Genomic DNA, 115,343 nt, shown 5'->3' on the forward strand with positions numbered 1-115,343 from the left:
ACTGACTCAGAAATTGATTCTGACACGGATTCAGATACAGACTCAGATACAGATTCGCTTACTGATTCAGATACAGATTCAGAAACTGATTCTGAGACAGACTCACTTACCGATTCTGAGACGGATTCTGAGACTGATTCTGAGACGGATTCTGACACAGACTCGCTGACCGATTCAGAAACTGATTCAGAGACTGATTCTGAGACGGATTCACTTACTGACTCGGATACTGATTCTGATACGGATTCAGATACAGATTCTGACACGGACTCGCTGACTGACTCAGATACGGATTCAGAAATTGATTCCGAAACAGATTCGCTGACTGACTCTGATACGGACTCTGATACGGATTCACTTACTGACTCGGATACGGATTCTGATACGGATTCGCTTACTGATTCTGAGAGTGACTCAGATACGGATTCGCTTACGGACTCGGAGATAGATTCAGAAACAGATTCTGAGACTGATTCTGATACAGACTCAGATACGGATTCGCTTACTGACTCGGAGACTGATTCTGACACGGACTCTGAGATAGATTCTGACACGGACTCTGAGATAGATTCTGATACTGATTCTGATACGGATTCGCTAACTGATTCAGAGACAGACTCACTTACCGATTCTGATACTGATTCTGAGAGAGATTCAGATACGGATTCAGAAATTGATTCTGACACTGATTCCGAAACAGATTCGCTAACTGATTCAGAAACTGATTCGCTAACTGATTCGGAGAGTGACTCAGATACGGATTCGCTGACTGATTCTGATACTGACTCACTCACTGACTCGGATACAGATTCTGATACTGATTCTGACAATGATTCAGAAACAGACTCACTTACCGATTCTGATACTGATTCTGAGACAGACTCACTCACTGACTCAGAAATTGATTCTGAGACGGATTCTGACACGGATTCAGATACAGACTCAGATACAGACTCAGATACAGATTCAGAAATTGATTCAGAAACTGATTCAGATACAGATTCTGAAACAGACTCCGATACTGATTCGCTGACTGATTCTGATACTGATTCAGAAACTGATTCTGACACGGACTCGCTGACTGACTCAGATACGGATTCAGATACAGATTCAGAGACGGATTCAGATACAGATTCAGAGACGGATTCTGATACTGATTCTGACACGGACTCGCTGACTGACTCAGATACAGATTCGCTGACTGACTCGGAAACTGATTCTGAGACTGATTCACTTACTGACTCGGATACTGATTCTGATACAGATTCGCTGACTGATTCTGAGATAGATTCAGACACTGACTCGCTAACGGATTCTGACACGGATTCAGAAACCGATTCTGAAACAGACTCGCTAACTGATTCAGATACGGATTCTGATACTGATTCTGATACGGACTCGCTGACTGATTCTGAGACGGATTCGCTAACTGATTCACTTACCGATTCTGATACTGATTCTGACACCGATTCTGATACTGATTCGCTGACTGACTCGGATACTGATTCAGATACAGACTCACTTACTGATTCAGACACGGATTCAGATACTGATTCTGATACTGATTCGCTGACTGATTCAGAAACTGATTCAGAAATTGATTCTGATACAGATTCAGAAACTGATTCTGACAATGATTCAGAAACAGACTCACTTACCGATTCAGATACAGACTCAGATACAGATTCGCTGACTGATTCAGATACAGATTCTCTGACTGATTCAGATACAGATTCTCTGATAGATTCTGATGCTGATTGACTACGAGATGTCGACTCACTAGCTGATATGATCCTTGACTCTGATTGAGATTGACTGGTAGAAGCCGACTCGCTCTGAGATTCTGTGATCGTGTTTGCAGGCATCTTAATCAGGTGGGACTCGGTATCCGCAAACTTCTCTTGAGTAATTAAGAAATTATACTCTTTCGAAGGGTCAATGTTAAACTGGCTGATATTAGTCGACCAAGTCCGCCCCATGTAATTGACCGACAAGGTATTAGTCGCCCTAGAGAAACTAAAGGTGATAGGGTTAAACTGCTCACCATAATAACCATTATTAACATTACGACCCGAGTAGTAAAACTTAGATTGCTTGTCCGATAAGCTTTTTGTCGGATCACCGTTAGTCACTTGAGTAGTTGTTGCGCCGGTAACCTTATTGGTATTCGTAATCGTAACACCACTTGTGACATATTGTGTCGACCCTGTAGCAGTGTTGTACATAAAGCCACCGTAAGCCAAACGTGATGACCCTGAAGCCATGGATACCATTGTATCAGTACGATCTTTCATCATACCGTTGGTATCGATTTTAAAACCAAAGATATCGGCTAGGCCTGAGTCGCGTAAGATACCACCAGAAGTTAAGACACTATTAGGATCTACACTTCCATCTGTAAAGATAAAGCCCCATCCTAATGCAGCTGAGGGAGTATTAGTATTGGCGTTAGCAATATCGATGCTGTAGGTAAAATCCGAATCAAAGGTGAACACCCCTGGGGTATCTAAGGCACTTGTATAGGTTTTGGTTCGGTTAGTGTCGTTCATATTGCGTTCTGGACCCAAGGCCAGTCCCGATGCACCATTGTAGTAGTTTGGCACAGTATAGTAATCACCATAGATGACATTGGCTGTTTGACCATTGTTAACGATCGCTCGGAAACCACTACCTTCTACAGTGCTAGCTGATGGTACCAACTGACTATAACGGCCAGCTAGTGTCACAGCCGCTTGAGCAGCTTTTAAAGCTTGACTATCTAATTGGCTTTGAGTCGTATCACTAGTGCTACGAAGAGCCTGAGCGGCATCTAAAGCAAGCCGAGCATTAGCTAGTGCGGTCTGGTATTTAGCATACTGACTACTACTTGTGTCTACAGAAATAGGTACCAGTTTTGATAAAGCATCTTCCAGAGCTAGGATGGCTTGATCTAGCTTACTGTAGTCTAGTGTAGCAGCTTCAGCATTTGCAGCAACAAGAGATTCTGATGCCTGAAGCGAATCACTCAAATCCGTGGAATTCTCAGTAGATTCTAGATACACCGATTCCGAGAGGGACTCTGACTCAGACTTGGTTGCACTCTTGTCAGTAGCTGTGCTAACTGTCGCAACTCCCGCTACTTCGACCGCAACTGCCAACTCTGAAGTTTCAGAAGCAAAGACAGCTTGAGACTCAGAAACTGAAATAGCCACAGGTCCTTGTTCCTCAGAAGCAACAAATGCCTCAGAAGCCTGTAAAGCAGATTCTGACAGAGACTGACTGTCACTTTCCACAACTTGGCTGCTGTCTTGATTAGCTCCCTCTAACGACTCGCTTCCTGCTGAAGATGATTTTTCTAACTCGGAAGAAGTCTTAAGACTTTCGGATACAGAGCCACTTTGTGATTCCGATAAGCTTTCAGAAATCGATTGACTTTCTGAGCTAGACAGCGACTCTGATATCGATTGAGAGACTGACTGACTCTCAGAGACAGATGCACTATCGGATAGAGACTGACTTTCTGACCGTATCTCAAAGGAAGTAATAGCAGCTTCTAGACTGGTTTTTGAAAGTACTAGCTTCTGAGCAGCTTGATCAATTGTTGCCTGATCTGATGCACCAACATTTACTAAATGTTGGGCTTCTTGTAAGGCTATTTGAGCGCTACTCTTTGCCTCTTGTAAGGTCACATCACTTGCGGCATTCTCTGACAAAGGTGTCGACAAAGCACTCTGCAGATCTGTAATAGCAGTCCTAAGGAAATTATAGTCTAGACTAACCTCGCTGGCTTCTTGGCTTGTCTCCAAGTCAACAGTTTCCGCCGTGACTAAAGTGTCCTCTGTAGCCGTCTCAGAGCTTACAATGGCCTCATCTGCTCGGACCTGCTCCGCCAAAAGATCAGCTCCTGCTACCACCGCCCCAGCAGACAAAGCTCCTCGTAAAAGCTTAACCGAAACAGAGTGCTTGTCACTAATCGACTGAGGATCTACAGTGATCTCTTTTTCAAGACCAGCTCCTAGGATCAGGTATCCCACTTTTGTCATTAGCGTTCGAACCCAGTGTTTCCCAGACTTGTGTAGTTTGACACGCGCCTGTCGGTCATTCTCATTAAATCCCTTTTTAAGATTTGATTTTCTCACTAAATCTCTACTCTCCTAACTTTGATATATAGATATATAGTTTAACACTTCAAACTATCTACTTCAATGTTTTTCATCATTTGAAAACGTTTTTTATTTTATTTCTAATTTATTTAGATTAAAAATAAAAAAACAGATTAAAAAAACCTGTTTTTAATCACAACTATGAGATTATCCTTATAAAAATATATCTCATTTAAGCTCCTATTTCTGTTAAGCATTTGCCTTGACATCCTTTAAATAACAAACATTCATTTCATAGGTAGCATTCTCTGAGATTCGCTAAGAATATTTTCATTAGAGTTAGAGGCGACTATGTTGGTCAATCAAATCCAACTTCAAGCTCAGCCTCTCATAAAGGTTAATCTGACCAGCCTGTAAAGCGTCAGCCTGACATTTTTTCAATCGAGCGATATAAGATGTGACTTGTGCTCCCGTGTCATAACCCAGAGCAGTCAATAAGGCCAAACGCTCCTCGGCATTTCGGATCATACCTTCTATATCATCGAGCATTACAGTCCGTGATAGTCCCTCAGCCCTTTGCGAATAAAAGTAGGGCCCCTGATTGCGGAAGTAGATGGCATTAGCCCTCAAATAGAGCTTATAAATGGTCGCATCATCTTCACGAAGACGGCCAACAGGGTAGCGAATCCCTTCAAAAAGATGACGCTTAAACAGTTTTAAGTGCGAAAAAGTAAAGGCAAGATGCATATTATTTTTCATATCCCCTTCAAGATTGATCCACTCTTGCACACTATACCGCTTTTCGAATTCATTTTCTGCATGATGGTAGAAAATGAAACTCTGCCGCTCCTCATTGAAAGAGGTAAAGTTTGTTGCCGCAATATCAACCTTTTCTCTCAAAGCATCAGCTACCAACTCTTCGATGTATCTCCCGTCCACAAAATCGTCAGAGTCAACAAAGGTGATATAGTCACCCTTGCTTTGATCCAAAGCGAGATTTCGTGCCGCTGAGACCCCTTGGTTATCCTGATGAAAAAGACGGACACGCGCATCCTGTTCTGCGTATTCTTGGCAAATAGTAGCACTGCCATCTGTAGAACCATCATTCACGAGTAGAATCTCAATAGCAGAGTAGGTTTGCTGGACCAGAGAGTCTAAACAGCGTTTCAAATAGTTTCTGACGTTGTAAACAGGCACAATGATGGAAACAAGGGGAGCCATACCATCCTTATCAGAGACCTTATCTTTCAATTCATCAACCACTTCAATCCCAACTTTCTTGATAATTTGCTGGTGATAGGTATCGTCGTTCACCAGCTCAATATCCTCATCATAGTTATGCTCAGCCGTATGCTTATGTGACAATTTTACCTTGTGCTGAGCCTTCATTTGAAACCACTCATACTCCGAATCGATATGCCCCAAATCAATGGCTTGATAGCCCGCCTCAGTTAAATCACGCACCAAAAGCTTAGCAGTAGGCCCCAGCATCAAGAGAACCAGTTGCTGGTCCATCACCTCCAAAAGGCTATCACGTATCTCTTCATAGACAGAAAAGGCATTTTTAGATGGACAAATGATACGCTCAATAGAGCGAGCATTAGCAAACAGATCGTTACCAATCCCTGAACGAGTAGTCTCTCCCTCTACAATCAAAATATCCCGATCAGCCCATAAAGAACGAATCGTTTCAAAATAAGTGGCCGACTGAGACTTATCCTGCAAATCAATATAGGGACGAGAGATGAAGGTGCTTCCATAAAAAGGAGATTGACAGGTTTCTTGATAAAAATCACCATATTTTTCAAAGTGATTCTTCCAGAACAAACGAGCATTACTATTGTAGCGATCCAGATCATGAAAAACGTCTGGCAAGCAAACCAAGAACTCCTCTGAACTAGGAGTCTTAAGGATAGCTTCCAAACCCTGTGCTAGCTCTGGATCATAGGCTTGATAAGCAATACTGTTTCCCTGTATCAGCTCAATCTCACCATCCCCAAAGCGAGCAACTGAGCAGCCTTTTTGTCGAATAAGATCCAGACTCTCTAAAATTGGCAAAACCGTAATTGCCGACAAATCTCTCATAATAACTCCTCAATGACAAAGAGCTTGGAAAACAGCCTCTGTCAATAACCTTCTAGAAAAATAACCTTGTCGCACCAGTGGGCTGAATTGTCGAACCGAACCCACAAGATTTTGATAATCGTCGTCGGTCATATGCTCCACAATATGACAAGCCTCCTCTAAGTCATCGACTAAAAAACCAAGATGGTTGGCTTCAATCAGTCTGTGACCCGCAATCCCCTTCTGCGCAATAACGGGTATACCAGCCGCCAAAAAAGTCCCCAACTTGTATTGACAGGTCAGTTGGTGATAGGACTTGGCATCATCATCCGCCCAAACCAAGCCAAAGCCACCCTCAGACATCTCCATCAAGAGTTGCTGATCTGGTCGAAAGGCGTATCGCTCAACAGCCTCTGGGAGCTTGGTTTTTTGCCAAGCATAGACCCTTAATTTCGTGGGATAGGACCAGTTTTGAACAAAAGGAAAGCGTTCCGGTGATCCTGGAAAATGCAGTAACTTCTGAAAATGAGCCTCTTTTTGAGGGACAGAACTAGGATGGTCCCACATTTCCTGTAAAATAACTTTAGAAACAGTCAAACCATCCCGACGCAAATGATCAACCATGGCCTGACTAGGAGCAATGATGACATCCGCTTGATTATAATAAGCAATCGTTGGTTCCATTAGATACTCATTCCCCGCGAACATGAGAGGCACTACATCATGGATAAAAATAATTATTTTAATCTGATATAGCTTTAGCTTTTCCATCAATTTAACATCAAAAGCTGTTGTGTTCCACGTTGGTGATTGAAAGATAACCACATCGCCTGGTCGAATACTAGCAATAATACCATCGATACGCTTACTGAGCTCACTAGGACTATCGCTCTTCATATTGTAAGCATAGATCCCCAATTCACGATAGCCCAAAGAAACCGCAATATCAGTCACCATATTTTGGCATAGTTGTGCCGTACTACTTGCAGCCTGACCATTGATATTCGTTATGTATACCCGCATCATTATTTCCTATATTTTTTCAAAGCTTGTAATTGAAATTGCACTTGCTTGTAGGCAACCATGTCACCCTTTTTAAGAGCACTCTCAATAGCAAGTCCAGCTCGCCATTCAAAGGCTTTTATCTCGCCATCCAAAGGAAATCCAAGCAAACTCAAGGTCTCCAAGCGCTCCGAAACAACTTTTAAACCAAAAATAGTAGCTGGATCCTTTTCCTGTTGTGTCATAGAGTTTTCATTGACACGATACAATAGACTGGAACGATGCATATAAGCAATTCGATCCGCATTTATGTATAACTTCCAGGTTGTCCGATCGTCTTCCCCATAGCCGTCTGTCGGATACAAAATGGTTTCAAATAATGATTTTTTATAGAGCTTGCCCCATGGAACTGTAAAACAAAGAGATAGGTTTTGACCGATACCATACTGATAAGCAAACCATTCCGGCGGAGTCAGAACCTTCTCATAATAATCCTCCGGGAAAATATGCAGTTCATAGCGTTCGTCAGCTTGAAAATACCTAGTAAAATTGGCGATTGCAACATCACTTTCTGTTCGTATCATCAACTCATACAGGTCACTGATATGGTTGGGATCAATCCAGTCATCCGCGTCAAGAAACAAGATATAATCCCCTACAGCCATTTCGAGCCCAGTATTGCGCGCCGCACCCAGACCCTCATTCTGTAATTTATGAACAACACGAACCCTAGCATCATTTTTACGGAAGTCTTCACAAATAGCACCGGTACGATCAACTGAACCATCATTAACCAAAATAAGCTCAATATCAGTGTATTTTTGACTAAGAATACTCTCCACACACTGCTCTAAGTAGGCAGCGCCATTAAAGACTGGTACAATCACACTTATCTTTTCCATTGAAATTCCCTCTAATTTAAATGACTAACAGCAACTATATCAAAAAAATATGTCATTTGCAAAAAAATTTCTAAACTCCGGAATGTAAAAAATAATGTAAACATAGTGTCTGAGCGCCCACTCATCCCTTACACTGAAATGCTACGACTTTTATGACGAGTATAAAAAACCGACCATTATATTAAAGATTTCGATAAAATATAAAAGCTACAGTATGACGAATATACATAAAAAAGCATCTCTCACCCTGAGATAATGCCTTTTAAATGACATCACAAAAATAGCCTTTAAATGTTTATTCCTAAAATCACTTTTATTGACAGGTTTTGATGCTATGTTTACTTTTTAGATACTGTCATCATTTTATTTGATCCTTTGTTTCTACTCTTTAAAAAATCGAGCCATCTTGATAGTGGCATCTTGGGTAACCTTCATCTCGATACTTTCTCTACGACCACTTTTGGTTTCCAGAACTAAGGACATCTGATGAACCTCTGAGCTAGAAGCGTTTTCTTTTCTGCGTTTTTCTAACCAATCCCCGATAATTGCCCCTTTTAGACGATCTTTCCCTAACACTGCATAGGCACCTGCACCGGAAACAGCCCCCTTAGAAACACCTGGTCCTGAATAAGGAAGAGATGGGTTAAAGACTAATTTTGCGACTGAAAAGAGTTCTTCAGGTTTTTCTTTCAAATAAAATTGGCCCGCTTTCTTTTTCAAAATCGTCACCGGACTTCCCGATCTTTTCAAGACCAGGGTCCTATCTTTGAAAAATTTGCCTTTCATTCTAGTCATTAGTGACATTAACTTTCCTCCTATATAGCAGTTTTCTCGACCAAGCTTTCTAATTCAGTCAAACGCTCTTCAAATACTTTAAAAGCTCCTTCCAAGTAGGCTTTGTCTGTCATATCAACTCCTGCCTTAGCGATGACTTCTAGTGGATAGTCAGAACTTCCAGCTTTCAGATAATCAAGATACTTGGTCTTATCCTCCGCGTCACCATGCACAATACGCTCCGCTAAATAGCTGGCTGCTGCAAACCCTGTCGCATACTGATAGACATAGAAATTATAGTAGAAATGCGGGATTCGGGCCCACTCAAATTGAATCTCTGGATTATCTTTTGCCGTCAATCCATAATATCTCTCATTGAGGTCAGCATAGGTTTTATTCAGAAAGTCACTGGTTAAAACTTTACCATCTTGATCAGCCTGATGGATAAGTTGCTCAAATTCCGCAAATTGTGTTTGACGGAAGACAGTGCCCTTAAAACCATCCAAATAATGATTGAGAATAGCAAACCGTTCTCGGTCACTTTTAGCTTCTTTCAGCAAGGTCTCTGTCAAGATGTTTTCATTAGTTGTTGAGGCAATCTCTGCCAGGAAGATGCTGTAATCCCCGTAAACGTAGGGCTGATTTTCACGCGTAAAGGTCGAATGTAAACTATGACCAGTCTCATGAACCAAGGTAAATAGATTATCCAAAGTATCCTGCCAATTAAGTAACATAAAGGCGTTGGTATCATAAGAACCCCCTGAATAAGCCCCTGAACGCTTCCCTTTATTGACATGAACATCAATCCAGCGTTCAGAAAAGGCTCTGTCAACCCGATCACTGTAATCTTGACCAAAAATACTAAGCACTTGACGTGCTTTCTCCACTGCTTGTGGATAGGTGATGGCCCTATGGTCAGTTGATAAAGGGGTATAGACATCATACATTTTAAGGTTATCAACTTGAAGCAGTTTTTGGCGTAAGGCCATATAGCGATGAAGTAGTGGAAGATTCTGGTGCACGACTTCGATCAAGGTATCATAAACAGCCTCTGGAATAAAATTGCTGGCTAGAGCTGCCTGACGAGCAGAGTCATAGCCGCGGATCTTAGCTTGGTAGTTATGGACTTTGACATTGGTCTGAAGAGTCTTTGCATAGGTATGTTGGAATTGTTCGTATACACCATAGTAAGCTTCGTAGGCGCCCTGACGAACGGCTCTATTTTTGGATTCCATAAGGCTAATAAAATTACCATGAGTTAATTCAACCAACTCACCTTGATCATTGGTTACCCAAGGATAGGTCACATCAGCATTATCAAAAATAGAAAATGTCTCAGAAGCTGCTCCAAAAATTTCCGTTGCACCAGCCAATAAAGATTCTGCTTCCTGAGACAAAACATGAGGTTTAGCAGCTAGCAACCGATCGAAATAATGCTGATATAGTTGCAGACCAGGCTCCTGCTCTAAAAACTCTGCTAGAGCGTCTTCAGTAATGGCAAGAAATTCTGGTTCGTAAAAGGCAAAGGTTTGACTATAGAAGGCCGATAGACTGCTCGCTTTAGCCTCAAGCTCTTGGTAGTAGGGTTCTGTCGTGTCTTGGTCATTTTTCATCGAAGCATAAACATAAAGCTTCTCCAAACGACGTAACAAAGCTAAAGACGTTTCAGTCGTTCTTAATAGGTTTTGAGCAGAGTCAAGCAGGTGGCCTTGCAAAGGTTGACAAGCTTTGATATCAGTTTCTAGAGACTGCCTCTCGATCTCCCAATCGTGGTCTGTTTGAAAGACTGTACTTAAATCCCAAGTTTCCTCCACCTTTAAATGGCTTCTATTGTCTGTCATATGAACCTCCTGATAGTTTAATCACTTGTTTCTTATTTTATCATAATTCCAATAAAGTATTGGGGAATAGACCACTAACTGATGACTAGGCTTCCTCTGGCCGTAATAGGCCTCAAAACAAGCGTAATAACTAGCAATGGCCTCATCATTAGAACTTAGAGGAGAAACTACTTTTGGCAGGCGTACCTGTGGATAGAAAGTATCATCGGATTCCGTGATCAAGTTATGTCCCTGGCAATAGGCCTGCTCTTGTGCTTTCAGCCATTTGCTATTACCATAGGATAATTGTTTCTGAATATAGGCAGCTACATTCCGCATTAAAGGAATGGGCAATGAGCAATTCTTTCGACATGCAAAAGGTAAGCGTAGACCATTTATCATGCCTTTTCGCATCGGTACCCCTTTTTCCAAATAGACTACTTTGCCATCAAGCTGTTCATGAATCATGTACTTCAGTCTCAACTCTTGCTTAGCTAGATCCGCCTCCCATAAATAAAAGCCCAGCCAGGGGCTAAAGTTGAGAAAATGGTAATGTAGGGTTCTCAAGCGCCGTTTCACCCAAAGTTTCTCTCCTAATAACCACTCGACATGTAGCCCTTGCTGATGATAGGCTTGTGTACGTTCCTTAAGTCTGTCCGAAGATAAGGGAGAACATTGCACCTCTAAAACCAGGCTATCATTGACCAAAAGATCTGCTATCTGACCAATATCAGGGAAGCGCTCCTCCACAGACACCACTTCTGTCTGTGACAAGGATGTAAACAAGAGAGCCTTCAAGCCCAAATGTTCTTGAGACTCACTATCATAAATTCCTTGACAGTCTTTGATAGTAATGTGTGCAAAGTGTCTGCGCACCTTCTTTCCGTGCCTTAGGCGTAGTGGTGCCCGACAGTCTGGACAGAAAAAAGGACCCTCAATCTGGTCATCCTTTAGCAGATTGATAAGCTGTTTCTTTTGATTATGAGCCACTAACATGATTACCTCCGTGATCCGACTTATGGCAGGTTCACTAATCTATTCGAAACTTTTCTTCAAAAGATACTGCAGCTAAAAAGAAACTGTGCCCACTTTGACTTGCTAAGCTCTGGTTTGATCAAGGAGGATCGCTATCTCATCCTTAGCCAAAGGACGATACTGGCCCCTTTCCAAATCGCCTAGCTTTAAAGGGCCAAAGGCAATGCGTTTGAGATAAGTCACTTTGAGACCGTAAGCAAGGAACATTTTTTTGACTTGGTGAAATTTCCCTTCTGTAATGACTAACCTCGCTCTACTCTTGGTCTCCTCAGCATTTAGGATATCTAGCTGGGCTGGTTTACAGATATTACCATCTAGAAAACGAACGCCTTGATCAAAGAAGTCGACAGCATCCTCAGCTAAGTAGCCATTAACTTCTACAAGGTAGGTTTTAGATATATGATGACTGGGATGTAAGAGTTTAAAGCCAAGGGGGCCATTATTGGTGATTAGAACAAGCCCTTCTGTATCACGATCTAAGCGACCAACTGGATAGAGCCCATCTTTACTGACTTCCTTAGCCAGCAAATCTAAGACTGTTTGGTGCTGATCATCTTTACGAGCAGTGACAATACCTGCAGGCTTATGCAGCAAGTAGTAGACTAGACTAGAATCTCTCACCCTCTGACCAGCCACCTCAATCTTTTGGACTTGAGCATCTACAATGGTATTAGCCCCGGTCACTAACTTCCCATCGATCTTTACTTGGTGACTCTTCAGTAATTTCTTGATCTGATTGCGAGAACCAAAACCTTGTTTTTTTAATAATTCATCCATACGCATACTAAAAGTTTACCATAAAGAGAAAATAAGGACCTTGACAGATAGTTTTTATCGCTTTATCTTCAAAATTGTGTTAAAATACTAATTAGTAATAGCAATTCAAGGAGGATATTATGGGACTATTAGTAGATGGCGTTTGGCAGGATAAATGGTATGATACCAAATCAACCGGCGGTAAATTTGTTCGCAGCCAGTCACAATTTCGCAATTGGATAACCAAGGATGGCAGTGCCGGACCAAGCGGTAAAGAAGGATTTAAGGCCGAGTCTGGTCGTTATCACCTCTATATCTCTTTGGCATGTCCCTGGGCCAGTCGCACATTGATGATGCGTAAACTCAAAGATTTGGAAGACCACATTTCTCTGTCAGTTGTTAATCCCTATATGCTTGAAAACGGTTGGACTTTCGAGGAATACGACGGGGTTATTCCAGACCCTCTTTTTGAAAGTCAATACCTCTACCAACTTTATTTACAGGCTGACCCAAACTATTCTGGTCGTGTCACTGTACCTGTCCTTTGGGATAAGAAAACCCAAACCATTGTTAGCAATGAATCTGCTGACATCATTCGCATGTTCAACACAGCTTTTAACGATATTACTGGTAATACAGATGATTATTATCCTGAAAGTTTACAGGAGGCTATAGACGATATCAACGCTATTGTCTACGATAATGTCAACAATGGCGTCTATAAAACGGGATTTGCTACTGAACAATCTGTCTATGAAAAAGAATTAAACAGTCTCTTTGCTGAGCTTAATCGTCTTGAGGAACTGCTAGCTTCACAGGAATGGCTAGTTGGCAATCAGATGACAGAAGCGGACATTCGTCTCTTCACAACTTTGGTGCGATTTGATGCGGTTTATTACGGACACTTCAAGTGTAATCTGAAACGTCTCGTTGATTACCCAAATCTTTGGAACTACACCAAGCGCATCTACAATTTGCCGGGCATTCCAGAAACTGTTAATTTTGATCACATTAAGACGCACTACTATGGCAGTCACAAGACTATTAATCCAAACGGTATCATCCCACTGGGTCCTGAAATTGACTGGAGTCTCTAATAATACAAGAGTGACAATGCAGACTATAAAGTCATGACCACCCGTTCGACGGGTGGTTTATTTGTCTCACTCCTTGAGAAACAAGATGGACTGAAAGGTACGTAACCAAAATAATCCAAGGGCAAATGTCCTTGGATTATTTGTGTCAATAAAATTATTTTTAACCTTTTCTGACTCGAGAGTGGATACTAGCGTCTTCCTTTGGAATGCCTTATCTTAGTTTTCAGCCTTGTTAGTTCCAAGCGACAACTTAAATGGTTCTCATACCTTTTTATCCCGCCGCCTCTAAGCGGATAATATCGTTGCCTTTCTTAATTTGCCACCTCAAGTAGTTTTCTAGGGTGTTTGAGGTAGAAAGTCTCGATTTAGAGCTCACTTCGATCTCCAAAAACGCCGATTTTTTGTATTTCTATCAGAGTTTTCTGAGAACAAAATCCAGTTTGTCCTCGGTCTGAGTCCAGGACATTTGTCTATGATTTATCTTATTTATTAGAGTTTGCTACCGGCTGCTTCATCGATGATGACAACAAGATCCTTATGCTTTTGTAGGACACTAGCAGGTAAGCTTTCCGTAACAGGACCTTGAATCATTTGTTTGATCGCTTCAGCTTTCTCAGCGCCAAAGGCCATCAAAACGATCGTCTTAGAAGCCATGATGGAAGCAATCCCCATGGACATAGCTTGTTTAGGAACCTCATCAATACTGTCAAAAAAACGGCTATTAGCTTCAATGGTTGATGGTGCCAAATCGACAATATGAGTCGTTTCATCAAAAGATGTTCCGGGTTCATTGAAGCCAATATGCCCATTTCGCCCAATGCCTAGAATTTGAAAATCAATAGGGTTTTCCGCAATGATTTGATCGTAGGCTTTAGCAGCCGCCTCTAAATCGTCCGCTTTACCATCAGGTAGATAACTCACCTTAAAGGGCTTGGCATCGAATAATTCTTTTTGCATAAAGTAGGCATACGACTGTTCATTTTGGTCATCGATCCCAACATACTCATCCAAATTAATACTGACCATATCTGAAAATTCTAAATCCGATTGACGAATAGCTTCATAAAAGCCAAGTGGACTTGAACCTGTCGCTAGTCCTAACGTTTTGATCTTTGTTGCCATCTTTTCTGCTAATAGTTCAAAAGCAACTTTTCCGCCTTCTTGCGCATCTTTTACAGTGATAATATTCATAGTTTCCTCCTAATTGGTCTATATCAATCTTCATTTTTATTATATGGTATATACCAATTTTTGTCAAGTATAATCCTAATAAACGATTGGCTAAACAAATCTCTCAACTAGTGTTACAATAGTCCTAATGTAAAAATGAAAAATAGATAATGCAAGGAGATAGCATGAATACGAACGACTTTGATTTTGATCTTCCCGAAGAACTGATCGCCCAAACACCTCTAGAAAAACGAGACAGTTCCAAATTACTGGTCTTAGACCCCGTTACTAAAGAGATGACAGACACACACTTTGATCATATTATTGATTACCTTAATCCTGGAGATGCCTTGGTTATGAACAATACGAGAGTTCTGCCAGCGCGCCTTTACGGAGAAAAATCAGAAACACATGGTCATGTGGAATTTTTATTACTCAAAAATACTGAAGGAGATGACTGGGAAGTTCTTGCTAAGCCAGCCAAACGCCTTAAAGTGGGAGCAAAAGTATCTTTTGGAGATGGACGACTGATGGCGGAGGTTACTAAGGTGCTCGATCACGGTGGTCGTATCGTCCGCTTCTCTTATGACGGAATTTTCCTTGAAGTCTTAGAGAGTTTAGGCGAAATGCCCCTACCACCATATATCCACGAGAAACTAGAAGATCGCGATCGTTATCAAACTGTCTATGCCAAAGAAAATGGATCCGCTGCTGCACCAACCGCTGGTCTGCATTTTACGCCAGAATTATTAGCACGTATTGAAGAAAAAGGTGTCAAACTAGTTTATCTGACCTTGCACGTTGGTCTCGGAACCTTTAGACCTGTTTCTGTTGACAATGTTGATGAGCATGAAATGCATTCAGAATTTTATCAACTCAGCCAAGAAGCTGCCGATATCCTTAATGCTGTGAAAGAAGACGGTGGTCGCATTGTTGCTGTCGGAACAACATCGATTAGAACCTTAGAAACCATCGGTAAAAAGTTTCAGGGGAGGCTTCAAGCTGACTCTGGCTGGACCAACATTTTTATAAAACCCGGCTACACTTTTTCTGTTGTCGATGCCTTTTCGACCAATTTCCATCTGCCAAAATCAACTCTCGTCATGTTAGTCTCTGCTTTTGCAGGTCGAGAATTCGTTTTAGAAGCCTATCGGCATGCTGTAGACGACAAATACCGCTTCTTTAGCTTTGGAGATGCCATGTTTTTACAATGTCCAAAACCTAAAGATTAGACAAAAACACTCCTCTAAAATGTTCAAAAAAGCCAAAAAGACACCACCTCTAGCCAAAAGGCTAAAAGTAGTGTCTTTTTTCAATGCTTGAAGGGGTTACAATTCTTATTTTTCCTTTGTTAGGCCATTCATATTAACACGGTGCCATTCATTAATCACATAGGCGACTTGTGTCAGCTGATTATAGCCGTATGGATTAATCTCAGATGAATTTTCATCAGATCCTCCTAGGTAACGCGTATAAAGGGCAACCATATAAGGATTCTCCTCCATAACGATAGCATCAATGTTTAAAGCTTCACGAACATAACCTGGTTTCTGATACACTTGCACATAAGGAAGGTAGGTCTCATAGTACTCTCCAGGGAAAGACTGATCTAGGAAATAAAGGATGTCTTTATACTTTTCCTTGTGTTTCCAGAGATAATCTAACACTTGAATATAATAATTCGTCGTCGTTTTGTTTCCTTCCTGCTTAATCGTTTTGATATCAGCTTTTGACTGACCATAGCGACCAAACTGTTTATAGGCTTTTTTCATGCCACCCAAACGCTCGGATAGGGCATAGGCTGGTGTATTTTCTGAGTAAACCAAGGAATATTGTTGCATTTCTGGAATTGTCATAGCACCATTAAAAGCTGCGACATAGGAATCATGCTCTGGTCGATACTCATAGTACGTATCTGTAATGTCATAGCGTTTCGTCATTGACAACTTACCTTTATCAACTTTATCAACAACAAGCATATTCAACGGTAACTTATAAGTAGATCCCGCTGTCATCTCTTGCGTTTCATTAAGTTCATAGGTACGACCAGTTGTTAAATCTTTGTAAGAAAACGCAATATTCGAATGATCAATACCTTGCTGATCCATATAGGCTTTGACAACTTCTGGTAAAGTCATATGCGCATAATCAAAGGCTAATCCATAACTTGTCATGACACCTAAATCAGCGGCCACAGCAGCATCTTTTTCAGCTTGTGTTTTTTCTGGAAGAGAATCACTTTTAAGTTTTGATGATGTCTCTTTTTTAGTCGGTTTTGTTGAAGATGATGATTTGGCGCTTGATTGTTTTGTTGTCTTATTTTCAGCGATAAAAAAAGGCTTAATGTAATCTTCATACCCAACAACCACTAATAACACCAAGCTAACTGCAATGGCAGTAAGTAATATCTGATTAATTTTTTTTAAACTCACGATTTTCCCCTAACTCCTAATATTATAAAGGAAAATTGATTTTTTTCAATCATTTTCTTGCAAAAAATAGCTCCTTTGTTTTTTACTAACTTATCTCATTTGTTAGCTAAAAAATGGTCACAGCAAAAAAGAGTAGGTTTCCCCACTCTTTAATCGTCATGATCCAGTTAGTTCAAATATCCGCTTTCTCTGAGAGTCCAACCAGTGTTCCACTGGATTCATTACAACTTAAGCTTTGTAAAGTTCATCAACTTTATTCCCACTCCTCAGCTACAAGGGCTAGTCGCTCCTTGTAACACGGAAAGCTCGATAGGCTTTCCTAGAGGACTGACTAGTTTTTTCTCGGAAAAATATCGTTTCCTCGAAAAAACGTCGCAGTTTCATTCAAACTATTTAGCAGCCTTGTAAAGTTCGTCAACTTTATTCCAGTTAATAATTTCAAAGAATGCTTTGATGTAGTTTGGACGAACATTGCGGTAGTTGAGGTAGTAAGCATGCTCCCAAACATCTAAACCAAGGATTGGCGTGTTACCATCCATAAGTGGAGTATCTTGGTTTGGAGTTGATGTCACCTCAAGTTTTCCTTCTGCATTAACAACTAACCATGCCCAACCTGAACCAAAACGTGTTGTTGCTGCCGCCGTAAAGGCCTCTTTGAAGGCGTCAAATGAACCAAAAGCGTCATCAATAGCAGCCTTGACATCTTCTGTGATTTCTGTCTTTTCTGGTGAAAGAAGTTCCCAGAACAATGCGTGGTTAAGGTGACCACCGCCATTATTGATGAGGGCTTGGCGAATATCTTCTGGAATGCTGTCAACATCCGATAAGAGTGCTGCAACGTCATCTCCAAGTTCGGGGTGTTTTTCCAAAGCGGCATTAGCATTTGCTACATAAGTAGCGTGGTGCTTGTCGTGATGAAGGGTCATTGTTTCTGCATCAATTTGTGGTTCCAGCGCATCGTAAGCATATGGAAGATCTGGTAGTGTAATTGCCATATTTAGTAACCTCTTTCATTTATTTGATACTACTATCTTATCGCTTTTTGAGACTGCTTTCAAGAAATTTGTTTATAACGCTATTTAGTAATACTTATTTCAAACTTCGAAGAAGACTTTCCTGCTAACGACATCATTTTTAAAAGAGCAATATCAAAAAGATAATCTTTGTCGAGCATCCCTTTTTTAACGTGATAATCTGCTTCAATCAGTGCTTTAAGACATTCTTGAAGAAAATGTAGAGATAAGGATGATGCATCTCGAAGGGCAAATCGGACCTGATAGGGATTTACGCGACGTCCGAAGAGTTCTGAAAGGTCATCAACGATCTGACTCTCCTGCTTTCCTTGCTGGACTAGTAATTTTACCTGTAAAAACATCCGAAACTGGCCGATCATCACTGCCATCAATTTCACCGCATCTTCGCCCTGCAATCGCAGATCACGACTCAGATCACGAACAGCATCAACATCGTTAGCTAAAACCAACTGGGTTAAATCAAAAATATTGTCCTGTAGGGTTTTGGGAATAGCTTCCTGAATGTCCGTTAACACAATTTTTCCTGATTTTTTATAAGATTCTAAAAAGCTCACATTTTTTAGGCTATCAGAGAAATCAAAGTTCGATTTGACTAAGAGGGCCTCAAAGGCGTCTCCCTCAAACTGTAACCCTTTCTGGCTTGCGTAAGTGCGTAAATAGTCCCTAAGTTCTTGTTCTTTTAAAGGAGCCGCTTCAAATAAACTTGCATCTCTTTTCAACCGTTTAACCAGACGTCTCTTGCCATCCAATTTTCCTGGAGCGAAAATGATAAGATGTGTCGTTTCTACTGGATTTTCCACATAGGCTTCAAATTGTTTTAAATCAACATCCGATAAATAGGCTTTTTTAGCAGTCGTCAAGTCTAAAAAATTATCCAAAATGACAATTTTTTCTTCAGCAAAAAAAGAGAGGCTTTCTAATTCTAAGGCGACATCACTGTAAGTACTATTAGCTAAATCAAAGAAAGCCATCGTTAAGTTAGAAGGATCATAGGCAATCTGTTTTAAGAAGCGTTCCTTCATCTGAGTAAATTGGCCTAGATCTTCCCCTGTGACAAGACTAATTTGAGGCAAATGACTCGGAGATAAGTTTTCGATTTTGGTGATTGCAATCATACTGAGATTGTAGCATAAAATCAGTTATCAGGCTAAGAGAAGATAGAGACCGGAGCGCCTTCAACGATTTCTAAGAGACTTTGTTAACAGCTCTCCATTTCCCTAAGACTCCCCAATTCAGACCCACTAGTTCTATCAGACCAAAAAACGTCATAAAAGCGGGAAACATCAGATACCCCTTTAATAGTACAGAAAGAATTTCTGTTTGAAGAGAGGAAATGATTGGTGCTACTGCAGCGCCTATGGTTCAAGTCAAAAGTGCCGGAAACCTTTGGACCCACAAGATAATGAGACGCGATGCCTAGTTACAAAGAAAAAAGAGATCCACTCAAGCTTTAAAATAGCAAAAAAGAGCTTGCTGAACAAACTCTCTTTAGCTTTATAGCGATTGGATTCAGAACCTTATAAGCACTCGATTTTGCTTTTTTATTCTAGCTTATTGATAATTTTTCACTCTTAAAAGCCTGTCCAAGATTACCTTAAGATAGCTGCGTCATTCGTCCAAGGGAGTTGAGCTACTTCTACAAATCATTAGTCATTTAAAGGATCTTCTGTTTTTGTCACGATGGCTCCCGTTTCCCCATCGATGTCATAGCTGTAATCACGATTATTAGCTGGATCATCAAATGAAACATCTAGGTAGACTTTACCATTATCAATCTCTTCTTCAACTGTTAGATTTGTCACATCACTTTCAGAACGATTAGCATCTTTGAGAGCTATCTCTTTAGCTTGATCAGCAGATATTTTAGCTGAAGGTGTTGCTTGAGGAGCACTCTGCTCAGAGGAATTTTGATTAGCAGAGGTCGATGCACTTGTTGATGTGTTTAGCGTGTTGCGATCGATGTCACGCGAAATAATATCGCCAGTCTCACCATCAATCACATAGTCGTAATCACCGTCTATTGTTGTCAAATCAATCTCATAGACGGCCATACCATCTTCAATCTCTTTGTCCACTTCAGTCTTAGTCACATCATTTTTTGAAAGATTAGCATCTCTCATAGCAGCCGTGACAGCCTTAGATTCTGAAATTTGAAATTGGGATTGTTGGTAAGCGTAGTAACCTCCAAAAGCTAATCCCGCTACTGCTACTAGACCAAGGCCTGAACCGATTAATTTTTTCATCTGTCTTCTCTTTTCTTTTAATGATAAATATAGTATAGCCTCTCTGTCACGAAAAATCTTGGTTGCTTTGGTGTAAAAGTGTGGCAAAAGTTAGGCACTATGAATGGGGAGTGCGATAATAAAACACGTTTCCTGATTAGAAGACTCTACCCAAATACGCCCCGAATGTTGGGTTATGATCGCTTTTGTCATCGCTAAACCAATGCCAAATTGACCCGATTTGCCAGTATAAAAACGCTCAAACAAATGTTCTTTATCCTCATCTGAAATCGGCTCACCATCATTGGTTATACGGATGATGACCTGCTCGTCTGTAAGATCATAGGCTAAAACAATTTGTGTCCTCGCATAGCGGATAGCATTACTAATCACATTCGAAAGGGCTCTTTCTAATAAGGTTTCGTCCGCTGTTATCTCTTGGTAAGATTCTGGTAACTGATAGCGCAACTGTAGGTGGCGTTTCTGAAGTTGCTGCTCAAAACGCCAAGATAAATCATATAAGAAATCATTTAAAGAAAAAGTCTCTTTCTGGACACTATCCTGGATGGATTCCAATCTCGACAAAATTAATAATTGGTCAACCAATTCTGTCATCCGCTGACTTTCCTTATAAATCACTTCTGATGCCGATTGAACATCTGACACTGCACCTGATTTTAAAGCTTCTGCATAGCCATTAACAGAGGTTAAGGGAGTTCGCAGTTCGTGAGAAACATTTTGAAAGAAGCGTTTCTGGGTTTCCTGAGAGCTACTGATCAACTGATCCATCTGTTGAGCTGATAGGCCAAGTTCCTCAAACTCTTTGAATTTAAATTGCGGCAATTGTCGTCCCTCTTGACGTTTCCCAATCTTCTCCAAATAACTTGTAAAATGCCAAAAATCACGTCGTGTGTTCAAATTAGATAACCAAAGTAAAGCCACTAGTAGGCCAGCGCTCATAACTAATAATATAGCTACTAATTTATTTAACTGGTTCAACCATACTAAAACCGTTGTCACATTGGCGAATGCAATAACATAGTAAGTTTCAGCATCCTTGATATCTGACTGCTGGATATAGTTGCCATTTAGGTGCCCAAAATATTTTTGCAGACGGATCTGATACTGATCGTCCTCAACTTCAATCAAGGCTGACCGCTGCTCTAAGTGTGACAGTGATGTTCTATTGGTCGGTGCTGTTTGCCAAGCTTGCCACAATGATTGCTCACCTTGAACATGATCCGTAATAGCTTCGGCAACATCGTCATCCTCTTGATGGGATAACCCAGACGAGGTATAGAGTAGGTGAAAATCTTGATCTAAGATAACGTAGGATGTGCTAATCAAACTCTCGGACGACGTCTTTAAGGCCTCAGAACGATATAGCAAGTCTAGACGATTAAATTGCTCTTGAATCGCTGATCGCGTCTGTCTTTCGATTAGCTGACGAACAGACAAGTTAAACAGCAAGAGCAAAGCCCCAAACACCACCAGTATCAAGAGTAAGGGTTGCCAAAACAACCGATTTTTTAGGCGAGGCTTTGATGTTTTAAAGCGCAACTGATTTCCTTCCTAGCTTGAAGCCATATCCCCAAACCGTTTCAATAATGACATGACTATCCACCTGTCTTAATTTTTTACGCAATCGTTTGACCGTATCATCAGTGACTCGTGTCTCGACATCTGCTTGGTAGCCCCAGACTTCTTCTAGCAATTGCTCACGGGAAACGGTGTGATTAGGCTCCGATAATAACAACCTCATAACCTTATATTCAGTGGCTGTTAAGCGGAGGTCATGATTGTTCCAGACCATCTCTGGTAACTCTGGATGTAATCGTAAACCTTCAAACACCAAAGAATTAGCAGTGATCATATCCTTTTGACGAGCTAGAATCGCTTTGATTCTAAGAGTCAATTTTACTGGAGAAAAAGGCTTGGTAAAATAATCATCAGCTCCAGTTGCAAAGCCGTCAATAAAATCGTGATCAGTATCTCGGGCAGTTAAAAAGATAATCGGAACCGATGAGCGTTCGCGTAACTTTCGAGCGATCCCAAAGCCACTCGTCCCTGGCATCATAACATCCAGAACCACAACGTCTGCTGCTTCTTCTATAAAAGCTAATAATAGCTGGTCACCTGTTTCAAAGGTTTTGACAACAAAACCTGATTCTTGCAAAATAGTGGCAATGAGGTCTCGGATGGCTTTTTCATCATCCGCTACATAAATCATCTTCATTTAGGTTTCTCTATCTTCTAGGCTAGGTTCTTTTAGCCATTTTTATCATTTCTTTAAAGGTTCGCATTTCCTGCTTGACCCGTTTCTGGCTACTTTGTTGATTGAGACTATAGAGTCCTTCAGGATTAAAGTAACTCAACTCATAGTCTCCTTTTGCCAAAAATGGCCATCTACGGCTACGATTGGGCGCTCGAAACCCTCGATTAGTAGCTTTACGAAACATAGGATCATGCCTACGAACAGGATCGACATCTAATTGCCAATGGCGTTTGCCACGCGTTCCATAGTTAAAGCTTGCGCCATTGACAATACCGTTTTCAGTCACCTTTTCTGCATCAGTCTCGTTTAAAAAGTTTCCTTGACTGTCTAGGATAAACTCTGTATGAAAACCCAGTAAGACCTTGCTATTAGCGGAGGAATAGCCATCCGGATAGGTCACTTGACCATCGCGGACGGCTATTTTATTGTGCAGACGTGAGGACTCCTTTAAACTGTAATCCCCTTGGCAAAAGAAACAGCTTCTTTGCTTATCTTTCAAATAAAGCGCCAAGGCTTCTTGATCGGTCATGCCATTTTTCTTAAAGTGATAGCGAACATATTGCGCTTGATGGCTAGAAATAATATAGCGCCATTGGTGTACTCGCCTTGCCAGATCGCCACTTTGCGACAACTGCTCTTCAGGAAAAACAACTGAAACAAGATCAGCTAAAGCCTTCCAAAAAGGAGCATCGGGTGCCAAATCATCACTTATCTTGGTGACCAGTTCTTGATTCTGGGCAAGTTTTCCAGTCAATTCACCTGGCATGTCAATGAGGTTTACCAAGGCCTCCAAAACTTCTTTGGGCTGCATCAAAGATCGACTCTTATCCCAGAGACGCATGAAAGCAGGGCTACCTATACTAAGGTCAGTTTCTGCTGTCATTTCTGTAGAGAGGCTATTAAGTACTGCCTGAGACCAACCTTGGTGATGTAATTCTTCTTGTGTATACTGTATCATAGTTTCATTGTAACAAATTCCCTTTCATAAAGGCACTTATTAAGCTCTTTGGGTAGTCAAAAAACCGAGTTTCCTCGGCTTTCTTTCTTATTTTGGAATAGCTAAATCAACCAATTGTTTTTGGATTTCTTCTAGAGGAGTATCTACTTGAAGAAGAGCTGCTGCGGTATAGGCCCCTTCTACAATAGGCACGTCTTGAATGAGAATCTCTTTATCTGAGAAATCCACAGCCATTTCAAGATTCATGTGAGCAGACCCTAAATCATAAAAGGCTAGTAATTGCTCTTTAGGATTATCCTCAATAATCGCTTGAACCTGTTCAAAACTTGAGCCAATGCCACCATCTTCCGTTCCACCAACATAAGTAATGGCAACGTCTTTAGCTACTTGCGAAATCAGATCAACCAAGCCTTGAGCAATATTCTTAGAATGCGAAACAATCACAATACCTGTATCAGCCATTAAGCACCTCCGCTTCTATCAGCGCTTTAAAAAGCAAACCTGAAGAGTAAGACCCTGGATCAATATGACCGACTGAGCGCTCACCGACATAGGAAGCACGACCCTTGGTTGCCTTCAAGTCTTTGGTCGCTTCCACAGCCTTATCCACAAGTTCCTCGGTCAACTGACCTTCACTGATAGCCCCAAGGACTGGTGTCCAGACATCCACCATTGTTTTTTCACCCACTTCAGCCTTACCACGCTTTTGAATCATTTCAAGACCATCTTGAAGACCTTTGGTAAGATCTTCGCCTGCTTTCAAGGCCTTAGTCAATCCCATAAAAGCAGAGCCGTATAGGGGGCCAGAGGCACCACCAACTTTACTAATCAGCTGCATGGAAACCACTTTAAAGACCTCCTCTGCTGAAGCAAAATCTTTACCATCAAGATTTTCCATAACCGAAGCCATGCCACGCGCCATATTTCCACCATGGTCACCATCTCCAATCGGCGTGTCTAGGTCACTAAGATAAGCCTTGTTTTCTTGAAGCTTGCCATTAAAGAGACGCATCCATTCTATTGCTTTTTCTGGTGTCATAAAAAATCCTTTCTACCATGCTGGGGTCGTCACTGGTGCGTTAAGAGCAGTTACCCATTCTGAATCATCTACTTTGACCAATGTTAAAGAAAGACCTGCCATATCGATTGATGTCATGTAGTCCCCTAATTTTTTATAGGCAACCTTGACGCCCTTGTCTTCTAATAACCGAGAAACATCATTAGCAAAAACATACTGTTCCATCAGCGGCGTTGCTCCCATACCATTGATTAAAAGCGCAAATTCATCTCCTTCTTTAGCATCAAAATCAGTCAGTAATTTAGTCACAAGCTCTTTAGCCAATTCTGCAGACGGTTGTAATTTTTCTTTTTTATAACCAGGTTCGCCGTGAATACCAATACCATACTCAAATTCATCTTCTTCGAGCACAAAGCCTGGTTTTCCAACTTCAGGAACTGTTGCACCAGAAAGCGCCAGTCCAATGGTTTTAATATTTGGTACCAAACGCTCAGCCAATGCCTTGATGTCTTCTAGAGATTTACCTTGCTCAGCTGCGTAACCTAGAATCTTATGCACAAGTACCGTACCAGCTACACCACGGCGTCCCTGTGTATAAAGGCTATCTTCGACGGCAATATCATCATCCACCACAATACTATCTACAGCAATATCTTCCATTTCAGCCATTTCTTGTGCCATTTCAAAATTCATGATGTCACCAGAATAGTTTTTGATAACCATGAAAACACCAGCCCCCTCATCAGCTGCCTTGATGGCTTCTAAAATTTGATCCGGTGTTGGTGACGTAAAGACAGCACCGGCAACCGCTGCGGACAGCATCCCTTGACCAACAAAACCAGCATGAGATGGTTCATGGCCAGAACCACCTCCAGAAATAAGGGCAACCTTACCAGATTTTTCAGCTTTACGAACGATAACATCAAAACCGTCAAGGCGCTCTACCAAATCATTATGAATATAAGCGATACCGTCAAGCATCTCTGTCACAACATCTTCTGGACGATTGATAATCTTTTTCATCTGTAATTCCTTTCAATAGCATAGTTTCCTGGAAGATCATCAGAATGGATATGGCAGTTAAACAGTCATTACACCAACCACTATCCCCTTTCTGATGGTCCTCTTGCAAAATAGTTTCTTTCTTCAGTTAAGAAAAGGTTTCCCCAATCCACCAAAATGATTACGCTTACATTATATCATTTTCAACTTGTTTTTCAATAACTATGCCTGACTGCCACATCATCTTGAAACAGCTTTCAACTAAAAAAGAAACCCTTATGAGTTCCTAGTTTATCGGCATCATTTATGACGCAATGGCACGTCTTTTATTCTTGAGCTTATTAATACCACTTTTAACCAGCGTGTAATTTGCCTTTCTTGTACTAATACTTAATCCAAAGATGAGATTTATGATTTTAATAAAACTATACAAAACTAGAATCGGAATAAGACATGATGTGACTAATAGAACAGCTACAGCATCAATCATATGACTTAAAGTACGTTCAAATTGAGTGACAATGTTATTCGAAGAAGATTTTACTTTTGAGGTAATCTCATCCCAAATATTTTTATCTTTATTTTTAGAAGCAGACTTCTCCACTTTGGCATTATTGTTCTCAGCTTTTTATTCTTTGAGAAATGGAAGATTCATAATTCTGCTCAATTGAATCTGATAAATGAACACTTGAAGGAATAATAGCAAATACTAGTACTGCAAACAAACCTAGCTTCAAAGCAAGTGATAACCAGACTTCTTTTTTTACAAAAAGATAGACAATTAAAGAAAGTACCGTAGCAGAAACAAGATACTTAAATGATATCAAGGCTGTTATACTGATTAGAAACTTTTGGCAAGCTATTTCTAGCAAATATCTATAATTTAAAAAATCTCACCTGTTAGGAAGCATTCTTGAAAAGCTAATCTTATTTTGTTAGAATGCCTTTAAGGAGGTTGTTATGTCGAAATTACTACTTTACTTATTAATTAGCGTGCTCATTGGGGCAGTTGTTGCCGCTTGGTTCAACAATACTACTTTAGGTGCTGCCACCGGAGGCGGACTCGCTCTAGCTTCCTATGCTTATCTCAAAAACAAATCACACTAAAAGAGTCTGGGACAAAAGTCTTCTTGATTAAAGCAATGAGTAACGGTTTTGATGCCGCTGCTTTTTGTATTGACGAGATAGTCTTGATAAAATCTAGTTGTTAAGAAAATATTAGAAAGTCTATCTCATGCATATTCACAATAACACAAACCACATTGCCACTTGAACTTAGCTCTTACTTACCACAAGACCACATTGTCTTCACAATTGAAAAAGTGGTCAATGAACTAGAGGAAGATGGTTTCGATGACTTCTACCACACCTTTGATCGTCCATCTTATCATCCTAAGATTATATTTGATAAGGAGCAGAAAGGAAATCAGAAACAATCTCCAAAGAATCTAGATAATTGGCTTAATGATGACATCAGTGATACCTACACACATCCTGATGGTTGGGATTATCATTTTGACTATGTCAAACACAGCAGAACAACTACTGGATTTGAACAGGAAATCAGGGTTTACAAAGCGGATTATCCTAAGCTAGTCCCTCAGAAAGGGCTCTATGTCAACCAGAGATACCAAAAATTAAAGCGAAAAGAGAGGCAAGCGCTTTTATCTGAAGAAGGTAGTCGTATCTTCGCACAACATCAAGTTGATGCGGAGCCTGTCTTTGGGCAGATAAAGGCTTGTTTGGGTTACAAGCGTTGTCAAATAAGAGGCAAACGTCAAGTAAAAATTGACATGGGATTGGTTCTTATGGCCAATAACCTACTGAAATACAATACAAGAATGATAAGACATTAAAATCAGAGACTCACATCAAACGTGAATCTCTGATTTTTTATGATTGATAGACTTTTCTCCCAGACTCTTTTATATTATTCTAACGGACTTCTCTATAAATCATTCTGCTAGTTGACAGAAAGTGACTATGTTAAAGGACAAAATAGTGCTGATAATATTCCAGATTTCTGAGCGAACGAATTTATGAGATAACGGTTACTCAGAAACAATCAACATAGATTTAATCACTTTACGGTCCGCCATATCTTGATAGGCTTGGTTAATTTCACTGAAATCATAGGTATTTGTGAAAACTTTACCAGGGTTAATCCTTCCATCCAAGACGGCTTCGAGTAATTCATTTTTGACATAGGTAGTGACCGATGCTGAACCACCGCCGAAGGAAATATTCTGTGCAAACGTCGAGCCAATCGGACGATTATTGTAGTGAGGGATACCAACATAGCCGATATGACCACCATTATGAAGGACTCCCAGTGCCTGTTCAATAGAAGATTCTGTACCAACGCACTCAAGGGCAGCATCCGCTCCTCCACCTAAAATTTCACGCACCTTTGCAATTCCTTCCTCACCACGTTCAGCAACAACAGCAGTTGCACCCAGTTGAAGGGCTAATTTCTGACGTTCTTCATGACGGCTCATCATAATGATTTGAGACGCACCTCGCATTTTAGCAGCAATAACGGCACATTGACCGACAGCGCCATCTCCAATCACAACGACCTTGTCGCCTTGTTTCACTGGTGCTACCCTCGCAGCATGATATCCTGTAGGCATGACATCTGCCAAGGCCAGTAAAGACTTCAGCAGATCTTCTGAGTAATCAGATGGCTGACCAGGTACTTTAATCAGTGCCCAGTTCGCATAGTGAAAACGTAGGTATTCTGCCTGGTAACCGTTTCCCCAGTTGGTCGGAGCTACATGATTATCACAAGTGCCGTCAAATCCAGCACGGCAGGCATCGCATTTACCACAACCATGCGTAAAGGGTACAATGACAAAATCTCCGGGATGAATATCTGTCACTTCGGGACCAACTTCTTCAACTATACCAAGTGCCTCGTGTCCAGAATTGACAGAATGACCTTCTTTAACATCCCCATGTGAGTATGACCAGAGGTCCGAGCCACAAACACAGGCACGGACAATTTTTATAATGGCGTCATCCGGTGCTTGAATCGTTGGTTTATTAACCTCTTCGATAATCATTGACCCAGCTTTTTCAAAAATAGCAGTTTTCAATTTAATATTTCCTTCCAAAAATTAATGATTGGTATTTATAATTTTAGCAGGTACACCTGCAACAGTTGTATTATCAGGTACATCCTTTGTCACAACACTTCCAGCACCTACTATAGCATTTTCACCAACCGTCACCCCTGGTAATATAGTTGCTCCCGCACCAATCCAGGCATTGTTCTTAATATGGACGGATTTCAAAATTAAGCCCCGTCGCAGTGATGATTCTTGAGGGTGATTAACTGAGATAATCATAGCACGAGGACCAATCAAGACCTTGTCCTCAATAACAATCCCACCTAAATCTGTCATCATCACATCCGTATTGATAAAAACTTCCTTACCGATGGAAAGATGGCGTCCGAAATCCGTTCGGAAAGGCAATGCAATTGACGTCGTATCATCCAACTTCTTACACATGATTTTTTCCAGCAAGTCACGCTTACTCGCTTCGCTTTGGACTTCTGTATTCAATTTTTCTATAAGCGGTAAGGTTTCAGCAGTAATTTCGTGAATAAGTTCATAAACAATGTCTCCTTTTTTAATGATTTCTCCTGTTTCAATGAACGATTTAATTTTTTGATGCATACTTCATACCTTATTTTAGTTAATGTTTCCTTTCCTGTTTTCTTTAGATATTTTATTACATGCACAACCTATAATCAAATACTTGTTTTATGTTCTATGTATGCCTATAAGGCATACGTTGTGGTATAATAATTCTAAAAAAACACTAGGAGCTAGTAATGGATATCCGTGTTCTTAATTACTTTGTCACAATCGTACAAACCAAATCTATATCTAATGCCGCCAAGGCCTTGCATATCACACAGCCAACCCTTTCTCGACAAATTCGAGACTTGGAAACAGAATTAGAAACTCAACTTTTCGATCGTGGTAGCCGAGAAATTCAGATAACTGAAGACGGGCGTTACCTTTACAATCGTGCCATAGAAATTCTATCCTTAGTCAATAAAACAGAAAATAACATCCGTAGAAACGATGGTATTTCGGGTGAACTTAGTATTGGAGCCGCGGAAAGCCAATCTCTGGATATCATGGCACGAGCCGTAAAAAAATTGACCACTACCTATCCAGAAGTTAAAGTACACATTCTTAGTGGTAACACTGACTATGTACAAGAATATTTAGACCAAGGCAATATTGATATCGGTATAACCTTTGGTGCTTTTGATGAAAGTAAATATAATCACTTACCTCTTCCAAATAGAGATTCTTGGGGGATACTTGTTCCAAAAAATCATCCCTTAGCCACTCTTCAGACCCCAAAACTTCATGATATCATCAAATATCCACTGATAGTATCTGCTCAGCCCAACATCACCTTTGAAGAACTAGATAAAGTTGGTGATTATCGCATTGTTGCAACTTATAATCTTCTATATAATGCTGCCCTTCTTGTCAAAGTAGGTGTTGGTGTTGCACTTTGCTTGAACGGCATTGTCCTGACTGATGAATATAGCCAACTAAAATTTATAAAATTACAAGAAGGTAACCATGACCCTCTACAAGTTCTCTGGAAAAAACAAAACAATCAATCTAGGGTCGCCAATAAGTTTTTAAAAATTTTAAAAGAAATTTCTGATACGAATGTCCAGTAAAATGACAATCAGCTTTCTAAAGAAATCTAGTCTATTCTATTTTGACAACTTGGGAGTTTTTTCTGCACAAAAAAGAAGCCCTTTCGGACTTCTCAGAAATATTAGTTTTCTTCAACTGGACGAGATTTACGGGCAATGTCTTCTTGAATAGCTTGAATAAAGCTTTCAACAGATACCGTTTGGGTTTGTTTTTTACCATAACGACGGACATTAACAGATTTATCTTCCATCTCTTTATCCCCAACAATCAATTGGTAAGGAATTTTGCTGGTTTGGCTTTGGCGAATCTTGTACTGCATTTTCTCGTTGCGTTCGTCAACATCGGCACGGATACCAAGATCGCGCAGTTGTTTTGCTACTTCCCAAGCGTAGTCAATGTGAGCTTCGTTTGAGATTGGGATAACAGTGACTTGATGTGGCGCAAGCCATGTTGGGAAAGCACCTTTGTAGGTTTCAATCAAGATAGCAGTGAAGCGTTCCATGGTTGAGATAATACCACGGTGAATCATAACTGGACGATGCTCTTCTCCGTCAGCACCGATGTATGACAAGTTAAAGCGTTCTGGAAGAAGGAAGTCAAGTTGAATAGTTGACAAGGTTTCTTCGTTACCAAGAGCAGTTTTCACTTGAATATCAAGTTTTGGACCGTAAAAGGCTGCTTCGCCTTCTGCTTCAAAGTAATCCAATCCCATCTCATCAAGGGCTGCTTTGAGCATGCTTTGAGCATTTTCCCACATGGCATCATTGTCATAGTATTTTTCCTTATCTTCAGGATCACGGTATGACAAACGGAAGCGATAATCCGTTAAGTTAAAGTCTTCGTAAACATCAATAATCAGTTGAAGCGCTTTTTGGAATTCTTCTTGAATCTGCTCTGGCGTTACGAAAATATGGCCATCGTTCAAGGTCATTTCACGCACGCGTTGAAGCCCTGTGAGGGCACCTGATTTTTCATAACGGTGCATCATTCCAAGTTCGGCAATACGTACTGGCAGCTCACGGTATGAACGTACATGATTTTTATAAACTTGAATATGGTGTGGGCAGTTCATAGGGCGAAGAACGATTTCTTCTCCATCACCCATATCCATAGTTGGGAACATATCTTCTTGGTAATGATCCCAGTGTCCTGATGTTTTATATAATTCTACTGAAGCAAGAGGTGGTGTGTAAACATGTTGATAACCTGAAGCCAACTCTTTATCAGTGATGTAGCGCTCTAATGTACGACGGATAGTAGCACCATCTGGCAACCAGAATGGGAACCCTTGTCCAACTTCTTGTGAAATCATGAAGAGATCGAGTTCTTTACCAAGTTTACGGTGATCGCGTTCCTTAGCTTCTTCACGCATTTTAAGGTAATTTTTAAGGTCTTTTTTATCGAACCAAGCGGTACCATAGACACGTTGCATCATGGCATTGTCAGAATTTCCACGCCAGTAAGCACCTGCTACATTGAGCAGTTTGAAGACTTTGATATGACCTGTTGAAGGGATGTGTGGGCCACGACAAAGGTCAACAAACTCACCTTGGCGGTAGATGGTCAAACCTGCAGCATCGTCAGCATGCTCACTAATCAACTCTACTTTATAAGGGTCATCCTTGAAAAGTTCAAGCGCTTCTTCTTTTGAAATTTCTTCACGAATACATGGGTAGTTTTCACGAACGATTTTTTGCATTTCTTCTTCGATACGAGGAAGGTCTTCGTTTGAAATTTGTCCTGCTTCATTGTCAGTATCGTAGTAGAAACCATCTTGGATAGCAGGACCAACACCTAGACGAAGGTTAGGGAAGAGACGTTTAGCTGCTTGTGCAAACAAGTGAGCTGCTGAGTGACGGAGCACCTCATAAGCATCTTCATGGTCTGGAGTGACGATTTCAAGCGTGCCGTCCTCTTCAATAGTACGAGTGGTGTCAATCAGTTTACCATTAAATTTACCAGCAAGCGCCTTTTTCGCCAAAGACTTGCTGATGCTCTCTGCAATTTCAAAAGTTGTCACACCAACTTGGTACTCACGAATAGCTCCATCCGGGAAAGTAATATTTATCATGGTTATCTCCTTTTTATTTATTTTTTAATCCCAATAGCTCTTCTTTTTGAGCTAAAAAGGTTTCCATTTCTTTTTGAATATCGATATCGAGACGGTTAGCCAGTTCAATCAACCACCAGATATTTTCTGCCAGTTTATGCTCCAAGTGATAGGGTGTTTCATCATAATAACGTCCTTGCTTGGTCATAATCAGACGGTTCATGTTGCCAATATCATTAGTTAGAGCTAAAAGATCTTCCTCAATGGACCACTCTTTGTCGTGGTGCTTGAGTTCCAGCTCCCTGTATGCCCTACGAATGGATCGACAGCGTTCAATTGTTTCTTTCGGAATAGCAGACATGCTTTTCTCCTTCTTTTGTCTAAATAGGTAGCTTAACGATTAAATAGGTCAAGAATATCAGCAACTCGCTCCGTCATCTCTTCAATCGTTCAGCTGCCGTCTGTTAGCAAGTACAGTTAAGACGATTTTTGCCTCAGAGCGACACCGTTGTGCAAAGAGAATATCTCCATTCTTCCTCCGCCATTGCGACAGGTTCTATCAACCAGATTTGATCAGATGTCCTCTTTTCTAGCCTCTCTGGTAAAATCTTTCACCAAATCATCCAATTTGATAGGGATCAGTTGATAGCGCTCCGCTAAATGGGCTGCGATGGTTGATTTCCCATTGCAAGGTGAACCTCCGATGAGATAAAGCATCTTCTCACCTCCTCCAAAATAAATACGACGCCCTCACAAAAGGACGTCGTAACGTGGTTCCACCTTCTTTCGTCACCAGCACAAAAAGTCTGATGACCTCAGAATGGCGATAAGGGAACCACCCTTTTATGTTTGCATAAAATTATATGAAGTAGTATCGCATCAGATCATCTATGTCCTCACAGCAACCGGACACTCTCTTAAAAATGATACCTGACAGACATGTCTCCTAATGCTAGGATATCACATTTTGTAGGTTTGTCAAGTTAATAAGGCGCGACCCGGTAGCAAACGCATAAAACGGTTATCTTTAATGCATGACACAGATGACAATAACTCCTACCTATCGCTTATCTCCAGTAAAAACGCTATATTTTTGAAAAGCCTAAACACCGAACGAGACAGAGTCTGCTATTAGACTGAAACATGGCCACACGGCTATTGTAACATTACTTGTCAGCATCAGTATCCCGTAAAGACAGATTACGCACCCTGTCGACAAAACGCTTCGGTGTTCTTAAGACTTTCACAGAAGTCTGAGCTGTTGTTTTAACAACCATAGATGGCACCCCAAAGGTGTTTCGCATTATCTTGATATGCGTATATTTTTTTTTGCCATCTATGGCAAAAGGACTGGTGTTCACTTGATAATTTTTAGAAATAATCGCATCTACATAAAGTTCATAAACTGATAAACCAAAACGTTCTGCTGATAACTCGTATAACTTCTGCTCTAAACACTCCTTGGTCATCGGTGGGGTTTCTGCAATAGCTGTGACGATTGCTTCTGCCAATTGGTCACTGCTATCATAGAGATAACCAAGCATGGGATAGTTTAAAAGATCCTGTAAATAGGAGTTCCGTTGAGCAATGATTGGTGTGCCACTGGCTAAGCTTTCTGTGTAAGTCAGTCCTTGGGTTTCACTCGTTGATGCTGACACAAGAAAGTCTGCTGCTTTATAATAATAAGCTGTCTGTTCTTGTGCAACCATTCCTGTAAAAATAACATGATTATTTAGACCTAGTTGGGCGACAAGGCTCATCAAGTCAGAAAGATAAGGACCATCTCCAACAATGACACATTTAACGTTAGGATTTTGGACAAGTACAAATGGCAATGCACGTAAAATGGCTTGAATATTTTTCTCATAAGAAATTCGAGACAAACTAAGGAGCATAGTCTCATGTGGCGCTATACCAAGTTTTTGTCTCAAATCCTCGGTATCCTCTGTGGTAATTTCCGGACGTTTATACTGCTCCAATTCGATACCTGTTGGGATGATCCGTTTAGGAATCTTAACGTTATAAGAGTTAAGAATGTTTAAAACGATACGACTGGGGCAAATAACCCCATCACAATCTCTAAGAAAATTACGCACAAAATACTTAACCATTCCGGGTCTGATAAGACGGCCTTTAGCAATGTAGTGGACATAGTCTTCATAGTGCGTATGGTAGGTGTGTACTACAGGAATCCCCAATTCTTTGGCAATCATCCAGCCAAAAATCCCCACACTAAACTCCGTCTGTGTATGAATGATGTCAAGATGGTGTTCCTTGGCAATCTTATAGGCTGAAGACAGCCCCGAATAGACAACCCTCCGCTCACTGAAAGCAACAAAAGGCACGCTAGGTAAACGGATAATCGTCGGGTCTTCATCAACACGAATCGTCTTTTCTGTTGTCGTAAAAATAAAAACCTCATGCCCTAATTTCTCAAGTTCTGTTTTCAGCGTTTTGATACTTGTCGCGACACCTGATATTTGTGGAAAATAGGTATCTGTAAAAAGGCCTACTCTCATTCTACAGCTCCATTACTTTTTGATACACAGCCGCTAATGCTTCCGCGACTACCTGAATGTCTTTTTGGGCAGCTACCTGATAACCGGCTTCTGTTTTGCTCATTTGCCCCGATAGTATCTTTTCTAAAGCACGCACAAAGCCTAGAACATCTCTGGCTAAATAGGCAGAGCTTTCATCTATCCATCCTTCATACACAGGGATGTCTCTTAGCAAAACATTTTGTCGACTAGCAAGTGCTTCTAAAACGACAATGCCTTCTGTTTCTTCATGGCTTGGGAAGAAAAAGGCATTGGCACCTGTCATGGCACCTTCATAGATATCACCCTTGATATAGCCGGGGAAAATCACATTTTGAGGATGGTCACCTTGGACAATTTTTCTGATATGGCTTGGAATGAGGTAATGGTTAATATAGCCAAACCAAATAAAAGTCACTTCCGGCATAAGTTTGGCGACCTTAACAAAATCCAAAATCCCTTTACGCTCAAAAAAGAGACCCGCAGAAATAACCACTTTATCTGATGATTTGAGGTTAAAGTGGGCACGAAAGATAGCTTCCTTACTGTCACTTTGTTGGTAACGACTGAGGTCAATGCCATTTGAAATAGCTGAGATAGGTGTCGTTATCCCGTAAGACTGAATTAGTCTCTTCGAGTAGTCCGTTGGTGTAATCAAGTAATCTGCTGCTTGATAAAAACGCATCAAATGGCGCTTGAAAAGAGGAGCAGCCATATTAGAACCAATAAAAGAATTTTCAAAGTCTTCCTTAGTTGAATGCGCATGCATAATCACTCGCTTGCCAGCTTTCTGAGACCGTCTTAATAACTGCCAACTTTTGATACCGTAAGTGTTGATATGAACAATATCATAATCATCCTGAGGATCCATAGTATAGTCAATACCAGCTATTTCAAGAGCTTTCTGCTGATGTTTAATCGCCCGACCGATACCTGATTTACTCAGTTGATCCGGCGCTTCTAAATAGAGTAATACTTTCATAAATCTTATTATAGCCTATTTAGAAAACATTTTCAGTAACAAAAACAAAAAATCAGTCCGAAGACTGATTTCTTAAGCATTTGGCAACCAAGCAGAGACTGATCCTGCTTCAGCTGGGAATCTTCCCCATCCCTGATCATCAATCACCACTTCTTGATCAGAATGCCCCAAATAATCGCTAAACACCTTTCCAGCGTGCAGAGTACCAAGTTCCATATCTTTCCAACCAGCGTCGCCATTTGACATGACAACAGCAAGTGGCTCTGGGTGCTCTTCATTGCCCAAATTCACCCAACCAATACAGTTTGGATGGTCAAAATATTCGACTTGTTCCCCATAAACATGGTGCTGGCGCAGATAAGCTAATTTGTCGATAATCTCTTTGAAAGATGGCTGCGCAAAATCGCCCTCGATACCGTAGTAGTCCCCATAAAAAAGACAAGGTTTGCCTTCTTGGCGCAGCATGATGATACTATAGGCTAGCGGTTTAAACCATTCCTCAACCGTTGATTCTAAGGACTGCCCCCTTTGAGAATCGTGATTATCCACAAACGTAACAGCAAATTCTGGCTTAGTTTTCATCAAACTACCTTCCAAAATTTGGGACAAATCAAAATTCTGACCTTCTTGGGAAGCCTGATAGAAATTCATGTGCAAGCCCACATCTACCAAGTCAAACTGAAAATCAACATCGCCCAGATAATCCATTTTTTCATCCGTATCATCTTTCCAATATTCTCCAAAAACATAGAGGTCCTCTTTGAAGTTTTCACGGACAAAACGAATAAAATCTGACATGAATTCCGAGTCTATGTGCTTAACAGCATCTAGGCGAAAACCGCCGACTTGACTGGTTTCCAAGAACCAAGCAACCCATTTTTTTAAATTCTCGACCACTTCAGGATGCCTAAAATCAACATCATTAAACATCAAGTAATCGTAGTTACCATTTTCTTCGTCAACGGTTTCTTGATTTGCCCAGCCTTTGTTGTCACCCATAACCATATAAAGCCCTGTCTCATTATGAAGGGCATCATAATCCATGCCTGAAAAATGGTACCAGTGCCATTCAAAATCATCATACTGCTTGTGTCGTCCTGGAAAGTGAAAATGAGTCCAAGCCTCGATATCGTAAGGCTCTGATATCGCTTCTTGACGATTCGTTTGGTTCATTTTCAACACTTTGAAGCGTTCTTTCTCATCACCATTAGCTTTGTGATTTAAAACCACATCAGCGATTGGCATGATCCCAGCCTCATTCAAAGCTTTGGTAGCCTGAAGATACTCTTCTTTCGTGCCATACTTGGTTGGGACCGTTTCTTTTTGGTCAAATTCTCCCAAGTCGAAAAGATCATAAACACCGTAGCCAACGTCTTCCAACCCAGTGCCTTTGAAAGCAGGTGGCATCCAGACCTTATTGACACCTAGTTTTTTTAGAGTGTCAATGTCATCTACGAGACGTTGCCAATGCTTGGCATCAGCTGGTAAATACCATTCAAAATATTGCATGAGGGTTTCATTCATCTCTATTATCTCTTTTCTTAACAAGTAATGCCCTCATTCTACCATGATTAAAGCTTGTAAGCAAAAAACACGACCAGAAAGGCCATGCTTGTTTGCTATTTGGTTGATCCGCGTTTTGTGACACCGTGATTGAGCACAATTTCTTTTTCTTCTAGCTCTTCTTTGTTCATGATCTTGGTCAACATACGCATGGCAACCGCCCCTAAGTCGTAGATTGGTTGGCTAATAGATGACAAGTTTGGGCGCGTGTATTTGACAATTTCAGAATCATTACTTGTCATGATTTCAAAGTCTTCTGGAACACGCTTACCTGCTGCAAATAAACCATTTAATAGGCCTACTGCCAGCTCATCTTCACCAACATAGGCTGCCGTTGCTCCCGAATTAATCACACGCTCCGCTAAATCAAAGCCATCTTCATAACGATATTTGGCTTCAAATACCAATCCTTCTTTATAGTCAAGATTATTAGCTTTGAGACCCGCCTTATAACCTGCTAAACGCACTTTTCCATTGATCTCATCAAGAAGTGGCCCTGATACAAAGGCAATCTTATCATGATTTTTAGCTAAATCAGACACAACTCCAGTAACTGCTTTTTCATAGTCAACATTGACACTAGGCAATTGGTGCTCTAGATCAATTGTTCCAGCAAGAACAACTGGTGTGCGAGAACGTGAAAACTCTGCACGTATTTTATCCGTCAAACGGTGCCCCATGAAAATGATACCATCAACTTGTTTTGCAAAGAGTGTATTAACGACATTAACTTCTCGGTCTTCGTCTTCATCACTAGAAGCCAAAACAATATTGTATTTGTACATTTCAGCAATATCGTCAATCCCTTTAGCTAAAAATGCAAAATAAGCATTTGAGATATTTGGAATAACAACCCCAACGGTTGTTGTTTTTTTACTGGCAAGACCACGCGCTACAGCATTTGGGCGGTAATCTAAGCGATCGATAACCTCAAGAACCTTTTGACGAGTATTTTCTTTTACGTTTTTGTTACCGTTGACAACACGACTAACGGTTGCCATCGACACTCCAGCTTCCCTGGCAACATCATAGATGGTAATAGTATCATCTGTATTCATAAAATTTCCTTTCATTTGATTTTTGTTGTTTGAAAATCACGCTTTCATCATTATACTATCATGATTTGGAAACACTTTCAAGCCTAACGTTATATTTTCTTTGATTTATTTGAGAATTCATGGAAAAATACCATAAAAACTTGATTTTTAAAATATTTTCTGAAAAAATAAGAAGCAGAAAGAAGGGATAAGATGACAAAAATTGATTTACTTTTAGAAAACTTGCTAAAACAAGATGTGACAGCTGCAGTTATTTCCGATCCTGTGACTATTAACTACCTAACAGGTTTTGCAAGCGATCCTCATGAACGTTACATGTTTTTATTTTTAATTGCAGATAAACAACCTCTGCTCTTTTTACCAGCGCTTGATGCGGTACGTGCCAACACCGAGCTAGACTTCCCAGTTGTCGGCTATCAGGATTCTGAAAACCCTTGGGATAAAATGAAGGCTGTTTTACCACAAAGTGACTTTGCTAAAGTCGCCGTCGAATTCGACAATCTGAATGTTACTAAGTTCAAAGGTCTGGAAACTGTCTTCACAGGAGTCTTTATCAATTTGACCCCACTGGTACAACAGATGCGACTGATCAAATCTCAAGATGAAATTGACAAAATGATTATTGCTGGGGAATGGGCCGACAAGGCCGTGCAAATTGGCTTTGACAATATTTCTCTGGCCAAAACTGAAACTGATATCATTGCCCAAATTGAATTTGAACTCAAAAAACAAGGCATCTCCAAAATGAGTTTTGAAACCATGGTACTCACTGGCAATAACGCTGCCAATCCACACGGTATTCCTGGAACTAACCGTATTGAAAATGACGCCTTACTCCTTTTTGACCTAGGTGTTGAAACCCTTGGTTACACTAGTGATATGACTAGAACAGTGGCTGTTGGCCAGCCTGACCAATTCAAAAAAGATATTTACAAGCTTTGTTTAGAAGCCCAATTAAAAGCTCAAGAGTTCATCAAACCTGGTGTAACAGCTGCTGAAGTGGATGCTGCCGCGCGAGATGTCATCGCAAAAGCCGGCTACGGTGAATACTTCAACCATCGTCTTGGCCATGGTCTTGGTATGGATGTGCATGAGTTTCCATCGATTATGGCGGGTAATGATATGGAAATCCAAGAGGGCATGTGTTTCTCTGTCGAACCAGGAATCTACATTCCTGGTAAAGTCGGCGTTCGTATTGAAGATTGCGGTTATGTCACAAAAAATGGCTTTGAAACCTTCACCAAAACGCCGAAAGAACTTCTCTACTTTAAAGGCTAATCGTTAATTTCATATGGGGATAGAAAAAACCAGCTAGCCTTAGGTCAGCTGGTTTTTAGTGTTTGCTTATTTGAAGTCTTAATACTTGACAATCAATATACCGATTTCACACAAAGATTTTCTAAATACAAGCAAAAATAAATTGATTACTGTTCTTTATGCAGCATATTCTATAAAATCATTGCAAATCAGGTTCTCTCTTTTCCAATAAGAATGAGTAAAATTCTTCAGTCTATATTTCATCTAAAATATCAGCTCTCCAACTTAGGTCGAAATTTCCAGATAGCTCAGCATATGATTTATCAATCGCTGTAAAAAGCCTCTTTTCAGTACTATTATTCTGAAGCATATCAAGTAATTCTTTGTTTTCAAGTGGGAATATCTTAACCAAATCAGCACTCTCATTTTTATTTGATGAACGTAATGGAACACTTGCCACAGCACGCCAAATATTGACTGTGTTATCGTCAAGCTCATCTGCAACGAATAGTGTAATCACATTTTTAGGGTATTCATCGACAGTTAGATTAGTTGCATGTCGGAGTACAGGCTCCCACTCCCCACGCTTTTGAGCCTGACTGTTCATTAGTGTCACTTCTAACATCAACGTCAAGTTTTTATAGTGAATGACAATATCACCAGTACCTCCTGCTGCATGAGAAAGAGGTCGCATATTACCATCAAGAGTCAAATTAAGACTTTTTGTAATGAAAAACTCTTCACTTGAAATATAAAACCAAGCAATAGCCACAATATATTCGTAGATTGTTGGAACTGTCGCTGCTTCAGATACTTGCGCTTTGATTTCGTTATCAGTACGAGTAGAAAAAAGTGGCAGTAGAGCGATGACTTTTTCTCGTGGAAACTCTGAGGAAATAAACTGGCGAAACTTATACTCTTTTTGTGTAGCAACAACACTTTCTATTTGAGAGGAATCTGTTACGCCAAGGTTCTCCTTGATTGAGGACAAAACTTGATTTCTATCTAAGTTTAGTATTTCGGAAATAGAAACTTCTTGATAAAAAGAATACGATAAGTCCTGTTCATAAAGTGAATATCTTTCTTCACCAGAGAACGGCATATCTGCAAAAATGATAGAAAAAATATTTTTATTAGTTGCATTCACCAATCCATTGCTAAAATCAAAAAGCCCAGATAAGTTAAACGTACGCTTAGTCATGTCCCGATATTCACGAACAATATCATCCTTTTTAGATAAGACAAATTGATTGTAAATTTGCGAATTATCTTCCCAAAGAAGGATGTTATCGAAATTAAGTTCAAGAAATTCCTGTACATTTTTAGCTTTAATGAATACACTTTTTCCGAATCCAAATGCCTTCTTAATTTTATCATCTAAACTAATTTTCATTAGCTCATTTAGCTTTTCTTGCGTTTTTTCAGATTTAAATGATAAAAGCTTCAATACGAACTCAAAGTATACATCTTGAGCAACAGATGACTTCCTGTTTACAAATAACGTATCGAATACCGTTCGGTCAAGCACCTTCTTTCCAAAAAATTCTGAGGCTGTAATATCCGTATGACTCTCTGGAAATGCCTTATCAAGAAATTCAGAAAAAATTTCTTGATTTGAAGCTACTCTACCATAGTCTTTTACAATAGCAGCAATTGTTGCATTATCAAACGTCGGTTTAATTAAATGAACTAGCGTTAAAAAATCTTGTTGAGGAATATTTTGGTAACGCTTCACGATCTCCAACGCAACACGAAATGGATAGAAATAATTCACACCATTCGAGTCATATATCCTCAACTTAAGTAATTGGCGAGTAAAAAGTAAATTTGTCAGGTCAATTCCTAATGACTTTTCAATATCATCTGCATTAAGAGTATTACCATTTAGCCAGTCAATCGCTATCTTTGAAAGCTTTCTCTTTTCATTTGTAAGTCCAATTTTAACCAAAGCATTTGTTAAAGTTCTCCCACGCTTAGCAAAGTCCTCTTCATCGTTTCTGGAAAACAAATCCGTTTTTGTCATTATTTTTTCGTAGAATTCAACCTGCGCGTCATTGTTCCATTCTGGATATTCCAGATTGGTCTGTTGGAGAAACGGTAAAAGGATTTTATAATCATCAATTAAGGTTTTTCTACGAAAACTTGTATCACCAAGATTAAATGTTTCAGCAGTATTTTTTAATTTCATTCAATAATATTCTTTCCATAATTTGTCACCAATACTTCCACCGTTTCACTATATTTAGCTTTAGACTGATAGTTACTATTGTTATAGTGGTGATTTAAAACATATAAGTTATATTTTGAAGCCCATTTCTTAAGAATTTGATTTTCTCTCCCCTTATGCAGGATGACATTTGAAAGAGCAAACTTGACTCCTCTTTCATTTGCTCTATCAAGATAATTATATAAATCAATTTCGTCATTTTCTGACCATCCACCATTTTCATTATAGGCAGCCGTGGTGATGAGGTATGGTGGATCAGCATATATGAAATCTCCTGTATCCACTTCAACTTCTCTAAAGTCAAGTGATGAAAATTTTATCTTGTCATTTTTTATTGCGTTAGCAAACCTACGAAGTTTTTTTTCCATCTTCCTGTTAAAATCACGTTTCCCTACTGGTAAATTGTACTCACCCTTTAAGTTATATCGGATCTGATTGTTAAAACCAAAAACTACTAATAAATAGAATAATACCGATGTTGGATGATTGTTATAATCTGTTCTTAATCTTAAAAACTTCTCCTTATTATATGCTCCTAAACCACTAGTACTATTTGCTGAATAAAACTCATATCCATTTTTCTTGGTATTTGAGAGTCCGTAGTCCTGTATTTTATCTTCAACTTCACTAATAAAGTTATCAATGTCGGATTTTGAGATATCTCTAAAGAATTCAATTACATGATTTTCAATATCATTTACAAGGTACTCACGTGCTTTTTCCTGCTTAAGTAAATTCACTGTTACACTTCCGCCACCAGCAAATAAATCAATGAATCTAGAGTAGGTAGTTGGAAAAAGTGGTTTCAATTGTGGTAATAACTTTTGTTTACCACCAGTATAATTCAAAGCAGAGGGAATTATTTCATTCTCAATTTCACAAAGGTAGAGTAATTCTTTATGATTATCAATTTTAGATTTTCCTGTTGTGAAAGCGTTAAAATCTGTCTCGAAAACGGTCACTTTCCCTCTTTTTTCAAGACTGGAAATAATTTCTTCATTCGATATTTTTGCATTTGAACGTGAGTTTCCTTTTTGAGCCATGTTATTATATGAAACTAGAATATATCGCGCGTCTATGTGCTGGATTAAATCATCAAAAGCCTGAGGCGCTTTAGTCTTAGTATAATCAGAAGACTTTTCAGAACGATTCACAGCCTTCATAGTCACTCCCTCAACGGCAGGCTTCTTCCAATCCATAACGTTTTCTAACACATGGTAGGCGCTTTCGTATCCTCTAGAATTATATGGGGTATCAATATAAACCAAGTCCGCTTTTATTTTTCTCACCAACTTATTAGCATCCTCATTATATAGTTCATTTTTTGAGTTTTCATTAAATTCTGGAACTTTTAACAAAATTGGTTTTAGGCTATCCATCTGTTTTCGATAGGCATCAAAGTGTCCCACCGTATTTGCAACTTTATCCATTGCATAGAGTAATGAAGTTAGTAAAAATGACTTTTCTCGGTCATTTAGTTCTTCATATTCTTCAATTGCTTCCCGGATGGCATCTATCTTTTCAGCATTCTCTATAGAGAAATAACGATTACCAAAATTTTCGGAAACATATCCTGAAATACCGGTAAGCTGATTCAATTCTTCTATCTTGCGTTTAATTTTTTTTTCATCTACTAGTTCATTACCAAACCAAGTTTGATACGATATATAGTTACTTGTAAGGATATCATTAACTATCACTCGTTTTCCTTGCTTGTTAAACATATCCGCTACAACACCTGTTCCTCCAAAAATATCAGCAACTATCTTCACCTTAGTAGTATTATTTTTTACAACACTATCAATGAAACCAAGCATTTTTTGTTTGCTTCCTAGGTATCTTCTATTATTTATACGAAGCGGTTCCTTTTCCATTTCAAAGAGTTTAAGTTGCTCCGAAGTACCCTGAGCAACTTTTTTGGCGACTATTTCTACCTGTTCCAAGGTCCAGACATTTTGGTGACCTCTTTTTTCAGCTGGGGCAGGAATTTCATTCTTACGAACCCAGTTATTCAGAGTTTGCCTTGTAATATTAAATTTATTTGTTATTTCTTGTGTAGTCATCATTTAGGCATCACTCTCCTTTTACAATTAAATCTATTTTACCATACATCTTAGAATAAATGTTTCTATCTTTACGGATTTCTTTCATTCAATTTCTGCATGGAACATTTTTCTTATTCATAATGAATATATTCTTTTTTGTATTACTTGATAAAAATCACAAAGTTAAAGGTATTTTGTTCGTGATCCAGGCATTGTATGTAACAAGTATAAAACATCATCAATTAAGATTGATTTCTGAATGGCAATGATTTGTTTTTTAATTATTGGACTCTTTTTGTCTCACTTGTAGCGATAATTAACATTTTCTCTATACTCCCTCCCACATACAGTAGTATCTAGAGCACCTTCACAGTCACTGTTATATCCTGCTTTAGATTTCTATATTCAGGCAAACCATCCGAATTAATTATAACTGTATTGAAGTAGTTGAAATTCAAAGTAACTAAAAAAGCAGGTCCCCATATCTAAATTTGAGATACCTGCTTGATTTTTCAAGAAATAAAATTTCTAATCAAGTCACCTTAGATCGGCTGGTTTTTGCTTATTTAAGAAAGCTTATAGATGTTGATAACCCTTTCGATCTGCTTAATCTCATCTGATTACCCTCCCACTTTCGATAAAACTTATAATAAGTAGTCTTCTGCCAGTTTGCGGTCTGACTCACGTATCAAGATATCAATGGTATTTCCAAGATATAATTTTGTGGAACCTGAAACGAGCTCACTTTTACCGTTAACCGCTTGATTAGTGATTAGAATTTGTCTAGGCAACTCCAGCTCAAACACTTGCTTTCCTGCAATTTTTTCAGTAACTGGCCATTGCAATAACATCAACTTTTCAGATGTTTCCACATCTTTACCAACTAATAATTTTTCTAACATGGCTTCATAAATGGGTGCCCCCTTAAGAAGATCCATTACTGTATAAGAAGCCAAGGTCACAACAGCTAGGGGCATGAGTTGTGATAGATTACCAACCATCTCACAGACCAGAACGATAGCTGTCAACGGTGCTTTGGATACAGCCCCAAAATAAGCACACATGCCTGCGATCACAAAAAGGCTAAACTGACTAGACTCAATAGCCCCTAACCACAAAGCAAAAGCACCAAAGATTGCTCCAGATAAGGCGCCTAAAGACAAAATCGGCAGAAAAATACCTCCAGGAACACCACTGCCATAACATATCATACAGTAAACAAAACGAATGACAAACCACGCCAAAAAGACACCAATGCGAGGTTCTAGGTTTGGTAAGGAAACAATGATATCATGCCCGCCGCCAACAAGTACTGGGAGGTAATAGGCTAGCGGCATGACCATGATCAGGGGAATAAGACTGTAATAAGTAGGTGATAAGTGCAGCACACTTCCCAAACGCTGATAAAACTCCCCCATCATCAGAATGATTTTTTCATAAGTATAGGCTAATCCCCCGAAAAGTAAGCCCATGAGTACATAGACCCAGTAGCGTGTCAATGGCAATTGGCCTAAATTGGTTGCTAAATCAAGTACAGGAGCCATACCAAAAACACGTTTTGAAACTAGATCCGCGGTTAGGCTAGCTGCTAAAGTGGTGATCCAAACGGTTCTAGAAAAGTGATGATAAACTTCTTCAACAACAAATAACAAACCAGCAATAGGTGCTCCAAAAGCAGCTGCAATACCTGCTGCTGAACCACTAGCAATCAAAGTTTTTTCACCAAATGACGTCAACCTCAGCCGCTCAGCAACCCCTTTTCCAACCATAGCACCTAGTTGAATACTCGGACCTTCTCTCCCTAATAACATGCCACTTGAAATCGTCAAGATCCCTGCTAGAAATTTTTTCCAAAGAACAGACCACCAGTCCAAATGCATGAAACCTTTTAATTCTGCCTCGATTTGTGGGATACCAGATCCTTTGATATGAGGTTCAGTTGCCATCAAATGACCAACCAAGACAAGGATCAAAAGATAAGTTAGGGCAATTCCCCCTAAATAAACCGGAGACTGACGCGCTAAAGCATAGAGCGACAAGATACCTTCAGATAATTCTTGAATGCAAAAACGAAACAAGCTAACAACACTTCCTGCAAGGAGACCAACCAAAATACCTCTGAAAACAAGAAATAAAATGGATTCGGATAGGAAGGTCATCGCTTTTTGATGTTGATTCATTGCGCCTCCTCAAAAATAAGATAAGTCTATCTTACCACTTCAATCTTCTCCTTCGCAAGTTGACTTGGCATAGTCAGAACGTCTAAAAATTGTTATAATATACAGAAATGAAAGGGGAGCCTATGGAAAATCACATGATTCGTCAACAACTGCAAACCGCTTATCAGAATCGCGTTGCTATGCGTGTCTACCAAGATAAAAAAATTCCTCAAGAAGATGTCGATACTATCTTGGATGCTGCCTGGCTGAGCCCATCATCCATCGGACTTGAGGGATGGCGATTTGTCCTTTTGGAAAATACAGCCGTTAAAGAGGCCATCAAAGCTGTTTCATGGGGGGCAAAATCGCAGTTGGAAACTGCTAGCCACTTTATCCTTCTCATTGCTGAAAAAAATGCCCGTTATGATAGCCAATCCGTTTATGATAGTCTAGTACGCCGTGGCATCACCGATCCTGACGCCATTGAAGCCCGACTAAAACAGTATCAGATTTTCCAAGAGTCCGATATAGAAATAGCTGATGACGAGCGGCGATTGTGGGATTGGACAGCTAAACAAACCTATATTGCACTTGGCAACATGATGTTATCTGCTGCACTCTTGGGCATTGACTCTTGCCCTATTGAAGGTTTCCCATACAACAAGGTAAATCACATACTCGCTGAATATCAGGTTATCGACCTTGAAAAAGAGGGAATTGCCACCATGCTAGCCCTCGGCTACCGCCGTGAAGATCCTAAACATGCTCGAAATCGGAAGGCGCGTGACAAAGTCATTTCAACCTTTGAATGAAAATAGACTTGGAAAAAGTCACTATAATCGAAAAAGACTAGACTTTTTGTTAAAATAGACTTTACTAATTATGATTAATGCTTTATTCAGAAAAGGAGATACTAATGAAACCCTTACATACCTGTGTTCGTGTCAAAGACCTTGAAGCTTCGCTAATTTTCTATAAAGAGGCCTTATCGCTCAAGGAAGATCGTCGTCTTGATTTTCCAGATCAAGAGTTCACTATCGTTTACCTCCGTGCCGAAGGATATGACTACGAAGTGGAATTGACTTACAACTATGGTCATGGTGCTTATGAACTTGGTGATGGCTACGGCCACATCGCACTTGGCGTTGAAGACCTAGAAGCTAGTCACAAAGCACATAAAGAAGCTGGCTACCCTGTGACAGATATCAAAGGTTTGCCAAATCAAAAACCAATGTTTTACTTCATCACAGATCCCGACGGCTACAAGATCGAAATCATTAGCCTCCCAGTCTTTGAGGGACATGATTAAGAAAAAGCCACACTCTCAGCAATAAAAAACGGCCTAGATGCTACGTCTGAAGAAACGTTGCGTCTAGGTCGTTTTATAACACTCAAAGTTTGGGATTACCCTCTAAGGTAACATGGGTTACAAGTCACTCAAATCTGCTCCGTTTGTCGCAATAACGCGTTGGTACCAATAAAAGGAATCTTTACGGTAACGCTTGAGGCTTTTAAGATCAAATTCGTCACGGTCTACATAGATAAAGCCATAACGTTTCTTGATATCTTCGTGGGTTGAAATAAGATCGATAGCTGACCAAGGGTTGTAACCCATCATGTCGACACCATCAGAAATCGCTAACTGAATTTGCTCGATGTGGTCTTGTAGATACTTGATCCGGTAAGTATCATGAATCTTGCCATCCTCTGTCAAGGTGTCATAGGCACCAAGACCGTTTTCCGTTACTAATAGCGGTAGACGGTAACGGCTGTACATTTCTCGTACAGTTGCTCGGAAGCCCATTGGGTCAATTTCCCAACCAAACTCTGTCTTAGGAAGGTTTGAATTATCAACTGTTCTAAAGACATTGGCAACGCCCTGTTTAGATTGTTGATCGGCATGTGTTGTGAACTCACTTTCAGTCCCATCTGAGGCTGCAGCTGTTGCCGTGTTATAGTAGTTAAAGCCAATAAAATCAGGTTTGCCCGCTTTCATGATCGCTAGATCTTCTTCTGTCACTTCTGGTGTGGCATCATATTCTTCCAAATAGGACCAGACAAGATTGTTATAAACGCCATAAACAGCTGCATCTAAGTAGAGCCAATTACGAATGGCATTGAAGTTTTGTGAAGCAAGGACGTCTTCTGGTTTTGATGATGCCGCGTAGACGAATGAAATATTTGGTGCAGGACCAATTTTGGCTTCTGGAAGCATGTCATGACACAGCTGCATCGCCTTGGCTTGTGCTACTAATTGATGGTGATTCTGTTTGTAGATTTCTCGTGTCAGATTATCAGTCCCTTCTGGAACATGAAGGGTACCAATAACCGGACCGACTAAAGTTAACATATTTTGCTCATTGATTGTGAGCCAGTATTTGACACGATCACCAAAGTTTTCAAATAAGACTTTGGCAAAATCCGCAAACCAATCAATGGACTCACGGTTTGACCAAGAACCACGTTCGTCCAACTTAGCTGGCATATCAAAGTGGAACATGGTTACAATTGGTTCAATGTCATATTTCAAACATTCATCAATGAGATTGTTGTAAAAAGCAATCCCTTGTGGGTTCACTTCACCAGTGCCTTCTGGTAGGATGCGCGTCCAAGAAATCGAAAAACGGTAAGATTTAAAACCCATCTCTGCCATGAGAGCAATATCTTCTTTATAGTGATGATAATGATCGACAGAGACAGATAAATCTGACGTGCCTTCTGGGATTTCCTTAACGTCTTGGCATGATGGCCCTTTACCATCTTCTAGCGCAGCCCCTTCAACTTGATAGGCTGATGTGGAGGCTCCCCAAAAGAAATTTTCTGGAAAGGGTTTGAGTGTTTTGTGACGCATAATCTCTCCTTTTTATGGTTATTTTATCACCTTTAGTATAGCGTTTTCATTTCAATAAAGATAATGCTTTTCTAGGACATCATAATACTATCCTAGGAATCTTACCTTGCTTATTAAGTAACTAGCTGCTAATGATTGTCTCACCATCATCATGCTCTACCAGTCCTATTGGTAAAGGTTGGCCCCATTTATGGCGATAAAAAACTAACTTTGAGCGCACACTGGGTGAAATTAGCGAGAACATGCCTCAAAATGCTTATTTATTTACCAACAATCGCAGTGCTCCTATTGCCCCTTACTTTAAAACCATCTTCCTCCTTCCAGATAAAACCTTCTCCAACAATACTGTCATTGATTCACAGGCCTATCCTGTGATTCTGACAGAAATCATATTAAATCTGCTTCATCATTACCCTAAACCTTGAATTTTGTAAGCGCTTTTTATAAAATATAAGATATCTTAACATGATGAGGTAATCTAATGACAATTCATAAAACCAGTCTCCAAACATCCCAGGGAGAAATCAGCGTATTGACACTTCAAAACAACAACGGGACACGCGCTACGGTAACTAATCTTGGTGCCAGCTTACTAGAACTTTGGGTATCAGACTCGAGCGGCCATTATCATGATGTGGTATTGGGCTTTAACGATATTGAAGCCTACCTGACCAATACCGATACCTATTTTGGAGCTACCGTTGGTCGAAATGCAAACCGAACAGAAAAAGGACAGATCACCTTAAATGGGCAAGTTTATCAATTGCCTCAAAATGAAGGTGAAAAGAATCTCCACAGTGGTCCTGATGGTTATCAGCTCAGGATATGGCAGGTTGAACAAATCGATGACCACAACAATCGTCTGATTTTCAAGTTGCATAGCCCAGATGGGGACCAAGGTTTTCCTGGTAACCTCGATATGACGGCTACCTATACCTTAAGCGAGGATGATCAGCTCACCATTTCCTATCAAGGTAAAGCCGACCAAGATACGATTTTCAACCCGACCAATCACACTTACTTCAACCTTAACGGCCATAATGCTGGTCACATTGAAGACCATCAATTACAGATCAATGCGGATTATATGGTTCCTATCAATGAGGATGCTATCCCTCTTGGGGAAAAACGAGCAGTTGCGGATAGTCCTTTTGATTTTAGGCAAATCAAAACCATTGGCCAAGATATTCATTCCCAAGATCATCAAATTCAAGTTGCCAATGGCTATGATCACACCTGGCTAAAGAAAGACACCACTACTGATGTGCCGATTGTTACGTTAATCGGTAACCAAACCGGTATCACTCTGACCCTTTCAAGCAACCTACCGGGTGTCCAGGTCTATACCGGTAACTTTATCAAAGACCAAAAAGGCAAAGAAGATACCCTCTATCAAGCACGAACAGGAGTTGCATTGGAGACTCAGTATGTCCCAAATGCTATCAATATGACTGTATTTGAGAAGCCAATTTTGAAAAAAGGCCAAACCAAAACCTACACGACAAACTTTAAGTTTTCTACTCTTTAGCCTAAAGCTAGTGGTAAAAAGGCTGATGATTTTAAAAGAGATCTTCACCGCGCTCTTAACTTTAACAAGAGAATTGATAAAAGCTTTAACTATCAAAGCAGTATATGCCTCATGATACGATCGCTCATTTATAGCTGAGACTTGAGTCCAGCTTTTTTATTTGTAGCTGATAAGCCAGTCACTCCTCCTCTATAGGACATCTATCTCATTTGCCCATCCACGTGAGGCAAACACCCATTCCTTCTATGTAACTTCCTATTGCAAATACCAACATAGTGGCAAATTTTGACGTAACAAAAAGTGGTTGACCTAATCAACCACTTCGTCTTTTTGTGTTTATTTTGGTGTGTAAACCAAGTGTTCGTTTAAGAAGGTGGTAAAACCAAGTTCGCTAAGCTCACGACCATAGCCAGAGTTTTTAATGCCCCCAAATGGGAGTTCTGGAAGAGTTGCCCAACCAGAATTGATAAAGCTCATACCTGTTTCAACTTGAACTGCCACACATTCTGCATGCTCTTGGCTACTTGAAAAGACGGTTCCACCAAGTCCATAACTAGAATCATTAGCCAATTCAATAGCTTCTTCATCACTATCCACCTTGTAGATAGAGGCTACTGGACCAAAGATTTCTTGATTGTAGATTGGGTTTTCCTTAGTGATATTAGTCAAAACCGTTGGCATGACAAAGTTGCCAGGATGGTCAATAGGTTCATTACCGTAAGCGACTGTTGCTCCATTATCGACTGCTAATTGGATTTGTTTTAGAACATCCTCTTTAGCACTAGCGGAAGACAATGGTGCTAGAGTGGTTGCTTCATCCATTGGATCTCCCCACTTAGCTGTCTTAAAGGTCTCCACAACCATATCCACAAATTTATCATAATTAGCTTGACCAACAACAATAAAGCGTTTAGATGAGGTACATACTTGCCCCGCATTATAAAGACGAGCAAAGAAAATGATCTCTTTCAAGGCTTCAAAGTCAGCGTCCTCGAGGATAAGGAAGGCGTCATTCCCACCCAGTTCAAGTGATGATTTTTTGAGGTTACGACCTGCCACCTCAGCTACAGAGGCACCACCACGTTCAGAACCTGTCAAACAAACACCTGCGACACGTTTGTCTGCAATAATGACATTGACTTGATCGTAGGAAACAAAGAGATTTTTGAAACTACCTTCTGGAGCACCAGCCTCACGGACAAGGTCTTCAAAAGCTTGCGCCGAAGTCGGGCAATTTGAAGCGTGCTTCAAGACCATTGGATTGCCACCGATGAAGTTTGGCGCAAACACGCGCATGATTTGATAGAATGGAAAATTCCAAGGCTCAACAGCTAAAATCACACCTGTTGACTGCTTAAGATAATAAGCATCTCCAGTATCTGTTTCTAGTGGCACAGGTTTTAGGAAATCATCCGCCTTATTAGCATAGTAATCCGCAATATCAGCACAGAGATCGACTTCTCCCAGTGCTTCTGTAAAGAGCTTACCCATATCCTTAGTCATGGCTTCAGCATACTTATCACGATCTCTTCGGAGCAATTCTGCCACCTTATGCAGTTGCGTTTTACGTGCCTCTAAGTCATTATCACGACGCCAAGCTTTGTACAGTTGATGTCCTGTTTCCAGAGCATTTTCCACATCAGCATCAGATGCATTATCGTACTCTTTTAAAACGTCATTTGTGTAGGGATAAATGGTTTTATATGCCATAACAATCTTCCTCCTTCATTATTACTAACTATTATAAGACTAATAGAAAGCGTTTGCAAGTTAAAGGTGGCTTACTAGGTCAGTTAGTTTATAGAATGGCCTCTTGCAAACTCACACATCTCTATCATGACTTGGTGATTTTGCTCTTTTTTTAAAACTATTCAGCGTCAAGCCTTGAAATGGATGCTGCAAACTGAGGCAAGTAATCACGATGAGCTAGCAGCATCTCCTGTAAGAGAGCTTCTGTTTGGTTATCATGCGGAATCAAGGGATTGAGCATAAAAGCTTGTAAGGCAGTATGGTAGTCACCCGACATGGCCGCTTCTACAGTCACCAACTCCATTTGTTTCATCTGTTGCAAGTAGCCTTTAACAAACTCTGGTACTTTTGGTGTCGCGAGTGGCAGGGCGCCTTGTGAGGTGATAAGGGAGGAGACTTCAACCACACAGTTTTCAGGCAAGAATGGTATAACGCCGTGATTTACTGTGGAAACGGTCAATTCTTGATGGGTGTCATTAAAAATAGCCACAATAATTTGACAAGCAATATCACTGTAATATGCGCCACCTCTTTGTTCCAATTGCTTCGGCTTCTCTTTTAAGTTTGGATCTTTATAACGGTCAAAAAGCTCTTTCTCCACTTTTTTGACAACAGCCGATCGGACATGTCCTTCCTGATATTGCTGGATAGCATCAGCCAACATCTCCTTTTCCACAAAATAATAGCGATGATAGTCGCAAGGTAGCAAATGGAGTGAACGCAAAAAGCTAATAGGATAGTCCAGGTCCGTAATGTTTTTAACAACATCTGGATCCTCTGCCTTTAAATCACCATAAAAGCGTTCAATCACCTCATCCGTACGATTATGCCCCTTCTTATCCCAAACTTCATGAAAATGAAAATGGTTCAATCCCACATGACGCAAGGTAATGTCACTGTCCCTTAAACCAAGTGTTTTGGCAGCAGCCTTATGTTGACCAATAGGAATATTGCACAGGCCAATAGTCTTTGCCCATCCCAAGCGGTTGATCAAGGCCTCTGTGACCATGCCAGCAGGATTTGTAAAATTAATTAGCCAGGCATCTGGGCACAGCCGTTTCATATCATCAACAATCGGTTTATATGCTTCAATGGTGCGAAAGGCTTTAAAAATACCGCCAGCACCATTGGTTTCTTTCCCTAATACCCCATGCGAAAGAGGGATTGTCTCGTCAAGATACCTAGCACCCAAACCACCCACACGAAATTGTGACGTGACAAAATCCGCATCTCTTAAAGCTTCTTGACGGTCTAACGTCGCCTTGATCGTCCAATCTAGCCCAGCTTTTGTTACCATACGCTGAGCTAAAGCAACAACTATCTCCAGTTTTTCTTGACCTTCTGGAATATCGACAAACCACCATTCTGAGATGGGCAATTCTTTTGAACGAAGGATCATTCCTTCTACTAATTCTGGCGTGTAACTCGATCCACCACCTATTGTAACCAGTTTTACGGTTTTCATAAACACCTCCTGTATCCGCTTACTTTTTACTATAAGTATACCAAAAGAGGTTGCCCATCCCCTAATGAACTTTTTCCGCTTTAAAAAGGAAAAAAGAAAATCTTCAGCTCAAAACTGAAGACTCAAAACGTAGACAAACCACATTTGGGAAAATTAAAGTTAGTAGCTCTGCAGAAACAAGCGAGCGAAGTCAGTCCTAAACCGAGACTTTCCGCTGTGATGAAAATGCTTGAAACGTTGACGTTTCAGGTGTTCGGAGTATTTCGGTCTAAAAAGGTCTGGGAGACCTTTTTAGGTTGTCGTATGGAAACAAGAAAGCGACAAAAGGCTCAAGAGATATTGGAGGGAAGGCAAACTTCCCTTATCTGCTACCTCCAATAGTCACTCTCCCGACTATTGGATCTGTCCGACATCACCTTAGAAAAGTCTGAAAAGGACTTTGTCTACAAACTCAATCTTCAGCTCAAAACTGAAGACTTTTAAACGAAATGGTATTACCGTTGATTCATGCTTTTCATGACACGCTTGATGTCACGGTCTTGTTCGCGGCGCTTGATGCTTTCGCGTTTGTCATAATCGTGTTTCCCTTTGGCTAGTCCCAGTAGGATTTTAGCAAAGCCATTTTTGAGGTAAACCTTCAAGGGAACTAGTGTCATACCACTACCTTTTAACTCATTGGCAAGGCGGTCGATTTCACGTTTTTTGAGCAAAAGCTTGCGTGTGCGTTCGGGGTCCTGATTCCAGATATTTCCTTGCTCAAAGGGGGCAATATGAACGTTAACCAACCAGGCTTCCCCATTTTTGATTTGGGCAAAACCATCTTTGAGTTGAATCCTGGCAGCACGAACCGATTTGATTTCAGTTCCTGTCAAGACAATTCCTGCTTCAATCGTATCGACAATAGTATAATCATGTCTTGCCTTCTTATTTTGGGCTAAGACATTGGAGTCTGTACCTTTTGACATGGAATCCTCCTATTTACGTTTTTTAGATGCTTGCGACTTCTTAGCCGCTTTCTTATAAAAAGGGTTCTTATCTTTTCTGCCTTTGTTAGACTGACTGCCTTTGTTACCAGATTTGGATTTTTCACCACGATAAGAACCTTTACCTACCTTATCATCTAATTCTCGACGATCCTTATCAAATCGGCGACTACGTCCTCGTTCTTGGCGGTCTGATTTAGCAACTTTTTCAACGACATCATAGTCACTTGGCAAGTATTCAAAGTCAATATCGCCCGTTTCCTTATCAGCACGCGTTAGCTTGATACGGATTGGTTGACCAACCTTGAAGACCTTGCCTGATTTTTCCCCTTGAAGAGACATGGTACGCTCGTTATAGTTATAAAACTCAGGTAGAGTGGTCACATGTATCAACCCTTCAATGGTATTTGGCAACTCTACAAAGAGGCCGAATTTGACCACAGAAGCGACAACACCTTCAAACTCTTCACCCACATACTCTTCCATGTACTCAGCTTTCTTCATGGCTTCTACCACGCGCTCGGCATCAATGGCACGACGTTCCAATTGTGAGGATGATGTAGCTAGTTCTGGAACAACACTAGCAAAATGGTCTTGCCTTTCAGCTGTGGCACCCTTAGCGTACTCACGAATCATGCGATGAACTAAGAGGTCAGGGTAACGCCGAATCGGACTGGTAAAGTGTGTGTAGAACTCGGCAGCTAAGCCATAATGACCATGATTATGCTCTGAATAGCGTGCCTGCTGCATAGATCGCAACAACATCATGCTAAGAACTTCTGAACCAGGTTGCCCTTCTATTTTTGCCATAAAATCCTGTAAGGCAGATTGGGTGATTTTAGAAGCTGTCCCTTGAATTTGAACCCCAAAGACACTAGCATAATCAATGAATTTTTGTAATTTTTCAACCTTAGGCTCTTCGTGAATGCGGTAGATAAAAGGCAAGTCTTTGCGAGCAAAATGCTCCGCCACACATTCATTGGCTGCTAGCATAAAGGACTCAATCATCCGCTCAGCAATGCCACGTTCACGAACGACGATATCGACAGGTAGCCCCTTATCATTAACGATAATTTTAGCTTCTGACGTGTCAAAATTAAGGGCACCACGACGCACACGCATGTCCTCTAAAATCTTGTGAAGAGCTGCCATATCCTGTACTGAATCCACAATAGACTTGTACTTGTCTAAAATCTCCTGATTGCCAGCCAGCATCTCATTGACATCGCTGTAGGTCATACGATAAGTCGTATTAATAACAGATTGGCAGATTTGATAATCAACCACTTTCCCTTGCGGATTGATTTCCATGATAGCCGATTGGGTCAAACGGTCAACATTGGGATTGAGGGAACAAATCCCGTTAGACAAGCGTTCTGGCAACATTGGCACTACACGATCTGTCACGTAAACTGATGTCCCGCGGGTAACAGCTTCGCGGTTAAGAGCAGAGCCTTCTGTCACATAGTAGGAAACATCTGCGATATGCACACCGAGTTCAAAGTTTCCGTTTTCTAAACGTTTGATGTGCACGGCATCATCCAAGTCCTTGGCATCAGCCCCGTCGATAGTAAACGTAATTTCCTGACGGAGGTCCACACGACCCACCAAGTCCTTGGCACTTGGCGCATCTGGTACGGCATTGGCTTCTGCTATAACATCTTCTGGAAATTCTGACACGATATCCATGGATTCCAAGACCTCAAGAACGTCAATGCCAACATCTCCTTGATGGCCAACAATATCACGAACATGACCAACGAAATAATCGTGACCACGAGTTGGATACTTCTCAATCTCGACCTTAATAATCTCAGTTCCATCAAGTAGCACAGGCTCCTTTTTGATGTAGATTTTCTGTTGAATCTTCTGATTTTTAGAGGTCATGTAGCCCGCATATTTGGGCTTCGCATCATCTAAGACAAACTTACCCACCACGGTTTTCAGGGCATGATCAACAATCTTGACCACACGGGCTTCAGCCGCTGTCCCCTTAAGGCGATCAGCTGGCTTCTTGATGACTACTTCTACTGTATCTCCGTCAATGGCATGCCCCACATCATTACGTCCGATAAACATGTCATCTTCATTTTCATCAACAAACAGAAAGCCAAACCCTGCCTTATTGGCACGAAAAATCCCTTGAACAGTGATTTGCTCTTTCTTTTCTTGTGGTTTTCGGAGCGAGATCATGCCATCGTCATTAAAACGAAGCTCTCGCTTACTTTCCATTTTGGAAATTTCTTTAATCAGAAGTGGGAATTTCTTAGCACCTGCCATATCTAAGCTGGCTGCTAAGTCATTAATATTTGACTTCCCATGCTCCTCTAAATACTGTAAAATCTTTTCTTTCATAGTTTCCTTAATTTATAAATTGATACATTGTCAGTTTGTTGACGATTTAAAAAAGAGCCTGACGATTGTCACGGCCCACTTTAACGACTTGATAATAAAACAAGTAAAAATGCAATTAATAGCCAAAAGAAGACAAGAACACCTGTGAAGCGTTGCATAAAGGCCTCAAAACCTCGAGCTTTTGTTCGTTCAAACAGGGCTTCTGAACCACCACTATCAAATACATTGCTCCCCGGATTCTTTTGTGGTTGCATGAAAATGGCAATCACCAAAATAACGGATATCACTAAGAGTGCTGTCAAAAGCAAGTTATACATCTGTTTCCTCCAATACTGTCCTTACAAGATTACCATATTTTCCTTTAAGATTCAAGGTGTAAGGTCACTTTCCGTTCTTTTGGACAGTATTTAGGGACCTTTATTTTTTCTGGATGTGTGATCTTATTTTTACTGGTCAAATAGTTCTTACTGCCACATTCACTACATTTTAAATTAATCTTAATGCGCACTTAAATTTCCTTTTTCCTGAGATAATGCCTAAAATTAATAAGGCTCCATATAAAATTAAAAAAGACAATGGCACTAGTCACATAAAACACCGACTGATAGCCTATTCCTGCAGCGACTGCTGAACCAACAAAGGGCCCTATGACCTGTCCAAAATTGGTAAACATCTGGTTATAGGCAAACACCCGCGATATGCCTACTTTTGGGGTTAATCGTGTCAAAAGGGCATTGACACTAGCATTAGCGCTCCCGTTCCAAAACCAAAGAGAAAGCGCCAAATGCCAAGCTCCAGACTGGTTTCAGACCTGGCTAGGAAAAGATAAATGACCCCACAATAAAGCAAAGCTAGTAAAATCAGGCGATGATTTCCCATACGATCCCCCATTTTCCCGAGACGTGAGCTGGAAATCATACTAGAAAAGCCCATGGCTGAAACGATAGCACCTGATACAAACATCAAATTCTCTGTCTGACCCAAATGTCTAATATATAAGGTCAAGATTGGGGAAACCGATTGGGCAGAGATCTGAATGATCATACTGGTTACAAACAAGTCTATGAGCATCTGCCTGTCCTTAATCCGATCAAATAGCTCCTTTGTTGAGCAGGTATCTATTTTAGCAACCGGTCGAAAATCTTCTTCGATCATAAACGGAGTCAGGATCGAAACGATCAGCAAAAGAAAGCCTACCAACAAGAAAACATTGCGGATACCGATCATTTCTGCAACAAAGCCACCAAACAAAGGTCCTATCAAACTACCGCCGATCACCCCTGTTGCTAAAGTGCCTAAGGCGTAACCTGTTTTGTCCTGAGGAACCTGTGACGCAATGAGGGCATTGGAATTAGGAATGTAGCCCGCAAAGATACCATTTAAGAGGCGTAATGCCAAAAGCCAAAAAAACATTGGGGACAAAGGCTAAACCACCCATGGTTAGGGTCATGACAAAGCTGGCCCGTATCATCATAGGCTTTCTCCCATAGCGGTCGGCTAGCCTTCCCCACATGGGTGCAAATATTCCCGAAGCTAAGGCTGATAAGAAAATCGCCAAACCAGAGTAAAGCTCAACCAAACCAGCTCGTGTCCCCAGCTGTTCAACGTAGAGAGGCATGAAGGGCATAACAAGCGAAAAGCTTGCTCCAGTAAGAAAAACTACCGAACCAAGCTATCTTGAGATTCTTTTTCCAATCAATTTCTATAGGAATCGGCATCATCTTCTTTCTAGTGTCACAATGCTCACTATTATACCACATTTAACCATAAAAAACGATTCTCCTGACATTCTTCTCACGATTTTAAACTCCCCGTTTACTAACGCTTCCGAAGACTGCCTAAAATCCCACGCACCAACTCGCGACTGACCGTTCTAATGGCTGAATTAACAAAAATATCTCTCGCTTTTTCAAACTCAGACTTAGGCTTTCTGGCCTGGCGTCGAGCTTCCTTTTCAACTTCTTTAGCGGCCTTTTCATCGGCTTTTTTTTGTTCATCTGCCGCTGTTTGGGAGAGTTCCTTTTCAAGTTTTACCGCTAGCAGTTCATGAGCCGATTCGCGATCAACAGCCTCTGCATACTTATCATAGAGTGGTGACTGGTTAATCAGTGCTTGGGTCTCCATAGCTGATAGGGGTTCAAAGCTGGATTGTGGCGGCATAATAAAGGCGCGTTCGACAACTGCCGGCTGAGTCTCTGGTGTCAAAAAGGAAATCAGAGCTTCTCCGACTTCAAGAGTGGTAATAGCTTCTGCGATATCGATCTCTGGATTTTGCCTAAAGGTATCAGCCACTGTTTTAACAGCCTTAATCTCCTTAGGCGTATAGGCGCGAAGGGCGTGCTGCACACGATTTCCCAATTGCGCTAGAATAGATTCCGGCAAATCTAAAGGATTTTGAGTGATAAAGAAAATCCCAACCCCCTTTGAACGGATCAAACGTACCATTTGTTCAATCTTTTCCACAAAAGCTTTGGGTGCGTCTTTGAATAAGAGATGTGCTTCATCAAAGAAGAACACAAACTTGGGTTTATCCAGATCGCCAACTTCAGGTAGCGTCTCATAAAGTTCAGACAAGAACCACATCAGAAAAGTAGCGTAAAGCGTTGGTGACTGAAAAAGCTTAGTAGCGTTCAGAATATTAACCATTCCCTGATTTTCACCATCAACTACCATAAAATCAGCTAATTCCAGCGCCGGCTCACCAAAAAAAACATCGCCACCTTCTTCCTCCAAAGCCAATAAACTTCTCTGGATAGCAGCTACAGACTGTTTAGCAATATTGCCATACTGAGCAGAATAGTCACTGGCATGATCATAGACCTCTTTCAAGAGTGCCTTCAAATCTTTGAGGTCAATTAAGAGCCACCCCTTCTCGTCAGCTACTTTAAACACAATCGTCAAAATACCAGTTTGTGTCTCATTAAGCCCTAAAAGACGCGACAACATCAAGGGACCCATTTCCGTAATGGTTGCCCTAGTCGGATGTCCAAATTGGCCAAAGACATCCCATAACCTGACAGGAAAGGCCTGCGGTTGATAATCCGTGATGCCAATCTTTGCCAAGCGTTGGCTGAGCTTATCAGTCAGCTGGCCTTTCTTTGCGATATTGCTTAGGTCACCCTTAATATCAGCCAAAAAAACAGGTACACCTGCCAAACTCAACTGTTCAGCCAAAACTTTCAACGTCACCGTCTTCCCTGTTCCTGTAGCTCCGGCAATCAACCCGTGACGATTTAACATGCTTAACGGCAGCGTAACAGGCGACTTACCCAAACCGATTTGAATCTCTATCATATGCATCTCCTACATTTTTTCCATTTAAAGCACTATTACCTTTATTTTAGCATAATGCCTGCAGACTCACACCTTAGAATCACCGAAAAGCGAGATCAAGCCATCAAGGGACAGCTACATGGCCCAGCCGACACCTATAGCAAATAAAACAGTTCCAAGTCCTAAAGTACCACCCAAGAGCCAACCTAGAAGACTCACAGTCACTTCAATAGCTGTCCTTACCACAGATACCCTCAAACCGGTCACTTGACAAAGGCCTACCATAAGACCATCTCTCGGCCCCGATCCTAGGTGACACGTTAAATAAATAGCTGATGCGAGACCAACTAAAAAAATCCCCAAGATGGTGAGAAGGCATCTCACCAACAAAGTTTTTGGGCTATCAAATGCCTCAACCATACTTCCAAGCACCCAAGCAATAATGACCATATTTAAAAGCGTCCCAATTCCTGGTCTCACTTTGATCGGAATCCAAGACAAAAGGGCCATTCCAGAAATGATAAAGGTCATCATCCCAAGGGGCACTCCTAGCTGTGCTGACAAGCCTTGCGATAATACCGTCCAAGGCGTTGACCCTAGATTTGCCAAAACCAGGCAAGCTTCTCCTAAGCCAAATAAAATCAAGCCAAACACCAAGACTAACAATGATTTTGGATTAAGGTCCCAGAAGCTACTAGCCGTCCAAGGCATTTGAGGGATAACCTTATGACGAGACATCACTTATCTCCCTTAACAAGCCATCAATCTGCTGATAGGTCTCTGACAACTCACCACTATTATCGATCACCTGATCAGCAAGCTTTTTCTTTTCCTCCAAAGAAAGCTGCGCAGCGATACGTTTTTTAGCTCGTTCTTCTGTATAGTTATTTCGCTTCATCAAACGTTCCAACTGCTGCGCGGGATCAAGATAAACAAGCCAGACTTGGTCGAGCTGGCTTTGATAGTCCAATTCAAACAAGAGAGGAATATCCATGAAAACCACCTCATGTTTTTGCAGTAAGTCATCTCTTCTCGCCAGCAATTCCTGCCGAATAATGGTATTCTGCAAAGCAGAAACCTCCGCACGAACAGTCTTATCCGAGAAAAATTGCTCAGAAAGAGCTTGTCTATCAATTTCGCCATTAGGAGCTAGGATTTTTTTTCCATAAAAATCAACCAAAATATCATAGAGTTTGCCTCCCTTAGCCTGGAGCTCATGGACTATAGCATCCGCATCAATCACTTGGAAGCCAGTTTGTCGTAAATAGTTTGTCACCGTCGACTTACCAGAAGCAATACTCCCAGTGATTCCAATGGTCATAGTCATAATTTTTGACACTTGGGACAATAATGACTGCCCCTTCCTCCTACTTGAATTTTAACGATAGCTGTTCCACAACGCTGGCAGGGCTGCCCCGTTAAGCCATAAACCCTTAAAAATTGCTGCATAGTCCCATCTTCACCCAAGGCATTACGATAAGTCCGAATGGTTGACCCACCCTTTTCAATCCCAAGCTGCAAGATACGAATAGTTTCATCATGCAGACGCTTGATTTCAGCTTTTTTAAGACTGGAACTAATCCTTAGAGGATGTACCTTAGCAGCCCAGAGAACCTCATCCACATAGATATTTCCCAAGCCAGCTACTAAAGATTGCTCCAAAAGATAAGGCTTGATTTTTTTAGTAGAGGACAGCAAGGTTCGCTCAAAAGGAGCTAGTTTGAAGGCTTCTTTGGTTGGTTCAGGGCCTAGCTTCTTAGAAGCGAAATAAGCATCTTCTTGCGATGACAAAAGCATTTCCATGGTTCCAAATTTTCTCACATCTTGATAAATCAAGACAGATTGATCCGTAAAGGTGAAAAAGACATGGAAATGTTTATTGTCAGGAACACTCTCCTGATTCTCAAACATGAGATACTTGCCTTCCATCCGCAGGTGGGAAATGAGCAGCAAGTCACCAAAATCAAAAATCAAATATTTTCCACGACGGCGCATGGCTTGAACGGTCATCTGACCATCAATCAGTGGACGAAAAGAATCCACACCCGTCACCGCAATCTTAGGAAAAGCAAAGCGAATGTCTTGAATGGACTTTCCAACAACATGCTTCTCCAAACCACGACGAACCGTCTCAACTTCAGGAAGTTCAGGCATAAAATCACGATACAAAGGGCGTTAAACGGACACAGTCAAAATAGGAAATCTACTGAAGACGCTCGCGTCAAAGTAGTATTTATCTTTTTGACACCGTCCGTAGCCCGTGTTCAGGTCAGAACACAAACTTACCCTTCTCCTTTCTAACAAATTAATAAATAAAAGTGACGAACAGCTCTATCTAAGATCGAGCATTTCGCTCGAGTTCAATTTTTAGTCAGAATCGCTCGTCTTTCTATTATTTTGAAGGTAAACTTTGGAGAAGAATGGGACTTCTTTGTAACAGAGTCCCTATTACATGTTCAAGTCCGAACATAAACATACCTTTTTCTCACATTTTCACTTAAACAAAAAGGAAATATTAAAAATACTTCCTTACTAAGTCATCATTATCGTCCCGTTTAGAAAAGAGTTCAGATGACGTCTGGTCAAAGAAAATAGGAAGCATATCGTCCATAGAATCCGCTAAATCAATCTTATCTGCTAACAAATCCTGATGAGGTACCCATGTGACTTCTCCTTCTTCTGAAGATCTCAGCATCCCTGAAAAATCAGATGTCCGATATAAGAAGACCAAATATCTAATCTTGTCTCCCCTCGTTTGAAAATGTTTAACCCCAACTAATTTAGGATTTGAAATCGTTAAACCCGTCTCTTCAAAAACTTCACGAACAACAGTATCGTGCAGGCTTTCACCTTTTTCAATATGTTCACCTGGAAACACTGCCCCTGACCAGTCATACCGTTTTGGGTCCCTAATTTAGACAACACAATAGCCGTCTTTATCCTCAACTAGGCACATATTAGTTAAAATCACATCTTCACTAGGTCGCATACGACTCCTTTATCGTCCTACTTGGAATTGTCCTGAAAAATACTCATCCAGCATCACTTTTTGTTGCGGGCTGAATAGCTCTAAATGTGCAATCTCTTCTGCTGAAAAGAAAGCTAGTTGGAGAGTCTCCTCATTCGCAAAATGGTCAATCGAAAATGATTCCGTTGCTCTTACTTGATATAAGACACCAACTGTCTGTGCTTCATCACCATTTGGAAATACCGTCTCAAAATTAGTATAAACATTTAACAGTTTGACAGGTTCGACAGCAATACCCGTTTCTTCAAGAAATTCACGAACGACAGTGTCTGATGAACTTTCGCCCAATTCCATGATACCACCAATCACTCCCCACTTTTGACTGTCTCCCCTTAATTGCAAGAGAACTCCACCCTCTTCATCACATAAAATTCCCGCAGCAAAATTTAGAAAAATCTTGTCCTGACCCACTTTGGAGCGGATATAGGAAATATAATCTTGTGGCATGTCAAAACTCCTTTATCGTCCTAACTGAAAGTCACTCGCAAAATATTCTTTTAACATCAAGCGATGTTTATCAGAAATACTGTCTAGCTGGTCAATTTCCTCTTTTGTAAAAAAGGCTACTTTCAGAGTTTCTTCATTGTGAAAATCACTGATATTTCCAATCTCTGTCGCTGTCAGTTCATAAATGAAAACAACTGTTTGGACTTGATCACCGTTTGGATAGACCTCATCAAAATTTGTATAGACATTCAACAAACACTTGGCTTGAACCTCAATCCCTGTCTCTTCATAAAATTCACGAATAGCCGCCTCAAGAGATGACCCACCTAGCTCCATGGCCCCTCCAGGAATAGCCCAAGTCTTCTTGTCACCTCTTAACTGGAGAAGAACTTTCCCTTCCTGATTAGCCAAAATACCGCCAGCAAAGTTGAGAATCACCTTGTCATGCCCAACTTTAGACCGGATATAGGAAATATAATCTTGTGGCATGTCAACTCCTTTCAGAATTATCTCATAAAACGATTTACTACTGTTTTCTTATCCCAATAAGAGGAGGCTACTAGAGATGTCTTCCTTATCCTTGATTTTTTATTTTTGGGCTCGGGTTAAAAACATCTCCCAGACGTTTTTAATACTCTTTCTCATTATAGCCAAAGTCAGCCAGGTCCAGTTTTTTGTCACGCCAGTTTTTCTTGACTTTGACCCAAGTTTCGAGGAAGACTTTATCCCCTAACATGAGTTCAATGTCTCGGCGAGCCATGGTTCCGATTTTCTTGAGCATGGCTCCTTTTTTCCCGATAACAATCCCTTTTTGGCTATCTCGCTCCACCATGATCGTTGCACGAATATGCACCTTATCTGTATCCTCATCACGCTTCATCGAATCAACTACCACAGCTATAGAATGTGGCACTTCTTGTTGCGTTAAATGAAGGACTTTTTCACGGATCATTTCTGAAACCAAGAAACGCTCTGGATGATCGGTAATCTGATCTTCTGGGAAATACTGGAAACCTTCTTCAAGATTATCTTTAAGGATTTCCATGAGGCGGTTAACATTATTACCTTGAGTCGCTGAGATCGGAACGATTTCTTTAAAGTCCATTTGGTCTTTAAAATCATCGATTTGTGCCAAGAGCTGGTCTGGGTGAACCTTATCAATCTTATTGATGACCAAGATAACAGGAACTTTAGCCGCTTTTAGGCGTTCAATAATCATATCATCACCCTTACCACGCGCCTCATCTGCTGGCACCATAAAGAGAACTGTTTCTACTTCACGAAGGGTACTGTAGGCAGATTCTACCATAAAATCACCCAAGGCTGTCTTAGGTTTGTGAATCCCTGGCGTATCGATAAAGACAATTTGTTCCGTATCTGTCGTGTAGATACCCATGATTTTATTACGCGTTGTTTGCGCCTTATCACTCATGATGGCAATTTTTTGCCCCATGACATAATTCAAAAAGGTTGATTTTCCAACATTTGGACGACCTAAAATCGCCACAAATCCACTTTTAAATGACATAAATTCTTTTCTTTCTTTTATTCACTAACTGTCTGATAGTCAAATATCAAACGCAATTCTATATGTTATCCAAAAATCAAGTGCCACATCTTTGGAACAAAGATGATTAAGCCTGTTATTAAGGCATAGACCGAGATCACCAAAACCGCTCCCGCAGCCATGTCTTTAGCATTTTTAGCTAACATAGAGAAATGGTAATCACTGGCTAAATCCACCACATTTTCGATGGCAGAATTGATGATTTCAAAAGCAATGACCAAAAAGATACTTAGGAGTAAAAACAACCACTCTAGGGCTGAAATTTGAAAAACAAGCCCTGCTATAATAGCTAGAAGAGCTGAAATCATGTGCTTACGCATATTGCGCTCTTCCTTATAGGCGTTGACCACCCCAGTTATGGCAAACTCCATGCTAGCTGTTAGGGTTCGGTTTTTCCATTTTTTTTGCTTATTGTCTCGTGAGTCCATAGGCACTTAAAATCTCTTCCTGTAATCCAAACATCTCTGCTTCTTCTTCTGGTGTGTAATGGTCATAACCGTTAATATGAAGGAATCCGTGAACAGCCAAGAATCCCATTTCACGTTCAAAAGAATGCCCATACTCCTCAGCTTGTTCACGCGCCTTGTCGATGGAAATGAAAAGTTCACCAATGTAGGCATCAAATTCTGCCATCATTTCAGCTAAATCAGGACTTTCTGCCAAATCTTCCTCATCAAAAACAATGGGAGTCTCTGGTTTATATTCCAAACTGATAACATCTGTCGGACGATCCGTGTCACGATACTCCAGATTTAGCTCGTGACTCCGCTCATTAGTCACAAAGGTAAGAGCCATCTCCTTATCTGTTTTCCTTGTCTTTTCAGCCGCAAATTCAAGCAAATCAAGTGTTTGCTTCTTGATCGCTTCAGAGACTTGTCCGGTCTCGTCAATCATCTCTATATACATATATTAGATACGATTCCCCTAGTATCGGGGATCTGACTCCTTCTATCTATTCTTATAGTCCCTTCATTATACCATAAAAGTCGTCACCCACCTATCTCAGTAGTTAAGCCTTTAATTTGCAAACACTTTCTTTGTGAAGCCTGCTTCAAAATGATATTCTAATTATGGAAAAATTTTTAGGAGGTATCGTCATGGATACAGTATCGAGATTTACAGAGTCTCTTTTTGGAGCGCTCCCTGGAGCTATCCGCATCATTGTCTTAATTTTAGTAGCACTTATCGTCGCTGCTCTTGTTAAAAAATTGGTCATCAAAGGCCTTACCAAATTAGCACCTGTTGCTAAATTATCAAAATGGGGATTGGTAAAACCCACACAAGACGAAAAAGCTCTTGTCAAAGGGTTCGGTCAGTTTGCTTACTTCTTAGTTATCTTGTTCTTCTTACCAGCCATTCTTTCAGGTCTTGGCGTATCAAGCGTGGTTGACCCAATTTCAAGCATGTTTGCTAAATTCTTTGGTTTCTTGCCAAATGCTGTAGCAGCTGGTCTTATCTTAGTGGTTGGGGTTTACCTTTGCAAATTCGTCAAAAATCTTGTCAGCAACCTTTTAGTGAAACTACCATTTGAAAAATGGATGAGCAAACTCTTCGATCAAGATATTGATCAAGCAAAAGTCAACGAAGTTAAAATCGCTGATGTTCTTGCATCAATCGTTTATGTGCTTCTTTTCATTCCAATCCTAACACTTGCTCTTGAAACACTTGGTATCAAATCATTGTCAGAGCCAATCGTTGGCTTACTCGATCAAGTTATTAACTTCATTCCAAATATCTTGGTGTCTGTTGTTCTCTTGGCAATCGGTGGCTTCATCGCTAAATTGCTTAGCAACTTACTTGAAAAAGTGCTTAAAGCATCAGGTATCGATAAATATTCACAATACCTTAGTGTCAAAGGTCAAGCAGAATATCAAATCTCAACTGTCCTTGCCAACATCGTTAGTGCTATTATCTTAGTTTTCTTCTTTGTCCAAGCACTTGCGACCCTTAACCTCTCGGTTCTTAATACAATCGGTCTTGCCATCATTGCTTACCTTCCTGCTGTTATCAGTTCACTTGCAATCCTTGGTCTTGCCATCGTTCTTGGTAATGTTCTTGCTGGATTCATTGCTAAATCTACAAGCAGTAAAGCACTTGGTGAAGTTGTTCGTTACGGTTTGATTGCACTTGCTATCTTCATGGCACTTGATCAACTAAACATTGCACAAGCTATCGTCCAAACAACATTCACAATCATCCTTGGTGCTGTTGCCGTTGCTTTCGCTCTTGCCTTTGGTCTTGGTGGTAAAACCTTCGCAGCTCGCCAACTTGAAAAATTGGAAAACTTCCTTAACAAGAAATAATCCAAAACAAATTCAAAAAGCACCTCTCCGTGAGGGGCTTATTTTTGTACTAAAAAGAGCAGGGGACAAAAATCGGTAACTCAAATGGTTCGATTTTGTAGTCCTAGCTCCGCATAGCAGCGTAGGTAGAGTAGAACTATAACAGCCGGTGAAATCATCACCTTACCCCCACACTCCACCGCTACATCTTGATGAGTTGATTGAGCCATCTAAAAAGGCAGGGACTCTTGTCCCAGCCTCTGATATCAATTTTTGGCTTATGATTAACCTTTATCCTTAGGCAAGTCCCCAATCACTTCATAGCTAGTTAAGCCTGATTTTGTTGAACTTTCGGCCTCTTCTGATAACTCTTGACTAACTTCATGAAAAGGCTTGGCTTCATAAGCATTGATAATCTCTGCAACCACTGGATGACGAACCACATCACTAGCTGAAAAGTGAACAAAGTCAATCTGTTTGATCCGTTTCAACTTTTCAGAAGCATCAATCAAACCTGATTTCACATTACGAGGCAAGTCAATCTGACTAGTATCCCCGTTAACGATCATCTTAGAATTAAAACCAAGGCGCGTCAAGAACATCTTCATTTGCATAATGGTCGTGTTCTGTGCCTCATCCAGAATGACGAAAGCATCATCTAAGGTTCGACCACGCATGTAAGCTAGTGGGGCAATCTCAATAATTTCGCGCTCCATGAGGCGTGTCGTCTGCTCCTTACCTAAAATTTGATAAAGGGCATCGTAAACCGGACGTAGATAAGGGTCAACCTTTTCCTTTAAATCCCCTGGTAAAAATCCTAAACTCTCGCCAGCTTCTACCGCAGGACGTGTCAAGATAATGCGCTTAACCTGACCACGCTTGAGAGCGGTCACCGCCAAGGTCACTGCAAGAAAGGTCTTCCCAGTACCAGCAGGACCAATCCCAAAGACCACATCATGTTTTTTGACACTGTCCACATAGACTTTTTGTCCAAGTGTTTTTACGCGAATGGGCTTAGCATAGCTATCCTTGATAATTTCCTCTTCATAGAGGGCTACAAATTTATCGATGCTTCCATTCTCAGCCATAGAGAGAGCTGTCACTACGTCAGACGTATTGACCGTCATCCCACGCTCCACAAGCACAAGAAGCGCTTGGATAGTGATACGTGCTAGTTCTACTGCTTCTTGCTCATCAGCCAAAATCTGAACACGCTCGGTTCTAGCATGAATAATGACATGAAGATGGTCTTCAATAAAACGTAAATGGCGTTCATTTGTCCCGAACAGTGCCAAAACATCATCGGGGTGATTAAGGGTAATGTCTACAGAATACTCTTGCAAGGTTAAATCCTTTTCTTTGTTAGATTAGTTTCATTATATCAAAAAATCCCTAAAAATAGGGATTTCTAATTCGTTTAGACCTTTGATTTGCTTTGAAGTCTTAAAAAGACGGTCGCTAATAATAACAAGCTTCCAAGATAGACAAAACTATTGGCAAAACCAAATCTGTCAATCATCCAACCTGTCACAGGGAAAATTAAAATCATAGCTAAACTAAAAAGCATACTAACGACACTAAGCATAGTAGCTCTAACGTCACTGGGAATCATCCTTTGTAAGTCATTGCCAAAAATCGGTTCAAATAATGCGAATAAACCTTCGGTCACTAAGTAAATAAGGATGTAAAACACCGGCCATCGAAACCAAGATAATAAGTAAAAAATCCCTGTTAATCCAACGATAATTGGAAATAGTGCTGTCGCTTTTACGACTTGCCCCAGCCGACTAGCTAACCAAATACAAGCGATATTGATTACACTCGAAACTAACATCATGACGCTAATCTGCCAAGATGTCAAGACCGTTATTTCATTTTGATAATAAAAATAAAACATAGTCATGACAACCGATAAAAATTGAACTTTAATCATCCAAATGAACAACTGAGGTTCTCTTTTAAAGGTCAAAAAAACAGTCTCCATAATCATCTTTAGAGTTGGACTTTTCTCTCTTTCCAACTTGACACTGGGCTCTTTCATAAGGAAAATGAAAAATAAGACAAAAAGGGACAAGACTATATGAATCATATAGGTCACATCCAGCAACCCATGGACAAAAAAGCCAGCGACCAAGATTCCCAAGGTTCGCGTCACTTCAGCAACACCAGCAAAAAAACTGGATATCTTCAAGAATTTCGATTCCATCCCCGCTTCTTTTACCGATTCAAAGAGCATAGCAGAACTGGTACCTGAATCAAAATTGTAAGCCCAAGCATTTATAATCATTCCAAGTGCATATAACCAAAAATTTCCATGACCAACCAACATCAAGACACTGGAAAAAATACTAGCCAAACGACTGAGATACAAATTGGTTTTATAAGAAAAACGATCTGCTAGCATACCTGAAGGTACTTCTGAAATTAGGCTAGTGAAATGAAAAATACTTTCCAAGATCCCAATCTGCCAGAGTGCCATGCCATGTTGGCTGAGAAATAAAAGCCAAAAAGTAGTAATGCCAAAGAAGGCAAAAAATTCTGTCGCTCCTAGAAGAGCAATATTACGTCGATACGATAATGTAAACATAGATTATTCCTTATTTAAAACAGGGTGACACTTTAGTCACAAGCAAATTAACTATACATTATTTTTTACCTACATAATACCTCTGGCAGATATTCTGCTTTCCTCCTCGAATAATCTCGTTTTCGTATCGTATTAGTTTCATTATATCAAAAAATCCCTAAAATTAGAGATTTTTTGAATATTGTAGTTTAATGTGCCAAATAGTCTTCCCAAATCTGGTCAAAATCACCCAAGTTAAAGACAAAGCTAGCCTCGTCTTCCAAATAACGGCTAATGGTATCAAAATCATCTGTATGCTTAGGAAAGGTCGTATCTTCGAAAGCTAAATCAGCCAAGATAGCAACTGGCGCATTTGACTTAGGATTTCGCTCAGTCATCAACCAAGTATAAAAGGATTTTCTCACTGCCAATTCTCCTTTAAGAACTGATGACGAATGGCGCTAGAGAGCGCGTAACGCTCTGGATTAGTTTTATAAAAGCCTTGATGGTATGCTTCTGCTTCATAGAAAGTCTCAGCAGGCTCAATCGTCGTCACAATCGGTTTGTCAAAACGTCCTGATGCTTGAAGTGCTGCCTTAGATTTCTCTGCGATGCCTTTTTGCGCCTCAGTGGTGTAGTAAATAACTGGACGATAGTTATCGCCTCGATCTTCGAACTGTCCAAAAGCATCTGTTGGATCTGTCTGTGCCCAGTAAAGTTCCACCAAATCATCATAAGACACTTTTTCAGGATCGAAGATAATCTCTACGGCTTCTGTATGACCGGTTGTATGGCTACAAACTTGTTCATAAGTCGGATTTGGAACATGACCTCCGGTATAACCACTACGGACTGACAAAATCCCATCTTGCTCCTCAAACGGTTGTACCATACACCAGAAACAACCACCAGCAAATATCGCTCTTTCCATACTCATACCTCGTTTATTTTTTTCTTATTGTAACAGAAAAACCTCAGAATGTCTGAGATTTTTTTATTTTTTCTGAAAACTAATCCATCAACTTCGTACCGAGACTATCCTGCTTAATTTTCTTAGCCTTCATGAGACCACCAAGTGCCTTTTTAAACTGCCCTTTGGAAATACCAAAAGTTGACTTGATATCTTCTGGGGAGGATTTATCATTCAAGGTCATAAAACCACCATTTGATTCTAAGTAAGTCAAAATCATTTGGGCATCATTTTCCAACATTTCAAAGGAACGCGGTTTAAGCGATAGATTCAAGGTGCGGTCAATGTCACGAAAACCAATAACACGAGCATCTAGAACCTGTCCAAGACGGGGTTCAGCATAACGTTCGCTTGGGTGAATAAAGCCTAACATATTGTTCTCGGGTAAATAAACGAAAGTTCCTGACAGTTTGAGGCGGTAAACAATAGCTGGCAACGTTTGATTTTGCATATTATCGTAGGCTGGTCCAGTCATTTTTTGAAAAATTTCAGGTTCTGCTGGTAGACCCCAGATTCGACCTTTACGGTCTACATCAAGTTTAATATAAAGCTTATCTCCCTTTTTTGGCCATAATTCTTTCATCTCTGGAAGAACGTCTAAAGAAACGACGATCTCTTTATCTGGAATTCCTGTATCGACAAAAACACCTAAATCACGGCGAACCTCTGTTACCGTTCCCCAGTCGTAGCTCGTCTGTGTTGAAGCTACATCCTTTGTGGTTAAACGTGGTTTTTGTTTCATATCGGTATAAACAAAACCTTTGACCATATCACCTAGTTGGTGTTGTCCTTCCTCTTTCGAAAGCGCAAAAGTAACACCATCTTTTTGGACAAAATAGGCTTGCGCATTTTCATCCGTTACCAGTCCGCTGATAATTGTTCCTAGTAATTCATTCATACTTGTTTCCCAATTTCTTTTTTAAAAAGCAGTGGACAAATCGCCCAGTTCGGGTCTTTCATCACACCGCCTTTTAGTTTTTTTTATGTCAATATTAAACTTCGAGAAGTTCTTTTTCCTTGTTAGCAACCATGCTGTCGATATGCTTAACAGCTTCATCTGTTGCCGCTTGAATATCTTTTTCAAGAGTACGCAATTCATCTTCAGTGATTTCATTGTTTTTCTCTTGTTTTTTAGCATCATCCATAGCATCACGACGGATGTTGCGGATAGCAACTTTTGAGTTTTCCCCAACTTTTTTCACTTCTTTAGCAAGTTCTTTACGTGTTTCTTCAGTGAGTGGTGGGATTACCAAACGGATAACAGAGCCATCATTAGCTGGGTTAATCCCAAGATCTGATTCATTAATAGCGCGTTCAATGTCTTTAATTGATGATTTATCAAATGGTGAAATCAAAAGCACACGAGCTTCAGGAACAGTGATAGATGCCAACTGGTTAAGCGGTGTTGGGGCACCGTAGTATTCCACTTGAATACGGTCTAGAAGACTAGCATTAGCACGACCAGCACGAATACCAGCGAATTCACGAGCAAGTGATTGGTGAGATTGTTCAAAACGTTCTTTTGCTTTAGTAATAATTTCCTTAGTCATTTTATTTTCCTTACCTTATTCTTCTACTTTATTTGAGACAGTTGTTCCGATCGGTTCACCTAGAACGACACGTTTGATATTTCCAGGTTCATTCATATTAAAGACCACAAGATCAATATCATTATCCATTGAAATTGCCGAAGCCGTCGCATCCATGATTTTTAGACCACGTTTAATCACTTCGCCATGTGTCAATTCATCAAACTTAACCGCATCTGCATTTTTCCTTGGATCATCGTTATAGACACCATCAACGCCATTTTTAGCCATCAAAATAGCATCAGCTTCGATTTCGGCTGCACGGAGAGCAGCGGTTGTATCAGTCGAGAAGTAAGGTGAACCAATACCTGCTCCAAAGATCACTACGCGATTTTTTTCCAAATGGCGAAGAGCACGTCCACGAATATAAGGTTCTGCTACATTATGCATAGCGATGGCTGTTTGAACACGCGTATCCACCCCCTCTTGTTGAAGACTATCAGCCATAACAAGAGCATTCATAACTGTACCCAGCATACCAGTGTAATCTGCTTGTACACGGTCCATACCAGCTGCAGCAGCTGGTTCACCACGCCAAAGGTTTCCACCTCCAATCACAAGAGCAATCTCTATGCCAGAAGCATGAACTTCAGCAATCTCTTTTGCCATCTCCTGAACAGTCTTGATGTCAATGCCGACACCACGTTCGCCTGCAAGTGCTTCTCCAGATAATTTAATCAAAACACGTTTATATTTTGGTTGAACCATGTTCTTCTCCTCAATAGTAATTGACATGATAACACATCTTCATCTTTACCATTTTATCATAAAGCAACTTAATTTAATAGCCTCACTGTCCTGTGTTTTTGTATTTTTTACTTTTTAAACATATCTTTTAGTAAAGTAACCTGTTAGATTAACATTGGCTTTCATATAAAAAAACACTTACTGAAGTAAGTGTTTTTGATAACTACTAATTAAAGTGAGTTAGGATCAACTTTGATACCAACACCTTGAGTTGTTGTCAAAGTTAAGTTTGTGATGTAAGTACCTTTAGCTGTTGATGGTTTTGCTTTAACGATAACGTCGTTAAGCGCTTTGAAGTTTTCAACCAACTTATCATCTTCAAATGATACTTTACCGATAAGAGCTTGAACGTTACCAGCTTTATCAGCACGGTAAGTGATTTTACCACCTTTAGACTCTTCAACTGCTTTAGCAACATCCATAGTTACTGTACCAGTTTTAGGGTTTGGCATAAGGTTGCGAGGTCCAAGGACACGTCCAAGACGACCTACAACTGCCATCATATCAGGTGTTGCGATAACAACGTCAAAGTCTAACCAACCACCTTGGATTTTTTGAACAAGGTCGTCTTCACCAACGAAGTCAGCACCAGCTGCTTTAGCTTCTTCAGCTTTAGCACCACGTGCAAAAACAAGAACGCGAGAAGTTTTACCAGTTCCAGCAGGCAATACCATTGCACCACGGATTTGTTGGTCAGCTTTCTTAACGTCAATGTTAAGGTTGTATGATACTTCTACAGTTGCATCAAATTTTGCGAAGTTTGTTGATTTAGCAAGCACTACAGCCTCTTCAACGCTGTAAGCTTTTGTGCTGTCGATTTTTTCAAGCGCAGCACGCATTTGTTTACTTTTTTTAGCCATTATAAAATTTCTCCTTGTAATGTGGTAATAGCGATTTTCATCTCCCACGTCACTCATCGAAATAGACGATGAAGTTTAGCGGGTTCAGGGTCTCTTACTGATTAGTCAGTAACAGTGAATCCCATAGAACGAGCAGTACCTTCGATCATACGCATAGCAGACTCTACGTTTGCTGCGTTCAAATCTGGCATTTTAGTTTCAGCAATTTCTTGTACTTGTGCACGAGTAACTGATGCAACTTTCGTTTTGTTTGGCTCACCAGAACCTTTTTCAACACCTGCAGCTTTTTTCAAAAGAACAGCAGCTGGTGGTGTTTTAGTAACGAAATCAAATGATTTGTCTTCATATACTGAGATAACAACAGGGATGATCATACCAGCTTGGTCAGCTGTACGAGCGTTAAACTCTTTAGTGAATCCCATGATGTTGATACCTGCTTGACCAAGTGCTGGTCCGACTGGTGGAGCTGGTGTCGCTTTACCGGCAGGAATTTGAAGTTTTACAATGTTTTCGACTTTCTTAGCCATGAATAAAATCCTCCTATTGTGGTTTTGGCGGTAATTAAAGATTTTTACCTCCCACAAGTATGCATTAGCATACCTTTCTATTATACTCATTCTACAGTAAATTTCAAGTTTTTTATGCTTTTTTTCTCAAAACGATTTACTTTAAGCCTGATAATCGTTACAATAAGCTTATGTCAGTATTCATGTTTAAAGTGCTCAGTGCGAGCCTACTCATTTTAACACCGATTTTTACCTATATTATTTGTAAATTTTTCAAGTTAGGACGATTTGGCATTAAATTTCCAGATATTACTATCCCCCTATATATCTTTGAAATTATAGTAGCTAGCTCACAATTTTTTAAACATAGCTTTATCTACTATTACTTGATAGCTATTTCTATCCTTGCTATAGTTGTAGCTAGTTGGCAATTTCTAAAAAGTAAAAAGTTCACTTATAAAAGGTGGTTTAAGTTTTTTTGGCGTCTCAACTTTTTCCTTACGTTTTTCTTTTTCCTAGCCACTATTCTATTAATTTTCAATTTACCGTCTTAATATCGTAAAAAGCAGTGTTCTGAATAGAACACTGCTTTTTTTATTCATGAATTTCCAAGGGTAAGCCATCCGGATCGAAGAAGAAAGCCATTTTTTTACCGTCAAAATCATCATACCGCAGCGGCTCATGAGAAATGCCTAAACGGTCAAATTCTGCCAAACAAGCTTCTACATTATCAACTTTAAAAGCTAGGTGGCGAAGTCCTTGATGTTCAGGATTAGGCATGGTCGGTCTAGCAGGTGCATCTGATTTGATAAAAATCTCTAAAATCAGATTTCCTTGCCGGACATTAAAGAGAATGTCATTTTTTTCAGGACGAATATGCTCATCCAACTGCTCAAATCCTAAAAGATCACAATAAAAATGACGTGTTTTTTCGTAGTCACTGCCAATGATAGCAACGTGATGGATGTTACTAAGTTTCATCATTACTCCTTTTTATTGAGGGGGTTGCAAAACTTTTCGAGGTTTAGTACCTTCTGCAGGACCAATAACTCCAGCTTCTTCTAATTCTTCCATCAATCGTGTCGCACGGTTAAAGCCGACAGACAAGCGGCGCTGGATCATTGAAGCACTAGCTTTCTGCGTTTCTAGTACTAGAGCTTTGGCTTCTTCAAAGAGAGGATCTCCTTCAGAAGCGCCACCACCACTAGAACCCGTCATATCTGCTTCTGTCACTTCACCTGGATCAAAGGAATCGTCATACTCTGCTTCTGCTTGATCTTTTATGAAAGTGACGATGCGCTCGACATCATCATCTGAAATGAAGGAACCTTGGAGACGAACAGGGTGGTTTTCATCGATTGGCTTGAAGAGCATGTCACCGCGCCCTAATAGTTTCTCTGCGCCATTTTCATCTAAAATGGTACGACTGTCAGTACCAGATGATACCGCAAAGGCTACACGAGAAGGGACATTGGCTTTGATCAAACCAGAAATAACATCAACGGATGGGCGTTGCGTCGCTAAAATCATGTGAATCCCAGCTGCACGCGCCTTTTGCCCCAGACGGATAATCGCGTCCTCAACTTCCTTGCTGGCTACCATCATCAAGTCAGCCAACTCATCAACGATAACCACAATAAGCGGTAGCGGAATGTGTTTTTCTTCTGAAGTCGCATTCCAGGTTTCTATTTTGGCATTATAACCTGCTATATTTCGAACACCAAATTGACTAAAGAGTTCATAACGATTTTCCATTTCATCAACAACTTTTTGGAGAGCCTTACTAGCCTTACGAGGATTGGTGACAACCGGGATAAGAAGATGAGGAATATCATTGTAAACAGACAGTTCAACCATCTTAGGATCGACCATTAGAAACTTAACTTGGTCTGGACGTGCCTTCATCAGAATACTTGAAATAATCCCATTGACAGCAACTGATTTACCAGATCCAGTTGAACCAGCTACAAGAAGATGAGGCATTTTGGAAAGGTCAAAACTACGGGCCGTACCATTAACAGCCTTACCTAAGGGAATTTCTAAGAGATTCTCAGGTTTAGCGTTAGATTGTTCCCAGAGCTCACGGAAAGAGACGGTTGCAATCTCTGAGTTTGGCACCTCGATACCAACCAAAGATTTTCCAGGAATCGGTGCTTCAATGCGGACATCTTTGGCTGCCAAAGCTAGTGCTAAATCATCCGCTAAATTGGAGATACGGTTGACACGCACCCCTACCGCTGGTTTAACCTCATACTTAGTCACAGATGGACCAATTTCTGCCCGCTCGACTTTAACATCAATATTGAAGCTCTTGAAGGTATCTTCGAGAATTTTAATATTTTGGCGAACAATGTTTTTCTCTTTAGCCTGACTCTTAGGTTTGTCTGCTGCAAAGAGGTCGATACCAGGTAATTTATAGTTGAGATGTTGTTTTGGTGTAAAATCAACAACTACTTGTGGATCGGGATCATTATCCAAATCATCCAAATCAATGGCTTCAGTCGGAATCTCCATTGCTTGATTTTCCTGCTCATAGGCATCCATTGGTGGGTTATCAAACAAACTCTCATCAAAACTCGGCACATCAGTCGTTTCTTCTTCTGGCGCGTAGCCGATAATCTCAATGTCGCGTTCTGATGTTTCTTCAGGAATATCTTCATCCTTAGCTGAATTATTTCCTAGGATTTCACCTGTCTCTGGATCAACATTAAGTGATGCTAAGCGCTCAGCTTCTACTTTTTCAGCTGCCTCTTGTTCTTTTTTCTCCAAGGCTAACTGTCGTTTTTCTTCGCGACGGGCAAAACGTTCTTGCTTATTAATCTCATGCTTAGCCATCCATTCGTCACGTTTTTGGCGAAGAAATTCTAACAAATCATAAAGATCCCAAGGGCTCAACATAAAGATGCCAGCCACAATAATTAAAAAACCAATGAAAAAAGAGCCGATGTTTGTAAATAAGAAGGCTATTGGTTTGTAGAGAAGTGCACCAAACATGCCTCCTCCAAGAAACTGAGTCACACTAAAATGGCTGATATCTCGATAAATCAATTGTGATGTCGATTTAAACACCTCCTGCCCTTTTAAGAAAGGCTGAGTATAAAGATAAGCGTGCCACTCAATGAGAAATCCCACAAACAGGGTAACTAAACCCGTCATCACACCTTCGTGCCTTTGTAGCCATCGAAAACCAAAAAGAGCAAGAAAAACAAATCCGATGAAAGGATATGCCAAACTACCAACAAAAAATCGGACACTATTATAAACAGTGACACCAAAAATACCTAATCGAATAGCACCAAAAAAGAGAATAATGGCTAGTAATAAACTCATTATCATTCTCTTTATTGCTGCTTTTTTTGCTAATTCGGCCTTTGTTGGTCGTCTCTTACGACCGCTTTTGCCTTGTGATTTTGATTTTGCCATGAACCTATTATAGCATGTTTTTCAACCGATAAAAAAGCCCTAAAATCTCATGACGAAAAATCTCCTAAAAAACAGGCACTTTCTCCATCAGATACGTCACGAAAACTAACTTGTTAGCACATTTTCCATCAAAAAAGCTACTAAAGACAGACTAGTAGCTTAATCATATTTTCTTTTTAAGAGCAAGGATCTCCTGAAAATTTCCAAGGCAAGATAGCTATATCGTCGAAATAAAGTTCCAACATGACCCATCTTTCATCGCTTAAGGCGAGAACATATAAAACGCTCCCTGGCTAGATCTTTGTCCGACTATAAATTTTGCCAAATATTGAAAACTGAAACAAACATCAGTACTATCATCAACCCTAAATACAGCTGCTCTACCTTGTTATTATCCAAGCGCTGGTTCATCAAAGTCCCCATATATCCCCCTGCAATAGCTGCCACCATTAAAAAAGGAAGAACTGCTAAAGGATAATTGAGATAATCACGACTAATAAAACTAGATGTTAAATTAGATAACTGAGAGAAAAAAATGGTAGCAATAGAATAGACTGCAGATTCCTTCATAGACATCGAAAATAACCACATCAAAAGAGCAATATTCAGTGGTCCTCCACCAATGCCTAAAAAAACTGAAATGGTACCTAAAAATAAACCTACCGCAAATACCATTAAAGGATTGGCCAAACGAAAAGAGCGAATACGACCTTTATAGAGAGTATACAATAAGATAAGAACAAGTGTCCCTAATAAAAGACTGGCCTGCAACAAACTCACTTGACGGCTACTAAAAGCCTGGACAGCTAGGCCAAATACCCTATCTCCTAAAATTCCTCCTAAAACAGAACCCAAGGAAATACTGACTAGTATAGGCCATTGAAAAGAGAAACCTTTACGTATCTGCTTATAGATAGAGACCAGACACATGGTAAAAACGGATACCGATGAATAAAAACCTATCGTACTTGGTCCATCCAAACCTATCATATCAAAGAGAGGTTTGATAATCACACCTCCGCCCAAACCAGTTATGGCACCAATTGTGGTCGCCATTAGCACAATCAAAACGTAAAATAACATGGACACCATCCTTATTCCTTCCTCGTTTATTATAGCACTAATTAAAACTAATGTTAATAGCTTATTGGCAAAATACTCTAAAAAAGCTGACAATAATCAAGCTTTCCGAAACGAAACCTTCACTACCTCTATAGTATTAAAATAAACTGCCTAGTAGAGCCTTCTAGACTAAGTCTTTTCCAGACTCTCCTTGAACGTCTTTCTGTCTCGTTTTAAAATTTAAACTTAAGATAGTCCACTAGACGATGTCAACAGACAGCTCTGATAGCCTATCCCTTGACTAACAGACATCAGACAATGGGAGTAAAAAATACTAGAGACTTCCTTGATTCCTCAGACCAATTGGAAAAAAACTTCCGTAATGTGACAGCTCAAACAAGCCCGAAGATACTACGAAGCACTCAGCTAGTTGAACTGCACCCCAAAAGTTAGACACAAAATCTAACGATTGGGGTGTTTTTCTTATGAAATTAAGTTATGAAGATAAGGCTGATAATCTGATTAAACGTCAGTTTGAGGGATCTAAGACTTATGAAAAATGTTATACCGATGTGACGGAGTTTGTTTTGCCTGAAGGGAAACTTTACTTATCACCTGTTCTTAATGGCTATAATAGTGAGATTATTGATTTTACCCTGTCTCGGTCACCTGACTTGAAACAGAGTAAACCATGCTTGAGAAGGCTTTTCCAGCAGATTTATACAGTGGGACTATTCTTCACAGCGATCAAGGTTGGCAATACCAGCACCAGTCTTACCATTACTTTTTGGAAACCAAAGGCATTCGTCCGTCCATGTCCCGCAAAGGGAATAGCCCAGATAATGGGATGATGGAATCCTTCTTTGGGATACTCAAATCAGAGATGTTCTATGGATTTGAGACATCTTATCAATCACTTGATGAGCTTGAACAAGCCATTACAGACTATATTTTTTACTACAACAAACGCATCAAAGCAAAATTAAAAGAACTTAGTCCTGTCCAATACAGAACTAAATCCTTTCAATAATTATTTCTCCAACTTTTGGGGGTCAGTACATATATTCCCAGTCTTCACTTTCATTAAAAATTACCAGTTATGTTCATCCACATTGTCTTTTGTCACAAGGAAGATTGGTGAAACTGTTTCTTTCTCAACTTTTTTACCTTGATAGTGATCGATTGCAGCCTGGATAGCAATTTCTCCCATTTTAGCTGGTTGTTGCGCTATAGTTGCTGACATAGCACCTTTGTTGATAGAATCATGGGCATCTGGCTGACCGTCAATCCCAACAATCAAGACATTTTCAAGTCCAGCTGCTTTGGCTGCTTGAGCTGCTCCCATAGCCATTTCATCATTTTGTGCAAAGATAGCTTGAACATCCTTATGACCTTGAATCATATTTTGCGCCGTATTCAATGCTTTGGCACGGTCAAAGTTTGCAGATTGACTTGATAAAATATCAAGTTGGTCTTTAGCCACTTTATTAAAGCCATTGCCACGGTCTACAGTCGCTGAGGCTCCAGGGACACCTGACAATTCAAAAGTCTTAGCATCTTTACCCAATTCTTTGATAATATATTCAGCTGCCATTTTTCCAGCTTCAACATTATCTGATGCAACGGTTGTCAAGACATCACCGCCGTTACTACCACGGTCAATCAAAATAACAGGGATGTCTGATGAATTAGCCGCTTTGATAGCTGGTACGATAGCATCTGAATCAACAGGATTAATCAAAATAGCATCGACATTTTGGCTAACAAAGTTTTGCACATCATCTGCTTGTCTTGCCGCATCATCTTGTGCATCCGCTACTTTTACCTTAACACTTTTATCTTTAGCATATTTATCGATACCTTCTTTCATGGCTACGAAATAAGGATTATTAGTGGTTGAAATAGATACCCCAAGATTTAAATCTTTAGCTTCTTTTTTAGTAACTTCTTTATCTGAGTTGCTTGAGCCATTATCCAATCCTGTTTTACCACAGGCAGCTAAGATGATAAGAAGACTTAAAATAAGCAGTACACGGCCAAACTGTTTCATAATTTTCATGATAAACTCCTTTACTGATTGGCTACTTTCAAGCGATCCAGTAGCACGGCGATGATAATAACAATACCTTTAACAACTTGTTGCCAGAAGGCTGAGACACCGATGATATTAAGACCATTATTGAGAACTCCTATAATAAGTGCGCCAATTAGGGTTCCGATAATCCGACCCTTACCTCCTGACAAAGAAGTTCCTCCAAGAACAACAGCAGCGATAGCATCCATCTCATAGCTAGCTCCCGCAGTTGGTTGAGCTGAACTTAAGCGAGAAGTGATTATCAAACCTGATAGGGCTGCCATCATTCCTGAAATAGCATAGATAATCATTTTTACTTTATTTAATTTAACACCTGAGATATACGCTGCTTTTTCATTACCCCCTATAGCGTATACAGATTTCCCAAATGCTGTTTTATGAAGTAACACATATAAGAAAATAAAGACAAGGAACATCAAGATAACTGGAAACGGTATTCCAACAATATAACCTTGTCCAAGAAATTGGAAAAGAAAGCTATCACTAAGACCAGCTGTAATAGGATTACCGTTTGTATAGACCAAGGTAGCCCCTCTAAAAATAGTCATCGTAGCCAGTGTCACGATAAAGGGTGCCAATTTCCCAAAAGAAATCAAGAAACCATTTAACAGCCCAAATAAGCCACCCAAGAGTAATGCCAATAAAATAGCCAAAGGTACTGGCATACCACTGCCAATAAAGCCAGCTGACACCGCGCTAGATAGGGCTAAAATTGAACCAACTGATAAATCAATCCCACCTGTTAAGATAACGAAAGTCATCCCAAAGGCAATAAACCCATTAGCTGTAACTTGCAAGAGCAAGTTAAGTAGGTTATTGGCTGTTAAAAAATTGGGATTTAGCATTGTGATAACAATCATCAATGCTACTAATGCAATCAAAGTGGTTAATTCCGATACATATTTCATTACTTGTTTCACGCTATTGTCCTCCTGTCGCAAGCTGCATGACTAATTCTTGGTTAGCTTCTGATTGGCTAAGCTCTCCGCTGATACGCCCTTCATGCATAACGATAATACGATCGCTTACACCTAATATTTCTGGAAGGTCTGATGATACCATGATGATAGGGACGCCTCTTTCTGCTAATTCATTCATCAATTGATAAATTTCTCGTTTAGCCCCAACATCGACACCCCTCGTTGGTTCGTCTAAAATCAAAATTTTGGGAGCAATGCCAATCCATTTGGCAAGGACTACTTTTTGTTGGTTACCACCCGATAGGTTGCCAACAGGCAATTTTGGTGTTCCAGACTTGACTCTTAATCGTTTTATTAACTGATTGACAAATTCTGTACTGGTCTTATCATCAAAAAAGCCGTGTTTACTGAAATCTCTAGTACTTGGCAAAGTCATATTATCCTTAATCGAAAAATCCAGAATTAACCCTTCATCCTTTCGGTTTTCAGTCAAGAATCCAATCCCCTTTTCAATAGCTTGAACAGGATTTGCAATCGAAACTTCCTGACCGTCTATCTTTATCTGACCAGATTTTAAGGCATCAATGCCAAAAATAGCTCGCATGACTTCGGTTCGCCCAGCTCCCATCAAACCTGAAAAACCAAGAATTTCACCTTTTCTAACCTGAAAGGAAACATCTTCAAAGTCATTACCACTCAGATGACTAACTTCAAAAGCAACCTCTCCAATCTTAGCTGTTTTATCAGGATAATAGTCTTCTAATTCTCGACCCACCATTTTTTTAACCAACTCATCTGAAGTTGTTTCATTGGTTGGTGTCGTGTCAACCACTAAGCCATCACGCATAACCGTGATTAGGTCCGTTATTCTAAAAATTTCTTCCATACGATGGGAAATATAAACAATCCCAACCCCTTGTGCTTTCAGACTATTGATGATTGAAAAGAGGCTCTCTGTCTCTCGGTCAGTCAGAGCTGCCGTCGGTTCGTCCATAATAAGGATGGAAACTTCTGATAACAAAGATTTAGCGATTTCAATCATTTGCTGCTGACCAACGGAAAGTTTTCCAATCTCAGCATTCAAGGGAATAGAGACCCCTAAACGCTCAAATGCCTGATTAGCTTTTTCTTTCATAGCTTTTTGGTTTAGTAGACCAAAACTATTTTTGATTTCCCGTCCTAGAAATAAATTTTCCAAGACCGTCATATCTGACCAGGTATTCATCTCTTGATGGATAAAGCTAATACCAAATTCCTCTGCTTCTTGCGGATTGGCAAAAGCCATTTCTTTTCCGTCAATAGTAATCGTGCCTTTCGTTGCTGGAAACAAACCCGTTAAAATATTCATCAAGGTTGATTTACCAGCACCATTTTCTCCCATAAGAGCATGAACCTGTCCAGACTGTAAAACTAAGTCAATTTTTTCAAGAACTTTATTATTTCCAAATGATTTTGAAATGTTTCTCATTTCAATTTTCATGCCTTCACCTCGCTATAGAGTCACACCAGACTGCAGAATAATATTAGAATAAGGCGTATCTTCACCTGTTCGAACCACTGTTTTGACATGCTTATTAAGATCTTTTAATTCTTCGTGACTGACGTAAACAATGTCAACACTAGCGTCTAATTTTTTTAATATTTTCTCTAACTGATTAGGATTTTCAGTCTTAATCTCCTCAGCTAAGACTACTTTTTCAACTAATATATTGTCTAGATAGTTATCTAGGACATCTTGAAAACTCGGTAAACCGTGTGTTAGAGCGAGATCGATTTTGCTAACACCATCAGGAACAGGCAAGCCTAAATCACCAATACAAACTCTATCTGTATGGCCTAAATCAGCTGCCATTTTAGCCAAATTACTATTCAACAGCCCATGTTTCTTCATAATAACCACTCTCTTTCATTTCTTTTAAATAAGGCATCCCACCCTGTGCTCCAAATCCCTGAACGGATAAGTGTGATGCTAAGGTTCCAAAAGCTACAGCGTCTTTAAAGGACATTCCTTTTGAAAGGGCGTAGCCAAATGCACCATTAAAGGTATCGCCAGCTCCTGTCGTGTCGACAACTTTTGCTTTAATAGCAGGCACTTTTTGCATTTTCTTGCCGTCAAAGAAAATAGAACCCTTTGTTCCCAAAGTTACTAGAAGTTTATTAGGATAGTGTTTGATAACGTCTTCTATCTCTTGATTAGGAAATAGTTCTTTAATCTCATGTTCATTAGGGGTAAAAACATCTACGAAGTCTAACATGTCAATATCCGTATCTCGCGACGGTGCTGGATTATAGAGAACCTTAACACCATTTTGGTGACAAAATTGCGCGATAGCTAAATTGCTTGAATGACTGATCTCATTTTGTAAAACAACTAAATCAGCGCTTTTGATAATATCCCATTCACTGTCAAAATGTCTGGCATCTACTTCTCCGTTGGCTCCCGGACAATAGATAATGCGATTATCATCATCGTAAAGTGTAATTTGCGCAACACCTGTTGAATATGGTATCGTTCCCACATTTTCGGAAATAACCTGATTTTGATTTAAATTGTCTAGGAGGCTAGGTCCAAACTGATCTTGTCCTACAGCTCCCAACATTTCAATATGATCGTCTTTAGAACTCAGACGACCAATGGCCACCGCCTGGTTAGCTCCTTTGCCGCCAGGTACCATGGAGAACTGTTTTCCAAAAACAGTCTCACCTGCTTCTGCAATACGATCTGTTTCCATGACCAAGTCCATGGAGATACTGCCAATAATAATGATTTTACTCATATGTTCCTCCTTAAGGTTTCTCTTTCAATGTATCTGACAGGTAATTGCATCCTCTTTTCTTCGATAGGTAACTGATTAGCAATCTTATAAACCAATTCTGCAGCTTCTTGTCCAAGCCTATATGAGGACTGATGAATGGTTGACAACGATGGGTAAATAAACCGACTCATTAAGATATCATCGTAACCAATAATCTGAATATCCTCTGGTATCCTTTTCCCACGTGCTAATACTTCATGTATATAAGCTATAGCATGCACATCTGAAGGAGAAATAATACTGTCACAACCTGGATTTTGATCCAACATGTACTTAGCTTCTTCTTGAATTATATCGAAGTCAAAAGAGTGACTATCTGCAATGGCTACTCTTTTTCCATGCTCTCTTAGGTAACTTAAACCTGCTTCAAATCTTTGATTCATGCTCCGAGCATTATCAGCTGGTCCTCTAACTAACAAGATGCTTTCTGCTCCAGCTTCAACAATTTTCTCCGCAGCCAGACGACCGCCGGCTTGATTATCAGAAAAAACACCGTACTCTGTTTCCTGATCCACACGATCGACAACGACTACCGGGATATCTAAGTCAGGATGATTTTTTGTAAAATCATGTGTCGTTATGATTCCAACAGCCTTACTTTGAACAAGAACCTTTAGATATTCTTCTTCTAAAACATTTTCCTCCCCTATACTTCCCAACATCACGCGATACCCTTTTTCTTTTAAAAATTCTTCCGCGCCCTGTGCAAGCCTGGGGAAAAATGGATTCGAGATATCAGGAAGCAAAAGTCCAACAAGGTGATTTCGTTTCGACTTTAAAGACTGCGCCAGGACATTGGGACTATAGTTTAATTTTTGAATAGCCTTTTTAATCTTTTCCTGAGTTTCTTGTCCCACATAACCTTTTTGAGAGATATAGCGTGATACTGTAGATTTTGAAACACCAGCTTCTTCTGCAACTTCTTTAATTGTTATCAAAGATATCCCTCCTTTTTATGGAACCGTTCTCACAAATAAAATTGTAACCGCTTTCTAAATATTTGTCAATGACTTTTTACAAAAAAGTAATCCCGATTTTATCGAGACTACTCTTAGCTATTTTTTAAGATGTCTTTTTCAAGTAATTAATAGCATCTTGAACATTTTTGACTGGAATGATTTTCATCTTTGTCTTGATTTTCTTAGCAGCCTCTTTTGCTTCTTGGTAATTGGTTTTAGCATCGGGTTCTTGTTTTAAGAGCTCCTCAGGAATAGGGTTATTGGGCACGAAGAAAATATCAACACCATCTTTTGCAGCTGAAACAACCTTTTTATCCGCACCACCAATGTCACCTACAGAACCATCTTGTTCAATCGTCCCCGTACCAGCAATTTGTCTGCCTTTACGAAGGTCCTCATCATTGATTTGGTCTAAAATATCTAGTGTAAACATCAAGCCTGCACTTGGACCGCCGACATTTCCAGTTGAAAAGGTTACTGGGATTTTTGTCTCTACCTCAGTATGGTCCACTAAACCAATACCAATACCGTTCTTACCATTATCTAACTTGATGATTTTACCAGACGCTTCTTTTTCTTTGTCATCAGATAGATATTGGACTGTGACCTTGTCTCCAATCTTTTGCTTAGCCACATAATCAATCAGATCCTTTGAACTTTCAAAAGTTTGCCCATTAACCCCCGTCACAGTATCTGCAAGTCCCAAAATACCCTTAAAGGTCGAATCCTTAGCCACATCTAAGACATAAACGCCAAAGTACTTCAAATCAACTGGTTTATCAGCTAATTTAAAGGCTTGATAGATAGCTTCATTTTGTGACGTTTCCATGTAAAATTGGTTCAAGCGAAGATACTCAGCTTCAGTGTAATCCCCTAGACTTTCTTGAGCCGTCGAGATATCTGTGAACGGCGTTAACCAAGCATAGACCAAGCCAGCAAATGTCGCATGCATCTGTGAGATAGCAACAAAATGATAAGAACCTTTTTCTTTGTCCTCCTTATTGTCAACTTTAAGGACCTGACGGATATCATAAGCCCCTCCTGGCATTTCAATATAATAAGGTAAAGGAACAAAAAAAGCCACGCCAAGTAAGATAGCTGATATAATGCCCAAAAGCCACCATTTTAGCGATGAGGACTTCTTCGGACTTTCCTCAATTAACTCAAATTCTTGTTTCTGGTTCACGAGTTGCCTCCACTTCTTTTACAACCGATTCGGGAACAAAGGCTGAAATATCAGACTTAAAATACAGTAATTCCCGAATACGGCTTGAACTCACTTCCTGCCACTGATTCGCTGCCATCAAATAAACCGTATCAATCTGAGGGTCCAAATGTTTATTGAAAAATTCCAAATTGGCTTCATAGGTTAAATCATTGCCATTACGAAGACCTCGCACCAAGTGAGTGACTTGAAGTTTCTCAGCAATATCGACCGCAAGGCTATTGTAAGCCGTAATAACCGTCACATTTTGCACATCTTTGACAGCCTCTTCTAACATGCGTTTTCTCGAGTCAATGCTAAACTGACCCTTTTTGTCTTTATTAAAAAAAACACCAACATACAAATGGTCAAACAACTGAGCAGCACGCGCAATTAAATCCACATGTCCTAAGGTTACCGGATCAAAAGATCCTGTAAATAAGCCATTTTTTTTACCTGACATAAACCGTCACCTTACTAATTCCATAGACTTTTTGTTTCCAAATCCCAAAACTCGACATTTCCTCGGGCAATTCTACCATTTTATCTGTCTCACAAACGATCATAACAGCATCAGTGAGTAGCTTTTTGTCTTCCAATTCCGTTACAACAGCAACAATCTGTTCTTTAGCATAAGGGGGATCCAAAAGCACCAAATCGAACTGGCCATCTAGCAACTGCAAAGCCTTCTGGTCATCCATTTTTAAAAGCTGAAAACAGTCTTCTGACTTAGTCATCGCAATATTTTGCTGGATAATGCCTTGAGCTGACCGATTTTTCTCAACCAAAACAGCATCATCCATACCGCGTGAAACGGCTTCGATAGCCAGACTGCCACTTCCAGCATACAGATCTAAAACACGACCACAATCAAAATAGGGGCCGATCATGTTAAACATGGCCCCCTTAACTTTATCCGTTGTGGGGCGCGTTGTTTTTCCAGGCAGCGTCTTCAACGGACGACCACCAAATTCACCAGCTACTACTCTCATAATGCTTTCTATTATAGCAAAATTTTGAAAGATTATTCTGTCGAAAAGTGTTATAATAAGGGTTAATTTTTGAGAAACAAGGAAAACAATGACAACAGTTGCACTTATTATCAATCAAAAATCTGGCAAAGAGGACAAGGACAATCTCCTAAAAACCATTTTATACTCTCTCAGGCAACACAATATCACTGAAGAAGATATCCAGATCCTATACCCAACATCTGCCGAGGAAACTCTAGCTCTCTCCAGAGAAGCCTGCCAAAATCAAACAGACATCCTTATTCCCCTAGGTGGCGATGGTACTGTTAAGCTAGTTTGTGCAGGTATCTACGAGGGAGGTGGACACTCTAAGCTTGGGCTAATCCCGACAGGGACAGTCAACAATTTAGCCAAATCCTTAGGTATCCCTTTAAATACCAAGAAAGCGATTGACGTTATCTTCACTGGTAAAGCGTTAGCTATCGACATGGCCAAGGTCAACGACCACTACATGATTAGTAGCCTAACCCTTGGTCTCATGGCAGACATGGCACTTTCTGTTACTCCAGAAAGCAAACGCCGTTACGGTGTTCTCGCCTTCATCAAAGCTGGATGGAAAATTTTTCTGCGGCGACGCTCCTATCGGGTTCAGGCCATTTCAGACCGCAAAAGTCAATTTATTAAAACAAAATTATTACTCGTCACAATGAGCAATACCATTGCTGGACTTCCTGGTTTCAACCAAGAAGATACTGTCAACGATGGCAAATTTACAGTATATAGTTTACGCCGTACGCATTTTATTCGCTTCTTTTTCTATTTTTTCTTTCGTTTTAAAAAATTCAATCAATTCAGGCATTGGGACGCTTTCCAAGCAACGGAACTGCGCTTAATCAATATCCGAAAAGAAGATAAGAACAACCCTAACGTCCGCATTGATGGCGATGATGCTGGTAAATTACCAGTACTTATCCAAATGCTCCCTCAATCTGTTACCGTTATCGTCCCTAAAACCTAGTCTCAAGAAGCATCTTGAGGCTTTTTTACTACCACAGTTCTCACCTCACCCCAAAAAGAGTGAGCAGTCTGATATTCTTTATCTAGTAGTCGTTCATGTTCTTCTAAAAATGGCTAAGAAGCCAAAAACAAAGACCCTACATTTGTAGAGCCTTTGTTAAGAGATTATGAAAAAGAAAAGTTTTGGTGCCAAGCACCTTATTTAGGAGTAACTATAGTATAAACTCACAACCTTAAAAAAACCTAAAAGCACTCCAATGAGCAGCCTTTCTTTAGTGACTGTCTCGCCAATCCTTGTTTATTTTGGGTTTACCATCTGTATCATACAAGACTGTCATGGTAATCCCTTCCTTATAATATTCGACACCAGTTTCTTGATCAACTAGTATTTTAGCGTTTGAATTGATAGAAATATGTTCAAAACGATTATCGCTTTTATTTGATTTGTTAAACATAAATCACTATCTCCTCTACACTTCTATCCTAACATAATGGCAAGGTACTGTCAAAAGTTTAGGATTTTACCAAAGGAATCAAACGCACTCGGACAATCTTATCGCTCGACTGAAATAACGCGACCAATTGATCAACCTTTTGACGATCTTCCTCATCCAAATCTAAGAGTGTATAAGCATAATCCCCTTTGGAACGATTAAGGATATTTGCAATATTGATATCCAAATCGGAAACTGCTGTTGAAATACCCGCCACAATATTAGGGACGTTTTTATTGATCAATGTAATACGATAGGGGGCTGTTTGCACTTGGTGCATATTAGGGAAATTAACCGAATTTGTGATCTCTCCCGTTTCAAGAAAGCGTCTTACCGTTTGACTAGCCATGATGGCACAATTTAACTCTGCCTCTTCAGTAGAGCCTCCAACATGCGGAAAGACGGTAATACCTTCTTTATTCAAAAGCTCCTCTGTTCCGAAATCAGTCATGTAATGTTTGACAACTCCGGTATCTAAGGCATCAAACAGTGCCTCATGATCCACTAGTTCCGCACGCGCAAAATTAATAATAACAGTTCCTTTTTTCATTTGTGCAAAGGCTTCGCGATCAAAAGTATGCTTGGTGTCTGGCGTCAATGGCACATGGATCGTAATAAAGTCAGATTGACTAAAAATGGCTTTGAGATCATCCACACGCTGGACATGGCTAGAAATATTCCAAGCAGTCTCAATAGAGACATAAGGATCATAACCTAGAACTTCCATCCCCAACCGACGAGCATCGTTAGCGATTCTCGCTCCAATAGCCCCTAAACCAATGACACCTAAGGTTTTTCCCGAAATTTCAGACCCAGCGAACTGTGCCTTACCAGCTTCGATTTGTTTAGGAACATCATCACCACGCAAAGTATTGGCCCAACGATTAGCAGACAAGTAATCTCGTGCGGAAAGCAATAAAGACGTGATAACAGCTTCTTTCACAGCATTGGCATTAGCTCCTGGGGTATTAAACACCACAATCCCTGCCTCAGTTGCCTCATCAATAGGGATATTGTTGGTACCTGCACCAGCTCGAGCAATAGCTTTAACATTTTCTGGGAAAGCCACACCATGTAGATTTTGACTACGTAAGATATAGGCATCTGGATTATCTGATAGATCCCCGTCAATCTGAAAAGCATTTCCTAATTCTTTCAGACCAAGTTGATTAATATTATTAAACGTTTTTACACTAAATACCACTGAATTCTCCCTCTTTATCTTTTCTAACCACTAGAAATCGTAACGTAATCCTTCGTCAACTTCTTGATAACTTGCTGCTTCAGCTTTAGTTTTTATTTTTTGGTAAGCCCAACGCTCGCCTTCGATTTGAACTTTACCACAGTAAACGTAGCCTAGTTTATCAAGGATATGCTGCATAATCAGATTCTTTGGATGCGTATCACAACGAAAATCTGGCCCCGGCAAACCTTCAATCAGACCTTGTAAAAAGGTTTGGGCAATTTTTTGACCGCTCATTTTTTGACTGACCGCAATGCGATGAAAAACAGTATACTTAGGGTTAGCATGCTTCCAGTGACCATCTGTAATAGCTTCGTAAGCTTCTTCTTGACCAGTAATAACAGCCGTATAGGCCACTATTTGATTGTTAACTAGGCCGACCCATGCCCGACCCAGTAAAATATCATCAAAGATATCCTTTTCACTGGGGTACTCTCCCTGCCATTGATCACTTCCAGAAGCTTTCAAAAAGGCCCTAGCTTCCTCGATAATCTCCATAATGACAGTTACTTCATTGGGATGCGCCAATCGAATCTCCATTTACTGATGTTCCTCCTCAAAATCTTTCATAAAGGCCAGCAAAGCCTCTACACCTTCTATTGGGAAAGCATTATAGAGACTGGCACGCATACCACCAACACTACGGTGTCCCTTAATGTTTTTAAAACCAGCTTCATCTGCAGCTTGGTTAAAGGCTTTATCCAAGTCAATATTTGGTGTCACAAATGGAATATTAGCCACCGAACGGTCCGTAGCCTGCTTGACAGGACTGCTATAGAAATCCGATTGATCAATAAAATCATATAAAAGTCCCGATTTTTGACGGTTCACTTTCTCCATTTGCGCAACACCGCCAAGCTCTTTCACATGCTCAAATACCAACTTAGCCATATAAATACCGAAGGTCGGCGGGGTATTATATAATGAATGATTATCTGCTTGGATGCGATAATCTAGCATACTAGACAAGGCTGGTTCATTATTTAAAAGGTCCTCTCGAATAATCACAATGGTCACACCTGCAGGACCAATATTTTTTTGCGCACCAGCATAAATCATACCAAAGTCAGAAACATTATAATTAACCGCCAAGATATTAGACGACATATCGGCAACAATTGGAACACCTTTCGTGTCTGGTAAATCATAAAGGCTGGTACCCTCGATAGTATTGTTCGTTGTCACATGAACATATGCCGCCTCTGGATCAATTCCATCTTCTGGGATAGCGGGGATATGGTCGAAATTACTGTCTTCAGATGAGGCTAATAATACCGGCTCAAAATCAATGGTTTGAGATAGTTTAACAGCTTCTGTGTAGGCTTTTTTCCCCCAAGAACCTGCAACAACATAATAAGCTTTTTTCCCTTTTGCTAAATTTAAAGGCAACATGGAAAACTGCGTTGAAGCTCCTCCTTGCAAAAAGAGCACTTTGTAATTATCTGGAATCTGCATCAATTCACGCAACAGAGCTTCAGCATCCTGAATGATGTCGTCAAATTCTTTGGAACGATGGGACAACTCCATAACACTCATCCCTGAATGATTGTAATCCAAAAATTCAGCTTGAGCTTTTTCAAGCACCTTCTTGGGTAACACTGCAGGACCTGCAGAAAAATTATAGATTGTCATAAAGACCCACCTCCAATGAAAATTACTTCATTATACCATAAATAAATAGGAATTGTCAGAATGTTTGAACAAATATTACTGTCTGTTTAAGGAAGACCTCTTCCTTCATAACGAAAAATCTTTAATAACAAAGCGAACACAAGATGTTATAATAGCATTATCAATCACATTGGAAGGATAGTTAACCTATGATTATTAAAGAACTATTTTATACAATCCTTGTTGTTCCAAAATGAAAAAAGTCCTTATTTTATCGCATTTTTTGTAAGGTTTGACACCTCCTATAACCTCAAAATATAAACTTTTGGGGCAGATTTGGGGCATAAGCTACTACTAACAAAGTTCATGAAATCAATAAGAAGAAATTTCTTTTACAACATCATCCAATGCCTCGATACTTACTACTTCATGAGGTTGTACTTTTTCACCCTCCAATACAAAGTCAAATATCTTACCATTCTTTCTAACTACCTTAACCGTATCACTAAACCAACCTTTAGCTTTACCCTCTAAAAAAATATATAACGTGTCATTCATTTTACTTGCCTCCTTACTTATCTATTCGAAAAAAGTACAAAAAACCTAGATTTTTCTAGGTTTTTATTTTTTATACCGGTTTCTTAGAAATTGTATAGGTTACTCCATTGATGGAAATTTCAACTCCTTCAATGTTGACCTCAATTTTGTCAGACTGACCGACATCCGTGACGGTCAGCTTGTCAAATTTATCAAGTGAGCCATTTTCTGCCTCGATTGATTTAAGACGACTAGACATACCAACTAAGTAATTATCATAGCCACTTGCTGCATAATCATAGACTGCACCACCAACCTTAAACATGCCCTTGATGGCATCAACAAAAGTTTTTGCCCCACTAACTTTATAAGAGCCATTAGCACGTAGCAAGTAAAACCAATCTGTAAGGAAATCATCAACACTTAAATAGTGCATATAATGACCACCCTCATTAGATGGGCGGGCTGTACCTTGGGTAACAGTAACACCACTTGGGCGCTCTCCTTTACCTGTCCAAGTCATACCACCCCAGTTATTGTCGGCTTTACCAACTGCTGATGTGCCCCAAAGCCCTTCAAAGTGTAATACAGTAATTGCATAGCTTGGTAAAATATTATGCTCCTTACATTTTGCTAGGATAACATCAAGTACAGATTTTTTCAAAATCGCCCCATTAAAAGATAAGTCTCCATCTTCTTTTGTCATTTTGGTGTCTGTCGCTTTATCAGTTGCCCCAGTTTCTTCTTTTTTAGGGGTCGTGATGGAATTTACCACATCACTTTTTGGCTTGTCTGTGGGCGTTTTAGGGGCGTTAGATGATGTTCCACCTTTTAGCATTTCAGTAACACGTTTTTGTACTGCATCATAATTAGAGCCTAATGACTTTTTACGCTCATCACCGTTACCATGTTTGCCTGCAATTACCTCTTTAGCCAGCTGGTCAATCGTCTTTTTAGGTGTCGTAACCTTGCCATTGATGACTGCCATAACAGCCTCGTATTGATTGCCAAGAGCTGCTTTACGGTTATCTCCGTTTCCATATTTACCTGCCAGTGTTTCCTTGACCAAGGTATCAAGGTTTTTGCCTGATGGGCTTGTTGTTGGCTGATTGGCTAAACGGTAAACATAACAATACATCCAACCACTAGCCGCAGCTGTCTGATTGTAATTGTTTACAGTGATACCGTTTCGGGCATAGTTGCAATGAATAATGTTATCAGGGTCTACAAAGATACCAGTGTGACCACCAGCGCCGCTAGACTGTCCACGGCGACCCCAAATGAATACATCACCACGTTTAGCGTTCCAATCTTGATTTTCTGCAATAAGCTTATAACCATTCTTTATGAGCCAATCATGCTGATATTCGGTGTCTACAGCCCATCCTGCTGTAATCGCTCCTGCGGACATCAAGGCATAATATACAGAGCTGGAGCAATCATACGACCCTGGACCGTTGCGATAGTCCATTGAGTAGGTTACTTTGCCAGCTCTCGATGACATCCATGCGATGGCTGTTTCAATATTTATTGCCATTATCTTCCTCCTCAAAAAATAATTTAAAAAAGGGGTCAAGCATGATGGCAATAAAAGCAAGTGGATATAACATCAAAGCTAACATTAGCAATAATACCACTTTTCCCATTGTTTTCATGCCTGCCTCCCTACTATTCGTTTTCTGCTTGATAATTCTTGCTAGAAATACCAAGTACAGTACCTGCAAATGTTGAAAATAGAGCAATCGTTCCTGTAATAGCTGTTGTATCAAATTCATACAACGCCCCTAAACCTGTAATAAGTGCGATAGCTGCTGGTACAACAACCGTAACTACTTTTTTTGCTACGTCATACTGTCCGTTTGTTAGGTTCATGTATTTTTCTCCTCTCTCAAAGGTAAATCTATAAATTCCTCTTTGTACATCATTTCAATCTCACCATTTCCATCTAGCATTTTATAAGAGTCAAAAAGTTTGGTTATCTCTCTCTTTTTCTCTAGAGTAGTTGAGCCAGCCATAATCTCTTTTGTCATGTCGTGGAAAAGACGGTATCGTGTAATATCTTTTGAGTTGGCTTTTACCTTAGCAACTTCAACGGCATTGTTTGATAAATCTGCCCTAATTTTGACGTTGTCATTTTTTAATATATCCAATGACTTAATAATTTCGCTGTGACCTCGCTTAACCTCAGTATCTCTACGGTTAATAAAAAAATTAGCTACAGTACTAATTAAAGTACCAAAAGTTCCACCAGATACTGTAATAAGAGCAACAAGTACAGCACTATCTTTTAACCAAGGTGGCACGTATCATTCCCCCTCAGCTAACTTGTTCTGTTTCCTCTGCTTCAAGCTCAGCTAAAATCTCATCTTCAATTTTATAACGCAACTCTCGCAGCTCTTGCTCATGCTTGCGCATGTCTCGTCGGTGTTTAGCATAAAGCTCTGGTTCGTGTAATGTTTCATAGACTGTCGATACTGCATCATTATCTGTGTTGATTACCGTAGTTTTTACAAGCCTTTCCTGTTTGTCTTCGATGACGAAAAATTCTGCCGTTGTTTGGCGTGTCTTGTTGATTTTTAACATAATCTTTACCTCCTTTATGTTATATCTCTATTATCTAGCAAATTAAATGGGGTTTTTTACGTTTATACCATCAATAAAAGTTGCCCCCTATAACTAGTGCCATTTTGTGTTGATAGTACGTTAAGTCCCCCGCTACCTTGATAGCATTTTTAAATTGCCCATGAAATCTGACCTTCATATCTAAATCGCCACTGCGACTGATTTATCCACTCGACTCTTCCGTCAGCGTTGACTTGGATATGGATTAACCTATCAGGACTAAACGTCCAGCTTGTGATAGGAAACATCATATTTCCTGGTATTAATTCAGCTGATATAGTTCCCGGCGAAAATCTCTGAACCCCGTTAGTATCAAAGCTATATCTCAAATAAACTGTTTCCCCAAGCCTTTTATAACTAAAGCCATTGCCGATACCTACCCAACCTGTGTTAACAAGGTTTGGGTGGTCAGATCTAACTTGTTCTACCCAAGGGTTCCATACACCATTAGTCATCACTCGTATGTATTGATTGCCGTTATATACGTTTTTAAATGTCTGTACAATGTATTTGTTATCGGCATTGTAACGCTCTACAATTAAGTAACCATTGGAATTAAAGGGTCTGTTTGGTCCGCTTAGTAGGTAGTAAAAGCCATTTTCAACAATAGTATCTGGATCAACAAAAATATTTCGACTAGTACCATTATTATTTGTCAACCGATGGTGTTGTATCAGTTTACCTCCTGCAAAAATATCCCCAGCAACATCTAAAGAACCTGCCTTACCTTGCTCAACTACTTTACCAACCCCAACACGACCATCTTTGTCATAGCTCATTACCACACTTTCTGTTGCAACAGTCGCTGAAAACTCAATACTGGTAAATTTATCTGCCAACGTACCAATAACCGTAAACGATTTGTTAGCTGGATAATTACCTGCCATATTAGCAGCTGAATTAGTTAGCGTATGTTGGGTTGTAAAAGTACCTGTGGCACTACCGTTATCAGCGGTATAACTTGTGCTACCTAGAGAAGCAACCTTAAATGTCAAAGTCATCACATTTTTTTGACTACCAGATAGTGTGATAGGGGCTATTTTAGCGTTTCTGACAATCTGAACGATGTTTGGGGTCTCCCTTGTCCTAACCGCTGAAAAGCTCAAGATGGGGGAAAAATACTCAATCACATTGATAGTAATATCTCTAGTATCTGATTTCCTACCTCGACTATCAATGACACTGGCACGTATAGTAGCAGAACCATTAAAATTCATAATCCCCAGTGTGCCACCATTTGAGGTAGTAACCTGGTTTCTATTTACAATCTCAGCTTTATATCCCACTATAGAGGAACTATAAGAACCACTAGCACCATTAAAAGTAACTTGGACATTAGAAATAATTTGTAAGAAATTATTACCTGTTAATAAATTTCCCGCAGCCCCATTGGTGTCTGTCAGAGTAACATTAGAAAATGTAGGTTTCATGCTTGACGGAACATCTGCTCTAAAACTAACCGATTGTGTACCAGTCTTGGTGCTACCACTGTAAGTATCAACATAGATTGTGCCAGTACCACTTGTACTATTAGGAATATCATTTGCAAAATCGTTTGGAATTGTCCAAGTTGTAGCGGTGTCCACATTACTTGCTATTGTTCCAGATTTGCTCCCCCAAGTATAGCGTACAGTATGCTTAAAACTAGAGCTTTGACGATTAATATTTATGGTAACAGAACTACCAATAATTCCAGAGGCAACAGTAACAGAACTAGAGCGAGGAATTGTAGTAAGAGTAAACGCATGACTTCCAATGGTAAGAGTTCCTGGAGACCAACCACCACTACCGCTAAATCTAGCAGACAGAGCAAAACTTTTTTTACCATCAGCATTGTGAGTAATTGTGACAGTTTTGTCAATGAGCATGAGTGTGCTGTTGTTGCTTAAAACAGAAGGGCGACCTGTCCAATTTAAACGCTGCCCATTCAAATCAACATAAGCGGAACAGTTATAATCAGCGAAAGTATAACCACCATTCAGCAATGCTAGCCTTACTCTAACTTGACTACTATTTCCTCCAATATTTTGAGAGGTTTGGTCAATCCATAACCTAATACGGTAACCTCTATCATTGTTTGACCAAAATTCAGCCATTATTTCCCTCCTTATCCAACATACCTAATCACATTCATGTCAGCGTTTAAGTGATACTGTTCTGTCCTGAATTTTCCAATCTGTACCGACACTGTAAATATACCGTTGTCAATATTGATAACACCTTGGCTAATATACATGACTTCTTTACCAGCAGAAAACATAGAAATTCTATCACTAGATACCTTGATAGTTGAGCTTGCATCATTTCTACCAATAATTAAGCCCTCATTAGTACTTTTCATATAGGTATCAATAAATGTTTTTAACTCTGCTAGTCCTCCAAATTGAGTTGTTAGTAGCTCAATTCTTCTGCCAGCTTCAATTAAATCTTTTTCAGATTGTGCTACATCTTTTTCATTTTTTGCAACAAATGAATTATAGGCTTTCTCTAGCTCGCTAAACGCCTCCATAGAAGCTTTAGCTTGCATTTCAGCCTCTAATATTTGATTACGCTCATTAAGAGCGTTGAGTTGTTCTTGAGTTAGAGACTGGTCAGCTTTTGAGTCGATATCAGATTGGATGTCCTCTGGGGCAGGTGTCCAGTCGGTGGCAACTGTACCTAACTCAACTTTGATATTTCTGACTTTAACTCCAGTTTTAGACGGAGCATAGATTTCAATCCGGTTTGAGTTAGTCGATGCCGTGTATGTAGTTTGAGTGATGGGATTTATGGTAGTTTTGAATTTCTTCCACGTAGTTGTAACTGTTCCAACATTATTAGACTGAAAGTAAAAATATTGAGGACCTACATTAGAATTATAAACATGTATAATAGTATCGCCATTTGGAGAAATAGCTTCGAATGATATTGTGAAGTTTTTACCATCAGCTTCTGATAGAGGATAGGTCAACTTGTTGTAGATTTGAATAAAACTACCTGTATTTTGATAAGTTGGTACTTGTATTTCTTCGTTATATCTATATCCTTTGAGATAATTCCTGACACCAACCTCAACTGTACCAACCATATCAACCCACCTATATTTAGTTGGGTCTTGACTATCCGTGGCAGTATAGTCCGTGTAAGTACCTATGTACCTCTTATTGCTAGTCTGCGTTAGACTAAAGCCTGTTCTACCGTCTGCACTTTCTGCGTAGGCAAAGTGGACATAGGTCGTTCTTCCATCTGCTCCCTTCGCCCCCGGTACACCATTAGCTCCATCCGAACCTTTCCACTTTGTCCAACGATAAGCGGCTGGGTTATTGCTATCAACGACATTGAAATCTTGATACATACCAATATAGGCTTTATTCTGGTCTGTTTGACTGAAACCTCCACCTGTAGCATTGTCAGCATAGGCAATATGGGTGTATTGGGTTCTACCGTCTGCACCTTTCGCCCCCGGTATTCCTTGGTCTCCCTTAACACCTTGAATACCTTGGATGCCCTCCGCTCCAGTAGCTCCCTTTTCGCCATGTACACCAATAACGGCTGGTGTCGTTTCCTTACTTGTACCATTGGTGTATAGCTCAACTCGATAATTCCACAAATAGCGTTTATCTACTGAAATCTGCTGCGGTGTTGTTGTCCATCCAGTAGTTGCCTTAGTAACTCCAGATGATGCTGTGGTAGCTAGATAGTAGTTAGTAACATTGGCAATGCCGTTACCATCTGCTCCCTTGATAAGTGTCCATTTATAGTCTGTATAGCTGGTACTATCTGCCTGTGTGTAATCGGTGTATGTACCGATATAGGTTTTATTAACACTATCCGTTGTACTAAACCCTTGTGAGCCGTCATTTGATGTGGCATAGGCAATATGCAAGTATGGTGTGCGACCATCAACACCAGCTTTACCAGCTACACCATTTGCCCCATTTGAGCCTTTAACAAGTGTCCAAGCATAATCTGTTGGGTTGGTGCTGTCTGCACTATTAAAGTCTACGTACATACCAATATAGGCTCTGTCAGATGCACTTACAGAGAAGTCTTTAGAGCCGTCTGCGCTGTTACTATATGCAATGTGAGTGTACTGCGTACGACCATCAACACCATTTTTACCGGGTAAACCTTGCTCTCCTCTTTCTCCTTGCAAGCCATCAAGTCCACGTTGTCCCGGGTCTCCCTTATCGCCTTTTTCTCCCTTAATTTTCGTCCACTTGTACCGTGTTGGGTCTGTACTATCATTTTGCTCAAAGTCAGTATAGATACCGATATAAAGCTTATTGATTGAGCTATCAAGACTAAATCCATCAGTTCCTGTTGCATTATTAGCCCACGCTGTATGAACATAAGGTGTGCGACCATCTCGCCCCGGTGTTCCCGGTGTGCCAAGTTTACCATCAACGACATTGACGAGTGAAATCTCATCAACAGCAACCTCATCATTGCCGATATAAGCCGCAACTGTCAAAGTAACTGTATCAACTACGCTTGAGCCTTTGACAAGATAAGTCATACCTGTTGTCACTTCTCCATCAAGTGACCAACGCCATGTAACACCAGCTACTACTGGCTTACCTCCTTTGTATAAGGTCGGTGTCACTAAACTTTGCCCAATTTGATTTTTAAAAATAACTCCATTATCAGTTGATAACTTAATAGTGTAAGGTTTTGCAGCCTCAAAAAGTCGCTCAAAAGCTGCTTGAATACCATCAGATAAAATATTTTCAAGTGCTTTGAAATTTGAAAACGTGGTCTTGTTACTTTTGGGATTTGTAAAACTGATTTTCTGGTCTGATACCCTAGCTTTAATCAATAAAATAGGGTTAAAACCATCATCATTTATTCTTATAGTATCGCCAATCTCAACATCAATGAAACCATCTACCTCATAGGTTAAAGCGGGATAAGCATTTTTCTTGAGGTCACGAATACCAGCCGCTCGAATAACAGTAGGGTTATCACTATCAACCTCAATATCCTTTCTTATCCACTGGTCATTTGTTGTTTTACTCGTAAAGGCTGATGGGTACATTTGCATTGACAACGGTGCGTAAAGCATTTCTCCACGTTGGTAAAATTCACGTACTCCGTCTACATTATTTTCTGACCATGCACCTAAACTACCAATAGTTACAACAGTTTCTACCTCTTCACCTTTGGCGTTTTTTGTTTTCCCTTTACCTGTTGGGCGGATAGCGTTATAGATACCTGTTTTATCAATCTTACGCTTAATTGATTTCAGATTTTTACCGTAGGTTAGTTGGATATCATTTCTAACACGCCCCACTCCTTGATGGTTATCATCGTACTCATGGTAAACGTTGACTTTGAAAGCCTTGATTGAGCTATCTGCGTTTAATTCAGTATCAAAATCAATTTCTGCATCAAACTTAGTTGCAAGGCTTAATAAGCGAGCAAGTTTTGTGTCTTGCCCTTCCCATTCAAGCGTGCGTTTTTGGTCTGAAATTTCATTGATACCAACAGAAAGATAAGTGAAATTCAACAAATCCATCGCATTGCAATACTCAACAAAAGACATAGCTTTAGTGGCTTTATATGGGTTAGCATACTCATTGTTAAGCTCAAGATTGAGATTTTCACAATAACATTTGATGGTTTGCTCATTTTCTTCAACTGTCATCACGCTAAAGACATAACTCTTTCCATGATACTTAAAAGAAACAAAAGCTTTCTCATTTAGATAGTTATAGGTTTTTTGCGAGGCTGTATCTGATTTAATTGCCTTTTTATATACTGTAAATTCAAAGGTTGATGACCCCGTCGGTAAGTCTCTAGTCCAAGTGTCGCCATAGTAATTTAAAGTGCTCTGCTTATCATTATCAATAAATGCTACCTTTTGCAAGTTTGCATCATGAATTGTTAAAAGCATTTTATAACCACCTCTCTTCAAATTCTATGTTTACTGTTGGTTTATTTTTCACAAAGCTAGATACATATAACTCTAACTGACTTGTGCCGGGTGGGATGGATATCCATTTGGAACCATCCACAACCTCGCTGGCTTTTGTGATACCATCAATATATAGTGTCATCTTCACTATTAATAACGACGTTAGAACCAATAGCAAACCGATTAGGGATATTTTTTGTTACTGACACAAAATCCTTACGGTAAAAAATACTATCAAGGTACATGTGAGACACAACTGGTTTATTCCCTATGCTGCCAATCGTAACATGGATTTTGGCGGACTTTTTCCCTTTTATTTCTGGAATAGTAAATACTGGATATGACCCCCACCAATACACTTGCACCTTATCATCATTGCGTTTTAGGTCAGACCAGCCACGAGTACTATTAAACGGATTATGGTTATTTAAATGAGTACCTGTAAATGTCCAGCGCTTGATAAAGTTATAGCCACCTTTACCATTACTTGCCATAAAGTTATATTCACATTCTAGCCCTCGATAACGTTTAAATGTCTCAACTCCGTACAAAAAGTTACCATCGGCATCCGAAACAGCAATTTTAATAAATCCATATTGGTTAGACGCACCTAACCAAAAGATTTGTCTCCACCAAACATAATCATTTAATGAACCAACACCACCAGAACTATCAACCGGTATCTCCCAAGTAAGGCTACCTGCATTATTCCCAACAGTTCCCCCTCTTGAATGCAGTTGAATATGTTGTCTCCCCCAAGTATTAACAGTATTAAGTGTACTGTTTAATTTTTGCATGTTGTCGTTGTTTATAGCAGCGTTTTTTTGTGCTTTACTGAAACCTGTGATGATATTACTATCTCTATAATCTAGTAATAGCTCTGATTGTTTAACCGTCTCTGTATCTGCTTCCTCACGGTTGCCAAGCTCAAAAGCAGAATTTTGATTTACTAAACCAATATAGCCATTTTCAGCATTATGCTTCACGGTAATAATTGGATACGCTGGGGCTGTTCCATTATTTGTTAAAGTAAATAGCATCTTATCGGACATTTGTGTTGCATCAGTACCGCTATCTAGTTTTCTATACGTCGAGCTATGAGCAACGCCGTCTGGTATAAGGATTTTTAGTTCTGAGCGTTGGAACCATCTTGTCAAGTTTTCTGGGGTAATGTCATCTATCGGTAGCCCCATATAATACTTATCCGGCTCATCACTATAAGTAATTTTTACAGGCTCTAAGACATCTAAAACACCAGCTAACTCATGCTTTAACTGCTCCATCTCCATTGCATTTGATGTTTTTATGTCAAATTTGATGGTATGCTCTTTTTCGCCACGTTTCACTTGCTGGATATTCACCCCCAATAAAGGAGCGTTATCAGTTGATACGCTCCTTGTATTACCAATGGGGCGGATAATATCTGTAATCCTAAAGAAACGTGACATGTCAACGCCGTTGAATGTCATTTCTTTTGTCATAGTCTTATCCCTCTCATTCTATTTTTTCGTCTAGTTTGCTCTGTTTGGTACTGGTCATACTTATCACCTGTTTTGGCAACTAAAGTGCCATCATCAAGTATGAGTTCGGATGGTCGCTCTACTGCTTTTTCGGCAATATCAAGAGCTTTTTTCATAAGGTCGTTACCTTTCTCTTTAGCAACTTCTACTTTAGTTTTAATAGCGTTCTCAAAGTCTGATTTAACTTGCACTACTTTAGATAACTTAGTTTTACCAACACCAATGACATCCTCTGCTTTATAGCTAAATGCCTGTATGTTGTCATACATGCCACCCATAGCCTTATCAACATATTTGGTGTTTTTCTCAATACCAACAGCAACCCCCATTGGTAAGAAACGCCCTACGCTATCTCTAAACAACCTTGATGGTGAGTGAATTTGTGCTTTAGCTCGTGCTGCTCTTTCTGCTTGAGCTACTAAGGCATTAGCTGCAGCTGTTACAGCTCCTAAAGCTGACATCATACCAGCGGCTAACCCTTGCCCTATCATCGCACCAATCCCGCGCATAGCACCGACACCAGACATCCCGGCAGACCTTATAGCAGACATTATAGAGGTCATAGCACTGACTGCTTGCCCTCTTCCGCTACTCAAGCCTTGTGCTAAATTACGTGCTGTCTGCTGCCCTATTTGGCGACCTTGAGACTTCATTTGACTACCAACTGACCTAATAACAGCCAGAATAGCTTGCATTGATGATTGCACTTGTCCACGCATAGCATTAAAGGCTGAAATAACAGCTTGTGTGCTGGTTGCCATATTTCTTACTTGAGATGATGCGTTAGTTGCACTAGATGATACTTGCATAAAACTAGTAGATACAGTCATGAGAGCTGTGCCAACAGCCAAAATCCTTGAACCTAACATAGCAAATGAGGTGCTTGCCATTGTCATAGTAGTTGAAATTGTCATTACACGTGCATTAAATGCAGTTATAAGACCGCCAACAGTAGCAAAAGCTACACTAATAACCATTGCTTTTGAACCAAATGAGGCAAAGCTGACACCTGCCATCATTAATGCTGGGGTAATTGTCATAATTTGACTCTTAAATGTTGCAATCGGTGCATTGATAGCAGATAACCCTGCAACACCAGAAACTGCTTGGCTAGTAAATCTTGAAAATCCAGAAGCTGCACTTGTCAACATTTGTGGCAAACTCATTACAACTGTCTTTAAACTGTTAATTTTGCTATCAAACATTGTCAAACCAGATACAGCTGTACTAGCAGCTGTTGAAACAGTCCGCATCCCTGCACCTAAATTCTTCATTCCTGAACCAGCTTGCGATAGTCCTTCTGAATGAGCTGCAATTTTCCCAACACCTTTTGCAACTGCCGCTAAAGATGCTGCCATATCACCTAACTTTGTATTAGTTATTTTGACAACACCATCAGCTAACTTATCAAATCCTTTACCTGCATTTAAGGCAGCTTTTCCAATAGATTCAATTACACCAGATATACCGTCTAAGACAGACTTGATGGAACTACCCACACTTTTAATGACATTACCTATGCCTTCGAAAGCTGATTTAACAGAGTCTCCAACACTTCTAAAAACATTAGCGACACCATCCAGCGCTGATTGAATGGCTGTGCCAAAACTCTGTACTACTTGAGCAGCGCCAGAAAGAGCAGATTGAATACCTTGTCCTATACCTTGAGCTGCAGCACTTATCGCTTGACCTGTAGCAGTAATAGCTCCTTGGGCGTTAGCAAAAGCATTAACCAATACCGATAAGCCAACCGCTGCAATTGCTATACCTGCACCAATTAAGGCAACAGATGCACCAAAGGCTAAGATACCGACAGCACTCGCCGTCAAAGCTGGACCTAATAATGCAAATATACCTGCTAAAGCTGCTATACCAACACCAAGTGCCAACATTGCAATTTGTGCACCTGTTCCTGCACTTGCTAGCTGTATTGCTGCTTGCACTAATATATAGATACCACTAGCAGCTAAAGCTACACCTGCACCAACCATGAGCATTGCAGCCCCCATCGATAACCATTGCGTAGGACTTGCCATAGCTGCTGCTTGACCAAATCCCTGTGCAACTGTTGATATCGCTGTTGCAAGACCCTGTAAAACAGTAGATATGCCCTGCGCTATTGAGGTTATTAACGTACCTAGACCAGAGAAGACTTGCTCAATGATACCTTTAGACTGCGTTGCTGACCCACTTGCACCAGTAAAGGCATCTTTGGCATTCTTTTTGAATAGCTTAAATGGATTCAAGCTACCCAATGAGCTAAAACTCTTGAATTTAGCAATCAGCATAGCTAATGCTGGCATAATCAAAGTAAACATAGATGGGTCTAAGCCAGATACAAATTCTGCAATCTTAGAAGCCACCTCACCAATCACTTTTGCAACTTCATTAACCTTATTTCTAAAAGTCTCACTAGTTGTGTATGCTTGAATAAACCAACCAATTAACATACCAATACCAGCGATAGCTAGCCCCCATGGGTTAGATAAAGCTGTTTTTAGTAAACCAAACGAATTTTTTAAACCCTTGATGGCTTTAGTTGCTGTTGATACTGTTTTAAAAGCCCCAACCATACCAAGTACAGCACCAGCTATTGATTGAATTGTGCCGGGTGGCAAGTTTGAAATAAAATTAGATGCCTTGGTCGCTGCTTCAGCTAACCATTTAGCAATCTCTCCGATTTTACTTCCTAATTCGCCAAAATCAATCTCTTTTCCTTTGGTTAAACTATCCCAAACATGTTCAGCAGCATCCTTAATGTGGGCAAAAGCATTAGAAATTGCCGATATAGCCCCAGTATCTTTAAAGCTATCCCACATCTTTTTAGCAGCTTTGATAGCATTGGCGACAAAGTCTGTAATTATTGGCGTAATTGTTTCGAAAGTACTATTAATAGCACCCTTTAAACCGTCAATTGTCTTTGCAATACTACCTAAACCTGCTTTTGCAAACCCTTTATCAATAGCCTCAATCATATTGGCTAAGTTTTTGATAACAGCATTTTTAAGGTTCGCAAATGATGTACCAATACCTGCGCTATTTTTCTTGGCGAGTTCTGCAAATCCATTTTGACCCTCGTTAAGCTCAACGAATTTTTTATTTAAGTCATCAATGGTTATCTCCCCATTTTTTAGAGCATTAAATAAATCTGTTTTAGCAGACTTACCTGTAAATCCAAAAGACTTAGCTACTTTATCTAAAGCTACTGGCATAGTTTCCATCAATGTTCGCCAGCTCATCATATCAACCTTACCTGTTGATAGCATCTGCGTATACTGTTGCATACCTCGACTGGTGTCTGACAAGCTTGCACCACTAGCCAAAAAAGCATTATTAAGGGCTACAGCTGACTTTGCTGCACTAGTTGCACTACCTGTTAGAGGAGCAAACACTTGAGCTGATTTGGTAATATCACTAAGCGTTGTTGGCAACCCATCAATACCGTCACTGAGTAATTTTGTTGATTTAGCTACATCTTTAGCTGAGTAACCTAGCGCATTCATGACTACTGGATATTTCTTGAGAGTATCAAAGCGGTCTATTGCTCCACCAACAGAGTTATTAACCATCTGCATACCCTTTTGTACTAAAGCACTAGCAACACCCGTAATAGCGCCAAAACCAAGGGCAGATTTAGAACCTTTACCAAATCCTGATGATGAGGTATCACCCAACCCCTGCAATAAACTTTTTAACGATTTAACTCCCTGTTGGGCACTTGTACCATCAAGGTCAACTGTGATAGTAACTTTTCCGTCTGCCATGTTCTACCTCCTCTCCATATTAATTTTTGGGTAATGCGTATTGCTCCTGTAATTCACGCATCTTTTGTTTTTCTTTAGCATCTTCCCCCTTTGAGGGTCTCCATGCTCTAATTTTCATAACTTCAACAAACTTTGTTCCATCTGGTAAACCAGATAATAAAGCGTTAAATTTCTGCCAGTGTAATCTCCCTTGTTCTTCAATCAAATCAATGTTATAAGCTTGCATAAACGATGAAAAAATGTACTCACCATCATATTTGATATTAAACAAAGGTTTATCATCGCTATCTGAGTCATCCTTAGATCTTTTAGGCATTACATTACCCTCAATGTCATATCTATCAACTTCATCAATAGCTCTAGTAACTTGTATGTGTTTCTCAAATACTTCTGCATAGATAGCTAACGCCTCCTCAGTATCCATATCCTTAAAAATCACATCATTAGTTAATTTGGCTAAAGCTAATTTAGGTTTTAGTTCCATTGGGATATGTGCTTTATTCCACATATCAAAAACCCACAAGACCCTGTCAAACGATAATAAAAGCTGATACTCTTTATCTTTAAGTACCAGCTTGTCATCCATTTTTTTGGAAATATCAAACATTATTCAGCAAGATACTTCTTGAAATTTTCATCGTTTCGTTTTTTATCCCATTCTTTTTGAATAGCTGCTGAAATCTGCAAGAAAACATTTAGATAGTTCCATGTGTGTTTGCCTACTGCCTCATAGATTTTTTGTGGAGCATCTGCATCAAATAGAATTTCAAAGAATTCATCAATTAGCGCTTTGATATTAACCCTAATTTCTCGGTCATCCATTTCTTCTTCTTTGTTCTCAAGAACATTTGCTTTTTCCATAAGTTCTTGTGATTTGATGCGTAACTTATCATCTTTTTCATCATCTGATAAGTAATCTAGATGGAACTCACCAAAATTAAAAGTAAGTGCCTTTGTGCCTAAATTAAGATTGATAATATTGTTTGACATGTTATTTTCCTCCAAAATGTCTGTTAGTTAAATGATGGGTTACCCACCAACACCAGCCTCAATAGGCTCTTTAATCCATTTAAGCGTACAGCCAAATTCTTCATACGATGTTGCATCTCCTGCACCTGCTTTGATTTCAGATGCGTTAGCAACTTGTGTATAAGTCTTTTTGTTATCAGCTGTTGTCACTCGATGCCACACACGACGTGCATCACCAGTTTTATATTTCATAGCTGCAATCATCGCTTGAGCTTCATCTTCTGGGTCAAACAAACCCTCAAATGAGTAGCCACCAACAACAGACAATACAGTTTCTTCTGGTGTACCATCTCCATCATAGTAACCAGTGTCATCTGTATCTTCATCTGTTTCATCATCAATAGTTTCAATATACTTAGCTAGGCGTTTCCATGCGCCCTCATCTGGCACTTGAGTTGGGTTCTCAGGGTCAAATGGTGCAATTTCGTGTTTACGCTTGGCGTTTTTATTTCGTGCCATTGAATTATCCTCCTGTAATTTCTAATTTTGCAATTACTTGCATTGAGTAAACAAAGTAACCTTGTTCATCCTTACCATTGATACCGGGTTTATCCACTTTCAACGATAAAAAAGTATAAGAGTTGTCGGTGCTAGGTAAATCAAGGTCAAAATCTGATAAGTCACCATTTAATAGCCAAATAATGTCATTGGCTACTCCATTTGTTTTGCTTTTTACAGCAATTTCAAATGGTAGTGATACCTCCCTAGTACCATCCATGTACTCTTTGTCGATAATTCCACCACTTAGAGCATTGATAACTAAATCATCTTTATCATCCTCAAAATAATCCAGTCTCGCTTTTAGTGGTAAGTCTTTGATGTTGTTAATATGTGCCAGTAGCACATCTTGAAAATTTTTGTTATTCTGCATTATTTAAGCCCCATCGCCTTAACGGCTGTATCTTTCCACTTGTCAAGGTGTTTGTTTTTAGCTTTCACATACCAGTTTTTACCAGTACCTGGTGTTGTGTACTCTCTAAAAGTCACAATGCCATTTGTACCGTAAAAATGTGCTCTAGCATAAACAGTATTCCAGTTGACAGTCTCACCTTGTAAGCCAATGGTTGCACTAGCCCTTAAAGCTCCATCTCTCAACGGTACATAGGCATTTGTGTCTAATAAAATTTGATTAGCCATTGCCTGCCGCCCTCTCCTTACTGCCTCTGGTGATACTTTTTTAGTAACACCTCCAAGGTCAACGTGGGCATGGGTAACAAAGCCTTTAGCCATTAGATAACCTCCACCTCATAACTGAAAATTTTACCGTTAAGGGTATTGACCTCATAACCAGTAACAAGGTAATCACGCACCCCATCATTGACCAACGCACCCAGCCAACTATCATCAACTGTCACATCAATAAATCTGGGGTAAATGAATACTTTTCCGACTTTCTGCCGTGTTTTAGAGTTGTTAGTACCCACAACTTGCACCGACCTATCAAACCTTACTGGCTTAATATCCAATGGGTCAGAGTAGCTTTCATCTCCATAACCATTCTTGCCCGCAACCTTTCGGACAGAAATAGCATCAGTCAATAGCCGTTTATCTATCATAATCAACCCCCACAACTAAGCTAAATCCAGCTTGTTTTAGGGCGTTTTCAGCATCCAAACAAAGGTTGAATTGTTGACCTGCTGAAATACGGTGTTGACTGCCATAATCAATCTTGGTACGACCGATAGATACGCTCGACATGGTTTGTTTTTCATCAGCTGTTGTGATGCCAGAGCTATCCAAATAAGCAATCTGAAAGCCCGTAGCTAGCTTTACAGCAGACTTGCGATAATCTGCCTCTGTCTCAAAGTCAATGTACTGTTGGTAAATGCCTTGAGTATAGAGATTGATAGCAATTTCTGCCCTTTTAGCTAGCTTGTCAAAGTCAGTCACATCATCAAAACCTAAATCATCAACAAACTCATCTTTGGTTAAATAAGACATAGTAACCTCCCTTAAAAACAAAGGGTGTTGCCACCCCTTATTTATTCAACAGCCTCTTCTACTGTTTCAGTATCATCTGCTTTCTTTTTGCGTGTTGTCTTTTTAGGTTTTTCCTCAACAGTTTCATCAACTGAAACAAGGACAGCAGCAACATCTGGAAAAGTTAACTTGAGGTCTTTGTTGACCTTTTCAGCGTAATCAGTTTCAAGCTCAATAACCTCATCGACAATCACGCCTTTACCTAGTGATTTAAAAACTAGATTTTTTGTTGCTTTATAAAGTGCCATTGGTTACCTCCTAGACGACTGTTCCTGTGACTTTAACAACTGCTTTCTTGTTATCATCCAAGATGTAAGTACCACCTTTAGCAGCTGCTTGTAGTTTCACACCATCAAACTCTGTTGCCTCAATAGTACGAGTTGTTGAGATACCAACAAATGGGATAACAATACCATCTGGTGAGAATACAGCAAGCGTACCCTCTTGGAAATATTGAGCTGGTGTTTCTACCAAAGTAAATCCTTTGTAGCGTGCAAGCCCATTGTTATCAATAGATACACTTGAGCCTTTAGCAGAGGTATTGGCTGTCATGTCAATAATCGCATTGTAAAGCTCTGGGCGTAGGTAAATGGTAATTGGTGCAGTTACTTCTTGATTGATGTAGTAAGCATTGACTTTGTTAAACAAGGCTTTTACCTTATCCTCCGTAAAATCAGCAAGTGCCTCTGTTACACCAGCGTTATCAGATAGGAATTTACCAATACGATTATTGATTTTGCGTGTTTGCGCCTCTGATTGCAGTTTCAAACGGTCTGCAATAGCAGCATTAAGGTCATTATTTACTGTGTAACGGTCAAGACCTTCATGGATAGTTAGGGTGTAATCATACTCAACATCAGTATTTTCATACTTGATTTCTGTTAAGTCTCCAAAACGTGAATTGGCTTCAGAACCATCACCAAAACCCCCATCATTTTCACCTGTTTTGTAAGTTCCAATAACTACTGGTGTGTTATTAGTCTTAACAGAGAACGCTTTAGCATTTTCTTGCACACCATCCAAAACTTGGATAGCAGACAAAGCACCAGTAAAGGCTGATTTAACACCAAATACTGTTTGTAAAATACCAGCATATTGCTTTTCATAGCGACGTACTGGGTTATTTTGATTAGTCATGTCTAATCTCCTTTCTTTTATTTACCGTACCCATCAATAATTGCTTGGAATGGGTCAGCATCATTTGTGCCGTTTGCTACTGGATTTCCAGTCGCAACGATATTTGGGTTAGGTTTGTCATCATCTGCCTTGAAAAGATATGGGTCACTTTCCTTTAAACCTGTGATGATGTCATCTAGTTTTGGTTTACCATTTTCATCAAGTTCAATGACATCAACATCAATGAACTTCATCAAGGTTGATGGATTGTGTGCGGTGGTATCTTTCAATGCAAGATTGATAGCATTGACCTTTTGAGTTTGTGCAAGTTCAGCAGCTGCATCCGCTTTGTATTTGTCATATTCAGCTTGCAATTTATCAAGAGCTTCTTTCTGTTCAGCACTTGTATTTGCATCTGCTTTCAACGTTTCAAGCTGTGCCTCTGTGTTTTGCAACTGTGATTTAAGGCTATCTCGCTCTTGTGTGATAGTCTCAAGTTCAGCTTTTGTTGCGTTTAAATCTTTACCATATAAAGCAAACACATCTTTAATCTGTTCTTTTGACAATCCAAGCTCTGATAATGCCTCTGTTGTAAGCCCCATATTTACCTCCTAGTTCTTTTTAAGCGGATAACTCCCGCTAAAAGTAATATTTGATTTACTATTTCAGTTTAATTTGGATTGAATGGGATTTTTTACGGTTTTAGACACAAAAAAGAGAGCTACGATATGTAACCCTCTTGACAATTAAACATATATACGCTCTCTGCTATAATCTCGATTTAGAAAATCATGATTATCAACAAGAACTCTGATTTTACCTTGATAAGCTCTAACTTTAAGCCTTTCAGCCTGTATCAGCTCATCATCACCCATTGTCGTTGCATAGTGTAATCTTTCCTTATGATGCTTAATGTTACGCTCTAAGGCTCTTTGTTTAGCCTCGATACGTGCATTTTCTTCTGCTTGCTCTGGTGTTAGGTCTTTAATATAATCTGGTAACTCTGGAATAGTGTTTACTCCAACTATAAACGGTGTCAGATAATGCCCACAATGGACACCTAAACACCCACCAGCAGTACCAAAGCCATAATCAAGCAAGCTATGGATGGTAATACCTTTTTCTATCCTACCAGCTCCTTTTGTAACAATCTTACCTTGCAATGGGGCGCAAGCAGCCCTAGCACTTGATTTGATTGAGTAGTAAAAGGTGTCAATACCAAGCTCCTCTGCCGGTCTGGTACGCATGTCATTATATACCCTGTAAGTTGTTGTTTTAATGATTGCCCTAGCATAGCTATCTGCCCTCCAATCTCTACCAGCCCTATCTGTAAAACCTGTAAAACCCTTTTTCTGCCATGCCATGATTGTGTCATGTAAAGCTCTGTCACTTGTTTTAGTACCAGATACCACTTGAGCTACTGTCTGTTCTACCACCGACTTAAAAACAGCCTGTATGCTTGCTGGCAAAGTGGAATTGATAAGATTAAGGTCACTTATAGCTTGCTGTGTGTAAGCCTCTAAGGCATCAGTTACACCGTTTCTAACCTCGCAACTAGATGACCTTTTCAAGTCCTCCTCTAGTTGTTGCTTAGTATCTTGATATACCTTTAAGCCCTCGTTTTCAATAACCTCACGCAATAAACTCTCTGCAATTTCTGTACGCTCAACAATGATTTTCAAGTTTTCCTCATTGAGCATGTGCATATCATTTAGCTTCTCGAGTTGCCAAATATAGGGATTTTCTGCAAGGTCAGCATTGCCACGCTCTTTTAATCGTCTAATCATGCTATCAAATAGCTCAATCTGCATCTTAGAGTAAATATCACTCACACCTTGCATATGTAAAGAAAGCTGTTGGTCATTGATGGTTGGGCGTTTCTTTGTATCGCTCATAGTTAAGCCTCACTAACTACCTCATAGGTTTCAGCAAAAATATCTGGCTTACATGGATAAAACTCACCTTTTACACCCTTGATAATATAATCCCCCTTTTGAGCTACCATATCTCCCTCAAGCGTTGGAATGACAACACTTAAATCAGAGCATAATGTATTTTGACCAATAAACTCTCTGATTTCTTCATAGTTTGACCCAATAAACCTAACAGCCTCAATTACAACTGGTTTTTTCTTATACTTCGCCATCTTCTTCTCCTACTGTATCTTTACTGTTTCCTACTGTGTTTTGTGTGTGTTTACTGTATAGGGCAAGCTCTGCATCATTCTCTGGTGGTAGCTCTCCATTGATTTCAGCAAGTTCTTTCTCTGCCTCATCATCTGTAACACCAAGTGTTTTTGCAATACCTCTTTTCTGTGTTGCAAATCCAGCTGCTACCATCTTCATCCAGTAATCAAGCTCTGCATGTCTATCAGTAAACACACCATCATCGAGATTTACTGATATATCATCAAGTTCCGGTATAGTACCTTTATAAATACCAACAGCTTTACCAAGCTCACACATGGACACACAAAGTTCTTTAATAGATTGCTCGACTAAAGCAACAATACTATTTCTCATTTGGTAGGTATCAGAGTTTTCACTTACAATCTCTGTTGCTGTCTTAACACCCTGTCCGTCAAAGGTAAACATGCCGCTTGATACGCCAATCTGCATCTCAAACAATTTAAGACCCTCTGAAATAGCTGAAATATAGTCGGATGACCTAATAGGCGTTGTGAGGTCAACAATACCTCCACTGTCCATGTTACCAGCACTAATCTGCATATAAACATTTTGTTCTACATCAAAACGGCGTTTAAATGCTATCTCTCCATTTTCATTCTGTACCTGTAATTGAGTCAATTGTTGCGGTACAATCACGCGCCGTTGCCCCATCTTAACCTCCCACATGAATTCATCATATGTACGATTGATAAAATCAATGGTAGTTTTAGCATTGTCAAAGATTGATAGACCCAATGGGCTGTTAATATCTTTGTTGTTCATGCCGGGTGTTTTGAGATAAGTAAACAATGGTCGTGACAAGCCTTGTATTGGTGTTACTGGTTGCAAGTCTGGGTATAACTCGCTCAAATTCACACGCTCACCAAGTGTGCTATCAGATGTTGATTTATAAAGCTCATTAGTGATACGGTATAGGCTCTTATCTTTCGTACTGCCCACTTCTTGCCCAGTTGGTGTTACCCACTCATGGAACTCAACAAGTGTATAGTACAAATTCTTTCTATTTTCAGTTTTGATAGTCTTGGTTAAGATAGCAGCACTTGATACATCCTGTGTATTGCTCTGTAATGGCAAAAATACTGGTGCTTGAATAAATGCTACACGTATTTTATCGCCATCAACGTAAGGGCGCATAGCAAGCCCGCCAAGAGCCAATGCACTCTCCAAATACCGCTCAAAGTTCTTGTTAAATCTATCATTCCCTAGCATGTCATTTAGAAAGTCATTAAGCGTGCTATCTTCTACTGTGATTTCTGCCTGCTCATTATAAACAAGGCTAGCAATCTTTTTGGCTGCTGTTCGTGCAATAGGTAAGTGTTGCATCTTTCTACGTTTCCTATCGCCATCTGTGTTGATGTACTCAATGTCATCAAACTTAGACTGATAATAAGATAGATTGTGTTGTATTCTGCTAAATTCTGCTTGTGTAACAGCTACTTTTGGATGGTCAAGGATGCTGTTAAGGTTTGATGTTTCCATGTTATACCTCCCACGGTTGAAAAAGTCTTTTACTTTTTGAATTAGGCTCATGTTTGCCCTCCTTATGAATTACCCACACGCAAACTAAGTATGTTGGCATTGTCTAATATAAAATACTGTGCGACATCGCATGTGTGGTCATCGTCTTTAATGACATTTGGGTTATCAGATTGTATGGTCTTTTCATCCCATCTGTACATTTTGTGTTCTTCAATAAATACCTTGTTATCCTCTGTATTGATATAATAAAATCTACCTTGTGCAAGTAATGATTGGAAAGTATCAATCATTGTTACTTTTTTTAGTTTAGCTACCGGATGCCACCTAATACCAAAATCAAGATACATCTGGTTTCTCAATGCCCCCTCTGCACTATCAATTGTATATTGCAAGATTGGTACTTTATACTTGC

At 40.0% G+C, this 115,343-nt stretch carries 108 protein-coding genes and 5 pseudogenes (1 of these 113 running past the window's edge); 14 read left to right on the forward strand and 99 right to left on the reverse strand.

Annotated elements, in window-relative coordinates; translation table 11 throughout:
* The 8 genes from G574_RS0105075 to G574_RS0105110 all read right to left on the reverse strand — a co-directional run.
* Nucleotides 1-4,118 (reverse strand): KxYKxGKxW signal peptide domain-containing protein (locus G574_RS0105075; RefSeq protein WP_169343460.1); only part of this gene is annotated, 4,118 nt, incomplete at its 3' end.
* A 303-nt stretch (nucleotides 4,119-4,421) separates the two neighbouring features.
* Nucleotides 4,422-6,167, reverse strand: coding sequence for an SP_1767 family glycosyltransferase (locus tag G574_RS0105080; protein WP_029691250.1), 1,746 nt, complete (start codon nucleotides 6,165-6,167; stop codon nucleotides 4,422-4,424).
* A gap of 9 nt (nucleotides 6,168-6,176) precedes the next feature.
* Nucleotides 6,177-7,169 (reverse strand): sugar transferase, encoded by a 993-nt coding sequence (locus G574_RS0105085; protein ID WP_029691251.1) that lies wholly within the window; start codon nucleotides 7,167-7,169, stop codon nucleotides 6,177-6,179.
* 2 nt (nucleotides 7,170-7,171) lie between these two features.
* Entirely contained in the window at nucleotides 7,172-8,050 is an 879-nt protein-coding gene (locus tag G574_RS0105090) for a glycosyltransferase family 2 protein (protein WP_029691252.1), read from the reverse strand.
* Between the two features lie 381 nt (nucleotides 8,051-8,431).
* Nucleotides 8,432-8,854, reverse strand: a complete 423-nt coding sequence (locus G574_RS0105095) for a hypothetical protein (RefSeq protein ID WP_029691253.1) — start codon at nucleotides 8,852-8,854, stop codon at nucleotides 8,432-8,434.
* An 11-nt stretch (nucleotides 8,855-8,865) separates the two neighbouring features.
* The gene (gene pepF / locus G574_RS0105100; protein WP_029691254.1) at nucleotides 8,866-10,665 is read right to left on the reverse strand and encodes an oligoendopeptidase F; all 1,800 of its coding nucleotides are present in this window, start codon (nucleotides 10,663-10,665) and stop codon (nucleotides 8,866-8,868) included.
* A 21-nt stretch (nucleotides 10,666-10,686) separates the two neighbouring features.
* Nucleotides 10,687-11,640: a competence protein CoiA gene (locus G574_RS0105105; RefSeq protein ID WP_029691255.1), complete on the reverse strand. Its 954-nt coding sequence runs from the start codon at nucleotides 11,638-11,640 to the stop codon at nucleotides 10,687-10,689.
* 102 nt (nucleotides 11,641-11,742) lie between these two features.
* Nucleotides 11,743-12,462: a pseudouridine synthase gene (locus tag G574_RS0105110; protein ID WP_029691256.1), complete on the reverse strand. Its 720-nt coding sequence runs from the start codon at nucleotides 12,460-12,462 to the stop codon at nucleotides 11,743-11,745.
* A gap of 113 nt (nucleotides 12,463-12,575) precedes the next feature.
* Here G574_RS0105110 and G574_RS0105115 point away from each other — a divergent pair, with 113 nt between their 5' ends.
* Nucleotides 12,576-13,532 (forward strand): glutathione S-transferase family protein, encoded by a 957-nt coding sequence (locus tag G574_RS0105115; protein ID WP_029691257.1) that lies wholly within the window; start codon nucleotides 12,576-12,578, stop codon nucleotides 13,530-13,532.
* A gap of 489 nt (nucleotides 13,533-14,021) precedes the next feature.
* Here the strand turns inward: G574_RS0105115 and G574_RS0105120 are convergent, their stop codons facing one another.
* Nucleotides 14,022-14,723: a glucosamine-6-phosphate deaminase gene (locus G574_RS0105120; protein ID WP_029691258.1), complete on the reverse strand. Its 702-nt coding sequence runs from the start codon at nucleotides 14,721-14,723 to the stop codon at nucleotides 14,022-14,024.
* Nucleotides 14,724-14,887: 164 nt separating this feature from the next.
* Between G574_RS0105120 and queA the strand changes: the two genes are divergently transcribed.
* On the forward strand, nucleotides 14,888-15,934 hold the full coding sequence (gene queA, locus G574_RS0105125; protein WP_029691259.1) for a tRNA preQ1(34) S-adenosylmethionine ribosyltransferase-isomerase QueA: 1,047 nt from the start codon (nucleotides 14,888-14,890) through the stop codon (nucleotides 15,932-15,934).
* Nucleotides 15,935-16,039: 105 nt separating this feature from the next.
* Here queA and G574_RS0105130 read toward each other — a convergent pair whose 3' ends face one another.
* The 11 genes from G574_RS0105130 to G574_RS11100 form a co-directional block, all read right to left on the reverse strand.
* Nucleotides 16,040-17,134, reverse strand: coding sequence for a serine hydrolase (locus G574_RS0105130; protein WP_084677578.1), 1,095 nt, complete (start codon nucleotides 17,132-17,134; stop codon nucleotides 16,040-16,042).
* Between the two features lie 389 nt (nucleotides 17,135-17,523).
* Complete coding sequence (gene sodA / locus G574_RS0105135; RefSeq protein WP_029691261.1) at nucleotides 17,524-18,129, reverse strand: superoxide dismutase SodA; 606 nt, start codon at nucleotides 18,127-18,129, stop codon at nucleotides 17,524-17,526.
* Nucleotides 18,130-18,209: 80 nt separating this feature from the next.
* Entirely contained in the window at nucleotides 18,210-19,283 is a 1,074-nt protein-coding gene (holA, locus tag G574_RS0105140) for a DNA polymerase III subunit delta (RefSeq protein ID WP_029691262.1), read from the reverse strand.
* Between the two features lie 531 nt (nucleotides 19,284-19,814).
* On the reverse strand, nucleotides 19,815-20,411 hold the full coding sequence (locus G574_RS0105155; protein WP_029691264.1) for a PepSY domain-containing protein: 597 nt from the start codon (nucleotides 20,409-20,411) through the stop codon (nucleotides 19,815-19,817).
* Nucleotides 20,412-20,501: 90 nt separating this feature from the next.
* Complete coding sequence (locus G574_RS0105160) at nucleotides 20,502-21,950, reverse strand: sensor histidine kinase (RefSeq protein WP_029691265.1); 1,449 nt, start codon at nucleotides 21,948-21,950, stop codon at nucleotides 20,502-20,504.
* Nucleotides 21,940-22,626, reverse strand: a complete 687-nt coding sequence (locus G574_RS0105165; protein ID WP_029691266.1) for a response regulator transcription factor — start codon at nucleotides 22,624-22,626, stop codon at nucleotides 21,940-21,942. The genes G574_RS0105160 and G574_RS0105165 overlap by 11 nt, the downstream gene beginning before the upstream one ends.
* 22 nt (nucleotides 22,627-22,648) lie before the next feature.
* The gene (locus G574_RS0105170) at nucleotides 22,649-23,623 is read right to left on the reverse strand and encodes a DUF3114 domain-containing protein (RefSeq protein ID WP_029691267.1); all 975 of its coding nucleotides are present in this window, start codon (nucleotides 23,621-23,623) and stop codon (nucleotides 22,649-22,651) included.
* Nucleotides 23,624-23,710: 87 nt separating this feature from the next.
* A complete protein-coding gene (dhaM, locus tag G574_RS0105175) occupies nucleotides 23,711-24,085 on the reverse strand; it encodes a dihydroxyacetone kinase phosphoryl donor subunit DhaM (RefSeq protein WP_029691268.1) in 375 nt (124 codons plus the stop codon).
* Complete coding sequence (gene dhaL, locus G574_RS0105180) at nucleotides 24,078-24,662, reverse strand: dihydroxyacetone kinase subunit DhaL (protein WP_029691269.1); 585 nt, start codon at nucleotides 24,660-24,662, stop codon at nucleotides 24,078-24,080. The genes dhaM and dhaL overlap by 8 nt, the downstream gene beginning before the upstream one ends.
* 12 nt (nucleotides 24,663-24,674) lie before the next feature.
* Entirely contained in the window at nucleotides 24,675-25,664 is a 990-nt protein-coding gene (gene dhaK / locus G574_RS0105185) for a dihydroxyacetone kinase subunit DhaK (RefSeq protein ID WP_029691270.1), read from the reverse strand.
* 283 nt (nucleotides 25,665-25,947) lie between these two features.
* Nucleotides 25,948-26,247 carry a hypothetical protein gene (locus G574_RS11100; protein WP_051130538.1) on the reverse strand — a complete coding sequence of 100 codons (300 nt, stop codon included), beginning with the start codon at nucleotides 26,245-26,247 and terminating at the stop codon, nucleotides 25,948-25,950.
* Nucleotides 26,248-26,603: 356 nt separating this feature from the next.
* Here G574_RS11100 and G574_RS11515 point away from each other — a divergent pair, with 356 nt between their 5' ends.
* Both G574_RS11515 and G574_RS0105200 read left to right on the forward strand, forming a co-directional pair.
* Nucleotides 26,604-26,750: a hypothetical protein gene (locus tag G574_RS11515; protein ID WP_156828106.1), complete on the forward strand. Its 147-nt coding sequence runs from the start codon at nucleotides 26,604-26,606 to the stop codon at nucleotides 26,748-26,750.
* A gap of 293 nt (nucleotides 26,751-27,043) precedes the next feature.
* Nucleotides 27,044-27,499 (forward strand): annotated as a pseudogene (locus tag G574_RS0105200) (transposase); the annotation flags it as partial.
* A 195-nt stretch (nucleotides 27,500-27,694) separates the two neighbouring features.
* Here the strand turns inward: G574_RS0105200 and G574_RS0105205 are convergent.
* Together G574_RS0105205 and G574_RS0105210 are read right to left on the reverse strand one after the other, a co-directional pair.
* Nucleotides 27,695-28,741, reverse strand: coding sequence for a zinc-binding dehydrogenase (locus G574_RS0105205; protein WP_029691272.1), 1,047 nt, complete (start codon nucleotides 28,739-28,741; stop codon nucleotides 27,695-27,697).
* 21 nt (nucleotides 28,742-28,762) lie between these two features.
* A complete protein-coding gene (locus tag G574_RS0105210) occupies nucleotides 28,763-29,314 on the reverse strand; it encodes a DapH/DapD/GlmU-related protein (protein WP_029691273.1) in 552 nt (183 codons plus the stop codon).
* A gap of 170 nt (nucleotides 29,315-29,484) precedes the next feature.
* On the opposite strand from G574_RS0105210, the gene G574_RS0105215 reads away from it, so the two are divergent.
* Nucleotides 29,485-30,360, forward strand: coding sequence for a LysR family transcriptional regulator (locus G574_RS0105215; protein ID WP_029691274.1), 876 nt, complete (start codon nucleotides 29,485-29,487; stop codon nucleotides 30,358-30,360).
* Nucleotides 30,361-30,461: 101 nt separating this feature from the next.
* Here G574_RS0105215 and thrS read toward each other — a convergent pair whose 3' ends face one another.
* The 7 genes from thrS to ccpA all read right to left on the reverse strand — a co-directional run bounded on the left by thrS (nucleotide 30,462) and on the right by ccpA (nucleotide 38,530).
* Nucleotides 30,462-32,411: a threonine--tRNA ligase gene (gene thrS, locus G574_RS0105220; RefSeq protein ID WP_029691275.1), complete on the reverse strand. Its 1,950-nt coding sequence runs from the start codon at nucleotides 32,409-32,411 to the stop codon at nucleotides 30,462-30,464.
* Nucleotides 32,412-32,424: 13 nt separating this feature from the next.
* Complete coding sequence (locus G574_RS0105225; RefSeq protein ID WP_029691276.1) at nucleotides 32,425-32,751, reverse strand: nucleoside triphosphate pyrophosphohydrolase family protein; 327 nt, start codon at nucleotides 32,749-32,751, stop codon at nucleotides 32,425-32,427.
* 212 nt (nucleotides 32,752-32,963) lie between these two features.
* The gene (locus G574_RS11520; RefSeq protein ID WP_156828107.1) at nucleotides 32,964-33,107 is read right to left on the reverse strand and encodes a hypothetical protein; all 144 of its coding nucleotides are present in this window, start codon (nucleotides 33,105-33,107) and stop codon (nucleotides 32,964-32,966) included.
* Between the two features lie 449 nt (nucleotides 33,108-33,556).
* A complete protein-coding gene (locus G574_RS0105235) occupies nucleotides 33,557-34,909 on the reverse strand; it encodes a glycosyltransferase family 4 protein (RefSeq protein WP_029691277.1) in 1,353 nt (450 codons plus the stop codon).
* Nucleotide 34,910: 1 nt separating this feature from the next.
* Nucleotides 34,911-35,909 (reverse strand): LTA glycolipid anchor biosynthesis glycosyltransferase, IagA/BgsA family, encoded by a 999-nt coding sequence (locus tag G574_RS0105240; protein ID WP_029691278.1) that lies wholly within the window; start codon nucleotides 35,907-35,909, stop codon nucleotides 34,911-34,913.
* A 72-nt stretch (nucleotides 35,910-35,981) separates the two neighbouring features.
* The gene (locus tag G574_RS0105245) at nucleotides 35,982-37,433 is read right to left on the reverse strand and encodes an alpha-amylase (RefSeq protein WP_017770013.1); all 1,452 of its coding nucleotides are present in this window, start codon (nucleotides 37,431-37,433) and stop codon (nucleotides 35,982-35,984) included.
* Nucleotides 37,434-37,528: 95 nt separating this feature from the next.
* The gene (ccpA, locus tag G574_RS0105250; protein ID WP_017770012.1) at nucleotides 37,529-38,530 is read right to left on the reverse strand and encodes a catabolite control protein A; all 1,002 of its coding nucleotides are present in this window, start codon (nucleotides 38,528-38,530) and stop codon (nucleotides 37,529-37,531) included.
* Between the two features lie 192 nt (nucleotides 38,531-38,722).
* On the opposite strand from ccpA, the gene G574_RS0105255 reads away from it, so the two are divergent.
* Nucleotides 38,723-39,808: a M24 family metallopeptidase gene (locus tag G574_RS0105255; protein WP_017770011.1), complete on the forward strand. Its 1,086-nt coding sequence runs from the start codon at nucleotides 38,723-38,725 to the stop codon at nucleotides 39,806-39,808.
* A gap of 232 nt (nucleotides 39,809-40,040) precedes the next feature.
* Here the strand turns inward: G574_RS0105255 and G574_RS0105260 are convergent, their stop codons facing one another.
* From G574_RS0105260 to G574_RS0105270, 3 genes are all read right to left on the reverse strand, one after another.
* Complete coding sequence (locus tag G574_RS0105260) at nucleotides 40,041-41,975, reverse strand: AlwI family type II restriction endonuclease (RefSeq protein ID WP_017770010.1); 1,935 nt, start codon at nucleotides 41,973-41,975, stop codon at nucleotides 40,041-40,043.
* Complete coding sequence (locus G574_RS0105265; protein WP_017770009.1) at nucleotides 41,972-44,080, reverse strand: Dam family site-specific DNA-(adenine-N6)-methyltransferase; 2,109 nt, start codon at nucleotides 44,078-44,080, stop codon at nucleotides 41,972-41,974. The genes G574_RS0105260 and G574_RS0105265 overlap by 4 nt, the downstream gene beginning before the upstream one ends.
* A 623-nt stretch (nucleotides 44,081-44,703) precedes the next feature.
* Nucleotides 44,704-46,239 carry a ClC family H(+)/Cl(-) exchange transporter gene (locus G574_RS0105270; protein WP_029691280.1) on the reverse strand — a complete coding sequence of 512 codons (1,536 nt, stop codon included), beginning with the start codon at nucleotides 46,237-46,239 and terminating at the stop codon, nucleotides 44,704-44,706.
* Between the two features lie 122 nt (nucleotides 46,240-46,361).
* Between G574_RS0105270 and G574_RS0105275 the strand changes: the two genes are divergently transcribed.
* Both G574_RS0105275 and gloA read left to right on the forward strand, forming a co-directional pair.
* Nucleotides 46,362-47,030, forward strand: coding sequence for an NAD(P)H-dependent oxidoreductase (locus G574_RS0105275; protein ID WP_029691281.1), 669 nt, complete (start codon nucleotides 46,362-46,364; stop codon nucleotides 47,028-47,030).
* A gap of 104 nt (nucleotides 47,031-47,134) precedes the next feature.
* Complete coding sequence (gene gloA, locus G574_RS0105280; protein WP_029691282.1) at nucleotides 47,135-47,527, forward strand: lactoylglutathione lyase; 393 nt, start codon at nucleotides 47,135-47,137, stop codon at nucleotides 47,525-47,527.
* Nucleotides 47,528-47,644: 117 nt separating this feature from the next.
* Here gloA and G574_RS0105285 read toward each other — a convergent pair whose 3' ends face one another.
* Nucleotides 47,645-49,069, reverse strand: coding sequence for a glycoside hydrolase family 1 protein (locus G574_RS0105285; RefSeq protein ID WP_029691283.1), 1,425 nt, complete (start codon nucleotides 49,067-49,069; stop codon nucleotides 47,645-47,647).
* A 242-nt stretch (nucleotides 49,070-49,311) separates the two neighbouring features.
* Between G574_RS0105285 and G574_RS0105290 the strand changes: the two genes are divergently transcribed.
* Both G574_RS0105290 and G574_RS0105295 read left to right on the forward strand, forming a co-directional pair.
* A complete protein-coding gene (locus tag G574_RS0105290; RefSeq protein WP_029691284.1) occupies nucleotides 49,312-49,494 on the forward strand; it encodes a hypothetical protein in 183 nt (60 codons plus the stop codon).
* A 56-nt stretch (nucleotides 49,495-49,550) separates the two neighbouring features.
* Complete coding sequence (locus tag G574_RS0105295) at nucleotides 49,551-50,597, forward strand: aldose epimerase family protein (RefSeq protein WP_029691285.1); 1,047 nt, start codon at nucleotides 49,551-49,553, stop codon at nucleotides 50,595-50,597.
* A 336-nt stretch (nucleotides 50,598-50,933) separates the two neighbouring features.
* Here the strand turns inward: G574_RS0105295 and G574_RS0105300 are convergent, their stop codons facing one another.
* From G574_RS0105300 to ybeY, 17 genes and pseudogenes are all read right to left on the reverse strand, one after another.
* A complete protein-coding gene (locus G574_RS0105300; protein WP_029691286.1) occupies nucleotides 50,934-52,307 on the reverse strand; it encodes an NAD-dependent succinate-semialdehyde dehydrogenase in 1,374 nt (457 codons plus the stop codon).
* 157 nt (nucleotides 52,308-52,464) lie between these two features.
* Entirely contained in the window at nucleotides 52,465-53,811 is a 1,347-nt protein-coding gene (locus G574_RS0105305; protein WP_029691287.1) for a 6-phospho-beta-glucosidase, read from the reverse strand.
* 494 nt (nucleotides 53,812-54,305) lie between these two features.
* A complete protein-coding gene (gene smpB / locus G574_RS0105310; RefSeq protein ID WP_029691288.1) occupies nucleotides 54,306-54,776 on the reverse strand; it encodes an SsrA-binding protein SmpB in 471 nt (156 codons plus the stop codon).
* Nucleotides 54,777-54,785: 9 nt separating this feature from the next.
* Nucleotides 54,786-57,149, reverse strand: a complete 2,364-nt coding sequence (gene rnr, locus G574_RS0105315) for a ribonuclease R (protein ID WP_029691289.1) — start codon at nucleotides 57,147-57,149, stop codon at nucleotides 54,786-54,788.
* Between the two features lie 80 nt (nucleotides 57,150-57,229).
* Entirely contained in the window at nucleotides 57,230-57,466 is a 237-nt protein-coding gene (gene secG / locus G574_RS0105320; RefSeq protein WP_017769533.1) for a preprotein translocase subunit SecG, read from the reverse strand.
* Between the two features lie 44 nt (nucleotides 57,467-57,510).
* Entirely contained in the window at nucleotides 57,511-57,657 is a 147-nt protein-coding gene (gene rpmG, locus G574_RS11300) for a 50S ribosomal protein L33 (RefSeq protein ID WP_084677579.1), read from the reverse strand.
* Nucleotides 57,658-58,867, reverse strand: a pseudogene (locus tag G574_RS10800) (multidrug efflux MFS transporter).
* 100 nt (nucleotides 58,868-58,967) lie between these two features.
* Nucleotides 58,968-60,443, reverse strand: coding sequence for a helicase HerA-like domain-containing protein (locus tag G574_RS0105330; protein WP_029691290.1), 1,476 nt, complete (start codon nucleotides 60,441-60,443; stop codon nucleotides 58,968-58,970).
* A 114-nt stretch (nucleotides 60,444-60,557) separates the two neighbouring features.
* Nucleotides 60,558-61,160 carry a membrane protein YczE gene (gene yczE, locus G574_RS0105335; protein ID WP_029691291.1) on the reverse strand — a complete coding sequence of 201 codons (603 nt, stop codon included), beginning with the start codon at nucleotides 61,158-61,160 and terminating at the stop codon, nucleotides 60,558-60,560.
* Nucleotides 61,147-61,749, reverse strand: coding sequence for a dephospho-CoA kinase (coaE, locus tag G574_RS0105340; protein ID WP_029691292.1), 603 nt, complete (start codon nucleotides 61,747-61,749; stop codon nucleotides 61,147-61,149). Before coaE ends, yczE begins: the two co-directional genes overlap by 14 nt.
* Nucleotides 61,746-62,576, reverse strand: coding sequence for a DNA-formamidopyrimidine glycosylase (mutM, locus tag G574_RS0105345; protein WP_029691293.1), 831 nt, complete (start codon nucleotides 62,574-62,576; stop codon nucleotides 61,746-61,748). The genes coaE and mutM overlap by 4 nt, the downstream gene beginning before the upstream one ends.
* A 361-nt stretch (nucleotides 62,577-62,937) precedes the next feature.
* A pseudogene (locus G574_RS10805) lies at nucleotides 62,938-63,411 on the reverse strand (NUDIX domain-containing protein).
* Between the two features lie 9 nt (nucleotides 63,412-63,420).
* A complete protein-coding gene (locus G574_RS0105355) occupies nucleotides 63,421-63,897 on the reverse strand; it encodes an NUDIX hydrolase (protein ID WP_029691294.1) in 477 nt (158 codons plus the stop codon).
* 12 nt (nucleotides 63,898-63,909) lie between these two features.
* Complete coding sequence (locus G574_RS0105360; protein ID WP_029691295.1) at nucleotides 63,910-64,386, reverse strand: NUDIX hydrolase; 477 nt, start codon at nucleotides 64,384-64,386, stop codon at nucleotides 63,910-63,912.
* Nucleotides 64,387-64,525: 139 nt separating this feature from the next.
* Complete coding sequence (gene era, locus G574_RS0105365) at nucleotides 64,526-65,425, reverse strand: GTPase Era (RefSeq protein ID WP_029691296.1); 900 nt, start codon at nucleotides 65,423-65,425, stop codon at nucleotides 64,526-64,528.
* Between the two features lie 65 nt (nucleotides 65,426-65,490).
* Nucleotides 65,491-65,892, reverse strand: coding sequence for a diacylglycerol kinase family protein (locus tag G574_RS0105370; protein ID WP_029691297.1), 402 nt, complete (start codon nucleotides 65,890-65,892; stop codon nucleotides 65,491-65,493).
* Entirely contained in the window at nucleotides 65,873-66,370 is a 498-nt protein-coding gene (ybeY, locus tag G574_RS0105375) for an rRNA maturation RNase YbeY (RefSeq protein WP_029691298.1), read from the reverse strand. The genes G574_RS0105370 and ybeY overlap by 20 nt, the downstream gene beginning before the upstream one ends.
* 191 nt (nucleotides 66,371-66,561) lie before the next feature.
* Between ybeY and G574_RS0105380 the strand changes: the two genes are divergently transcribed.
* Entirely contained in the window at nucleotides 66,562-67,767 is a 1,206-nt protein-coding gene (locus G574_RS0105380) for a mechanosensitive ion channel (protein ID WP_029691299.1), read from the forward strand.
* Between the two features lie 263 nt (nucleotides 67,768-68,030).
* Here G574_RS0105380 and G574_RS0105385 read toward each other — a convergent pair whose 3' ends face one another.
* The 9 genes from G574_RS0105385 to rplK all read right to left on the reverse strand — a co-directional run bounded on the left by G574_RS0105385 (nucleotide 68,031) and on the right by rplK (nucleotide 75,005).
* On the reverse strand, nucleotides 68,031-69,089 hold the full coding sequence (locus tag G574_RS0105385; protein WP_029691300.1) for a PhoH family protein: 1,059 nt from the start codon (nucleotides 69,087-69,089) through the stop codon (nucleotides 68,031-68,033).
* 74 nt (nucleotides 69,090-69,163) lie between these two features.
* Nucleotides 69,164-70,333 (reverse strand): MFS transporter, encoded by a 1,170-nt coding sequence (locus tag G574_RS0105390; protein WP_029691301.1) that lies wholly within the window; start codon nucleotides 70,331-70,333, stop codon nucleotides 69,164-69,166.
* A gap of 188 nt (nucleotides 70,334-70,521) precedes the next feature.
* Entirely contained in the window at nucleotides 70,522-70,737 is a 216-nt protein-coding gene (locus G574_RS0105395) for a YozE family protein (protein WP_029691302.1), read from the reverse strand.
* A complete protein-coding gene (gene msrA / locus G574_RS0105400; protein ID WP_029691303.1) occupies nucleotides 70,734-71,243 on the reverse strand; it encodes a peptide-methionine (S)-S-oxide reductase MsrA in 510 nt (169 codons plus the stop codon). Before msrA ends, G574_RS0105395 begins: the two co-directional genes overlap by 4 nt.
* A gap of 79 nt (nucleotides 71,244-71,322) precedes the next feature.
* Nucleotides 71,323-72,180 (reverse strand): CvfB family protein, encoded by an 858-nt coding sequence (locus tag G574_RS0105405; RefSeq protein ID WP_029691304.1) that lies wholly within the window; start codon nucleotides 72,178-72,180, stop codon nucleotides 71,323-71,325.
* Nucleotides 72,181-72,274: 94 nt separating this feature from the next.
* A complete protein-coding gene (frr, locus tag G574_RS0105410; RefSeq protein ID WP_017768676.1) occupies nucleotides 72,275-72,832 on the reverse strand; it encodes a ribosome recycling factor in 558 nt (185 codons plus the stop codon).
* A gap of 15 nt (nucleotides 72,833-72,847) precedes the next feature.
* Complete coding sequence (gene pyrH, locus G574_RS0105415; protein WP_029691305.1) at nucleotides 72,848-73,579, reverse strand: UMP kinase; 732 nt, start codon at nucleotides 73,577-73,579, stop codon at nucleotides 72,848-72,850.
* 209 nt (nucleotides 73,580-73,788) lie between these two features.
* A complete protein-coding gene (gene rplA, locus G574_RS0105420) occupies nucleotides 73,789-74,478 on the reverse strand; it encodes a 50S ribosomal protein L1 (RefSeq protein WP_029691306.1) in 690 nt (229 codons plus the stop codon).
* A gap of 101 nt (nucleotides 74,479-74,579) precedes the next feature.
* A complete protein-coding gene (rplK, locus tag G574_RS0105425; RefSeq protein ID WP_017770023.1) occupies nucleotides 74,580-75,005 on the reverse strand; it encodes a 50S ribosomal protein L11 in 426 nt (141 codons plus the stop codon).
* A gap of 182 nt (nucleotides 75,006-75,187) precedes the next feature.
* Here rplK and G574_RS10810 point away from each other — a divergent pair, with 182 nt between their 5' ends.
* Nucleotides 75,188-75,538 (forward strand): DUF3397 domain-containing protein, encoded by a 351-nt coding sequence (locus G574_RS10810; RefSeq protein WP_037590653.1) that lies wholly within the window; start codon nucleotides 75,188-75,190, stop codon nucleotides 75,536-75,538.
* A gap of 40 nt (nucleotides 75,539-75,578) precedes the next feature.
* Here the strand turns inward: G574_RS10810 and gloA2 are convergent, their stop codons facing one another.
* From gloA2 to G574_RS0105440, 3 genes are all read right to left on the reverse strand, one after another.
* Nucleotides 75,579-75,965, reverse strand: a complete 387-nt coding sequence (gene gloA2, locus G574_RS0105430; protein WP_029691307.1) for an SMU1112c/YaeR family gloxylase I-like metalloprotein — start codon at nucleotides 75,963-75,965, stop codon at nucleotides 75,579-75,581.
* 12 nt (nucleotides 75,966-75,977) lie between these two features.
* The gene (locus tag G574_RS0105435) at nucleotides 75,978-78,407 is read right to left on the reverse strand and encodes a DNA translocase FtsK (protein WP_029691308.1); all 2,430 of its coding nucleotides are present in this window, start codon (nucleotides 78,405-78,407) and stop codon (nucleotides 75,978-75,980) included.
* 309 nt (nucleotides 78,408-78,716) lie between these two features.
* Nucleotides 78,717-79,490 carry a sulfite exporter TauE/SafE family protein gene (locus G574_RS0105440; RefSeq protein ID WP_245540399.1) on the reverse strand — a complete coding sequence of 258 codons (774 nt, stop codon included), beginning with the start codon at nucleotides 79,488-79,490 and terminating at the stop codon, nucleotides 78,717-78,719.
* Nucleotides 79,491-79,975: 485 nt separating this feature from the next.
* Here G574_RS0105440 and G574_RS0105445 point away from each other — a divergent pair.
* Nucleotides 79,976-80,499 (forward strand): annotated as a pseudogene (locus G574_RS0105445) (IS3 family transposase); the annotation flags it as partial.
* A gap of 60 nt (nucleotides 80,500-80,559) precedes the next feature.
* Here the strand turns inward: G574_RS0105445 and G574_RS0105450 are convergent.
* The 9 genes from G574_RS0105450 to rsmD form a co-directional block, all read right to left on the reverse strand.
* On the reverse strand, nucleotides 80,560-81,528 hold the full coding sequence (locus G574_RS0105450; RefSeq protein WP_029691311.1) for a substrate-binding domain-containing protein: 969 nt from the start codon (nucleotides 81,526-81,528) through the stop codon (nucleotides 80,560-80,562).
* 11 nt (nucleotides 81,529-81,539) lie between these two features.
* Nucleotides 81,540-82,484 carry an ABC transporter permease subunit gene (locus tag G574_RS0105455; RefSeq protein ID WP_029691312.1) on the reverse strand — a complete coding sequence of 315 codons (945 nt, stop codon included), beginning with the start codon at nucleotides 82,482-82,484 and terminating at the stop codon, nucleotides 81,540-81,542.
* Between the two features lies 1 nt (nucleotide 82,485).
* Nucleotides 82,486-83,964, reverse strand: coding sequence for a sugar ABC transporter ATP-binding protein (locus G574_RS0105460; protein WP_029691313.1), 1,479 nt, complete (start codon nucleotides 83,962-83,964; stop codon nucleotides 82,486-82,488).
* A gap of 12 nt (nucleotides 83,965-83,976) precedes the next feature.
* On the reverse strand, nucleotides 83,977-84,375 hold the full coding sequence (gene rbsD / locus G574_RS0105465; RefSeq protein WP_029691314.1) for a D-ribose pyranase: 399 nt from the start codon (nucleotides 84,373-84,375) through the stop codon (nucleotides 83,977-83,979).
* Complete coding sequence (gene rbsK / locus G574_RS0105470) at nucleotides 84,350-85,261, reverse strand: ribokinase (protein ID WP_029691315.1); 912 nt, start codon at nucleotides 85,259-85,261, stop codon at nucleotides 84,350-84,352. Before rbsK ends, rbsD begins: the two co-directional genes overlap by 26 nt.
* Complete coding sequence (locus tag G574_RS0105475) at nucleotides 85,258-86,238, reverse strand: LacI family DNA-binding transcriptional regulator (RefSeq protein ID WP_029691316.1); 981 nt, start codon at nucleotides 86,236-86,238, stop codon at nucleotides 85,258-85,260. Before G574_RS0105475 ends, rbsK begins: the two co-directional genes overlap by 4 nt.
* Nucleotides 86,239-86,362: 124 nt before the next feature.
* Nucleotides 86,363-87,445, reverse strand: a complete 1,083-nt coding sequence (locus G574_RS0105480) for a SepM family pheromone-processing serine protease (protein WP_211209679.1) — start codon at nucleotides 87,443-87,445, stop codon at nucleotides 86,363-86,365.
* On the reverse strand, nucleotides 87,423-87,926 hold the full coding sequence (coaD, locus tag G574_RS0105485; protein ID WP_029691318.1) for a pantetheine-phosphate adenylyltransferase: 504 nt from the start codon (nucleotides 87,924-87,926) through the stop codon (nucleotides 87,423-87,425). The genes G574_RS0105480 and coaD overlap by 23 nt, the downstream gene beginning before the upstream one ends.
* Nucleotides 87,916-88,455 (reverse strand): 16S rRNA (guanine(966)-N(2))-methyltransferase RsmD, encoded by a 540-nt coding sequence (gene rsmD / locus G574_RS0105490; RefSeq protein WP_029691319.1) that lies wholly within the window; start codon nucleotides 88,453-88,455, stop codon nucleotides 87,916-87,918. The genes coaD and rsmD overlap by 11 nt, the downstream gene beginning before the upstream one ends.
* An 88-nt stretch (nucleotides 88,456-88,543) precedes the next feature.
* Here rsmD and G574_RS0105495 point away from each other — a divergent pair, with 88 nt between their 5' ends.
* Entirely contained in the window at nucleotides 88,544-89,452 is a 909-nt protein-coding gene (locus G574_RS0105495; protein WP_029691320.1) for a diacylglycerol/lipid kinase family protein, read from the forward strand.
* A gap of 271 nt (nucleotides 89,453-89,723) precedes the next feature.
* Here the strand turns inward: G574_RS0105495 and G574_RS0105500 are convergent, their stop codons facing one another.
* The 28 genes and pseudogenes from G574_RS0105500 to G574_RS0105635 form a co-directional block, all read right to left on the reverse strand.
* Entirely contained in the window at nucleotides 89,724-89,906 is a 183-nt protein-coding gene (locus tag G574_RS0105500) for a DUF6440 family protein (RefSeq protein WP_029691321.1), read from the reverse strand.
* Between the two features lie 58 nt (nucleotides 89,907-89,964).
* Nucleotides 89,965-91,149, reverse strand: a complete 1,185-nt coding sequence (locus G574_RS0105505; RefSeq protein ID WP_029691322.1) for a 3-phosphoglycerate dehydrogenase family protein — start codon at nucleotides 91,147-91,149, stop codon at nucleotides 89,965-89,967.
* A 30-nt stretch (nucleotides 91,150-91,179) separates the two neighbouring features.
* Nucleotides 91,180-91,728 (reverse strand): GNAT family acetyltransferase, encoded by a 549-nt coding sequence (locus G574_RS0105510; protein WP_029691323.1) that lies wholly within the window; start codon nucleotides 91,726-91,728, stop codon nucleotides 91,180-91,182.
* Complete coding sequence (serC, locus tag G574_RS0105515) at nucleotides 91,729-92,820, reverse strand: 3-phosphoserine/phosphohydroxythreonine transaminase (RefSeq protein WP_029691324.1); 1,092 nt, start codon at nucleotides 92,818-92,820, stop codon at nucleotides 91,729-91,731.
* Between the two features lie 351 nt (nucleotides 92,821-93,171).
* Nucleotides 93,172-93,357 (reverse strand): competence regulator inhibitor paratox, encoded by a 186-nt coding sequence (locus G574_RS0105520; RefSeq protein WP_029691325.1) that lies wholly within the window; start codon nucleotides 93,355-93,357, stop codon nucleotides 93,172-93,174.
* A gap of 70 nt (nucleotides 93,358-93,427) precedes the next feature.
* Nucleotides 93,428-94,873: a peptidoglycan amidohydrolase family protein gene (locus G574_RS0105525; protein ID WP_029691326.1), complete on the reverse strand. Its 1,446-nt coding sequence runs from the start codon at nucleotides 94,871-94,873 to the stop codon at nucleotides 93,428-93,430.
* On the reverse strand, nucleotides 94,857-94,991 hold the full coding sequence (locus G574_RS11890; protein WP_256090675.1) for a hypothetical protein: 135 nt from the start codon (nucleotides 94,989-94,991) through the stop codon (nucleotides 94,857-94,859). Before G574_RS11890 ends, G574_RS0105525 begins: the two co-directional genes overlap by 17 nt.
* 13 nt (nucleotides 94,992-95,004) lie before the next feature.
* Nucleotides 95,005-95,208, reverse strand: a complete 204-nt coding sequence (locus G574_RS0105535; RefSeq protein WP_029691327.1) for a phage holin — start codon at nucleotides 95,206-95,208, stop codon at nucleotides 95,005-95,007.
* On the reverse strand, nucleotides 95,205-95,639 hold the full coding sequence (locus G574_RS0105540; RefSeq protein WP_029691328.1) for a hypothetical protein: 435 nt from the start codon (nucleotides 95,637-95,639) through the stop codon (nucleotides 95,205-95,207). Before G574_RS0105540 ends, G574_RS0105535 begins: the two co-directional genes overlap by 4 nt.
* Before the next feature lie 13 nt (nucleotides 95,640-95,652).
* Nucleotides 95,653-95,919 carry a hypothetical protein gene (locus G574_RS0105545; RefSeq protein WP_029691329.1) on the reverse strand — a complete coding sequence of 89 codons (267 nt, stop codon included), beginning with the start codon at nucleotides 95,917-95,919 and terminating at the stop codon, nucleotides 95,653-95,655.
* A 149-nt stretch (nucleotides 95,920-96,068) separates the two neighbouring features.
* Entirely contained in the window at nucleotides 96,069-98,054 is a 1,986-nt protein-coding gene (locus G574_RS0105550; protein ID WP_029691330.1) for a DUF859 domain-containing protein, read from the reverse strand.
* Nucleotides 98,055-98,065: 11 nt separating this feature from the next.
* Nucleotides 98,066-101,833 (reverse strand): phage tail spike protein, encoded by a 3,768-nt coding sequence (locus tag G574_RS0105555; protein ID WP_029691331.1) that lies wholly within the window; start codon nucleotides 101,831-101,833, stop codon nucleotides 98,066-98,068.
* Nucleotide 101,834: 1 nt separating this feature from the next.
* Nucleotides 101,835-103,335, reverse strand: a pseudogene (locus G574_RS10815) (distal tail protein Dit).
* Nucleotides 103,332-107,138, reverse strand: a complete 3,807-nt coding sequence (locus G574_RS0105565; RefSeq protein WP_029691332.1) for a tape measure protein — start codon at nucleotides 107,136-107,138, stop codon at nucleotides 103,332-103,334. The pseudogene G574_RS10815 and the gene G574_RS0105565 overlap by 4 nt, the downstream one beginning before the upstream one ends.
* A 19-nt stretch (nucleotides 107,139-107,157) precedes the next feature.
* Nucleotides 107,158-107,745: a Gp15 family bacteriophage protein gene (locus tag G574_RS0105570; RefSeq protein ID WP_029691333.1), complete on the reverse strand. Its 588-nt coding sequence runs from the start codon at nucleotides 107,743-107,745 to the stop codon at nucleotides 107,158-107,160.
* A complete protein-coding gene (locus G574_RS0105575; RefSeq protein WP_029691334.1) occupies nucleotides 107,745-108,128 on the reverse strand; it encodes a hypothetical protein in 384 nt (127 codons plus the stop codon). Before G574_RS0105575 ends, G574_RS0105570 begins: the two co-directional genes overlap by 1 nt.
* A 39-nt stretch (nucleotides 108,129-108,167) precedes the next feature.
* Nucleotides 108,168-108,626 (reverse strand): phage tail tube protein, encoded by a 459-nt coding sequence (locus G574_RS0105580; protein WP_029691335.1) that lies wholly within the window; start codon nucleotides 108,624-108,626, stop codon nucleotides 108,168-108,170.
* A gap of 4 nt (nucleotides 108,627-108,630) precedes the next feature.
* Nucleotides 108,631-109,038 carry a minor capsid protein gene (locus G574_RS0105585; protein WP_029691336.1) on the reverse strand — a complete coding sequence of 136 codons (408 nt, stop codon included), beginning with the start codon at nucleotides 109,036-109,038 and terminating at the stop codon, nucleotides 108,631-108,633.
* The gene (locus G574_RS0105590; RefSeq protein ID WP_029691337.1) at nucleotides 109,038-109,397 is read right to left on the reverse strand and encodes a minor capsid protein; all 360 of its coding nucleotides are present in this window, start codon (nucleotides 109,395-109,397) and stop codon (nucleotides 109,038-109,040) included. Before G574_RS0105590 ends, G574_RS0105585 begins: the two co-directional genes overlap by 1 nt.
* The gene (locus G574_RS0105595; RefSeq protein ID WP_029691338.1) at nucleotides 109,397-109,723 is read right to left on the reverse strand and encodes a putative minor capsid protein; all 327 of its coding nucleotides are present in this window, start codon (nucleotides 109,721-109,723) and stop codon (nucleotides 109,397-109,399) included. The genes G574_RS0105590 and G574_RS0105595 overlap by 1 nt, the downstream gene beginning before the upstream one ends.
* Complete coding sequence (locus G574_RS0105600) at nucleotides 109,713-110,108, reverse strand: hypothetical protein (protein ID WP_029691339.1); 396 nt, start codon at nucleotides 110,106-110,108, stop codon at nucleotides 109,713-109,715. The genes G574_RS0105595 and G574_RS0105600 overlap by 11 nt, the downstream gene beginning before the upstream one ends.
* A 41-nt stretch (nucleotides 110,109-110,149) precedes the next feature.
* Complete coding sequence (locus G574_RS0105605) at nucleotides 110,150-110,395, reverse strand: hypothetical protein (protein WP_029691340.1); 246 nt, start codon at nucleotides 110,393-110,395, stop codon at nucleotides 110,150-110,152.
* A 10-nt stretch (nucleotides 110,396-110,405) separates the two neighbouring features.
* The gene (locus G574_RS0105610) at nucleotides 110,406-111,284 is read right to left on the reverse strand and encodes a hypothetical protein (protein WP_029691341.1); all 879 of its coding nucleotides are present in this window, start codon (nucleotides 111,282-111,284) and stop codon (nucleotides 110,406-110,408) included.
* A gap of 17 nt (nucleotides 111,285-111,301) precedes the next feature.
* The gene (locus tag G574_RS0105615; protein WP_029691342.1) at nucleotides 111,302-111,865 is read right to left on the reverse strand and encodes a phage scaffolding protein; all 564 of its coding nucleotides are present in this window, start codon (nucleotides 111,863-111,865) and stop codon (nucleotides 111,302-111,304) included.
* A gap of 144 nt (nucleotides 111,866-112,009) precedes the next feature.
* Complete coding sequence (locus G574_RS0105620) at nucleotides 112,010-113,158, reverse strand: phage minor capsid protein (protein WP_029691343.1); 1,149 nt, start codon at nucleotides 113,156-113,158, stop codon at nucleotides 112,010-112,012.
* Nucleotides 113,159-113,160: 2 nt separating this feature from the next.
* Complete coding sequence (locus tag G574_RS0105625; protein WP_029691344.1) at nucleotides 113,161-113,409, reverse strand: hypothetical protein; 249 nt, start codon at nucleotides 113,407-113,409, stop codon at nucleotides 113,161-113,163.
* Nucleotides 113,396-114,982: a phage portal protein gene (locus G574_RS0105630; RefSeq protein WP_029691345.1), complete on the reverse strand. Its 1,587-nt coding sequence runs from the start codon at nucleotides 114,980-114,982 to the stop codon at nucleotides 113,396-113,398. The genes G574_RS0105625 and G574_RS0105630 overlap by 14 nt, the downstream gene beginning before the upstream one ends.
* Nucleotides 114,983-114,993: 11 nt before the next feature.
* A protein-coding gene (locus G574_RS0105635) for a PBSX family phage terminase large subunit (protein ID WP_029691346.1) crosses the window boundary here: on the reverse strand, nucleotides 114,994-115,343 show its 3' portion. Its footprint extends 976 nt past the window's final position; the window shows 350 of its 1,326 coding nt (coding positions 977-1,326); the start codon falls outside the window, past its right edge; the stop codon is at nucleotides 114,994-114,996.

Origin of the sequence: Streptococcus hyovaginalis DSM 12219, assembly GCF_000420785.1 — a bacterium.
GTDB lineage: Bacteria > Bacillota > Bacilli > Lactobacillales > Streptococcaceae > Streptococcus > Streptococcus hyovaginalis.

Bases quoted from the DNA above. Each gene is read 5' to 3' on its own strand.
- G574_RS0105080 (WP_029691250.1), bottom strand. From the start codon at position 6,167: ATGAGAGATTTGTCGGCAATTACGGTTTTGCCAATTTTAGAGAGTCTG.
- G574_RS0105085 (WP_029691251.1), bottom strand. From the start codon at position 7,169: ATGCGGGTATACATAACGAATATCAATGGTCAGGCTGCAAGTAGTACG.
- G574_RS0105090 (WP_029691252.1), bottom strand. From the start codon at position 8,050: ATGGAAAAGATAAGTGTGATTGTACCAGTCTTTAATGGCGCTGCCTAC.
- G574_RS0105095 (WP_029691253.1), bottom strand. From the start codon at position 8,854: ATGTCACTAATGACTAGAATGAAAGGCAAATTTTTCAAAGATAGGACC.
- pepF (WP_029691254.1), bottom strand. From the start codon at position 10,665: ATGACAGACAATAGAAGCCATTTAAAGGTGGAGGAAACTTGGGATTTA.
- G574_RS0105105 (WP_029691255.1), bottom strand. From the start codon at position 11,640: ATGTTAGTGGCTCATAATCAAAAGAAACAGCTTATCAATCTGCTAAAG.
- G574_RS0105110 (WP_029691256.1), bottom strand. From the start codon at position 12,462: ATGCGTATGGATGAATTATTAAAAAAACAAGGTTTTGGTTCTCGCAAT.
- G574_RS0105115 (WP_029691257.1), top strand. From the start codon at position 12,576: ATGGGACTATTAGTAGATGGCGTTTGGCAGGATAAATGGTATGATACC.
- G574_RS0105120 (WP_029691258.1), bottom strand. From the start codon at position 14,723: ATGAATATTATCACTGTAAAAGATGCGCAAGAAGGCGGAAAAGTTGCT.
- queA (WP_029691259.1), top strand. From the start codon at position 14,888: ATGAATACGAACGACTTTGATTTTGATCTTCCCGAAGAACTGATCGCC.
- sodA (WP_029691261.1), bottom strand. From the start codon at position 18,129: ATGGCAATTACACTACCAGATCTTCCATATGCTTACGATGCGCTGGAA.
- holA (WP_029691262.1), bottom strand. From the start codon at position 19,283: ATGATTGCAATCACCAAAATCGAAAACTTATCTCCGAGTCATTTGCCT.
- G574_RS0105155 (WP_029691264.1), bottom strand. From the start codon at position 20,411: ATGAAAAAATTAATCGGTTCAGGCCTTGGTCTAGTAGCAGTAGCGGGA.
- G574_RS0105165 (WP_029691266.1), bottom strand. From the start codon at position 22,626: ATGAAGATGATTTATGTAGCGGATGATGAAAAAGCCATCCGAGACCTC.
- G574_RS0105170 (WP_029691267.1), bottom strand. From the start codon at position 23,623: ATGATACAGTATACACAAGAAGAATTACATCACCAAGGTTGGTCTCAG.
- dhaM (WP_029691268.1), bottom strand. From the start codon at position 24,085: ATGGCTGATACAGGTATTGTGATTGTTTCGCATTCTAAGAATATTGCT.
- dhaL (WP_029691269.1), bottom strand. From the start codon at position 24,662: ATGACACCAGAAAAAGCAATAGAATGGATGCGTCTCTTTAATGGCAAG.
- dhaK (WP_029691270.1), bottom strand. From the start codon at position 25,664: ATGAAAAAGATTATCAATCGTCCAGAAGATGTTGTGACAGAGATGCTT.
- G574_RS11515 (WP_156828106.1), top strand. From the start codon at position 26,604: ATGTCGAAATTACTACTTTACTTATTAATTAGCGTGCTCATTGGGGCA.
- G574_RS0105215 (WP_029691274.1), top strand. From the start codon at position 29,485: ATGGATATCCGTGTTCTTAATTACTTTGTCACAATCGTACAAACCAAA.
- thrS (WP_029691275.1), bottom strand. From the start codon at position 32,411: ATGATAAATATTACTTTCCCGGATGGAGCTATTCGTGAGTACCAAGTT.
- G574_RS0105225 (WP_029691276.1), bottom strand. From the start codon at position 32,751: ATGTCTGCTATTCCGAAAGAAACAATTGAACGCTGTCGATCCATTCGT.
- G574_RS11520 (WP_156828107.1), bottom strand. From the start codon at position 33,107: ATGCTTTATCTCATCGGAGGTTCACCTTGCAATGGGAAATCAACCATC.
- G574_RS0105235 (WP_029691277.1), bottom strand. From the start codon at position 34,909: ATGAGAGTAGGCCTTTTTACAGATACCTATTTTCCACAAATATCAGGT.
- G574_RS0105240 (WP_029691278.1), bottom strand. From the start codon at position 35,909: ATGAAAGTATTACTCTATTTAGAAGCGCCGGATCAACTGAGTAAATCA.
- G574_RS0105245 (WP_017770013.1), bottom strand. From the start codon at position 37,433: ATGAATGAAACCCTCATGCAATATTTTGAATGGTATTTACCAGCTGAT.
- ccpA (WP_017770012.1), bottom strand. From the start codon at position 38,530: ATGAATACAGATGATACTATTACCATCTATGATGTTGCCAGGGAAGCT.
- G574_RS0105255 (WP_017770011.1), top strand. From the start codon at position 38,723: ATGACAAAAATTGATTTACTTTTAGAAAACTTGCTAAAACAAGATGTG.
- G574_RS0105260 (WP_017770010.1), bottom strand. From the start codon at position 41,975: ATGAAATTAAAAAATACTGCTGAAACATTTAATCTTGGTGATACAAGT.
- G574_RS0105265 (WP_017770009.1), bottom strand. From the start codon at position 44,080: ATGATGACTACACAAGAAATAACAAATAAATTTAATATTACAAGGCAA.
- G574_RS0105270 (WP_029691280.1), bottom strand. From the start codon at position 46,239: ATGAATCAACATCAAAAAGCGATGACCTTCCTATCCGAATCCATTTTA.
- G574_RS0105275 (WP_029691281.1), top strand. From the start codon at position 46,362: ATGGAAAATCACATGATTCGTCAACAACTGCAAACCGCTTATCAGAAT.
- gloA (WP_029691282.1), top strand. From the start codon at position 47,135: ATGAAACCCTTACATACCTGTGTTCGTGTCAAAGACCTTGAAGCTTCG.
- G574_RS0105285 (WP_029691283.1), bottom strand. From the start codon at position 49,069: ATGCGTCACAAAACACTCAAACCCTTTCCAGAAAATTTCTTTTGGGGA.
- G574_RS0105290 (WP_029691284.1), top strand. From the start codon at position 49,312: ATGCCTCAAAATGCTTATTTATTTACCAACAATCGCAGTGCTCCTATT.
- G574_RS0105295 (WP_029691285.1), top strand. From the start codon at position 49,551: ATGACAATTCATAAAACCAGTCTCCAAACATCCCAGGGAGAAATCAGC.
- G574_RS0105300 (WP_029691286.1), bottom strand. From the start codon at position 52,307: ATGGCATATAAAACCATTTATCCCTACACAAATGACGTTTTAAAAGAG.
- G574_RS0105305 (WP_029691287.1), bottom strand. From the start codon at position 53,811: ATGAAAACCGTAAAACTGGTTACAATAGGTGGTGGATCGAGTTACACG.
- smpB (WP_029691288.1), bottom strand. From the start codon at position 54,776: ATGTCAAAAGGTACAGACTCCAATGTCTTAGCCCAAAATAAGAAGGCA.
- rnr (WP_029691289.1), bottom strand. From the start codon at position 57,149: ATGAAAGAAAAGATTTTACAGTATTTAGAGGAGCATGGGAAGTCAAAT.
- secG (WP_017769533.1), bottom strand. From the start codon at position 57,466: ATGTATAACTTGCTTTTGACAGCACTCTTAGTGATATCCGTTATTTTG.
- G574_RS0105330 (WP_029691290.1), bottom strand. From the start codon at position 60,443: ATGATAGAGATTCAAATCGGTTTGGGTAAGTCGCCTGTTACGCTGCCG.
- yczE (WP_029691291.1), bottom strand. From the start codon at position 61,160: ATGTCTCGTCATAAGGTTATCCCTCAAATGCCTTGGACGGCTAGTAGC.
- coaE (WP_029691292.1), bottom strand. From the start codon at position 61,749: ATGACTATGACCATTGGAATCACTGGGAGTATTGCTTCTGGTAAGTCG.
- mutM (WP_029691293.1), bottom strand. From the start codon at position 62,576: ATGCCTGAACTTCCTGAAGTTGAGACGGTTCGTCGTGGTTTGGAGAAG.
- G574_RS0105355 (WP_029691294.1), bottom strand. From the start codon at position 63,897: ATGCCACAAGATTATATTTCCTATATCCGCTCCAAAGTGGGTCAGGAC.
- G574_RS0105360 (WP_029691295.1), bottom strand. From the start codon at position 64,386: ATGCCACAAGATTATATTTCCTATATCCGGTCTAAAGTTGGGCATGAC.
- era (WP_029691296.1), bottom strand. From the start codon at position 65,425: ATGTCATTTAAAAGTGGATTTGTGGCGATTTTAGGTCGTCCAAATGTT.
- G574_RS0105370 (WP_029691297.1), bottom strand. From the start codon at position 65,892: ATGGACTCACGAGACAATAAGCAAAAAAAATGGAAAAACCGAACCCTA.
- ybeY (WP_029691298.1), bottom strand. From the start codon at position 66,370: ATGTATATAGAGATGATTGACGAGACCGGACAAGTCTCTGAAGCGATC.
- G574_RS0105380 (WP_029691299.1), top strand. From the start codon at position 66,562: ATGGATACAGTATCGAGATTTACAGAGTCTCTTTTTGGAGCGCTCCCT.
- G574_RS0105390 (WP_029691301.1), bottom strand. From the start codon at position 70,333: ATGTTTACATTATCGTATCGACGTAATATTGCTCTTCTAGGAGCGACA.
- msrA (WP_029691303.1), bottom strand. From the start codon at position 71,243: ATGGAAAGAGCGATATTTGCTGGTGGTTGTTTCTGGTGTATGGTACAA.
- G574_RS0105405 (WP_029691304.1), bottom strand. From the start codon at position 72,180: ATGAATGAATTACTAGGAACAATTATCAGCGGACTGGTAACGGATGAA.
- frr (WP_017768676.1), bottom strand. From the start codon at position 72,832: ATGACTAAGGAAATTATTACTAAAGCAAAAGAACGTTTTGAACAATCT.
- pyrH (WP_029691305.1), bottom strand. From the start codon at position 73,579: ATGGTTCAACCAAAATATAAACGTGTTTTGATTAAATTATCTGGAGAA.
- rplA (WP_029691306.1), bottom strand. From the start codon at position 74,478: ATGGCTAAAAAAAGTAAACAAATGCGTGCTGCGCTTGAAAAAATCGAC.
- rplK (WP_017770023.1), bottom strand. From the start codon at position 75,005: ATGGCTAAGAAAGTCGAAAACATTGTAAAACTTCAAATTCCTGCCGGT.
- G574_RS10810 (WP_037590653.1), top strand. From the start codon at position 75,188: ATGTTTAAAGTGCTCAGTGCGAGCCTACTCATTTTAACACCGATTTTT.
- gloA2 (WP_029691307.1), bottom strand. From the start codon at position 75,965: ATGAAACTTAGTAACATCCATCACGTTGCTATCATTGGCAGTGACTAC.
- G574_RS0105435 (WP_029691308.1), bottom strand. From the start codon at position 78,407: ATGGCAAAATCAAAATCACAAGGCAAAAGCGGTCGTAAGAGACGACCA.
- G574_RS0105440 (WP_245540399.1), bottom strand. From the start codon at position 79,490: ATGTTATTTTACGTTTTGATTGTGCTAATGGCGACCACAATTGGTGCC.
- G574_RS0105450 (WP_029691311.1), bottom strand. From the start codon at position 81,528: ATGAAAATTATGAAACAGTTTGGCCGTGTACTGCTTATTTTAAGTCTT.
- G574_RS0105460 (WP_029691313.1), bottom strand. From the start codon at position 83,964: ATGAAAATTGAAATGAGAAACATTTCAAAATCATTTGGAAATAATAAA.
- rbsD (WP_029691314.1), bottom strand. From the start codon at position 84,375: ATGAAGAAACATGGGCTGTTGAATAGTAATTTGGCTAAAATGGCAGCT.
- rbsK (WP_029691315.1), bottom strand. From the start codon at position 85,261: ATGAGTAAAATCATTATTATTGGCAGTATCTCCATGGACTTGGTCATG.
- coaD (WP_029691318.1), bottom strand. From the start codon at position 87,926: ATGTCAGGTAAAAAAAATGGCTTATTTACAGGATCTTTTGATCCGGTA.
- rsmD (WP_029691319.1), bottom strand. From the start codon at position 88,455: ATGAGAGTAGTAGCTGGTGAATTTGGTGGTCGTCCGTTGAAGACGCTG.
- G574_RS0105495 (WP_029691320.1), top strand. From the start codon at position 88,544: ATGACAACAGTTGCACTTATTATCAATCAAAAATCTGGCAAAGAGGAC.
- G574_RS0105500 (WP_029691321.1), bottom strand. From the start codon at position 89,906: ATGTTTAACAAATCAAATAAAAGCGATAATCGTTTTGAACATATTTCT.
- G574_RS0105510 (WP_029691323.1), bottom strand. From the start codon at position 91,728: ATGGAGATTCGATTGGCGCATCCCAATGAAGTAACTGTCATTATGGAG.
- serC (WP_029691324.1), bottom strand. From the start codon at position 92,820: ATGACAATCTATAATTTTTCTGCAGGTCCTGCAGTGTTACCCAAGAAG.
- G574_RS0105520 (WP_029691325.1), bottom strand. From the start codon at position 93,357: ATGAATGACACGTTATATATTTTTTTAGAGGGTAAAGCTAAAGGTTGG.
- G574_RS0105525 (WP_029691326.1), bottom strand. From the start codon at position 94,873: ATGGCAATAAATATTGAAACAGCCATCGCATGGATGTCATCGAGAGCT.
- G574_RS11890 (WP_256090675.1), bottom strand. From the start codon at position 94,991: ATGAAAACAATGGGAAAAGTGGTATTATTGCTAATGTTAGCTTTGATG.
- G574_RS0105535 (WP_029691327.1), bottom strand. From the start codon at position 95,208: ATGAACCTAACAAACGGACAGTATGACGTAGCAAAAAAAGTAGTTACG.
- G574_RS0105545 (WP_029691329.1), bottom strand. From the start codon at position 95,919: ATGTTAAAAATCAACAAGACACGCCAAACAACGGCAGAATTTTTCGTC.
- G574_RS0105550 (WP_029691330.1), bottom strand. From the start codon at position 98,054: ATGGCTGAATTTTGGTCAAACAATGATAGAGGTTACCGTATTAGGTTA.
- G574_RS0105555 (WP_029691331.1), bottom strand. From the start codon at position 101,833: ATGCTTTTAACAATTCATGATGCAAACTTGCAAAAGGTAGCATTTATT.
- G574_RS0105565 (WP_029691332.1), bottom strand. From the start codon at position 107,138: ATGGCAGACGGAAAAGTTACTATCACAGTTGACCTTGATGGTACAAGT.
- G574_RS0105570 (WP_029691333.1), bottom strand. From the start codon at position 107,745: ATGTTTGATATTTCCAAAAAAATGGATGACAAGCTGGTACTTAAAGAT.
- G574_RS0105575 (WP_029691334.1), bottom strand. From the start codon at position 108,128: ATGTCAAACAATATTATCAATCTTAATTTAGGCACAAAGGCACTTACT.
- G574_RS0105580 (WP_029691335.1), bottom strand. From the start codon at position 108,626: ATGGCACGAAATAAAAACGCCAAGCGTAAACACGAAATTGCACCATTT.
- G574_RS0105585 (WP_029691336.1), bottom strand. From the start codon at position 109,038: ATGCAGAATAACAAAAATTTTCAAGATGTGCTACTGGCACATATTAAC.
- G574_RS0105590 (WP_029691337.1), bottom strand. From the start codon at position 109,397: ATGGCTAAAGGCTTTGTTACCCATGCCCACGTTGACCTTGGAGGTGTT.
- G574_RS0105595 (WP_029691338.1), bottom strand. From the start codon at position 109,723: ATGATAGATAAACGGCTATTGACTGATGCTATTTCTGTCCGAAAGGTT.
- G574_RS0105600 (WP_029691339.1), bottom strand. From the start codon at position 110,108: ATGTCTTATTTAACCAAAGATGAGTTTGTTGATGATTTAGGTTTTGAT.
- G574_RS0105605 (WP_029691340.1), bottom strand. From the start codon at position 110,395: ATGGCACTTTATAAAGCAACAAAAAATCTAGTTTTTAAATCACTAGGT.
- G574_RS0105610 (WP_029691341.1), bottom strand. From the start codon at position 111,284: ATGACTAATCAAAATAACCCAGTACGTCGCTATGAAAAGCAATATGCT.
- G574_RS0105615 (WP_029691342.1), bottom strand. From the start codon at position 111,865: ATGGGGCTTACAACAGAGGCATTATCAGAGCTTGGATTGTCAAAAGAA.
- G574_RS0105620 (WP_029691343.1), bottom strand. From the start codon at position 113,158: ATGAGCGATACAAAGAAACGCCCAACCATCAATGACCAACAGCTTTCT.
- G574_RS0105625 (WP_029691344.1), bottom strand. From the start codon at position 113,409: ATGGCGAAGTATAAGAAAAAACCAGTTGTAATTGAGGCTGTTAGGTTT.
- G574_RS0105630 (WP_029691345.1), bottom strand. From the start codon at position 114,982: ATGAGCCTAATTCAAAAAGTAAAAGACTTTTTCAACCGTGGGAGGTAT.